Below are 97,948 nucleotides of genomic sequence, written 5' to 3' on the forward strand. Positions count from 1 at the left end.
GGAGCGCATCCTAATATATTGAGATAAAGATATTTTTCTGTTCCCTAAACGTCCGCATTCATTTAACCGCACGCAGTTAATTACAGACAACGCCGACCTTCCGGGAAAAATATAAGCCCTCACAGGAGTGGGTTTTCGTAGGCATCCAAAGTGCATCCTAATATATTGAGATAAAGATAGTTTTTTGTTCCCTAAACGTCCGCATTCATTTAACCGCACGCAGTTAATTACAGACAAAGCTGACCTTCCGGGAAAACATTCGATCTCACAGGCGTGGGTTTTCAGGAGGCATCCGGAGCGCTGAGGAGAGAGCGGAGGCCAGGGCGGAGCGGCAGGGATGCCGCGAAGAGGACGGCTGCGCCACGGAGGGCGCATCCGGCCGGCCCGTCAGGCCGCAGTGAGTGACGAAGGAACAGCGACGGCTGCCGGACGCCGGGATTGTTAAGGGGCTGGCGTAAGCCCCTTAACACGTCCGCCTGCACGGGCAGGCTGAAACTGCCCAACGCCTGGCGGGCGGAACCTTCTCATAGCCAGAGTAAGCACCCCATTCCCCGACGGGCAGAACCATCTCATAGCCAGAGTGAGCAACCCAACGCCTGGCGGGCGGAACCTTCTCATAGCCAGACCAAACAACCCAACGCCTGGCGGGCGGAACCTTCTCACAGCCAGAGTAAGCAACCCAACGCCTGGCGGGCGGAACCTTCTCACAGCCAGAGTAAGCAACCCAACATCCGGCGGGCGAAACCTTCTCATAGCCAGACCAAACAACCCAACGCCCGACTGGCGGAACCTTCTCATAGCCAGAGTAAGCAACCCATCGCCCGGCGGGCAGCCCCCCATCAAAACCGATGATAACTCCGCTGCGCCGTACTCACCTTATACAAATAATGCCGCGATTCCGCAGACGGATGCTGTTTAGACAGCGTCTGATAAACCTGACTGGGTGACATGCCGTTAATGATAGTAACCGCACGATCCTTATCGCTGGAGAACACACGCAGTACGCTGCCTGCACCGCCGTTATAGGCGGTAATGACGGCATAGCGACGCGAAAGCGGGTCCTGAATGCCTGCCAGATAGCTGCGCTGCAGCAATGACAGGTAAGCCGTACCGGCATCAATGTTGTTCTCGGGGTCCAGCAGGTAGCTGCGGCTTGGTTTGCCCCATTTACCCTTCATGCGGAACACATCTACGCCCGCGGTATGCTGTACCACCTGCATTAAACCCAGTGCGTCAGAATGGCTGACGGCGTAGGGGTTAAAACTGGATTCGGTCTGCATAATCGCGAGGATCAGAGACGCATCAACGCCATATTGCTCAGCAGCCTTACGCACCATCGGCAGATATTTATGCGCACGCTTATCAAGATGGTTAGGCACCATCGGAATGGTAACCGAGTAGATCACATGCAGACCAGAATTGCGACGCTGCAGTTTATTCGCAATCAAATAGTCCGCAAACGCCTGAGCGCGGCCCTGCCAGCGGATGGCCTGCCCGGTGTTATCCAGTACCTGACCATACAGCAGCGGTTCTTTACTGATTTGGATATCGTTGACATCAGAATAAAGATCGACATTGCCCGGGTCCTCGCCGATCAGCAAGGTGGTCACGATCGCCTGACGCAGGCTGGCCGTGGGATCGGTACCGGAAATGGTCTCAATAGTGATATTACCGCTTTCAAAGTTGATATGGCTGCGGGTGTAATAGTTGTCGCTATATTTGACGTAGTCTTTTGGTCCGGCAATCAGAACCTCATTGATACCCCAGATGTTCTCAATGTTATGGGCGAACTGCCCCATCAGGATGTCAAATCCGTTGGTGTCCTTCACCCACTCTTCTGAATAGGTCGGGTTCTTTTTTCCGGAACAGGAAACTAAAAGGGGTGCAATCACCAGCAGGGCTATCAGCTTTTTATTCATCTAAAATACATGCCTGACCTGGAAAACGGCCCCAGTACTGAGGCCAAAAAGGTTATGCTTCGGGTGGCGTATAGCCTTCAATGTGGACGTCTTTGCCTTCAAACAGGAAATTGATCATTTCCTTTTCGAGCACTTTGCGATCTTCGGGGTTCATCATGTTGAGCTTTTTCTCGTTGATCAGCATGGTTTGCTTGGCCATCCATTGCTGCCAGGCTTCTTTCGAGATTTCATTGTAAATGCGTTTTCCCAGATCGCCAGGGTAGAGTTGGAAATCTTGTCCTTCAGCGTCACGTTGTAAAAAAGTACAAAAAATAGTGCGGCTCATTATTCTTCCTCGTTAATCTCACAGCGGCCTAAAGGCAACTGCTGGGGATGGCGCAGTTCGTGCAAAAGACGCTCTACGGGTGCGGCTAATCCCACAGACGGCGGCAGCGTTAAGTTATACCAGAGACCGCCCGCTTCATCCATTAATGCCCCGGCAGAAGGCCATGACAGCCACATTGGGACGATATCCAGATGGAAATGGCTGAAGGTATGACGAAACGCCGTAAGCTGCTGAGGTTTCGCCCGAATGCCTCGTGCCGTCAGCCAGTCGGTCATCGCCTCTTCACTGGTGAACTGCGGGAAGCAGAATAATCCGCCCCAAAGGCCCACCGGCGGACGCTGTTCCAGCCAGACCTTGTCGCCATGTTGCATCATCAAAAACCAGCCGCTGCGCGCCGGCAACGTCTGTTTCGGCTTTTTCCCTGGATAGCTGGCCCAGCTGTTGTTCGCCCGGGCTTCGCATCCGCTGTTAAGCGGACAGATGTCACATTTCGGTCGGGAGCGGGTACACACCATTGCGCCCAGGTCCATCATTGCCTGGTTAAACTGACTGACGCCTTCGGCTGGGGTGACGTCCTCGCTGATTTGCCACAGGCGTTTTTCGACATCTTTTTTACCCGGCCAGCCACCTACCGCGTAACAACGTGCCAAAACCCGTTTAACGTTACCATCCAGAATAGGAAAATGCAGACCCAGCGACAGAGACAAAATAGCGCCAGCGGTAGAACGTCCCACGCCAGGCAAAGCGGCGACGTCATCATAGTTGCGGGGAAACTCGCCGCCATGAACATCCACGACCTGTTTTGCCGCTTTATGCAGGTTGCGCGCCCGGGCGTAGTAACCCAGACCGGTCCAGAGATGCAATACCTCGTCCAGGGGCGCGGCGGCTAAATCGCTGACGGTAGGAAACCGCGCCATAAAGCGTTCAAAGTAGGGAATAACGGTGGTCACCTGGGTTTGCTGTAACATGACTTCAGACAGCCACACCTTATAAGGTGTTTTTTCCAACTGCCACGGCAGGGTTTTACGGCCAAAGCGCTGATACCAGTCCAGCACCTGTTGCGCGAACTGCGGGGCTTGCATCATAAAGGGGATATTTCCGTGATTACGCGACATTCGGGCAGGAATTCCAGCATAAGCGCACGTGAGAGTAAACCGGAAGATTGAAAAGGCCTGTTTCATTCAGGCCCATCGGATGCGTTGCCTTGACCGCCCCTGGGCGAGTCGCCACGGGCGCGCCAGCATCAATCCCAAACGCCAGACAGCAACAGGCCAGATGATATGCACCTGGCCTGCTGTGGCTGTTCGAAACCCGGTATTAAAAGCCCGGCGTGCGGCTTTTACGGTTCAGATCCAGGTATCGCAAGGCTCCTGACCGGAATCGCTTCTGACGCCGGCGGTTTACGATATTTATCCAGGAGATGGATCTGGATTTTCCGCAGCATATCGCCGTTCAGCCTGTAGAAACGGAAATAGAGCAGTAGCGTCAGCATAAAAAATACCGCGGGCAGTGCGATCATAATAAATTGCATACCTACCAGGGTTTCCTGTGACTGTGCGATGTTAGGCATATAGCCAATTATCCCCAGCACCACGGCGATAAAGAAAGCGGCAAAGGCTGAACCGCCTTTCACCACCATGGTCTGCACCGAATAAGCAATGCTCTCGCAGCGCACATGCAGCTTGTATTCACCGTAATCGACGGTATCCGCCACCATGATCACCTGGAGCACCCAGAAAAGGGCAGTACCGGTATTTAACAAGATGCCGGCCACCACAATCAGCGGAGTGGAGTGATAGCCCGCCAGCGCCATGGCAAACAGCACGCCACAGCTCAGTATGGGCAGTGCGGACGCCGCCGCCCACAGAATTCGGCGCGACAGAATATTCACCAGTTTCGGGAACAGGATTAACGTCACCAGGTTCGCCGCACCGGCATAAGAGAGATAGTAGGGGAAAAGAGCGGCATCGCCGATAACGTAGGTGAAATAGTAGATGGCAAAGCCGGTAATGATGTTAGCCGCGACATTGTAAGCCAGCGCCATTCCCAGCAGGCAGGAAAGCTGATCGTTACGATAGATGAGGGCGACAATGGCTTTCAGTCCCAACCGGCTGCCATCCGTGGTTTCATCGTCAGTGGACGAATAGACTTCATGCACGTTTCGCAGCGTCACCAACATTGATGCGATAAAAAAGGCAATTAACACCAGGGTAAACATCTGGAAGCCTAATCCGCGATTGTCACCGCCAACATAGCTGACAAAGGGCAGGGCAATGCCTGCGGTGACGAAGGAGGCAAGGCTGGCGAAAAAGCGCGGCCAGGGCACCAGCTCTTCACGTTCGCGCTTGTCCAGAGTGATAGTGGGCACCAGCGACCAGAACGGGATATCCATAATGGTGTAGGTCATGCCCCATAAGATGTAAGTGACGCAGACGAACACCAACTGGGCCGTGCCCTCAAATAAGTGGGCGCTAAACAACAGGAACAGCACCAGCGAGTTCGCCAGCGTGCCCACAAAAATCCAGGGTTTGAATTTCCCCCAGCGTGATCGCGTGGCATTAACGATCCAGCCCATGATCGGATCGTTAATGGCATCCCAGATCCGTGCCACTAAAAACAGCGTACCGACGACACCAACCGATAAACCCACTACGTCGGTGTAGTAATACATCAAATACATATAAACAATGCCAATAGCGAAATCTTTCCCAAACGCGCCGAATCCGTAGCTGAGTTTTGTCGTTATTGAAATGCTCATCGGGTACCGGGACGCTGTTGCCAGCGCCCGCCTTCTGTTATGGAATACAGCAGCAGCCGGACTGCATGTCCGGAGACAAAGACGTTACGCGTGAAGCCAGGTGGGCAACCAGTCTCCGTGTTCGGCGATCAGCTCATCCACCAGCGCATAAATCTCCTCAATGCCCAGCACCGCTGCCGTGTGGGGGTCCAGCATGGCAGCGTGGTAAACCCGGTCACGGTTTTCCGTCAGGATGGCTTCGGTCAGCAGCGTTTGCACATTGATATTGGTTTGCATCATGGCCGCCAGATGTGACGGCAGCGTGCCGACTTTGGTGGGCTGAATCCCGTTGGCGTCTACCAGGCAGGCGACTTCCACACAGCATCCCTGTGGCAGATTGTCGATTAACGCATCATTGCGCACATTGCCGTAAATCACGGCCGGTTCGCCTGTCCATATCGCATTCATAATAGCGCTGGCATACTCGCGCGATGGCTTACTTTCAATGCGTTCAGCGCGCTTGTAATGCTCAAGTTCGCTACGCCAGTTATCCAGTTGCTCTACGCAGCGTTTAGGATATTCGTCCAGCGGGATCTGGTAGTGCTCAATCAGATCGTCTCGTCCCGGCTTGATAAACCAGGGCGTGTATTCCGCGAAGTGTTCTGAAGATTCGGTGACGAAATAGCCCAGTTTTTTGAACATTTCATAGCGAACCAGGTTCGGGCAGCGTGGATTGCCGTGAATATTGGGTTTCGGTGCCTGCCCGGCGTCAAAGGCGGCCAGCAGTTCCGGATACAGATTGACGTAGGTACCCTCTGCGGTTTTCCGCTCCAGCTCCAGATAAAACGCCATATGGTTGATACCGGCAGAGCGGTAGCGTAAATCGGCAGGGTTGAGGTTGAGATCGTTCGCCAGCTCTTCAGCGGTTCCCTGAACGGAATGGCACAGGCCAACCTGTTTGATATGCGGATAACGTGCGTACATCGCCCAGGTGTTCATCGCCATGGGGTTGACGTAATTAAGCATGGTGGCATTGGGGCACACCGCCGTCATATCTTCACAAATCTGCCACAGGTGCGGGATGGTGCGCAGCGCGCGCATGATGCCGCCGGGGCCAAGCGTATCGGCGATGGTCTGCTCAAGGCCATAGCGCTTACATACCGCAAAGTCTGTGACGGTACAGGGTTCATAGCCGCCAATCTGGAACGCCACCACCACAAAATCGGCATCGACTAATGCCGTTTTCTGATCACTGTGGCAGGTAATATGGCCTGCCGCGCCAGCCGAACTCATCAGCTTGCTGACCACGGTGTAGGACTCGTCAAGCCGGGTTGCATCAATATCCATCAACGCGATATGGGCTGACTTCAGCGCATCGCGGTGGAAGACATCGCCAAGGATGTTTTTGACGAAAATAGTGGAACCCGCGCCAATAAACGTAATTTTGGGTGCAGACATCAGGATGCTCCATTGCAAGGTTGGATAACGTCATAGTGTCACGCCGTAACTAACGAAACTTCCTTCTAATCAGGGGAGCATTCCCAAAAACTCAGATCTGCCCGCCGCCAGCATCGGATCTGAGTTTTTGGGATAAATTTACCTGGAAAGAAGAGTATCTGGCCTGAAAAGCAGAGAATTATTAACGCGAACCGCCCATTTTTGGCCTCTGCTACTGGCCTGAGCCCTTCAGATATGGCAGGGTTCTGATAATTCAGGAGAGGGAATGATGATGATGCAGCCTGGCGTACCGCTTCCACCCGACCCGCATATGTGTAGCAGCGATGAAAAGCAGACCCGCAGTCCGCTGTCGCTCTATTCTGAATATCAGCGCATGGATATCGAACTGCGTCCGCCGCTGGCCATGACCACCAGCCACTGGCACGGTCAGGTGGAGGTGAATGTCCCGTTTGACGGTGACGTGGAGTACCTGATCAATAATGAAGTCGTCCAGATTAAACAGGGTTACATCACGCTGTTTTGGGCCTGTACGCCGCATCAGCTTACGCGTCCCGGCAACTGCCAGAACATGGCTATCCTTAACCTGCCGATGCATCTGTTTTTGTCCTGGCCGCTCGACAGAGAGTTAATCAATCATGTTACTCATGGCATGGTGATTAAGTCTGTGGCAAAGCAGCAGCTCAGTGTGTTTGAAGTGCAGCGCTGGCAGCAGGAACTCAACAGCCCCGACGAACAGATCCGCCAGCTTGCCGTCGATGAAATTGGCCTGATGCTTAAACGCTTTAGTTTGTCGGGATGGCAGCCGGTAGGGGTGAACAAAACCTCTCGCACGCATAAAAACAGTGTGTCGCGTCATGCCCAGTTTTATGTCAGTCAGATGCTGGAATTTATTGCGGATAACTACGATCAGGCCTTGACCATCAATGACGTAGCCGAACACGTTAAGCTCAATGCCAATTATGCGATGGGCATTTTTCAGCGCGTTATGCAGCTCACGTTAAAACAGTACATTACCGCCATGCGCATCAACCATGTCAGAGCGTTATTGAGCGACACCGATATCACCGTGCTTGATGTGGCGTTGACGGCCGGATTCCGATCCAGCAGCCGCTTCTACAGTACATTTGCTAAATATGTCGGCATGTCTCCACAGCAGTATCGTAAGCTGAGTCAGCAGCGGCGGCAGACGATGGCTTTATAAGCTGTTTTTCGCGTGATGCGTCGAGATCCTGACAGGTGATCTCAACAAGGAAATTTCTGCGGTTTACTCTACACTCAGGCAGGAAATCGCGCTTCAGGGCACCCAGGAATAAAGCAGAACGTGGCAAAGGCTTGCTTCTGCTTTTGAACTTTGCATAATGCCCGTTTCCCAGAACAGGCAAACCAGCAGGCTTCTACATGATTAATGATGTCATCACCCCGGAATATGATGAAAATGGACGCCCGTTGCGTCGGATTCGTAGTTTTGTGCGCCGTCAGGGCCGCTTAACCAAAGGCCAGCAGCTGGCGCTGGATAATTACTGGCCGGAGATGGGTGTTGAATATCAGCCTGATCCCATTGATTTGCCTGTGCTGTTTAGTCGTGATGCGCCGGTGACCCTGGAAATTGGCTTTGGTATGGGCGCCTCGCTGGTGACCATGGCGCAAAATACGCCACATCAAAACTTCCTGGGGATTGAAGTGCACGCGCCGGGCGTGGGGGCCTGTCTGGCTTCTGCAAAAGAAGCGGAGGTCAGCAATCTGCGGGTTATGTGTCATGATGCTGTTGAAGTGCTGGAAAAAATGATTCCTGATAACTCACTGCGCATGGTTCAGCTTTTCTTCCCGGACCCGTGGCATAAAGCCCGTCACAATAAACGCCGCATTGTGCAGGTGCCCTTTGCCGAACTGGTGATGCGTAAACTTAAGCTGGGTGGCGTGTTCCATATGGCGACCGACTGGGAAGCCTATGCAGAACATATGCTTGAGGTCATGAGCAGCATTGCAGGTTATCAAAACCTGTCTGAAGACAGCACGTATGTGCCGCGTCCGGAAACGCGTCCACTGACAAAATTTGAGCAGCGCGGGCAGCGTTTAGGCCATGGCGTATGGGATTTAATGTTTGAGAGGGTGAAATAATGGCCACACAACGCAGCCGCCGTTTACGTAAAAAATTACATATTGATGAATTTCAGGAACTGGGCTTTTCTGTGGCCTGGCGTTTTCCTGAGGGCACCGCTGAAAGTGACATCGACGAAACCCTGAATCAGTTCATCAATGAAGCGATCGCGCCTAATGGTCTGGCTTTCGATGGTAGCGGTTATCTGGCATGGGAAGGGCTGATTTGCCTGGAGCAAACCGGTAAATGCACCGATGAACATCGTGAGCTGGTACGCAAGTGGCTGGACGACCGCAAGCTGCAGGATGTGAAAGTGACCGAACTCTTTGACGTCTGGTGGGACTAAGTTACCAGCAGTGTCGCTTTCACACCCACACAGGGAGATTGTATGATTCGTAACGCGCTGGTCGCCGGTCTTTTACTGGCAGCAACGCAGGCCCAGGCCGCCTGGGAGTGCAGTGTCAAACCACAGGATGATGTTGTTATTACGCCACAAAACGTGCAGGTGGTGGGTGAAAACGGCAACATGCAGATCTCGACGCTGGGCGATGTGCAGTTCAACGGTCAGAAAATGACGATGAATGCGGCTAACCGTCAGAAGGCGATTGATTATCAAAATGCCTTACGTCGCGATCTTCCCTGGATCGATAACGGTGCCACATCCCGTCTGGAGAAAGGGCGTGCTGCGCTGGATAACATCATCACCCAGCAAGTCGGGGAATCCAGCCGGTTACATGAGCGGCTGGCAACGCTGAATACCCAGTTAAAAACCCAGATGAACCGCATTATTGAGCATCGCAGTGATGGTTTAACCTTCCATCATCAGGCGATCGATCAGGTTCGTGCCGATGGTCAGCAACTGGTTAATCAGGCGATGGGCGGTATTCTGCAGGACAGCATCAATGAGATGGGTAGCAAAGCCATGTCCAACGGTGGCGGCAGCGGTTTGCAGGGGTTGATGGGGAATCTTGGCGGCCTGCAAAACGCCATTCAGAGCGAGTGGAATAATCAGGAAGCCGACTTCCAGCAGTTTGGGAAAGCGGTCTGTAACCGGGTTATTGCTCTGGAGAAAGACCGGAAAACACTGGTCAGTTCGCTGAAGTAATGCTTCACAGAGGGCCTGCTCCGGCGGGTCGTCTGCCCTTCACCGTGCGGTTCATTGAGCCAGTGGTCGCCCGTCCTCAGGGCCTGTGCGCCCGGGCGATGAAGACGTCCGTGTTCAGGCGTCATCAAAGTTGCGCCCTTCCTGAATCTGTTGCAAAACAAAAGGGGCTGAATTCATCAGCCCCTGACAGGATTTAGTCGTTGTTAACCTCTTTAGCGACCGTTTTGTTGCTGGCAACGTAGTTATAAATAACCAGCAGGGCAAAAATTCCCGTGATCACCATGGTGATCGTTCCCTTATCAAGGAACCTGGCCATATTACCCAGCAGTATCCCCGTAACGCCAAAATCGGTGTCCGAGAAGGTGGTGTTGGTCAGGCCGATGGCACCCAGCACAGGTAATAAGGCGACCGGCAGGAAGGTAATCAGAATACCGTGCGCAAAGGCCCCTAACATTGCCCCGCGTTTACCGCCGGTTGCATTACCAAATACGCCTGCCGTTGCGCCGCAGAAAAAGTGCGGTACGACACCTGGCAGGATTAATATCCAGTGCAGCTGTCCAAGAATAAACAGCCCCACCAGTCCGCCGACAAAGCTGGAAATAAAGCCAACCAGAACGGCATTAGGCGCATAAGGGAAAACGATAGGGCAGTCCAGTGCCGGACGCGCGTTGGGCACCAGCTTCTCTGAAAACCCGGTAAATGCCGGTACAATTTCCGCCAGAATTAAACGCACGCCCTGAAGGATAATAAAGACACCCGCAGCGAAGGTAATAGCCTGCACAAACGAGTACACCAGATAGTTTTGTCCGTGGCTGAACTGACTCTCCACATATTCCCTGCCCGCTGAGACGGACAAAATAAAATAGATGATCATCATCGTCAGGGAAATCGAGATGGTGCTGTCACGCAAAAAACTCAGGTTTTTTGGCATGTTCATCTCTTCAGTGGATTTTGAACCTTTGCCCACCAGAGAGCCTATCCAGCCTGACAGGACATAACCCACCGTGCCGGTATGCGCCAGTGCAACCTGATCGTGCCCAATGATTTTACGCATATAGGGCTGAGCCAGTGCCGGGAAAAAAGCCATTAACATTCCCAGCGTCAGCGAGCCGGTATAAATAAGCTGCACGCCTTCAAATCCGGCCACCGACAGGATAATGGCAATCATACAGGCCATATAAAAGGTCACATGACCAGAGAGGTAGATATATTTCAGGCGGGTAAAACGGGCAACGGTGATATTTGCCACCATGCCAAACGCCATGATAAGCGTCGTGGGCGCGCCATACTTCGCCAGGGCGATAGACACCATCGCCTCATTATTTGGAATAATTCCCTGAACGTTAAATGCGTGCTTAAAAATATCCCCCAGCGGCGTTAGTGAACCAACCAACACCGTGGCACCGCCTGCCAGTACTAAAAAACCCAGGATGGTTTTTACCGTGCCTTTTATCACATCCGGCAGCGGTTTGCGTTGCGCGATCAGACCGAACATCGCCACCAGTCCGACCAGAATAGAGGGGACTTTCAGCACGTCGACAACTACCAGTAAAAGGTTTTGTATAAACATAATAACCTCAGCGGTAAGTGTTCTTTTATAAGTGGGTGACAGGATTATTTATTGAAGTACTCGCGAATTTTTTGCTCAACTTCTTTCAGGTCGATAATGTTATTAATGATGATGACTTTTTCCGGCGGCAGGTTAGCGCTGTAGGCGATGTCTTTTGCCATAACAAACACATCCGCCACGTCCGGTGTCACTGAGCCGAGATCGGAATGCTCAACGTCCGCCGTGACATCAATCGCTTTAAGCACTTTTTTGATGTTCATTTCCATCATGAAGCTGCTTCCCAGGCCTGAACCACACACTGCCATAATTTTCATAAAAACCTCTTTGAAGTTGAATAGGTTAATTGGACATGTCGTTTGCTAACAGCACCGCGCACAACGCGTGTTGGCTTTGTGCCTGGTACACGCGTTCCATGATGGCGTCGTCAGTCAAGACTTCAGCCAGCTGCGAGATCATCTCGATGTGGCTGTTGCTGTCAGGGGCGGAGAACATGAAAAGAATGTCGACAGGATCGTTTTCCCCCGCATCAAAGGTGACCGGGTTTGCAAGCTTCACCACGGAGAGCCCCAGCTTCATTGCGCCTTGCTCAGGGCGGGCATGCGGCATGGCAATGCGCGGCGCGATAACGAAGTAGGGGCCGGTTTCCTCTTTAAGGCGGATAATCGTGTCGATGTAATCCTGCGAAATCGCACCTTCTCTGAGCAGGGGATCGCCAGTGATCTGAATCGCGGCTTTCCAGTCGGAAACGCGTTCAAGATAGTGAATTTTGTCAGCATTCAGCCATTGGGTCAGATTCGCCATACGTTATCCTGGATAAAAGGTTATGCAAAAAAGTCAGGATGCAGGCTCGCCGCATTCATCAAGCTGTACAGTCAGCTTTCTTTGTTTCTTCACGCTGTCATCCCTTTTCCGTTTCATCCAGCAAAACGGCTGGCAGCAGGATGAAAAAGAAAATAAATATAAGCCATTATAAATTATGATTTTTATTTTGACTGCACGCATCAGTTTTGAACATTCGCTGTTGCAAAAAACGTTTCGTACGTATAGACATGTTTAACCTGTCTAGTCATCTTGATGATGCACCTCGACCTGTACAGATACAATATGCAAGAATCATTTCTGGCTGGACGAAGAGGATTTGAGTGCAAAATCGTTAGCTGGATCACATCTGGGTCCTTTCTTACTGGCACGTCGTGACGGAAATCAGGCGTAAAGGCGTTGCTGTAGCGCACCGCAGGCACGGGCACACTATTCGGGAACATGCTGATGTTCGATGGCATTACAGAGAAGCAAAAAGAGGTTGTCGACTATATTCTGACGAAGATCATGCAGGATGGCCTTCTGCCGGGCGATAAGCTGGACACGGAAATTGCCATTGCCAAGAACATTGGCATTACCCGGGCGACGGTGCGGGAAGCTACCCGAATCCTTATTGAGCAGCAGCGCATTTATCGGGTAAAAGGTTCGGGCCTGTTCGTCGGCTCAATCGGCAAGAGTAATCATTCTGGCCGGTTTCATGCGCTTTCGCCGTTTGATTATCAGGCGCACAAAAAAGGACACAAAGCGGTCAGGAAGGTGCTCACTGCCAGCATTATCAAAGTGCCCGGGCCCGATATGGCGCAGGCTTTACGCATCAAGAACAGCGACCAGATATACAAAATCGTTCGTCTGATGTGCTTTGATGACATCCCTGTCGCACTGGAATATATCCATCTGCCCGTCAGCCTGTTTAACAGCATGGAGTTTGGGCGACTGGAAATCTCAAAATATTCGTACATTGAACAGATCACCGGCAAGAAAATTCAGCGTCGTGATCAGCAACTGAATGCCATCAACGTTACCGACGGTGAGCAGCTCAGGCTGCTGAATTTTAATGCGAATGATGCGGCGCTGGAGATCAACGAAACCGTCTATCTGGATGATGGCATGCCCTGTGAGGTTAACATCGCCATTATTAACACGAGGCTGTTACAGCTAAGGCAGAATACCGAGCGCGGTTGAACGGCGGTGCAAACGGCCCGGTTACGCTCACCTGTGGCGTCAGGCTTCCGGGCCGGGAAGGCGCTACGCTTCCGCTAAAAACAGCTCCAGCAACGTGTTCAGGAACAGTTTGCCCTTCTCTGTAATCTGCCAATATTCCGGCGTTTCGGTGATGTAGCCTGCGGCAAGCGCCTGGTCGATCTGCGGGCGAACCCACGTTTCATCCAGCCCGGTATAGCGGCTAAAGTCAGCACGCGGCGCGGGCTCCAGCAAACGAAAACGGTTCATAAAGAACTCAAACGGCTTATCACTGTCCACAACGTCGTACTGCTTGTCGAGATAGTTTCCCTTCATAAAGCCACGCGGATGACGCACTTTTATCGTGCGGACAATGCGGCCATCGGGCTGGGTCAGTTTGCCGTGCGCACCACAGCCAATGCCGAGATAGTCACCAAACCGCCAGTAGTTCAGGTTATGTTCACAGCGGTAGCCCGGCCTGGCATAGGCCGAGGTTTCGTATTGCTGATAACCGGCGGCGGTCAGCAACTGATGACCCTGCTCGAAAATATCCCACAGGGCGTCATCATCCGGCAGTGTGGGCGGGCGAGAGGCAAATAAGGTATTCGGCTCAATGGTCAACTGATACCAGGAAAGATGCGGTGGATTGAGCGCAATCGCCTGGCGTAAATCGTCCAGCGCCTCCGTCAGTGACTGATCGGGAAGGCCATGCATCAGGTCAAGGTTGAAGCTGCGTAAGCCTAACCCCTGAGCCAGTTCGGCGGCGCGTTTCGCTTCGTCTGGCCCGTGGATACGGCCCAGTCGTTCCAGCTTCTGCGGACTGAAGCTCTGTACGCCAATGGAGATGCGGTTAATGCCGGCGCGTTGATAAGCGCTGAAGCGGTCAGCTTCTACCGTGCCCGGGTTCGCTTCCATCGTGACTTCCGCATCTGCCGTCAGCGTCAGGCGCTCGCGCACACCATCCATCAACATCTGCATGGCGCTGCTGCTTAACAGGCTTGGCGTTCCGCCGCCGATAAACACCGTGCGAACCTCGCGACCCTGAATCAGCGGCAGATCGTTTTCAAGATCGCGCAGCAGGTGCTGCACATATTCAACGTGCGGCACCTCATCCTTTAAGGCGTGAGAATTAAAATCACAGTAGGGGCATTTCTGTACACACCAGGGAATGTGGATGTACAAACTCAGAGGCGGTAAATCAGGCATTACGCATCGCTTCCAGTAACAGCGTCAATGCTTTACCACGATGAGAGACTTTTCCTTTCTCTGCTTTAGTCAGTTCGGCGGCGGTTTTACCCAATGCCGGAACATAGAACACGGGATCGTAACCAAACCCACCGTTACCGGCTGCCGTCCGGGTAATTTCCCCGTCCCAGCTACCGTGGAACACCAGCGGCGTGGGATCAGAAGCATGACGTAAATAGACCAGCACGCAGTGGAACTGTGCCTGACGTTGCCCGTCGGGCGTGTTTTCCAGCGCCTGAAGCAGTTTTTCCAGGTTCTGCTGGTCGCTGGCCTCTTCACCGGCATAGCGGGCAGAATAAATCCCGGGTGCGCCACCCAGCGCATTTACGGCCAGCCCGGAGTCGTCTGCAAGAGCAGGAAGCCCGGTAAGCTGCGCGGCATGACGCGCTTTCAGGATGGCGTTTTCGATAAAGGTCAGGCCGGTTTCCTCGGCGGATTCCACGCCGAGTTCGGTTTGCGCCACGATATCCAGACCAAAGGCGGCGAGCAGATCCGCCAGTTCACGTACTTTGCCGGGATTACCGGTGGCAAGAACAACTTTTTGCATAACAGTTCCAGTTTGATTCATTTACAGCAAATACCAGAGACCCGGGAACAGATCCATGCCAAGGAAATTCAGGGCATACAGCACCAGAATCACAATCATGGCTGAGAAGTCGATGCCGCCCATGGCAGGGAGAATGCGGCGAATCGGCGCCATTAATGGCTCGGTCAGTTGGATCAGCACGAAGTCCATCGCACCGCGGCCCTGGCTGATCCAGCTCATCAGGGAGCGAATGATAATCACCCAGAACACCAAATAGCCGGCAGATTTCAGCAACGACAGCAGCCCAACCAGCAAATTGGTGGGATCGACAGAGAACACGCCGACCTGGATGAGCAGCAGAAGCGGGTATTTAAGCGTTGTCAGTACAAAGGCTAACAACAGAGATGCCGTATCGATCGGACCCAGTGCAGGCAGGATACGACGTAAGGGTTTCACAATCGGCTGAGTAATCTTCACCACAAACTGGGCAAGCGGATTATAAAAATCACAACGTGACCACTGCATCCAGATGCGCAGCAGCAGCACCATGACGTAGAGATCGATTATCGTTTTTACTAAAAACGTCATTGTTAACATGAAGTTCCTCAATTATTGTTGTGAAGGTTGTGTGTAATCACGCGCGCCAAATATAGCGGTGCCAATGCGCACCAGAGTACTGCCAGCGGCGATGGCCGCCTCCATGTCATCGCTCATCCCCAGTGAAAGGGTGTCAACATTACTATATTGCTGTTTTAGCTGGTGAAATGCATCAGCCATTTGCTGGCATACCGCCAGCTGTCGCTGATAATCCTGTTCGGGTGCCGGAATCGCCATCAGCCCGCGCAACCGCAAACGCGGCATGGCGGTAATCTCCTGAGCCAGTTCGGCAACCGCATCCAGCATGATGCCAGATTTACTGTTTTCGTCACTGATATTTACCTGAATTAAGACATTGAGCGGCGGCAGATGTTCAGGCCGCTGATCGTTGAGCCGCTGGGCGATCTTCTGGCGATCGACGGTGTGGCACCAGGCAAAATGTTCGGCTACCAGTCGGCTTTTATTGGACTGCAGGGGACCAATGAAATGCCATATCAATCCAGGATGTGAGGCCAGGGACTGAATTTTTTCAACCCCTTCCTGAACGTAATTCTCACCAAAATCAATCTGACCCGCCGCTGCGGCTTCTTCGACCGCGCTCGCAGGCTTCGTTTTGCTTACTGCAAGTAACGTAATTTCTTCTGGTGCCCGGCCGCAACGGGTTGCAGCAGCAGCGATTCGCTGACGGACTTGCTGTAGGTTGTGCTGGATTGAAGTCATAGTCTGGAGATCAAAATGGATTTGGATGAAATAGTGGCGCTTAGTGTAAAGCATAACGCCGCCGATCTGCACCTTTGTAACGGACATTTGCCGTACTGGCGCCGTCAGGGCAGGCTTGAAACGCTTCCCGACCAGCCTGTCCTGTCTGCTGACTGGATGGCGCGGTTTACCTCGGCATGGCTGGACACTGAACAGCAGGCGCAGCTGAAGCAAGAAGGGCAGCTGGATTTTGCGTTAACCCTGGTGAGTGGACAACGCCTCCGCGCCAATCTGTTTAGGCAGCGTAACGGGCTGTCACTGGCGTTGCGTATTATTGCCAGCCACTGTCCCACGCTGGCAGCGTTGCGCCTGCCGGAGGTGGTGCCGACCTTACTGGATAAACAGGACGGGCTGATTTTGATTACCGGCGCAACCGGCAGTGGTAAATCGACCACGCTGGCGGCTATGGTCGATGCCATCAACCGGCTGCAGGCGCGGCATATTCTGACGCTGGAAGATCCGATTGAGTTTATTCATCACAGCCAGCAATCCCTGATTCAACAGCGCGAAGTCGGGTTGCATTGCCGGTCGTTTAGTCTGGGCCTGAAAGCGGCTTTACGGGAAGATCCTGACGTGATTATGCTGGGTGAACTACGCGACAGTGACACCATTCGTCAGGCACTGACCGCCGCAGAAACCGGACATCTGGTGCTGGCAACCTTGCATACGCGCGGCGCGGTTCAGGCGGTGGACAGGCTGGTGGATGTGTTTCCTGCAGATGAAAAAAATCTGATACGCACGCAACTGGCGGGCAGCCTGAAAGCGGTTATTGCGCAGCAGCTGGTTTCTGCCATCGATGAGAAAAGAGTCGGGCTGTTTGAGGTGCTGATTACGACCAGTGCGGTCATCAACCTGATTCGGGAAGGCAAAATGCACCAGATTCCTGCCATTTTGCAAACCGGCGCGCAGGCCGGAATGCAAACGTTTGAGCAGAGCCGTCTGGCCCGTCAGGCCGAAGGCGTTATTGCTTAATGGGTTTCAAACCAGTCCTGCAGGATAATTGCCGCTGACTGTGAATCCACTGATCCTTTGTTCAGCGCACGATAACCGCCCCGTTCAAACAGATCGGCTCGCGCTTCGACGGTGCTGAGGCGCTCATCCTGCAGCTCCACGCGAATGCCGAAACGACCATGCAGGCGGTTAGCAAACTTGCGCGCGCGCGCGGTCAAAGGCTGTTCAGTGCCGTCCATATTTAACGGTAATCCCACCACCACAAAATCAGGCTGCCACTCTTTGAGCAGTTTTTCGATTTGCAGCCAGTCAGGCGTGCCATCCTGCGCCTTGAGCGCACTCAACGGGCGGGCATTGCCCGTCAGCTGTTGTCCCACCGCGACGCCGATACTTTTGGTGCCGAAGTCAAAACCTAACAACGTTTGTGTATTCATCAGGCGTGACCTGCATCGCTGGCCATATTGTGAATATCAACGCCAATGCTGCGTGCGGCTTCACGCCAGCGCTCAGAGATCGGCGTCTGAAACAGGATGTTGCTGTTAGCCGGTGTGGTCAGCCAGGCGTTTTCCATCAGCTCGTTTTCAAGCTGGTCTTTTTCCCAGGCACAATAACCCAGCGCGACCAGCACATGATCGGGCTGTGAGGCCGTGCCAATCGCTTCCAGAACGTCGCGTGAGGTGGTAATCACGGTGTTGTCTGAGACGCGAATGCTGGAGGTAAAGGTTCGCTGTGCCGAATGCAGAATAAAGCCGCGATCTTCTGCCAGCGGACCACCGCTGAACACCGGTTTATCAAGATTGATTGCCGGGTCGCGGTTTTCTTCGGCGATCTTGAGCTTTTTCAGAATGCCGTCAACCGTCAGGTTTTCCATCGGCTTATTGATAATCAGCCCCATTGCCCCTTCTTCGTTATGCTCGCAAATGTAGACCACAGAACGTTTGAAAAAGGGATCTTGCAACGATGGCATGGCAATTAAAAAGTGATGCTGTAAATTCATTCTCACATGCTTTACCAAAGATAACCGGTGCGCGACATCTGCACCGGTGTTGGGTTGATCACGGAGCATGGCCCCAGCGTTATGCTCAGCCCAGGCGCTTCTCGATGGCGTCCATCAGCATACCGGTGATGGAGACAGGGAACGCGGCCTCGATTTCACGAATGCATGTCGGGCTGGTCACGTTAACTTCAGTCAGTCTATCACCAATAATGTCGAGCCCGACAAAAATCAGGCCTTTGGCCTTCAGGGCAGGGCCGACACGGCGGGCAATTTCCCAGTCGCTTTCGCTCAGCGGGCGAGCTTCGCCGCGTCCGCCAGCCGCCAGGTTACCGCGGGTTTCTCCCCCCTGCGGAATACGCGCCAGGCAATAGGGAACCGGTTCGCCATCGACCACCAGAACGCGCTTATCACCGTCTTTGATCGCCGGCAGGTAATTTTGCGCCATGCAGTAACGGCTTTCATGTTCAGTCAGGGTTTCTGCGATAACACCGAAATTCGGGTCGTCCTGCTTCACGCGGAAAATGGACGCGCCGCCCATGCCGTCCAGCGGCTTCATAATGACATCGCCATGCTCCTGCCAGAACGCCCGCAGCTGTTGCTTAGAACGGGTGACCAGCGTATCTGGCGTGAATTCTGCGAACCAGGCGGTATACAGTTTTTCGTTACAGTCGCGCAGGCTTTGCGGCTTGTTGACGATTAGCGTGCCCTGTTCTTCTGCGCGCTCCAGGATATAGGTGCAGTAGATAAATTCGGTGTCGAATGGCGGATCTTTTCGCATCAACACGACGTTCAGGTCAGCCAGTTTAATCACCTGCTCGCTGCCAAACTGATACCAGCTTTCGGCATTCTGTTCCACGCTGAGCAGGCGAGTGCGGGCAAAAGCCACTCCACCGCGCAGGGAGAGATCGTTCATCTCCATGTAGTGAATTTCGTAACCACGGCGCTGTGCTTCCAGCAGCATTGCAAAGCTGGAGTCTTTCTTAATGTTGATGGATGAGATCGGGTCCATCACGATGCCAAGCTTGATCATTATTATCTCCTGAAGGAGGCGGGGATTACCGTCTCGTTCCGTTCGGGCGAAAAGGGGCTGAACAGTCAGGACGCGGTTTGTGCTGAGCGCGACCCGATGAAGCTAAAAGTATCGCTTAACCCAGGTCACCAAACCTCACCTGAAGTGCCGTGATGGCGGTCAGTGCCGTGGTTTCGGTGCGTAAAACCCGTGGGCCAAGCAGAATATCGGTAAAACCATGCTGCGCCGTCATGGCAATTTCATCCGTTGACAGCCCACCTTCCGGACCAATCAACAGGCGGATACGTTCGACCGGCTGGGGCAACGTATTGATGCTGTGGCTGGCGCGCGGATGCAGATTTAGTTTTAACCCACTTTCTGCTTCACTGCACCAGGCTTCCAGCGTCATGGCCGGGCGGATTTCAGGTATCCGGTTACGACCACACTGTTCGCAGGCGGCAATGGCAATTTTTTGCCACTGCTGAATTTTTTTTGCCAGACGTTCGGCATCCAGTTTGACACCACAGCGTTCAGAAAACAGCGGTGTAATAACATTTACACCCAGTTCGATCGATTTCTGAATAGTAAATTCCATTTTTTCGCCGCGAGACATCACCTGACCGAGATGCAGATAAAGCGGTGATTCGCGATCGTCTTCCTGGCTTGCCGTGATGGATACTTTTACACGTTTTTTATCAACATGCGTGATTTCTGCTGCGAAAGTCAGATTACTGCCATCAAACAGTTCTACATGCTGCCCACTGGTCATACGGAGCACGCGGCCAACATGGTTGGCGGCGTCGTCGTCCAGCGTAATTTCACTGCCAACGTGAACAGGCTGTGCGTGATAAATGCGAGGTATGCGCATAAGGTCCCTGAGAGCTAAACGCCGCGGGATTAACGCGGCGGGGCGGTGAAACCGTTAGTTTAGGGCAGGGATTTTAACGCTTGCAAGCCTCGAGCACATAAGGATTATGATTCCCCTGTACGCGCGCGATGCGCTGGTCGCGCTCACATTCCCATTTGCTCACCGGATAGAGCTTGTCCCAGGCCGTGAATAACTGGGTTTGTTGACGCGACAGGCGCAGATGATACTGGTCACGCATGTAGAAGTAAGTGCGGGCGATTGCGCCGCGAGCCCGCTCTGGCGGCTGCGCCTGCTTGTTTTTAAAATCAATTTGCATGGTGCACTGACCGTACTGCTTTTCAGTGCCGTTCCACTGGCTGTAAGCGTAGTTACCGCGGTCACCATTCACCTCACCGATGGCCGGCTGCAGATTGTGCAGGTCGGTTTCGATACGGCGGTAGTCGGCATCTTTACTGCAATTTTTGCGGCCGCCATTCTGCCAGCACTGACGTTGATGACCGAACTCCCAGGCAGGCATCACATGTTCCCACTCAATACGCGCGGCGCGGTTGGCATTTTTGCGCGGCTGATAACCACAACTGTTCAGGTCAGGCTCGCCCTTTTTGCCGTGCCAGCTAATCTTACAGCCACAATAAAAGCTGCCTGGCGCATCCTGGTTAATCTCTGCGGCGAAGGCTTTGGCCTGCTGAAAATTATTTTGATGATAGTTATCGAGGTTAAGGGCCTGGCTGTTAAAAGATGCCAGTAACAGCGCCGTGGTTATGATTAATTTGCGAGACATATTCCAGTTTTACCCCTGATCCTTAAAAGGGCGGCAGGGTACCAGAATGCAGGCGCAGGCGGAATGAGAATCCGTTCAGGAGAGGGGAGAGACGTCGGCTTTCAACAGGCTACCGCAGTGCACGCAGCGGTACTCGCTTTCGCCACGGAGCACGCGGTTATGGCGACGCACGGTAAGCTGGTGCTGTTGACACTGGCAGCGATAAGCAAAAGTGCGGCTGCGCACCGACTCGACTTCGAACTGATGAGTGCGCCGTGCCGGCACGCCCAGAACGCTCTCCATCATCCATTTCCACTCTTTGCCATGGGGCGCGACGCGGCCAAAGGTTTTCCACACCAGCAAATGGGCCAGCTCATGGGGAACAACTTCTTCAATAAAGGCCTGCTGATTTTCCATCAGCAGGACGGGATTGAGGCGAATTTCCCATTTTTCCAGCCAGGCCGTGCCAGCGGCGGTGCCACGCTGCTGATAAACCAGCGTTGGCTCAGGATAATGGCGTTCAAGCTTTTCATTGGCCCGCTCAAGCGCGCTACGCAGGGCGCGCATAACGGCTTGTTGCAGGGCAATGGGAAGGCGGGCTGTTTTCATGGCGCTCAGCATAAGCGGCGCAGGCGAGGAACTCAACAGCAATACACCGCCTGCAAAAAAGGTATGCTGGCCGACCGGCACCACCCGCTTTTTAATGAAACTGCTTAACCGTCTGCGCCAGTTGCCGGGCCTGGTCCTCAAGAGAACTCGACGCAGCTGACATCTGCTGAACCAGCGCGGCATTCTGCTGCGTGGTCCCATCCATTTCGTTGACGGCGATGGTCACTTGCGCAATGCCGCGAGCCTGCTCATCGGAGGCGGCAACGATTTCACCGATGATATGCTGCACGGATGAAACGGCAGTCGTCATCTCATGCATGGTTTTGCCCGCATCGTTGACCAGTACGACACCATTTTCGACCCGCACGGCGGACGCTTCAATCAGGGCGGAGATATCTTTCACGGCGCGAATCTGCGCCATACTGGCGGCAGTCTGTTCCGGGGCCGCGGGCATCTTTGAAAGAAAAATGAAGCAGCGACGGTGACTACGGGCGAATAGCCATGGCTGGACAATAATAAGGCGGGGGATTTTTCGAGAGAGAACGCCGGTAAAACGCCAGCAAAAAAGCCAGTCAGTTTTCACTGACTGGCTGTGGGATACACATGAAAAGCGGAGGCTTACTGACCGATGTCGCGCAGCTTTTTACCTGCCATCAGGTTACGTTCAATGTGCTCCAGCGAAACGTTTTTGGTTTCGGGAATTAACATAACCGTCAGTACGATGAAGAAGACGTTCAGCAGACCGTAAACCCAGAAGGTCGGTGCATTGCCCAGCGTATTCAGCATGGTCAGGAAGGTTGCGCCGACAATCATGTTGGCGATCCAGTTGGTGGTCGTTGACACGGTGATACCGAAATCGCGTCCTTTCAGCGGCTGAATTTCAGAACACAGAACCCAGATCAACGGACCGGCTGACATGGCAAAGCCCACGATAAACATCAGCAGCATGCCAATCGCGAAGTACTGCGCGCCTGACGAATGAATGCCCATATGCAGCATGGTGCCAAGAACGCCCATACCGGCCGCCATGACCAGGAAGCCCAGAATCAGGGTAGGCTTACGGCCCCAGCGATCCACCAGACCGATAGCAATAAAGGTTGCCAGTACGTTAACCAGGCCGACAATCACCGTTCCCCACATCTGTTGGGTGGTATTTGAGAAACCTGCAATCTCAAAAATTTTCGGTGCGTAATACATGATGACGTTCATGCCGGTAAACTGTTGCATAACCTGCAGTAGAATGCCCAGGTACACCGCACGACGGAAGTGGCTGCTACTGGTAAATAATCCCCAGCCTGACTGTTTGATCTTCAGGCTTTCACGGATCTCATCCAGCTCGCGCTTTGCCTGCTCACTGGTATCACGCAGGCGATCCAGTACGCGTTGCGCATCGCGGAAGTTGCCTTTCGCCGCCAGCCAGCGTGGGCTGTTAGGCAGGAAGAACACGCCAACCAGCAGCAGCAGGGCAGGAATAGTGATAACGCCCAGCATCCAGCGCCAGTTACCTGTAAAGCTGAACGCCGTATCGGAAAGATAAGCACCCAGAATACCGATGGTGATCATCAACTGGTACAGGGAGATCATGCTGCCGCGGATTTTTTCAGGGGCAATCTCTGAAAGATAAAGCGGCGCGGTGTAAGAGGCGATACCTACCGCCAGACCCAACAGCACACGTGCGCTGATCAGCATTTCAGGGTTCGGTGCCATGGCTGACCAGAGTGAGCCAATAACAAACAGAATCGCACCGGCCATCAGGCTTTTCTTACGGCCCAGACGGGATGACATCCAGCCGCTGCCGATGGCACCGATCGCTGCACCAAACATCATGGAGCTGACAATCCACTCCTGTTGATGGGCAGTGACGTTAAAGTCCTTCGCGATAAAGGGCAGAGCACCGGCAATAACGCCGATATCCAACCCAAACAGCAGGCCTGCGAGGGCTGCCAGAAAGCAGACAAATAAGGTCATTGCCTTATTTGAGGTTCTGCTTTTATGTGAATTGCCAGGCATGGTTGCCTCCAAAATTATCCATCATTGTTGTTATCGATGTTAAAAAACCTTAACTGAGCAAAAAGTGAGCCCGATCACATTGATGTAATCGCTTACACTTGCTGAAACCCTGAAATCCAGCATTTACAACCCAGAAAGGTCAAGTAACCAGTGAGGTATAGCACCCTCGAAGTTTCTGACAATGTCCTGTTTAACGCCTATCAGATGACGCTGAAAATAACGCATTTTCAGAAGAATAACTACGGCGATAAATTCCTAAATAGCCGATATATAAAGCGTTTCAAATTGTAAGCGTTAACACATCAGCAGCGTACAAGCCGAAAGAAAGTGTAGTTGAGTTAAAAAAATGTGCAGAAGGAAAAAACGCCATGAAAAGGAAGCAGGACAGGCAAAAAAAAGCCCCGCCAGATGGCGGGGCTTTTCAGTGATGCGTCAGCCTTACAGGCCCGCAGCCTCACGCAGCTGGGCAGCTTTGTCGGTTTTTTCCCAAGGGAAATGCTCGCGACCGAAGTGACCGTAGGCAGCGGTTTCTTTATAGATAGGATGCAGCAGGTCCAGCATCTGAATCAGGCCGTAAGGGCGCAGGTCAAAGAACTCGCGCACCAGCAAGGTCAGCTGTTCAGTAGACACTTTTTCTGTGCCAAAGGTCTCGACCATGATAGAGGTCGGCTCAGCGACGCCAATCGCATAGGAAACCTGAATCTCACAACGATCGGCCAGGCCCGCGGCCACGATGTTTTTGGCAACATAGCGGGCGGCATAGGCGGCTGAACGGTCAACTTTAGACGGATCTTTACCAGAGAATGCGCCGCCACCGTGACGGGCCATCCCGCCGTAAGTATCGACAATGATTTTACGACCGGTCAGGCCGCAGTCACCCATCGGGCCACCGATAACAAAGCGGCCAGTCGGATTGATGTGATATTTAGTGGATGCATTCAGCCACTCGGCAGGCAGGACAGGCTTGATGATTTCTTCCATCACCGCTTCCTGCAACGCTGTCTGTGAGATGTCTTCGCTGTGCTGGGTTGACAGCACGACGGCATCAATCCCAACAATTTTACCGTCGTCGTACTGGAAGGTCACCTGGCTTTTAGCATCCGGGCGCAGCCATGACAGCGTGCCGTTCTTACGCACTTCAGCCTGGCGCTGAACCAGACGGTGCGCATAGGTCACCGGTGCGGGCATCAGAACATCAGTTTCGTTTGTGGCATAGCCAAACATCAGGCCCTGGTCACCCGCGCCTTGCTCCAGCGGATCGCTACGGTCAACGCCCTGGTTGATATCCTGAGACTGTTTGCCAATTGCGCTTAACACTGCGCAAGAGTTGGCATCAAAGCCCATATCGGAATGAACATAGCCGATTTCACGAACGGTATTACGGGTGATTTCTTCGATATCGACCCAGGCACTGGTGGTGATTTCGCCGCCAACCAGCACCATACCGGTTTTCACGTAAGTTTCGCAGGCCACACGCGCTTTCGGATCCTGTTCCAGGATGGCATCAAGCACGGCATCAGAAATCTGGTCGGCGATTTTATCAGGATGTCCTTCGGATACGGACTCGGATGTAAAAAGATGTTTAGCCATTATGTTCTTTACCTTACCAATGGTTTGAATTCGACTGCATAGCGCAAGTGAGTATTAGCTGACTTAACGCCCCTTAAGGCAAAGCCGTGAGCAGTCAGGTAGTGTCAGCACGCAGGCCAACACCGCCTGGATATTAACCTGTTTAGATGGAAAACCATCTGGACGTCTATTTTAGGTTACGGGGTGAGCGAATTACCAGCCCTTTTTGAGGTTACGCTGTTAACTTTATGCTGCGCAGTGGATAATTCTGTTTATGGCGGAGGCATTAAGCAAATAATCTCTTTGCATTTTTTGTGCGCAAAATGTATAAAACGCCGCTGCGTTCTCAGCAGAAAAAAAAGGATGACGTGCTAGCGCGTCGCGCCTGTCAGACAACTGTCTGGCTTTCACCCTGATGCTTTTCCACATGTCTTTGACCTGTGCGGAGGTGATACGAGTTATGAGCCTTATGTTCCCACTCACGGGTTCTTCGCGTGCTGGCGTTGCGCCGGCGTTATCCTGTTTCCCACCTTTATTTCTCTTCTGCCGACATTTTATTGGTTTCGGTAATTATCCCGACACAAGCGCTGGCTAACCTCTGACGCGATAGCGGTTTATATCGCCCAGGCTGCGAGCGTCGTCAATTATTCGCGACCCTTTTGCACCTGACATGGCTGAGTGTTTTACACTTAGGTATTCAACGATGCATCGTGCGGGTTCGCGACGCAGACAGAGCATGACGTAATATGTGGCAACGAATTTTCAGACTTCCGACCTTTGAGTCGGTTTACATTATTATCTTTCAACGGAAAATTGAGGTTCGCGATGTCTGACGGCATGAAGAATATCAAGGGTTCGTCAGCTGGCGAACAAGGTGCACTCCGCTCAATGCAGGAGGTGGCGATGAACGATCAAGACGCCAGCCTGATGCTGCGAACGTATAACATTGCCTGGTGGGGCAACAACTACTATGACGTCAATGAACTGGGTCATATTAGCGTCTGCCCGGACCCGGATCGCCCGGATGTGCGCGTCGATCTGGCTAAGCTGGTCAAGGAGCGAGAGGCACAAGGCCAACGCCTGCCCGCACTGTTCTGTTTCCCCCAGATTCTTCAACACCGCCTGCGCTCCATTAACGGGGCGTTTAAACGTGCGCGTGAGTCTTACGGCTATACCGGTGATTACTTCCTGGTTTATCCCATCAAAGTTAACCAGCACAAGCGCGTGATTGAATCTTTGATTAACTCCGGCGAACCGCTGGGCCTGGAAGCCGGTTCAAAAGCCGAACTGATGGCGGTGCTGGCCCATGCCGGGCAGACCCGTTCAGTGATTGTGTGTAATGGTTACAAAGATCGTGAATATATTCGTCTGGCGTTGATTGGCGAGAAGATTGGTCACAAGGTTTATCTGGTACTTGAGAAGATGACCGAAGTGCGCATGGTGCTGGAAGAAGCGGAACGCCTGAACGTGGTGCCACGTCTGGGTATTCGCGCCCGTCTTGCTTCACAAGGCTCCGGTAAATGGCAGTCGAGCGGTGGTGAGAAATCCAAATTTGGTCTGTCTGCCACCCAGGTCCTTAAGCTGGTCGACATCATGCGTGAAGCCGGTCGGATGGACAGCCTGCAGCTTCTGCATTTCCATTTGGGATCGCAGATGTCTAACATCCGCGATATCGCCACCGGCGTACGTGAGTCAGCACGCTTTTATGTTGAGCTGGCGAAACTGGGCGTCAACATTAAGTGCTTTGACGTCGGCGGTGGTCTGGGCGTTGACTATGAAGGTACCCGTTCGCAGTCCGACTGTTCGGTTAACTATGGGCTGAATGAATATGCCAACAATGTGATCTGGGGAATTGGCGCGGCCTGTGACGAGCATGGTCTTGAGCACCCAACGGTTATCACCGAATCCGGTCGTGCAGTCACGGCGCACCACACGGTGCTGGTGTCTAACATCATCGGCGTTGAGCGTAACGAATTCAGTAAGCCAGAAGCGCCAGATATTGAAGACGCGCCTCGTCCTATCCTGAGCATGTGGGAAACCTGGCAGGAGATGCACGAGCCGAACACCCGCCGCTCCCTGCGTGAATGGCTTCATGACAGCCAGATGGACCTGTTTGATATCCATACGGGTTACTCATCGGGCACTTACAGCCTGAAGCAACGCGCGTGGGCAGAGCAACTCTATCTGAGCATCTGTCACTATATTCAGCAGCATCTTGATCCCAGCAACCGTGCACACCGTCCTATTATCGACGAGCTGCAGGAACGTATGGCGGACAAGATCTACGTTAACTTCTCGCTGTTCCAGTCAATGCCGGATGCGTGGGGCATTGATCAACTGTTCCCTGTGCTTCCGCTGGAAGGCTTGAATAAAAAGCCGGAACGTCGCGCCGTGTTGCTGGATATCACCTGTGACTCAGACGGCACCATCGATCACTATGTGGATGGTGATGGGATTGCGACAACCATGCCGATGCCGGAGTACGACGTGGACAATCCACCGATGCTCGGCTTCTTTATGGTGGGCGCTTATCAGGAAATCCTGGGCAATATGCACAACCTGTTTGGTGACACCGAAGCGGTTGACGTGTTCGCGTTCCAGAATGGGGAAGTGGAAGTCCAGCTGTCGGATGAAGGCGATACCGTAGCCGATATGCTGCAGTATGTTCAGCTTGATCCAAACGAACTGATGACGCTGTTCCGTAAGCAAATTCAGACCTCCGAACTGGATGACGAACTGCGCGAGCAGTTCCTGCAAGAGTTTGAAAGTGGTCTGTATGGTTACACCTATTTAGAAGACGAATAAAGCCCCGCGAAGCGCTTGCAGCTCGCCGGGACATTGTTGATAATCGGCAGCAACTCATCCCTTCCTCGTCGGGCCTAACGACGCGGGAGGGATTTTTTTTATCTCAACCTTCATGGTGCGCGGGCCAGACCCGACTCAAGCACAGACAGAGGACGACTTATGTACAATACCCTTGGCAATCAGTACGACAATTCACTGGTTTCTAATGCCTTTGGTTTTATGCGTTTCCCGGTAAATTTCCAGCCTTACGACAGCGATGCAGAGTGGGTGATCACCGGCGTGCCCTTTGATGCGGCCACCTCGGGCCGTCCGGGCAGCCGTCTTGGCCCAGGCGCTATCCGTCAGATCTCGACCAATCTCGCCTGGGAAGGTTGCCGCTGGCCGTGGGAGTTTGACCTGCGTCAGCGTCTGAACGTGGTGGACTGTGGCGATCTGGTTTATGCCTTTGGCGATTCACAGGATCTGTCTGACAAGCTGCAGGCCCATGCAGAGAAACTGCTGGCCAACGGCAAACGTATGATGACCTTCGGTGGCGATCACTACGTCACGCTGCCTCTGCTGCGCGCGCACGCGAAGCACTTCGGTAAAATGGCGTTGGTGCACTTTGACGCGCATACCGATACCTACTCTAATGGCCCAACGTTTGACCATGGCACCATGTTCTTTACCGCACCGAAGGAAGGGCTGATCGATCCTCAGCACTCGGTGCAGATTGGTATTCGCACCGAGTTCGACAAGAGCCTGGGCTTCAACGTGCTGGATGCCGCTCAGGTCAACGACCGTAGCGTGGACGATATTCTGGCTGAAATTAAACGCACCGTTGGCGATCTGCCGGTCTATCTGACATTTGATATCGACTGTCTGGACCCTGCACATGCACCGGGCACCGGTACGCCGGTCATTGGCGGTTTGACCACTGATAAAGCGACCAAGCTGATTCGGGGTTTACAGGGCATGAATATCGTGGGGATGGATCTGGTGGAAGTTGCACCGGGTTACGATCACGCCGATCTGACGGCTCTTGCCGCGGCCACCCTGGCGCTGGACATGTTGCACGTCCAGGCTGCCAACAAGGGCTGAGGTGACAGGGGGATAACCTCAGAGTTATCCCTCTGATAACGCGTTATTTAGCGTCTGCGGCAATGCGATCGCGAATGTGCTGAGCACGAGCTTCCGAGTCAGGATGCGAGTCAAACATAGAGCTTTGACGGCCCTTCTCCAGTTTTGCCAGTTTTTCAAAGCTGGTTGCCAGCCCAACGGGATCAATACCGCGCTTCTTCAACAGGCTGTAGGAGTAGTCATCGGCCTGTGTTTCCTGTGTCTGCGAGAACTGCGCATTCACCAGTTTTTCGCCCAAATCACCCAACTGTGACTGTGACAGCGAACCAATGATCCCGCCAGCCGAGGCTGCCGCAGTACGTGCTGCCGTCGTGGTGAAGGCGACCTGCATCGCTTTGCGCGTATGGCCCAGCGCAACGTGGCCCATTTCGTGTCCCAGCACCGCCTCGACCTCATTGTCGGTCATCATATCCATTAAACCGCTGTAGACGCGGATGCAGCCGTTGGCCATGGCCCATGCGTTAACATCTTTGGTCTGATAAACCTTGTAGTTCGCCGGGATGCCATTGATGTTGTCACCCAGCGCCGCAGCGATTTTGTTCAGACGTTGCTGGTATTCGCTGTCAGCCGGTGCCACCTGGTTTTCTTTGTCCATCTGGGCGCAGGATTGATCGCTGAGCTGCTTAACCTGAGCATCGCTCAGGGTGTAAGCCTGGAAAGCCTGTGCGCCCGACTGCAGCAGACCATCACTGTTTACGCCTTCACAACCACTTAGCAATGCAACCAGGCCCAGAGCCAGTGCCGTTTTTTGAATTTTCATTCTGTCGTCCCATAAGTAACAAGATAAAAAACAATCACCTGAATCTGTGCCAGGTGGTTGAACCAACAGGTTATAGTTCGCGATAAGCCATTTTGCTAGCAGACATTACTGGAAAAGCCAGACGAAGCGGGAACATTTAGCGTTTTACCACATTACTTTTGCCCCGTTTTTCATGTACATTGTGGTGAAACTTTCCCCCGTGCTTTGCCCGATAGCTGATTAATTACAACAGGTTAAGGCGCAAATCATTAATCCGAACTGGAGTAGAAGATGCCCTCTCGTAAAGATCTTGCCAACGCCATTCGCGCGTTAAGTATGGATGCAGTGCAAAAAGCTAAATCGGGACACCCGGGTGCCCCGATGGGCATGGCGGATATCGCCGAAGTATTGTGGCGCGGCTATCTCAATCATAACCCAACCAACCCACACTGGGCCGATCGTGACCGTTTTGTGCTGTCTAACGGCCACGGCTCCATGCTGATTTACAGCCTGCTGCACCTGACCGGCTACGATTTACCGATCAGTGAGCTGGAAAACTTCCGTCAACTGCACTCTAAAACGCCGGGTCACCCTGAGTACGGCTATACCGTCGGCGTGGAAACCACCACCGGTCCGCTGGGGCAGGGCATTGCCAACGCGGTGGGTTTTGCCATTGCTGAACGCACGCTGGCAGCGCAGTTCAACCGTCCGGGCCATGACATCGTAGACCATAATACCTGGGTCTTTATGGGTGACGGCTGCATGATGGAAGGCATTTCACACGAGGTTTGCTCGCTGGCGGGTACGCTGAAGCTGGGCAAGCTGGTGGCATTCTATGATGACAATGGCATTTCAATTGATGGTCACGTTGACGGCTGGTTTACCGATGACACCGCTAAGCGCTTTGAAGCGTACGGCTGGCACGTGGTACGCGGCGTAGATGGTCACAACGCCGATGCTATCGCCAAAGCGATTGAAGAAGCGAAAGCCGTTAGCGACAAGCCTTCACTGCTGATGTGCAAAACCGTTATTGGTTTTGGTTCACCGAATAAAGCCGGTACCCATGACTCACACGGCGCGCCACTGGGCGATGACGAAATTGCACTGACCCGTAAGCAGTTAGGCTGGGAATATCCTCCTTTCGTGATTCCTTCAGATATTTATGCTGAATGGGATGCTAAAGAAGCGGGCCAGGCCAAAGAAGCGGCGTGGAATACCAAATTTGCAGCCTATGCTAAGGCTTTCCCTGAGCTGGCCGCTGAGTTTACCCGCCGCATGAGCAATGACCTGCCAGCTAACTGGCAGCAGGAATCACAGAAGTTTGTCGAGCAGTTACAGGCGAATCCGGCGAAAATTGCCAGCCGTAAAGCGTCACAAAATGCTATCGAAGCCTTTGGTAAAATCCTGCCAGAATATCTGGGCGGTTCTGCTGACCTGGCACCAAGTAACCTCACCATCTGGTCAGGTTCTAAGCCAATCAATGAAGACGCAGCCGGTAACTATATCCATTATGGCGTGCGTGAGTTTGGTATGACCGCCATTGCTAACGGTCTGGCGCTGCACGGTGGCTTCCTGCCTTACACCGCAACCTTCCTGATGTTTGTTGAGTATGCGCGTAACGCCGCCCGTATGGCTGCCCTGATGAAAATTCGTCAGATCATGGTTTATACCCACGACTCCATTGGTCTGGGCGAAGATGGCCCGACTCACCAGCCGGTAGAGCAGATGGCAAGCCTGCGCACCACGCCAAACATGAGCCTGTGGCGTCCGTGTGACCAGGTTGAATCGGCGGTTGCGTGGAAATATGCCATCGAGCGTAAAGACGGCCCAAGCGCACTGATCTTCTCTCGCCAGAATCTGGCACAACAGGATCGTACCGCGGAGCAGCTGGCAAACGTCGCGCGTGGCGGTTACGTGCTGAAAGACAGCGCAGGCACGCCAGAGCTGATCCTGATTGCCACCGGTTCCGAAGTTGAACTGGCTGTAGCCGCGTATCAGAAGCTGACCGATGAAGGCCGTAAGGTACGTGTGGTCTCCATGCCCTCTACCGATGCCTTCGACAAGCAGTCGGCTGAATATCGTGAATCGGTCCTGCCAAAAGCCGTTGCCGCACGCGTTGCGATTGAAGCCGGTATTGCAGATTACTGGTTTAAATATACCGGTCTGAACGGCGCAATCATCGGCATGACTACCTTTGGTGAGTCAGCGCCAGCTGAGAAGCTGTTTGAAGTCTTTGGCTTCACAGTAGATAACGTGGTAGCGAAAGCCAAAGCGTTGCTGGCATAGTAAAGAGAGGCAGGCGAGTGAATGCGCGCCTGCCTTCTGATTAAAGGGGGCGGAATCCGTCCCCTTATTAACCAAATTATTCCTCCAGTAATAGCGATTTTTTGCCCGTTTTTGTGACGTAGATCCAAAAATAAGCAGCGCCCTTGATCGCAATCATTCCCGTTATTCCTTCCTTCCATTATCCTTGCTGAACCGTTTCAGTTTGGGCCGCTTTGCTCTGTCCCGGGCTAAGAATCTCCTGTACAAAATGCAGCGAAACGCTCAGGCTATCAGCACCTTTTTTTCAGTCTGGTTTGGCAGGAGAAAGATGACCATTCGGGTAGCGATAAACGGCTTTGGTCGCATTGGACGCAACGTGTTGCGTGCACTGTATGAAACGGGGCGCCGCGCTGAAATTACGGTGGTGGCGGTTAACGAACTGGCTGAAGCCGCAGGCATGGCGCACCTGCTGAAGTACGACACCAGCCATGGACGTTTTGCACTGGATGTCCGTCAGGAGCGTGACCAGCTGTGGGTCGGGGACGATATTATTCGCATTCTGCACCAGGCCGGACTGGATGAGCTGCCCTGGCGCGAGCTTAACGTTGACGTGGTGCTGGACTGTACCGGCGTTTATGGTTCCCGCGACGATGGTGAAGCCCATTTGCGTGCGGGGGCGAAAAAAGTCCTGTTTTCCCATCCGGGTGGTAACGATCTTGATGCAACCGTGGTGTACGGCGTCAACGAGCAGGAGCTGAAACAAACGGACTGTATTGTCTCTAATGCATCCTGTACCACCAACTGCATCATTCCGGTGATTAAGCTGCTGGATGACGCCTTTGGTATCGAGTCGGGCACAGTAACGACCATCCATTCGGCGATGCACGATCAGCAGGTGATTGACGCTTATCACAGCGATCTGCGCCGTACGCGTGCGGCCAGTCAGTCTATCATCCCGGTCGATACCCGATTGGCGGCGGGCATTACGCGTATTTTTCCGAAATTTAACGATCGCTTCGAAGCCATTGCGGTTCGCGTGCCGACGATCAACGTGACAGCCATTGATCTCAGCGTTTCTGTACGCCAGCCCGTACGGGCCTGCGAGGTTAACGCCTTGTTGCAAAGCGCGGCAGAAGGGGCATTTCGTGGTATAGTTGACTATACGGAATTGCCGTTAGTCTCAGTAGATTTCAACCATGATCCGCACAGTGCCATTGTGGACGGTACACAAACGCGGGTCAGCGGTCAGCATCTGATCAAAACCCTGGTCTGGTGTGACAACGAATGGGGCTTTGCTAACCGAATGCTCGACACAACGTTAGCGATGGCCGCAAGCGGTTTCAGGTAAGACGCGGTTTGCGTCTGGCAAAACTTATGAGAATCAACGAGAGGGTTCACCATGTCCGTAATTAAGATGACCGATCTGGATCTTGCTGGCAAACGCGTATTAATTCGCGCCGATCTCAACGTACCAGTGAAAGAAGGGAAAGTGACGTCGGATGCACGTATTCGTGCTTCACTGCCAACTATCGAAGCGGCGTTGAAACAGGGCGCCAAAGTGATGGTTACCTCTCACCTGGGTCGCCCGACCGAAGGTGAATACAACGAAGAATTCTCACTGCTGCCAGTAGTGAACTACCTGAAAGAAAAACTGAACGGTACTCAGGTTACCCTGGCGAAAGACTACCTTGACGGTGTCGACATCGGCGCAGGTGAACTGGTGGTACTGGAAAACGTGCGCTTTAACAAAGGCGAAAAGAAAGACGACGAAGCGCTGTCTAAGAAATATGCTGCGCTGTGCGACGTCTTTGTGATGGATGCGTTTGGTACCGCGCACCGCGCCCAGGCATCGACGCACGGCGTCGGTAAATTTGCGCCTGTCGCCTGTGCAGGTCCACTGCTGTCTGCAGAACTGGAAGCGCTGGGTAAAGTGATGAAAAGCCCTGAGCGTCCGCTGGTGGCCGTGGTGGGTGGTTCTAAAGTATCGACCAAATTCGATGTGCTGCAGTCGCTGGTGAAGATTGCTGATACCGTGATTGTCGGCGGTGGCATTGCGAATACCTTTGTCGCGATCGACAACAACGTGGGCAAATCGCTGTACGAGCCAGACTTCGTTGAAGCGGCAAAAGGCCTGCGCGATCAATATGGTATTCCTGTTCCAACCGACTCCCGTGTTGGCACGGAATTCTCTGAAACTGCCCCAGCAACCGTGAAAAAGGTTTCAGAAGTCGCAGATAACGAAGAGATTATGGACTTCGGCGATGAGACAGCCCAGGCCATGGCGGACATTCTGAAGAATGCTAAAACCATCCTGTGGAATGGCCCGGTTGGCGTGTTTGAGTTCCCGAACTTCCGTAAAGGCACTGAAATCGTCGCTAACGCCATTGCGGACAGTGAAGCCTTCTCTGTCGCGGGCGGCGGTGACACGCTGGCTGCCATCGATCTGTTTGGGATCGAAGACAAAATCTCCTATATCTCTACCGGCGGCGGTGCCTTCCTTGAGTTCGTTGAAGGCAAAAAACTGCCTGCCGTAGCCATGCTGGAAGAGCGTGCGAAGCAGTAATCCTTTGGGGGCGATGCCCTGCGGCATCGCCTGAAAACTCGCCCAAAACAGGGCGTTTAAATCGCTGTCCCCGTATTGGGGATAACCGGTCACGAAACAGGACACAATCATGTCTAAAATTTTTGATTTCGTAAAACCCGGCGTTGTCACTGGTGATGACGTTCAGAAGATCTTCAAAGTAGCGAAAGAGAACAAATTCGCTCTGCCAGCGGTCAACTGCGTCGGCACCGACTCAATTAACGCTGTACTGGAAGCTGCCGCGAAAGTAAAAGCGCCGGTTATCGTACAGTTCTCCAACGGTGGTGCTGCATTCATCGCCGGTAAAGGTTTTAAAACAGACAAGCCACAGGGCGCAGCGATTTTCGGTGCTATCTCTGGCGCACATCACGTGCATCTGATGGCTGAACAGTACGGCGTGCCGGTTATCCTGCATACCGACCACTGCGCCAAGAAACTGCTGCCGTGGATCGACGGCCTGCTGGACGCGGGCGAAGAGCACTTCAAGAAAACCGGTAAGCCACTGTTCTCTTCTCACATGATCGACCTGTCTGAAGAGTCACTGGAAGAAAACATCGAAATCAGCAGCAAATACCTGGCGCGCATGGAGAAAATCGACATGACCCTGGAAATCGAACTGGGCTGCACTGGTGGTGAAGAAGATGGCGTAGATAACAGCCATATGGACGCTTCTGCACTTTACACCCAGCCAGAAGACGTAAACTACGCGTACGAAAAACTGAATGCGATCAGCCCGCGTTTCACCATTGCGGCATCCTTCGGTAACGTGCACGGCGTTTACAAGCCAGGCAACGTAAAACTGACCCCAACGATTCTGCGTGATTCACAGAAATATGTTTGTGAAAAACACGGTCTGCCGCACAACGCGCTGGACTTTGTATTCCACGGTGGTTCAGGTTCATCTGCTGCAGAAATCGAAGAGTCTATCAGCTACGGCGTGATCAAGATGAATATCGATACCGATACCCAATGGGCAACCTGGGACGGCATCCTGCAGTACTACAAAAAGAACGAAGGCTATCTGCAGGCGCAACTGGGTAACCCAGAAGGCGCAGACAAGCCAAACAAGAAATACTACGATCCACGTGTATGGCTGCGCTCTGCTCAGGCATCCATGGTGGTGCGTCTGGAGCAGGCGTTCAAAGAACTTAACGCCGTTGACGTTCTGTAAGCATCACAACGCACTCGTCTGAGTTCGCGAGAACGCCGGATGAATGACGCAGTCCCGATCGTCCGATCGGGACTTTTTTTTATCCTTTCCGCTTACCCCCGGTTTCATTTCTTCTTACAGGGCGACACTTTCTGACCGGCTGTCACAACCTCATCGCACCGTCCCCGGTATGCTTTGTCTCTGAGTTAACCGATGAGGGCGATTTTATGGCAGTCAAACGCATCGTCGCGAATATTCAGGGCAAAAATACGGAAGAAGCCAAACGCTTTTATGGTGACATTCTCGACCTGAAGCTGGCCATGGATCACGGATGGATTGTGACCTGGGCTGCGGAGAATGCTATGGCGCCCCAGCTCAGCATTGCGCTGGAAGGCGGTGCAGGCACGCCTGTGCCGGACTTGTCCATTGAGGTCGATAATCTTGATGAGGTGTACCGACGCGTTGTCGCCGCGAGGCTAACGGTGGAATATGGGCTTACGGAAGAAGCGTGGGGCGTCCGTCGTTTTTATGTCCGCGATCCTTTCGGCAGGCTCATTAATATCCTGAGCCATGTGCAGTGAGCAAAACCGTGGCTTCTGGGGCACTGATGAGTAATTGTGCAAAGCCGTCTTAATATGTCACTCATTTTGGCGCCTGGCTAAATAATTGATTACCCTTAACCCTTGGGTGTCGGATTACATCTGGCAGTTTTTGTTTTTCCCCCGTAGGGGGAACCATCAACAGGGCTTACAAATGGAAGACTTGAATGTTGTTAATGGCATCAACAGTGCCGGTGGCTGGCTGGTACATAACCAGGCACTGATTCTGAGCTATGCCGTCAATATCGTGGCGGCGATTGCCATTATCATTGTCGGCATGATCATTGCCAGAGTGATTTCAAACACGGTTAATCGGCTGCTGCGCGCGCGCCATATTGATGCCACCGTCGCCGATTTCCTTTCCGCTCTGGTACGCTATGGCGTTATCGCCTTTACGGTTATTGCTGCGCTGGGTCGTGTGGGCGTGCAAACGGCCTCGGTCATCGCGGTGCTGGGTGCCGCTGGTCTGGCAGTCGGTTTGGCCTTGCAAGGTTCGCTCTCCAATTTAGCGGCTGGCGTGCTGCTCGTCACCTTCCGTCCTTTCCGTACCGGCGAGTTCGTCGATCTGGGCGGCGTAATGGGGACCGTACTCAATGTACAAATCTTCTCTACCACCCTGAAATCCGCCGATGGCAAAATTGTGGTGGTGCCGAACGGTAAAATCATCAGCGGCAATATCGTTAACTTTTCGCGTGAGCCTGTGCGTCGTAATGAATTTATCGTCGGAGTGGCTTATGAAGCCGATGTGGATGAGGTGATTGCTCTGTTGCGTGATGTCGTTGAAGCCGATCAGCGGGTATTAAAAGATCGTGGCATCCAGATTGGCCTGAACGAATTAGGCGCATCTTCGCTTAACTTTGTTGTTCGTTGCTGGAGTAATAGCGGCGATCTGCAGGACGTCTACTGGGATTTGCTGAAGAACTTCAAGCGTGCGCTGGACAGCAAAGGCATCGGCATTCCTTATCCACAAATGGATGTACATCTGCATCAGGTTAAACAGCCAGACAGCGACGTGACCGCGACCCAGTAAGTCGTGCGATGGGCGGCCCGTGCCGCCCATTAATTTCGTTAATGGCAGATTAAATTTTTCAATTTCCGCTAATCCAAACCGCTCTCTATAATCCCTGCATCTCACCGATGTAAGGAATAACATCCTGTGTTAACCATTTATTTTCAAGGGCTTGCTCTTGGGGCTGCGCTCATCCTGCCGTTAGGCCCACAAAATGCCTTTGTGCTGAACCAGGGCGTAAAGCGTCAGTATCATCTCATGACGGCGGCGCTCTGTGCGCTAAGTGATATCGCCTTAATCTGTGCGGGCATTTTTGGTGGCAGCGCGCTACTGAATCAGTCGCCACTGCTCCTGATGATGATTACCTGTGCAGGCGTTGCTTTCCTGCTGTGGTACGGCTGGGGAGCCTTGCGTACGGCGTTTAGCCGCAATATTGAACTGGCATCAGGGATGCACGCAACGCAAAGCAGAGGGCGAATTATTGCGACGATGCTGGCGGTGACCTGGCTGAATCCACATGTTTATCTTGATACCTTTGTGGTGCTGGGCAGCCTTGGTGGTCAGTTGCCAGGAACGACGGCGCGACAGTGGTTTGCACTGGGCACCATCAGCGCCTCGGTAATCTGGTTTTTTGGTCTGGCGCTGCTGGCTGCGTGGCTCGCGCCTTTACTGCAAACGGCGCGTGCTCAGCGCATCATTAACCTGCTGGTTGGGGCGGTAATGTGGTTTATTGCGTTTCAGCTTGCCCGACAGGTCATCACTGGGTTTTGAGCAAAAGGTAAACGAAAACCGGTTATTAAGGTCAATCTGCCGAACTTTTGCCATAATCTCCACTCCAACCAAGGCGTAATATGATGCGCTTGTGGGCTTCATATACTGGAAGCCATCGAACTGACCTTTTCAAGGAGGACTTTCATGAAACTGAAAGCATTGGCGCTTGCCGCGATGATGAGCGCAGGGGCATTGCCTTTGAGCGTACAGGCTGACGAACTGCCGAACGGACCCCATGTTGTTACGTCAGGTAAGGCAACCGTAGATGCCCGCCCGGATATCGCGACGCTGTCAATTGTGGTGAATGTCTCATCGAAAGATGCCGCTGAAGCAAAAAAGCAGGTCGATAGTCGCGTAGCGCAATATTTTGATTTCCTGCAAAAAAACGGTATTGAGAAAAAAGACATTGAAGCGGCGAACCTGACGACGCAGCCAGAGTATGACTACACCAAAGACGGTAAATCGCAGCTTAAAGGCTATCGTGCGGTGCGTCAGGTGCAGGTCACCGTTCGTCAGCTGGACAAGCTGAACGATCTCCTTGATGGTGCGCTGAAGTCCGGTCTGAACGAAGTGCGCGGTGTTGAACTGGGCGTCGCCAATCCAGAGAGCTACAAGCAGCAGGCACGTAAAGCCGCGATTAAGAATGCGACCCAACAGGCCGCTGAACTGGCTGAAGGCTTTAATGCCAAACTGGGCCCGATCTACAGCATTCGTTATCAGGTGGCAAACTATCAGCCAATGCCCATGAACCGCATGTTTAAAGCCTCGGCTGCGGCAGATACGTCTGCGCAGGAAACCTACGATCAGCAAAGCATCAACTTTGATGACCAGGTGGATGTGGTGTTTGAGATGAAACCGAATACCGCACAGTAACCCGTTATTGGTGTTGTGGTTAAGCTATCAGGGGCAATGTTTGCCAGGCGGTCCTCGCGCCGCTGATGCGGTTCCTTCACATCGCTCATCAACCTGACGGACCGGCACAGACGGCACAACGCTGTGCCGGCTGCGCCTTTTACCAGCGTCCTGGCGGGTAAATCCTGGTGGATTCCCTCTGCTCAGCGCTGCGTATTGCCTTCTGAAAAATGCCCTGACGGCCATTAACGCCGTGCCGCTTTCACAACTACATCTTCTCACCGCAACGCCCAACTTTTGCGGCGGCAAAGATTAGACGTTTGGCACACAACCTTCAGCCAGCTCGTTTTTCCTGGCCTTTAGCGCTTTTATGATCTGTCGACCGCCCGCTATTCCGCCGTATCCTGACGTAGCACCCGATGGCCATGGGCAATCAGCGCATCCGTTACCCGACGCATCAGCCGGCTTTCTGGCGCAAAACGGTGCCAGTACAGCATCCGACGTTGATACAGCCCCGGCGTGAGATCGATGAGCTCGCCACTTGCCAGTTCGCGTTCAATCTGCAGGTGAGGGATCATACAGCAGGTTGATCCCTGCCGCGCCATCTGCACAAACGCTTCGGATGAGTTGACGATATGGCAGGGAACGCTGCCCGGTGATAAATCAAAGTTCTGCTGCAAGAAGGCCTGATGCATATCATCCAGATGATCAAAGGCCACCGCTGGCGCTTTAAGCAGGGCGGAACGCGTTACGCCGTTGGGGAAAAAGCGATCTGCGAAATCCTTTGAGGCCACAAACAAATAATCCAGGGCACCCAGTTGATCCACCAGACAGCTTGGCAGCGGCTGGGGCTGGATACTCACTGCGCCAACCACTTCGCCTCGTCTCAGGCGTTCCTGAGTGCGGGTTTCATCCTCAACCTGAAGGTTCAGACGCACCGGCGAATCGGCCAGTACGTCTTTTAATGCGGGCAACAGCCAGGTTGCCAGGCTGTCGGCGTTCACCGCCAGCGACAGCAGCAGCGGCGTTGTCCCGCTGATTTCATCGCCCAGCCACTCTTCCTCCAGCAACTCAACCTGGTGCAGCAGCGCAAGCAGTTTTTGACCTTGCTCGGTAGGGCGAGGCGGCACGGTGCGAACTAACAGCGGCTGACCAAACAGGTTTTCCAGCTGTTTAATGCGCTGCGATACGGCAGATTGCGTAATGCACAGCTTTTGCGCGGCACGTTCGAAGCCGCGTTCACGTATCACTGCGTCCAGCGCCTGAAGCGTTCTGTAGTCAGGGCGTTTCATTATTTTTCTCTCTCCTTCAGGATGGACGTCACTATGCCACAAAAGTGCCAACGGCAATGTCGGGGAAATTTTTGTGGGCTGGCTTCCAAAGCATTAAATCCGCCCAATGCATCCGAGCATTTTCAGCAAGCCTTGCTTTATACTACGCGCAATTCCTTATCGCACAGGTTCTAAACATATCATGACCCAGGATGAACTGAAAAAAGCTGTTGGTTGGGCTGCACTTGATTATGTCCAGCCCGGGACAATCGTCGGTGTTGGAACAGGTTCTACTGCCGCCCACTTTATTGATGCGCTCGCAAGCATTAAACATCAGATTGACGGTGCCGTTTCCAGTTCCGAAGCCTCAACGCAAAAGCTGAAAAGCCTGGGCATTCAGGTGTTTGATTTGAACGAAATCGATGACCTGGCCATTTATGTCGATGGTGCCGATGAAATTAACCCACAAATGCAGATGATTAAAGGCGGTGGCGCTGCGCTGACGCGTGAGAAAATCGTCGCTGCAGTGGCCAAAAAGTTTATCTGCATCGCCGATGCATCCAAAGAAGTGGATGTGCTTGGACGCTTTCCGCTACCGGTTGAAGTCATCCCGATGGCGCGCAGTTATGTTGCGCGTGAACTGGTGAAGTTGGGGGGCTTACCTGAATATCGTCAGAATGTAGTGACCGACAACGGCAATATCATTCTTGATGTGCACAATCTGCGTATTCTCAATCCCATTGAGCTGGAAAAAACCATCAACGCCTTGCCCGGTGTGGTCACCGTTGGGCTGTTTGCGGCGCGCGGCGCAGACGTTGCACTGATTGGTGGGCCGGACGGCGTCAAAACTCTCAAAAAATAATGCGCCTGGCGCTGAACGGCGCCCGCTTTTTTTTGATTTAAAAAACTTTTCTTACCAGGTCAAAATTTGGTGACTTATGTCACATAACCGTCATCGGCAGCGGGTTCGTTCTTTCCGATGCGGCCAACCCATGATTTTGTCTGGCAAAGTGCGCCCTCTGAGCCCGGCCATGCTGACGGGCAGGCAATCGTTTGTATTGCCGCAGGCGATTTTTTTGATATTTTGACAGACGGCTGGCGGCGTTCAGTCCTCGTTGAATTCTGAATAGGGTTGGGAAATGGCAAAGGTATCACTGGAAAAAGACAAAATTAAGTTCCTGCTGGTGGAAGGTGTCCATCAGAGTGCGCTGGAAAACCTCCGTGCTGCAGGTTACACCAATATTGAATTCCACAAAGGCGCACTGGATGCCGAGGCGTTGAAAGCGTCCGCTCGCGATGCGCATTTTATCGGTATCCGTTCCCGTTCCCAACTGACCGAAGAGATTTTTGCCGCTGCAGAAAAACTGGTGGCTGTGGGCTGTTTCTGCATCGGAACGAACCAGGTTGATTTAAATGCGGCCGCTAAGCGCGGTATCCCGGTGTTTAATGCGCCTTTCTCCAATACGCGCTCTGTTGCCGAACTGGTTATTGGCGAAATGCTGCTGATGCTGCGTGGTGTACCGGAAGCGAATGCGAAGGCGCACCGCGGCGTCTGGAATAAAATTGCCAAGGGCTCATTTGAAGCGCGCGGTAAAAAGCTCGGCATCATTGGCTATGGTCATATCGGTATGCAACTGGGCGTGCTGGCTGAGAGCCTGGGCATGCACGTTTATTTCTACGATATTGAAAACAAACTGCCGCTCGGCAACGCTTCACAGGTTCGTAGCCTGACGCAACTGCTGAACATGAGCGATGTCGTCAGCCTGCATGTACCTGAAACCGCCTCCACGCAAAATATGATCTCTGCCAATGAACTGGCGCAGATGAAACCCGGCGCGTTGCTGATAAACGCCTCACGCGGCACCGTAGTGGATATTCCGGCGTTGTGTGACGCGCTGGCAAGTAAGCAGGTTGGCGGAGCCGCTATTGACGTATTCCCGGTCGAGCCTGCGACCAACAGCGATCCGTTCATTTCACCGCTGAGCGAATTCGACAACGTTATCCTGACGCCGCATATCGGTGGATCTACCGAAGAAGCGCAGGAAAATATTGGTATTGAAGTCGCAGGTAAGCTGGCTAAATACTCGGATAACGGTTCAACGCTGTCCGCCGTTAACTTCCCTGAAGTCTCATTGCCGATGCACGGCGTGAGCGCCAGTCGTCTGCTGCATATACATGAGAACCGCCCAGGCGTCCTCACCGCGATCAACCAGATCTTTGCTGAGCAGGGCATCAATATTGCCGCTCAGTACCTGCAAACCTCGCCGATGATGGGTTATGTGGTGATTGACGTTGACGCCGAGCATGAACTGGCTGAGAAAGCCCTGCAGCTTATGAAGGCTATTCCGGGTACTATCCGCGCCCGTCTGCTGTACTAATCCATCGCTGTCATAAACCCAGGCGCACGAGTGTGCCTGGGTTTATTCATCCCATAGCCAGAGTTTAGACGGCGTCAGTACGGCGGGCAGGGGGATATCCCAGGCCGCTGCAGGTAGCACATCAACCAACTGACAATCGTGGGCAACCCCAATCGGTAGGAATCCGTGTTGTTTCCAGTTCGGTAAAGTGCGGTCGTAGAAACCGCCGCCCATGCCTAAACGCTGCCCGGTGCGGTCAAATGCCACCAGCGGCACCATCATCACGTCCAGTTTATCAAGTGTAACCAGATGGCGGATATCGAGCGGAGGTTCGGGAATGCGCAGCTTATTTTGGATTAACTGTGTTTCCGGCGTATAGCGAAGAAAAAGCAAATGACCGGCAGCAAAGGGATGCAGAACCGGCAGATAAACCCGTTTTTTTTGCTGCCACAGCTTTGCGATAAGTGGTCGCGTATTGATTTCGCCATCGACAGACAAAAACAGCGCTATGTTGCTGGCGTCGGCAATCGGCGCAACGTTAATCGCGTGTTCCGCAAGCTGATCGGCTGCAGCGTGTTGCTGTTCGGGGCTGAGTGCGCGACGTAAATGACGAACATGCTGACGGATGTCCTGTCGCGGTAGCAAAGAGGGTTCTGACATGGTTTCCCCCAGACAAGGTCGCTTGAGCGACGCATTATATCATGCCTGGTGGGAGATAAAGCAGTACTACCAGAAAGGAGATCTCCGAGATGCCGCCGTAGGCTGTAACCCTTGAACCCTTGGTTCAAGGTGAACATGCCGTCGCAACCATCAGGCTTCTCGGACGGACCGAGCATGCTCACAGGTTGCGGAGCGTCACATTCTGTTGGTATGAAATATCGGCTCAGGGGACTGGCCCACTTGCAAACATCTCAGAGAAAATTTACTTCACCGTCAGTGTAGCACAGCGACCATGAAGTGTTATTCGAACTTCGCATCCTCGCGATCGGTTATGCGACCTTGCTCAACTAATGCCTGTTCAATTGTCTGCTGTAGCATACGGATTCGTTGTTCCATATTAGCAGCATAGTCACGCGTCTTGCCTTTCTCTTGTGCCAGTTCATGGCAAATGTTTAACGCGGCAATGAACACCAGTTGCTCTGTATTTGTGACTCTAGTGCGAACTTTTAAATCTTGCAACCGTTGATTGAGATCTTCTGCTGCCGCGTTCAGCGCATCTTGCTGTTCAGGCGGACAATTTACTCTCAAAGAACGACCAAAAATTTGTAAATCTACCGGTTGTGCAGACATGCCACCTTCCTGACTGATTACCTGGCTCGCCATTCCCCTTAGCCTTCAATGGCCTGGGAGGCGGGCAACTATATAGACCTGAGAAATAAGATACAACCCCTTTTCTGGAAACCTTGAGGCAGCTAGTGGTAGCATACCACGAACTCTTACAGCCAACGACGATGAAAAATGATGTCTTCACAGAACGCAACCCCCGATTACAACGCGCTGGCGGCGGCGCTCTCACACCACGGCGTCGGTATGACGCCCGCGGAAATGCACGGATTGCTTAGCGGCATCCTGTGTGGCGGTAATCAGGATAACAGCTGGAAAACGCTGGTCCATGATCTCGCGAATGAAGGCATGGCTTTTTCGCAAACGCTGTCTCAGCCACTGCAGTCTCTGCATGCCAGCATTGCTACTGCGCTTGAGGACGATGGCTTTCTTTTTCAACTGATGCTGCCTGGCGATGATGACATCACGGTGTTTGACCGTGCTGATGCTCTGGCGGGCTGGGTGAATCATTTTTTACTTGGCCTGGGCGTAACCCAGCCTAAACTGGATAAGGTCACCGGCGAAACGGGTGAGGCCATCGACGATCTGCGCACGATTGCTCAGCTTGGCTATGACGAAGACGAAGATCAGGAAGAACTCGAGCAGTCGCTGGAAGAGGTGATCGAGTATGTTCGCGTTGCTGCGCTACTCTGTCACGATACCTTCACGCGCCCGCAACCGACCGCACCAGAAGTACAAAAGCCAACGCTACACTAAGCCAGATATCTGAGTTCAACAGGGAGTGCAGACATGATTTCACTGGAAAATTTCCAGCAGCGCCGTCAGGCGCTGTTAGCGAAAATGGTTCCGGGCAGCGCAGCGTTAATCTTTGCCGCGCCTGAAGTAACACGCAGTAACGACAGTGAATATCCGTTCCGTCAGAACAGTGACTTCTGGTATTTCACCGGCTTCAATGAGCCGCAGGCGTTACTGGTGCTGATCAAAAGTGATGAGAACCACAATCACAGCGTGCTGTTTAATCGTGTGCGCGACCTGACTGCAGAAATCTGGTTTGGCCGCCGTCTGGGACAGGACGCGGCGCCCGCTAAACTGGGCGTGGATCGTGCCCTGCCATGGAACGATATCGGTGAACAACTTCACCTGCTGCTGAACGGTCTGGATGAGGTGTATCACGCGCAGGGCCAGTATGCTGAGGCTGACAAGTTGGTGTTTAGTGCGCTGGATAAACTGCGTCAGGGCTTTCGCCAGAATCTGAGTGCACCGGCTAGCCTGACTGACTGGCGTCCCTGGGTGCATGAGATGCGCCTGTTTAAAAGCCCTGAAGAAATTGCGCTGTTGCGTCGCGCAGGCGAGATCAGTGCGCTGGCACATACTCGCGCCATGCAAGCCTGTCGTCCAGGTCTGTTTGAATATCACCTTGAAGGCGAAATTCATCACGAATTTAACCGTCATGGTGCGCGCTTCCCGTCTTACAACACTATCGTAGGCTCCGGTGAAAACGGCTGTATTCTGCACTACACCGAAAATGAGTGTGAGATGCAGGATGGCGACCTGGTGCTCATTGATGCGGGATGCGAATTACAGGGTTATGCGGGCGACATTACCCGGACTTTTCCGGTTAATGGCAAGTTCAGCCCGCCGCAGCGGGCTATCTACAATATCGTACTCAAATCCTTAGAAACGGCACTCGCCCGATTCCGTCCCGGTGTCAGCATCCGCGAGGTCAATGATGACGTCGTGCGCATTATGGTCACTGGACTGGTTGAGCTGGGCGTAATGCAGGGCGAGGTGGATGCACTTATCGCCGAAGACGCGCATCGCAAATTCTTTATGCACGGCCTGGGCCATTGGTTAGGTCTGGATGTCCACGATGTGGGGCACTACGGCACGCCAAGCCGCGATCGTATCCTGGAACCGGGCATGGTTATCACGGTTGAGCCGGGGCTGTATATCGCGCCAGATGCGGATGTGCCTGTGGAATACCGCGGTATCGGCATCCGCATTGAGGATGACATCGTGATTACTGAAAACGGTAACGAGAATCTTACCGACAGCGTGGTGAAAGATCCCGATGCCATTGAGGCACTGATGGCGGCGGCACGCGCGGTATGACCATTCTTATCGCCGGTGGTGGAATGACCGGCGCCACGCTGGCGCTGGCGATTTCACACCTGACACAGGGCGCACTGCCCGTGACGCTGATTGAAAGCAGCGAACCTGCCAGCCGCACGCATCCGGGCTATGACGGGCGTGCGATTGCGCTGTCTGCGGGCACCTGCCAGCAACTTGCTGATATCAATCTCTGGCAGCGTATTTCACCCTGTGCCACTCCCATCACCACTATCCATGTTTCCGATCGCGGTCATGCCGGTTTTGTATCCCTGGCCGCCCGCGATTATGCGATTCCCGCGTTGGGGCACGTGGTTGAGTTATTCGACGTAGGACAGCAGCTGTTTACGCAGCTTAAGCAGGCACCTGGCGTCACACTGCGTTGTCCGTCACGCGTGACTCAGGTAGCCCGCACCCAGGAACGCGTGCAGGTTACGCTTGATAATGGTGAGCAGTTGGAAGGCGAGGTACTGGTGGCCGCTGATGGCACCCGTTCTGCCGTTGCTGCCGCCTGCGGCATTCAGTGGCAGACAGAGGCCTATCAGCAGTTGGCGCTTATCGCCAACGTCACCAGTGAGCGTCCTCATCAGGGCCGGGCATTTGAACGCTTTACCGAGTTTGGCCCCCTGGCGCTGCTGCCAATGTCAAACAACCGTCTGTCGCTGGTGTGGTGCCATCCGCTGGAGCAGCGCCCGCAGGTAGAAAGCTGGAACGACGAGGTCTTCCTCAGCCAGCTTCAGCGCGCCTTTGGCTGGCGGCTGGGCAAATTCACCCATACCGGCAAGCGTGATGTTTATCCGTTGGCGTTACAGCAGGCCAATCCTGCGGTTTCCCATCGTGTAGTCACCGTCGGAAACGCTGCGCAGACGCTGCATCCGATAGCCGGTCAGGGATTTAACCTGGGTCTGCGGGATGTGATGTCACTGGCTGAAACCCTGGCCAATGCACATCGGCAGCAGCAAGATCCCGGTAGCTACGGGGTTTTGCAGCACTACCAGCAACGTCGCCAACAGGACCGGGCCATTACCGTGGGCATCACTGACGGGCTGGTACGTCTGTTTGCTAATCGTCATGCGCCGCTGGTCGTCGGGCGCAACCTGGGCTTGCTGGCAATGGATCATCTGCCGTGGCTGAGAAATCTTCTGGCTGAGCGTACGCTCGGCTGGGTTAAGCGTTAACTGAGAGGCACTGATGCAAACTTACGATGTGGTGATCGCTGGCGGCGGAATGGTAGGGCTGGCAGTGGCCTGCGGTCTGCAAGGGAGCGGATTACGCATTGCCGTGCTGGAACAGTCGGCCGAGCCGCAATTTGATGCAGGCGCATCTCCCTCTGTGCGCGTATCCGCGATTAATGCGGCCAGTGAACGTCTTTTGCAAAAGCTGGATGTCTGGTCAACTATTTTGTCCCTTCGCGCCAGTCCTTATCAGGCGATGGAAGTCTGGGAGCGTGACAGCTTTGGCGCGATCGCATTTGATGGTGAGCAGCAGGGGCTGGCGCATCTTGGGCACATCATCGAAAATCCCGTGATCCACACCGCCCTGTGGCAGCGCGCCAGCAACTGCAGTGATGTCACGTTACTGGCTGCTTCACAGCTACAGCAAGTGGCATTTGGCGATAATGAAGCTTTTATTACGCTGCAAGATGGCAGCATGATGAGCGCGCGGCTGATGGTTGCGGCGGACGGAGCCAACTCCTGGTTGCGTAACAAAGCCGACATTCCCCTGACCTTCTGGGATTACGACCACCATGCGCTGGTGGCGAATATTCGTACAGCCTTGCCCCATGGCGGCGTGGCTCGTCAGGTTTTTCACGGCGATGGCATTCTGGCGTTCCTGCCCATGCAGGATCCGCATCTTTGCTCAATCGTCTGGTCGCTTTCACCTCAGGAAGCCAGCCGCCTGGAAGCCATGCCAGAGTCGCTGTTCAATCAACAGTTGTCCGTCGCGTTTGATATGCGGCTGGGGCTGTGCGAGCTGGAAGGGGAACGCAAGTGTTTCCCGCTGACGGCACGTTATGCACGTAACTTTGCCGCTCACCGACTGGCGCTGGTGGGCGATGCGGCGCATACCATTCATCCGCTGGCAGGGCAGGGCGTCAATCTGGGATTCATGGATGCCGCAGAGCTGATCGGCGAAATTCGTCGCCTGCATCAGCAGGGCAAAGATATTGGAGAGCACCTTTATCTGCGCCGCTATGAGCGCAGTCGTAAGCACAGTGCAGCAATGATGCTGGCCGGGATGCAGGGCTTCCGTGAATTGTTTGCAGGCAACAATCCTGCCAGGAAGCTGTTTCGCGATTTGGGCCTGAAATTAGCCGATAATCTGCCGGGCGTGAAGCCGATAATGCTCCGCCAGGCAATGGGCCTGAATGATATGCCAGAGTGGCTTCGCTAAAGCCATCCTGAAGCAAAAAGCCAGCATTCGTGCTGGCTTTTTTTATCGCCTTAATCCGCTGCACCATAAAAATGCAGTGCTGCACCCTGATTGCGCCTCATTTGATTTATTCTAATTTTGCCTGATGTTTCGCATTACTTTTTTTTATCCCTGAGCCTTTTCGTCCCGCTATTTTTTTAACATCCTGCCAGGCTTCGCGCATAAAATTGCTGCGTATAAATCACCATGGCGTATTTATTGCGTGGCTAATCACAAAATTACAGTTTTTTGTCCTGTTTGCCTTTCTCCCTGGTTAGGCTGTGCAACGTCTTTCGACCTCGCTTTGCTTATGGTTAATCGTCAGGTTCGGTGGTAACGTCAAGGCAAAGAGAACGTTTGCGTCGGCAACATGGCGGCGTAGTTTCAAACTCACTCGTTTCTGCACAGGATGGTTATGACTCAGCACACACCGTTGTTTGAACAGCACCAGGCAAATGGCGCGCGGATGGTGGATTTCCACGGCTGGATGATGCCGTTGCACTATGGCTCGCAAATGGATGAGCATCATGCTGTACGCAGCGATGCCGGCATGTTCGATGTGTCGCATATGACGATTGTTGATGTGAAAGGTGAGCGCACGCGCGAGTTTCTGCGCTACCTGCTGGCAAACGATGTCGCCAAACTGACCCAGCCGGGCAAAGCGCTCTACACCGGCATGCTGAATGCCTCCGGTGGCGTGATTGACGATTTGATTGTTTATTTTATGGACGAGACGTTTTTCCGTCTGGTGGTCAATTCCGCGACGCGTGAAAAAGATCTGGCCTGGATCAGTGAGCATGCCCAGGGTTACGGCGTCGCGTTAACAGAGCGTGACGATCTGGCGCTTATCGCTGTACAAGGCCCGCAGGCCCAGCAAAAAGCGCAAACGTTATTCAGCGATGCGCAGCGCCAGGCGGTGCAGGGCATGAAACCCTTCTTTGGTGTACAAGCCGGAGAGCTGTTTATCGCCACCACCGGCTATACGGGCGAAGCGGGCTATGAAATTGCGCTCCCTGCCGCCGAAGCCGTCGCGTTCTGGCAGCGCTTGCTGAGCGCAGGCGTCAAACCTGCGGGACTGGGCGCACGTGATACTTTGCGTCTGGAAGCGGGCATGAATCTCTACGGTCAGGAAATGGACGAGAGCGTATCACCGCTGGCGGCCAATATGGGCTGGACGCTTAGCTGGGAGCCAACTGACCGCAACTTTATTGGACGTGAAGCGCTGGAAAGCCAGCGAGCAAAGGGCACTGAAAAACTGGTTGGGCTGATTCTGACGGAAAAAGGCGTACTGCGTAACGGCTTGCCCGTACGTTTTACCGATCAACAGGGTCAGATGCAGCAGGGTGTGATCACCAGCGGTTCTTTCTCCCCTACGTTGGGTTATAGCATTGCCCTGGCCCGCGTGCCGGCAGGTATCGGTGAGAACGCGATTGTTGAGATCCGTAACCGTGAAATGCCTGTAAAAGTCACTAAACCGATTTTCGTTCGCGCCGGAAAACCGGTTGCGCAGTAACATATAATTACAGGAGAAATGGCGATGAGCAATGTGCCAGCAGAGTTGAAATACCGCGACAGTCACGAATGGCTGCGCAAAAATGCGGACGGTACCTATACCGTTGGTATCACCGAACATGCGCAGGAGTTACTGGGCGATATGGTGTTTGTTGACCTGCCTGAGGTCGGTGCCACCTTCTCTGCCGGAGAAGAGTGCGCCGTCGCCGAATCGGTCAAAGCCGCTTCAGATATTTATGCGCCCGTCAGCGGTGAAATTGTGGCAGTGAACGACTCCCTGAACGATTCCCCTGAACAGGTGAACAGCGAGCCTTATGACGGTGGCTGGTTATTCCAGATCAAAGCCAGCGATGAGTCCGAAATTGACTCGCTGCTGGACGCGGATGCTTATAAAGCCTCCATCGACGAGTAATCGTTGTGCGGCCTCTGAGCGAGGCCGCACATATCTGACTTGCATTCTCTGTTCCCCAGCCCGATTCAGGATTTACAGCTCATGACTCAGACTCTCAGCCAGCTTGAACACAACGGTGCCTTTATCGAGCGCCATATTGGTCCGTCGCCAGAACAACAGGCCGTCATGCTGGAGGCGATCGGTGCCAGCTCTCTGGCGTCGTTGATTGGTTCTATCGTCCCCGCCGACATTCAGTTGCCAGGCCCGCCCGCTGTCGGCGATGCCGCAACTGAACAACAGGCGCTGGCTGAGTTAAAGGCCATTGCCGGACAAAACCTGCTTTATAAATCCTGGATTGGCATGGGATACAGTGCGGTGATCACGCCGCCGGTAATTTTGCGTAACATGCTGGAAAATCCGGGCTGGTATACGGCTTATACGCCTTATCAGCCAGAAGTCTCGCAGGGCCGCCTTGAGGCACTGCTTAACTTTCAGCAGGTCACGATTGATCTGACCGGCATGGACATTGCCTCCGCTTCACTGCTGGACGAAGCCACTGCCGCCGCTGAAGCGATGGCGATGTCAAAACGCATCAGCAAACTGAAAAATGCCAACCGGTTCTTTATCGCTGACGATATTCATCCACAAACGCTGGATGTGGTGCGTACCCGCGCCGAAACCTTTGGCTTTGAACTGATTATCGATAGTCCGGCCAAAGCGCTGGATCACGACAACCTGTTTGGTGTGCTGCTACAGCAGGTCGGCACCACCGGAGAAGTACATGACTTTACCCACCTGATTAGCGAGCTGAAAGCGCGCAAGGTGGTGGTGAGCATGGCATCCGACTTTATGGCGCTGGTGTTGCTTGAGTCGCCGGGCAAACAAGGGGCGGACATTGTATTTGGTTCCGCCCAACGCTTTGGTGTGCCAATGGGCTATGGAGGGCCTCATGCCGCCTTCTTCGCCAGCCGCGACGAGCACAAGCGCTCTATGCCAGGCCGTATTATCGGCGTTTCCCGCGATGCGGCAGGCAATACCGCCCTGCGTATGGCGATGCAAACCCGCGAGCAGCATATCCGTCGTGAAAAAGCCAACTCCAACATCTGTACTTCACAGGTGCTGCTGGCCAATATCGCGGGGCTGTATGCGGTGTTCCACGGGCCGGTTGGACTGAAACGTATTGCGTCGCGTATCCATCGCTTCACCGATATTCTGGCTGCCGGACTCCAGCGTGGCGGGCTGAAACTGCGTCATAGCCACTGGTTTGACACGCTGACGGTAGAGGTTGCAGATAAAGCGGGCGTGCTTAACCGTGCGCTGAGTTTTGGCGTTAACCTGCGCAGCGACATTCATAATGCAGTCGGCATCACACTGGATGAAACCACGCGCCGTGAAGACATCAGCACGCTGTTCGCTATTCTGCTGGGTGATGAACACGGTCAGGATATCGACCAACTCGACAGCCAGGTCGCGGCTGACAGCCAGTCGGTTCCGGCCGGGCAGCAGCGTAAAAGTGAAATTCTCTCTCATCCGGTGTTTAACCGTCATCACAGTGAAACTGAGATGATGCGCTATATGCACAGCCTGGAGAAAAAAGATCTGGCACTGAATCAGGCGATGATTCCGCTGGGTTCCTGCACCATGAAACTCAACGCTGCCGCCGAGATGATCCCCATCACCTGGCCTGAATTTGCCGAACTGCATCCGTTCTGCCCGGCAGAACAGGCGGGGGGTTACTTGCAAATGATAGGGCAGCTTTCACAGTGGCTGGTACAGCTGACCGGTTACGATGCCCTCTGCATGCAGCCTAACTCGGGCGCGCAGGGGGAATATGCCGGACTGTTAGCGATTCGTCGTTACCACGAAAGCCGCGGTGAAGGTGAACGTCATCTTTGCCTGATTCCCAGCTCGGCGCATGGCACCAATCCGGCCTCAGCGCAGATGGCAGGCATGGATGTCGTGGTGGTAGCCTGTGACAAACAGGGCAATATCGACCTTGGCGACCTGCGTGAAAAAGCGGCTCAGGCCGGCGATAAACTGTCATGCATTATGGTGACCTATCCCTCCACCCACGGTGTTTATGAAGAAACCATCCGAGAGGTGTGCCAGATCGTGCATCAGCACGGTGGTCAGGTTTACCTTGATGGTGCCAACATGAATGCACAGGTGGGCATTACCACGCCAGGCTACATCGGCGCAGATGTTTCGCACCTCAACCTGCACAAAACCTTCTGCATACCGCACGGCGGTGGCGGCCCGGGAATGGGACCGATCGGCGTGAAAGCCCACCTGGCCCCGTTTGTTCCGGGACACAGCGTGGTGCAGATTGATGGCATGCTGACGCAGCAGGGCGCCGTCTCCGCTGCGCCATTTGGCAGCGCATCCATTCTGCCTATCAGCTGGATGTATATCCGCATGATGGGGGCAGAAGGACTGAAGCAGGCCAGTTCGGTCGCGATCCTTAACGCTAACTATATTGCCAGCCGCCTGAAATCGGCCTATCCCATTCTTTACGCAGGACGCGATGGTCGTGTGGCGCACGAATGTATTCTCGATATTCGTCCGTTAAAAGAGCAAACCGGTATCAGTGAGCTGGATATCGCTAAACGCCTTATCGACTATGGCTTCCATGCGCCGACCATGTCATTCCCGGTAGCCGGAACGCTCATGGTGGAACCGACAGAATCGGAAGGCAAAATCGAACTGGACCGCTTCATTGATGCCATGCTGGCGATTCGCATGGAAATCAGTCGGGTTGAGCAGGGAGAGTGGTCACTTGAGGATAACCCGCTGGTCAATGCGCCTCATACGCAAACGGAAGTCATCGGAGAATGGTCGCATCCCTACAGCCGTGAGCTGGCCGTGTTCCCGGCAGGCGGACACAATAAATACTGGCCGACGGTCAAGCGCCTGGATGATGTCTTTGGCGACCGTAACCTGTTCTGTTCGTGTGTGCCGATGAGCGACTATGCTTAAGTCAGGTTAACGCATTTATTTCTGAGGGCCGATTTTCGGCCCTTTTTTATGGAGACAGCCATGCAACTCGCACTCGTTACCGGCGGCAGTCGCGGCATTGGTCGCGCGACGGCCCTCTTACTGGCGTCCCGAGGCTACCGGGTGGCGGTAAATTTCCGCTCACGCGCCAGTGAGGCCCATCAGGTTGTGGATGAGATAGTGCGTCAGGGCGGTGAGGCTTTTAGCGTTCAGGCCGACATCAGTGATGAAGCGCAGGTGATGTCGCTGTTTCAGCGGCTGGATCAGGAAGATCTGCCGCTCACGCTGCTGGTGAATAACGCCGGCATACTGTTCCAGCAATGTCGCCTTGAGCAACTGGATGCCTCGCGTATTCAGCAGGTTTTTGCCACCAACGTGCTTGGCCCCTTTCTCTGCAGTCGGGAAGCCGTCCGGCGCATGGGAACCCATCATGGCGGGCAGGGCGGTAGCATTGTTAATGTGTCGTCTGCTGCGGCCCGCACGGGGTCGCCAAATGAATATGTCGATTATGCAGCATCGAAAGGCGCGATGGATACGATGACCAAAGGCCTGTCGCTGGAAGTCGCTCAGCAGGGAATCCGTGTCAATGGCGTACGTCCGGGGATGATCTACACCGAGATGCATGCGGACGGGGGCGAGCCGGGCAGAGTCGACCGGCTTGCCAGCGGAATTCCAATGGGGCGCGGCGGTGATGCCGAAGAAATTGCAGAAGCCATCGTCTGGTTAGCCAGCGATGCCGCCTCTTACATTACCGGCAGCATTATTGATGCCGCCGGCGGGCGCTAAAATTATGCCGCAGCAGAGCGCTGCGGCACGGGCTTACAGTTTTTCGCCGTTGCTGGCGATAACCTGTTGATACCAGGCAAAGCTCTTTTTCTTCGCGCGCGAGAAATCGCCGCTGCCATCGTCGTTTTTATTCACATGAATAAAACCGTAACGTTTGTTGTACTGACCGGTGGTGAAAGACACACAGTCGATACAGCCCCACGGCGTGTATCCCATAAGATCCACACCATCATGTGTAACGGCTTTCTTCATCTCTTCAATATGTGCAGCCAGATAATCAATGCGGTAATCATCCTCGATGACGCCCTGTGCGTTCGGTTTATCGATGGCACCAAAGCCATTTTCCACAATAAACAGGGGTTTTTGGTAGCGCTCGTACAACTCGTTAAGCGTATAGCGCAGGCCAACGGGATCAATCTGCCAGCCCCAGTCTGAGGCTTTAACATGCGGGTTTTTAACCGCGCCTTCAAAACCGGTAATGGGGTCATCTACGCCGCTGGCGCTGGTCTGCACGGCAGTACTCATGTAATAGCTGAAACCCACGTAATCCGCGCAGCCATTACGCAGGATTTCAGCATCTTCAGCTTCCATTTCAATGTGATAGCCTTTGCGCGCCCACTCTTTCAGTGCATAAGCCGGATAGTAACCCCGCATTTGCACGTCACTGAATACATAACGTTGATGCATCGCTTCCTGCGCCAGCAGGACGTCATCCGGATGACAGGAGAAGGGGTAAACCGGCACCATGGCGATCATGCAGCCAATCTGAAAGTCCGGGTTGATCTCATGACCCAGCTTCACTACTTTGGCGCTGGCAACAAACTGATGATGCATGACCTGATACATCGCCTGTTCAGGTTTTTCATGTTCAGTGAAAATAACGCCTGAGCAGCAGTAACCAAACAGCGGATATTGCCAGTTACGCTGATTATTAATTTCGTTAAAGGTCATCCAGTATTTTACTTTGTTCTTGTAACGCTTCAGTACGACTTCACTAAAGCGAACAAAGAAATCGACGACTTTACGGTTATGCCAGCCACCGTATTCTTTAACCAGGTGATAGGGCATTTCAAAATGGGAAAGGGTAATAACCGGCTCAATACCGTATTTAAGTAATTCATCAAACAGATCGTCATAGAATTGCAGACCGGCTTCATTGGGTTGCAGTTCATCGCCATTCGGGAAAATACGGGTCCAGGCAATGGAGGTGCGGAAGCATTTAAAACCCATCTCAGCAAACAGCGCAATATCCTGTTTGTAATGAGAGTAAAATTCAACAGCCTGATGATTAGGATAGAATTTTCCGGGCTGGACGCCGTCGGTGATGACCCGGTCCACACCATGCGAACCGCCGGTCAGCACATCGGCAATACTGATGCCTTTACCGCCCTGATCCCAGCCGCCTTCCACCTGATGTGCCGCGACCGCACCGCCCCACAGAAACGTTCTTGGTAAGCTCATTACGCTCTCTCCCCTGACAATAAAATTGGGCTGAGTGTAGCAAAGCACTTAATAATGTCACGCTATAACACCGTAGCAAAAAAGGGATTTGTTACGGCAAAAAAACGCCTTGTTTTATTTACCCAGTTTTCGACCTAAAGACTCAATAATATACATGACCGGGACCTGAGTCGTAATATCGCTGTGGTCTGCCATTCGTATCACCGGTACATGATAAGACACCGTAAAGTCGCTCATTTTTGCCAGTGAGCAGGTTTCACTATTGGTGATGGCAATGATTTTACACTTATTCAGGCTGAACTGACTGGCGATACGCAGCACTTCTTCCGTTTCACCAGAAACAGAAAGGATAATAGCCAGGGCGTTTTCATATAAGCTCGGACTCACCGGATAATAGGGGTCGTCAATGGCATGGCTGAACTTACCGACGTTCGAGAAAAAGCGCGCCCCATATTTTCCCAGGCTTCCCGATGTTCCCACGCCAATAAAAAACACCCGCTCAGCCAGATTGATCATCTCTGCCGCCTGACGCATGACCTGCTCAAACTCATCGTTGTTGATGCTTTTAAAGAAACTCAGCATATCCGCGACGCCCGAGACCGGCAGCACAGGGGCCGTTTGCTCCTGCGCCAGACGCAGCCGGATACGAAATTCTGACCAGCCTTCACACTGCATTTTGCGACAAAAACGCAATACGGTGGTGGTCGACACCGCTGCCTGTTCGGCCAGATCGCGGATGGTCATGTAACTGACACTGTCGCGATGTTTGATGATGTACTGATAAACCTGCATTTCAAGATCGTTCAGGGTGGCAAGATCGTGATGCGAGAACATGGAAAAACTCATCAGGCAATTGACTAGCCAGCATTTTACCAGAAATCGCGCAGGGGTTGACCGCAATAATTATTTTAAGCTTACACTTGTACACTGAAACTTTTTCTGGGTACTCTGTTGCACGATAAAGCTGCAGTTGTTATCACTTTTCAGGCAGGAATGTTATGACTCACAAAAGTTTACCGACGCAGGGTTATCCACTGGCAGAGGAAATTGCCAACAGTATCAGTCACGGGCTCGGTTGCCTGTTTGGGATTGTAGGATCAGTGCTGTTGCTTGATAAGGCAATGGCGATGAACGCTGGAATAACCACTATCGTCAGTTCCAGCCTGTACGGCGGCAGCATGATTCTGTTGTTTCTGGCCTCAACGCTTTACCATGCTGTCAGCCATCCGCGTGCTAAGCGCGTGCTGAAAAAAGTTGACCACTGCGCTATCTACTTGTTGATTGCAGGCACTTATACGCCGTTCCTGATGGTAGGGTTACAGTCGCCTCTGGCCTATGGATTAATGGCGGTCATCTGGGGCCTGGCGCTGTTGGGCATTCTTTTTAAGCTGACTATCGCCGATCGCTTTAAGGTGCTGTCCCTGGTTACTTATCTTTGCATGGGATGGCTTTCGCTGATTGTGGTTTATCAGTTGGCGATGAAACTGTCGGCTGGCGGGATCTGGCTGCTGGCGTTGGGCGGCATCATCTATTCCCTGGGCGTGATTTTTTACGTCGCGCGTCGGGTGCCCTTTAATCATGCTATCTGGCACGGTTTTGTTTTAGGCGGCTGTATTTGCCATTTCTGCGCCATCTACTTCTACGTTATGTAAAGAAAAAAGGGCGGGACAAAATCCCGCCCCTGAACTCAGCCTTCTTCCAGCGAGTAAGGCAAGGGCTGAATCTGCAGCTTACCGCCTTCATCGCCTTCAACACGTAGTACGCTGTCCGGCTCCAGATCGTTGTTCATCACGACCTGCACCCAGGTTACGCCATCGTCCAGCTGGACCGCCGCAAGAACGGTGCCCGTGCGACGCCAGCGCTCGCCCATCTGCAGCTCAAGCGAGTCGTTAGCGGTGGGCAGGTGACTGGCCTGGCCTGACAGCCAGTAGAGCGCACGTTTATTCGCGCCGCGATACTTGGCCCTTGCCACCATTTCCTGGCCGGTGTAACAGCCTTTTTTAAAGCTAATTGCGTCCAGTGCCTGCATGTTTGCAGCCTGGGGAATAAACTGCGCGCTGGTAGCCGCGTCGATAATCGGAATACCGGCTTCGATATCTAACGCCAGCCACTGTGTGCTGTCATTGAACTGCGCATCCTCTGCCAGCCTCTGTTTCAGCGCTTCTGCCTGTGAAAGCGACGTGACCAGCAGAAAACGTTCTGCGGGATGTTCAAACCACAACAGCGTTGTATCCCCCTGCTGTACTACGGGAGTTGAGTGGTCGGGCAGCGTGTCAAAGACATTCGCCAGCGCGGCACGCGCCTGGAAACCGGCGACGCCCAGCAAAACGACATCGTCATCCGCCGCCAGAGTGACTTTAGAAAAAACGGCATATTTTTTCAGCTCAGGCAACTGCGTGTCTCGCAGCTCGCGACGCACCAAATAGGCATAGCCCTCACCACGATGAAACAGACGCAGGTTGCTCCACATCTTGCCCTTAGCATCACAGTGGGCGGCAGGCAGATGGTGAGCCGCATCCAGCGCTGCCACATCCAGAGTCAACTGGCCCTGCAAATAAGGTGTGCTGTCGGGGCCGACGACGGAAACCAGTGCCCAGGCATCCAGAGAGATTAACGTTAACGGCAGGCGTGACGAGGCTGCGGGCTGACGTGGGGGAAGCGTAAATGTTGGCATCGATAAATCCTGAGTATGAAGGTTCATCCGGAACAATGTCTTCAATGTTAAAAGAGCACACTGGCAATGCAACCTGTTTACTGAAAAGGGCGCACAAAACGCGTACTGAGGCGTTAAAAAAACCTGACTCTGCGGCGCGTTGCACAGGGTTGCGTTGTGAGCCTGCAGTCAGCATTAATCCAGGGTACACTAGCGGCCACGATGTGAAATGTGGAAACTGTTGCATGGATATTGATGATAAATCACGAATTCACTGGGCCTGCCGTCGTGGCATGCTGGAGCTGGATATCGCTATTATGCCGTTCTTTAAGTACGAATATGACACGCTCAACGACACGGATAAGCAAGTGTTTATCGCCCTGCTGAAAAGTGACGATCCCGATCTTTTCAACTGGTTGATGAACCATGGCGAACCGGGCGATCCCGAACTGAATCGTATGGTTAAACTTATCCAGCAGCGCAATCGTGAACGCGGACCGGTGGCGATGTAACCTTCATCCCTCTTGGCACGCACGCACGGCCTTAACCCTGACGCTGTTAATGACTATAGCAGGCGTCGGGATAATGGAGCTGCCTGCGGCAGAGTGGATGATTAAGCCTGTCCTGGTCGCCGTAGTGCTGTGGGAAGGGTGGCGACAGGATCGCCGTTTGCGCCAACGGCACGGCTGGTTACAGCGCGACAGCAATCGCGACTGGGGCTGGCAAGGTGACAGCTGGCAAACGCAGCAGCCGTTGTACTGGTTACCCGGCGCGGTATTACTGGTGCTGCGCAACGGCAACGGCAAGACTTTACGGCTCTGGCTGATGCAGGACAACATGCAGCCAGAGGAATGGCGCGCGTTACGGGCTCGCTGTTTCAGTGACACCTGACGCGCTGAACAAGGCTTCCAGAGCCATGTTTTCAGAACACGCTTCCCACAACACTTTTTGCAGAACAACGTTTCCTGAATAAGGTTTCCAGAATAACGCGCCCAGGACAGGGCTTTCAGAACGCGGCTTTAAAGCACGGTTTTCAAAACATGTTTTTCAAAACATGGCCTTCAAAACAATGATTTCTGGATAACCCTGTCTGAAGAAGGTGAATTAACAGCGGCTTCTTAGCCCCCGTTTCTGAACGGCGGTTTTTTAACACCGCTTTCTGGACAAGGGCTGCAGAACAGAGGTTACAGCCGGTCGGCAGTCTCGGTCAGAATCTGTTCGCACCACTGTTCGACGCGCTCATCCGTCGCTTCAAACTGATTAACATCGTCCAGCGCCAGCCCGACAAACTGTTTGCCATCAGCGCTCAGCGGTTTGGGGCTGGTGAATTCATAGCCGTCCAGTGGCCAGTAGCCGACAAACTGCACGCCCATTGGCTGTAGCAGCTCATGCAGCATGCCCAAAGCATCCAAAAACCACTCGCCATAGCCAATCTGGTCGCCCATGCCGTACAGTGCCACTATCTTGTTATGCAGATTGAGAGTGGGTAACTGAGGCCAGATTGCCTCCCAGTCCTCCTGTAACTCACCAAAATCCCAGGTAGGAATGCCCAAAATCAACAGATCATACTCTTCCATCAGACGCGGATCGTCATCTTTCACGTTGTGCAACGTCACTAACTCGTCACCAATAAAATCCCGAATTTTCTCCGCTACGATTTCGGTGTAACAGGTACTGGAACCGTAAAAAAGACCTATTTTCATGCAGATAGTGCTCTGTTAATCCTGACTTTGGCGTAATTGTATCAGAAGCAGGGTTGAATCAGGCATAATGAGCACGATTTCATACTGAACGGTGGGGAAAACGTGCAAGATAGTGAACTGACAGAACAGTTTCTTGATGCGCTGTGGATTGAGCGCAATCTGGCGCAAAATACCCTGTCTTCCTATCGACAGGATCTGCAAACCCTCACTGGCTGGCTGGTGCATAACGGTTTGACGCTCACGACACTGAGTGCGCCCGATCTGCAACAGTTTCTCGCGGAGCGGCTTGAGGGCGGCTATAAAGCCTCCAGCTCTGCACGCCTGCTCAGCGCCATGCGCCGCCTGTTTCAGTACCTCTACCGCGAAAAGATTCGATCTGACGATCCCAGCGCGATGCTGGCAGCCCCCAAATTGCCCCAGCGGTTGCCAAAAGATCTGAGCGAGGCGCAGGTAGATCGCCTGCTGCAGGCGCCGGATGTCAATGTGCCGCTTGAACTGCGCGATAAAGCCATGCTGGAATTGTTATACGCCACCGGCTTGCGTGTCTCAGAACTGGTGGGACTGACCCTGAATGACGTCAGCCTGCGTCAGGGCGTGGTGCGGGTGATCGGTAAAGGCAATAAAGAGCGCCTGGTGCCATTAGGTGAAGAGGCGGTTTACTGGCTGGAATATTATATGGAGCACGGGCGGCCATGGCTGCTCAATGGGCAGACGCTGGACGTGTTCTTTCCCAGTAACCGCGCCCAGCAGATGACGCGACAAACCTTCTGGCATCGTATCAAGCATTACGCCACGCTGGCGGGCATCGACAGCGAAAAGCTTTCACCGCACGTGCTGCGCCATGCTTTCGCCACGCATTTGCTGAACCACGGGGCTGACTTACGTGTCGTACAGATGTTACTGGGGCACAGCGACCTCTCAACGACACAGATTTATACTCATGTCGCCACGGAACGTCTGCGACTGTTACATCAACAGCATCATCCGCGCGCATAACCGACGGATAGTAAGGAAAACAATGAACAAACATGTTGCCATGCTGGCGCTTCTGGCCAGCGCCTTTTCCGGATTGACCCACGCTGATGACAGCGCCATTCAGCTTTCCCTGAAAAAACTGGGTTTGCACCAGACTGAGATTCAACCTTCGCCCCTGCCGGGTTTTAAAACCGTGCTCACCGAAAGTGGCGTGCTGTACGTTACCGATGATGGTAAACACATGATCCAGGGCCCGCTTTATGATGTCAGCGGCACTCAGCCGGTCAACGTCACGAATGCGCTGCTGGATAAGAAAGTTGAGGCGCTGGTCCCGGAAATGATCGTGTATAAAGCGCCAAAAGAGCAGCATGTGGTGACGGTGTTTACGGATATCACCTGCGGCTACTGCCACAAACTCCATGAGCAAATGGCGGACTATAACGCGCTGGGAATCACCGTTCGCTATCTGGCTTTCCCCCGTGAAGGCATGAACGGCAAAGTCGCCAGCGCCATGAAGGCCGTCTGGTGCAGCGCCGATCGCAACAAAGCCTTTGATGAGGCGATGAAAGGCGATGTGCCGAAGATGGATGCGCCAGCCTCATGCAATATTGATATCGGCAAGCAGTACCAACTGGGTGTGCTGTTCGGCATTCAGGGTACGCCAGCTATTCTGACCGACAGCGGAATGATGATCCCAGGCTATCAAAGCCCACAGGAACTCAAGCAGGTACTGGATAATCAAAAGCGTGGTGGTTAAGGCGTGGTAAAGCACGAAGTCGAACTACGTCGCCGTGAGGCGGTGGCCAATCAGCTGGCGTTACCGGCTGATTTACCGCCACTCCTGCGTCGGCTTTATCTGCAACGCGGCGTTACCGATGCCGCCGAGCTGGAAAGAGGCGCGAAAAACCTGCTGCCTTTCAGCGCATTAAGCGGCATAGACAAGGCCGTGAGTTTGCTTCATCAGGCTCTGCTGGATGGCCGCTGCATCATGATTGTGGGCGATTTTGATGCCGATGGTGCCACCAGTACCGCGCTGACGGTGCTGGCACTGCGCAGCATGGGATACAGCAACGTGCAGTATCTGGTGCCCAACCGTTTTGAAGATGGCTACGGTCTGAGTCCGGAAGTGGTGGAGCAGGCCAGGGCGCGCGGTGCCGAGATGATATTGACCGTGGATAACGGTATCTCATCCCACGCCGGTGTGCAGGTGGCACATCAGCACGGCATTGCGGTGCTGGTTACCGACCACCACTTGCCGGGCGAAACGCTGCCGGATGCTAATGCCATTGTGAATCCCAACCTGCCGGATTGTGATTTTCCCTCTCGCTCGTTAGCGGGCGTTGGCGTGGCCTTTTATCTGATGATGGCCCTGCGCGCGCATCTGCGAACCCAGGGCTGGTTTGGAGCCACGCGAGCGGAACCTAATCTGGCGGACCTGTTGGATCTGGTGGCGCTGGGCACGGTGGCGGATGTGGTGCCGCTGGATGCGAATAATCGCATCTTAGTGTGGCAGGGCCTGAGCCGCATCCGGGCTGGCAAATGCCGACCGGGAATTAAAGCCCTGCTGGAAATCGCCAACCGCGATGCCCGCCAGTTGGCCGCCAGCGACCTGGGTTTTGCGCTGGGTCCGCGGCTTAATGCTGCCGGACGCCTGGATGATATGTCTGTTGGCGTGGCGCTGTTACTGACCGACGATCTCAGCCAGTCACGCATGTTAGCCAGTGAACTGGATGCGCTTAACCAGATGCGCAAAGAGATAGAACAGGGCATGCAGAGCGAGGCGCTGGCGTTATGCCAAAAGCTGGAGAGCGAGCAAAGCGATCTGCCGCTGGGGCTGGCCTTTTATCACCCCGAATGGCATCAGGGCGTGGTCGGTATTCTGGCTTCCCGCCTGAAAGAGCGCTTCCATCGCCCGGTCATTGCCTTTGCACCTGCCGGTGACGGCATGTTGAAAGGATCGGGACGATCGATTGCGGGTTTGCATCTGCGTGACGCGCTGGAACGTCTTGATACGTTGCATCCCGGCCTGATGCAGAAGTTTGGCGGCCATGCTATGGCAGCCGGACTGTCGCTGGAAGCGACGCGCTACGAGGAATTTCGGCAGCGCTTTGCCGACCTGGTGGGCGAATGGCTGGCCGGAGAAGCGTTACAGGGCGTTATCTGGTCGGATGGCGCGTTACAGCCCGCCGAGTTTTCAATTCAGACGGCGGAAATGCTGCGCGATGCCGGTCCCTGGGGCCAGTCCTTTCCTGAACCGGCTTTCGACGGCAAGTTCAGGCTACTGCAGCAGCGCCTGGTCGGTGAACGTCACCTGAAGCTGATGGTTGAGCCGCTGGAAGGCGGGCCGCTGATTGACGGTATCGCGTTTAACGTGGATACCACGCTGTGGCCTGACAGCAGCGTGCGTCAGGTTGAACTCGCGTACCGGCTTGATATCAATGAGTACCGCGGTAACCGGTCGGTGCAACTGATTGTTGAACACCTCTGGCCGCTCAGCTAGCCGGGCAGGTGGGTTGCGCGGCACTGTTCCCCCTGTCGTCATGATTACCATCGTCACGCCCGTTTCGGCTTAGCCAGTCCATCTGACTGAGCCGAAAGATTAAGACCTGCGCATTTTCTCAACGCTACAAACTGCCGTCGGTTTCGGGTAAACTCGCAGGCTGAATTTCTTATTCCATCGAACGTAAAAAAGACGCTAAACACATGTTTGAAATTAACCCGGTCAAATACCGTATTCAGGACCTCAGCGAGCGCAGCGACGTTCTTCGGGGGTATCTTTGACTACGATGCCAAGAAAGAACGCCTTGAAGAAGTAAACGCAGAACTGGAACAGCCCGACGTCTGGAACGAACCGGAACGTGCTCAGGCGCTGGGTAAAGAGCGCTCCTCGCTGGAAGCCATCGTTAATACGCTCGATCAGATGAACCAGGGGCTGGAAGATGTGCAGGGGCTGCTTGACCTGGCGGTAGAAGCCGACGATGAAGAAACCTTCAACGAAGCCGTGGCTGAACTGGACGTGCTGGAAGGTAAACTCGGTGAACTTGAGTTTCGTCGTATGTTTTCCGGCGAATATGACAGCGCCGACTGCTACATTGATCTGCAGGCCGGTTCCGGTGGAACAGAAGCGCAGGACTGGGCCAGCATGCTGATGCGCATGTATCTGCGTTGGGCAGAGGCGAGAGGGTTCAAGACTGAAATTATTGAAGAGTCAGAAGGTGAAGTGGCAGGTATCAAGTCCGTCACTATTCGCGTCTCTGGCGATTATGCATTTGGCTGGCTGCGCACCGAAACCGGCGTACATCGCCTGGTACGTAAGAGTCCCTTTGACTCCGGTGGTCGCCGCCATACCTCCTTTAGCTCAGCGTTTATCTATCCGGAAGTGGATGACGATATTGATATCGACATCAATCCGGCCGACCTGCGTATTGACGTTTACCGCGCCTCCGGTGCCGGTGGTCAGCACGTAAACCGTACGGAATCGGCGGTGCGTATTACCCACGTTCCAACCGGTACGGTAACCCAGTGTCAAAACGATCGCTCTCAGCACAAAAACAAAGATCAGGCGATGAAGCAGATGAAGGCGAAGCTGTACGAGCTTGAGATGCAGAAAAAAAATGCCGAGAAGCAGATGCTGGAAGACAATAAGTCTGACATCGGTTGGGGCAGCCAGATCCGTTCTTACGTTTTGGATGACTCACGTATTAAAGATCTGCGTACCGGCGTGGAAACGCGTAACACGCAGGCGGTGCTGGATGGCGATCTGGACCGATTCATTGAAGCAAGTTTAAAAGCAGGGCTATAAGGAACCGACATGTCTGAACAACAACCGCAGAGCGCTGACGTTGCACTTGAGTTAAATAACGAACTGAAAACGCGTCGCGAGAAACTGAGCGTGCTGCGTGAAAACGGCGTGGCGTTTCCTAACGATTTCCGTCGTGATACCACCTCCGATCGGCTGCATGCCAGCTATGACGAGAAGAGTAACGAAGAACTGGAAGACTTAGGCATTGAGGTCAGCGTGGCTGGCCGCATGATGACGCGCCGTATTATGGGCAAGGCTTCCTTCATTACTCTGCAGGACGTGGGGGGCCGCATTCAGCTGTATGTGGCGCGTGACGATCTGGCCGAAGGCATCTACAACGAGCAGTTCAAAAAGTGGGACCTGGGCGATATCCTCGGCGCACGCGGCAAACTGTTCAAAACCAAAACCGGCGAGCTGTCGATCCACTGCTCAGAGCTGCGCTTGTTAACCAAAGCCTTGCGCCCGCTGCCCGACAAATTCCACGGGCTGGCCGATCAGGAAACGCGCTATCGTCAGCGTTATCTTGATCTGATTGCCAACGATGACTCACGTAACACCTTCAAAATCCGTTCACAGATCATGGCCGGCATTCGCCAGTTCATGGTTGGACGCGACTTTATGGAAGTGGAAACGCCGATGATGCAGGTGATCCCGGGCGGCGCATCGGCGCGTCCGTTTATCACGCATCATAATGCGCTGGATATTGATATGTATCTGCGTATTGCGCCAGAGCTGTACCTGAAACGTCTGGTCGTGGGCGGTTTTGATCGCGTATTCGAGATCAACCGTAACTTCCGCAACGAGGGCATTTCGCCACGTCATAACCCAGAGTTCACCATGATGGAACTCTATATGGCTTATGCGGATTACAAAGACCTGATTGAACTGACCGAAAGCCTGTTCCGTACCCTGGCGCAGGACGTGTTAGGCAGCACCGTTGTGCCTTACGGTGAACAGGAATTCGACTTCGGTAAGCCGTTTGAAAAACTCACCATGCGTGAGGCGATCAAGAAATACCGTCCGGAAACTGATTTGGCCGATCTGGAGGATTTCGACAAAGCGGTAGCCATTGCCCAGTCCTTGCATATTAAGGTTGAGAAAAGCTGGGGCTTAGGCCGCGTAGTGACGGAAATCTTTGAAGAAACCGCTGAAGCGCACCTGATTCAGCCAACCTTTATCACTGAATATCCGGCTGAAGTCTCTCCGCTGGCTCGTCGTAACGACGAGAATCCTGAAATCACTGACCGCTTCGAGTTCTTTATCGGCGGACGTGAAATCGGTAACGGCTTTTCTGAGCTTAACGATGCGCAGGATCAGGCAGAGCGTTTCCTGCAGCAGGTTAATGCGAAAGATGCGGGCGATGATGAAGCGATGTTTTATGACGAAGATTACGTTACCGCGCTGGAACATGGCTTACCGCCAACGGCTGGGTTAGGCATTGGTATTGACCGCATGGTCATGCTGTTTACCAACAGCCATACCATCCGTGACGTTATCCTGTTCCCGGCGTTGCGCCCTGGCTCAAAGTAATTATCAGATGCTGGTTAAAGGCCGGGTGATTCCGGCCTTTTTCATTTCTGCTGCCCGCCATGCCTCACAATGTGCATCGACTTGAGTAATCCTCCCTCGTCTGCCAGGCTGACAATCTCAACCTGGAGCGATCATCATGAAGCAACGTCCTGACTGCATTCTTCACTGGCAAGCGCTGGAAGGCGAAGACAACGAACATTATTCCGATAGCGATGAGCTGATGTCCATTGGTACACCTCTGGCAAAACTGTCGGGCTTAACCCGTCTCGGCATCCATCATGAAAGGCTACGACCCGGACGACGCATGTCTTATCCTCATGCAGAGAGTGCAGAAGAAGAGTTTATCTACGTGCTGGAAGGCAATCCCCACGCCTGGATCAATGGCGAACTCTACCCATTGTCACCGGGCGATGCAGTGGCTTTTCCGGCCGCCACCGGTATTTGCCACACCTTTATTAATAACAGTGACGCCGACGCGCGCTTTCTGGTGGTCGGCGAGGTCAGCAAGCCGGAGAATCGCATTACTTATCCGCTCAATCGCGACTACGAAGCAACGCGCAAAGACAGATGGCTTAACCCACCGCAGCAGCAGATGGGCACGCATCCCGGACTGCCGGATGAAAAATCCTAAGATTTCACAGCATCATCCAGCCACGTCTGAAAACGGGCGTAGGGCACATACAGCGCCACATCTTTATACAAGGTTTTACCACTATGGTTATCGTTGATGCGCTGACTGTAGCCGATAATTACGCCAGCCAGGGTGTCATCAGAGGCGTTATAAACTGCGCCGCCTGACATGCCCTTAACCACGCCTGCATTGGCAGCCACGACCACGCAGTTTGCTTTATTCCAGTCATTGGCTAACGTCGTGTTCACCAGGTTTTTGCCTGTTGAGCTCACGGGCATGGCGGAGATGAAGCTGTAACCATAAAGATTCACCTGGTCGCCGATATGGCTGTTACGGAATGATGGGGGCAGGTTGGCTTCGCTGTTTTTGTGGTACACGACCGCAAGATCGCATTCCGGATGCCAGGCTTTCACACGGTAAAGCGAATATTTCGCCACGTGGGCCGCCGTAAGGCTGTAGTTCGGGGTTAACGGAATGGTGGTACCCAGTGTGCCCACACCCAGCACGGTTGGAATGCCGGTCACGGTCATATCAACGCGTTTCTCAGCTTCTCTGCTGTATTCATAATGACCGACTGAGCAGCCCGTAAGACTGATTACCATTAAAACGATAAGCCGTTGCATTTTCTCTCTCCGCGTCAGTAGGACTGCATTTCATCTGGCGATTCATAAGAGCTATATCGGCAACGCTAATACTTTATTGATAACTAAAATCGGTATTAGCAAAAAAACGGCTACTTCGCTGGCAACCTTTCTCAACGTCTGGTGCGTAAAGCAGAATTTCTTTCTCTAACAGTATGTTTAATAAGCGTAGTTGGAGTGCGTGTCAATTATTGCCATTTACGCAATAGATTGTTGTTGTTATGTGAGTATCAGATGACAGGCAGCTATGCTGTAATACACAGTGTGATGTAGATCATAAATTATAGCTCGTTCATAACATTGCGTGAGTCAACTGTCACGCAGCAATTATCATTTTTGGGAGAGTGTTATGCCTGTTGCATTGCTGGCATTGGCGCTGAGTGCGTTCGCCATCGGAACCACTGAGTTTGTGATCATGGGCCTGCTGCCGGAAGTCGCAAACGATTTGCGGGTGACCATTCCGTCAGCTGGCTGGTTAATTAGCGGTTATGCATTAGGCGTGGCAATCGGTGCGCCCGTCATGGCGCTGTTAACGGCGAAATTGCCGCGTAAGAAAACGCTGATCCTGTTGATGGTGATTTTTATCATCGGCAATCTGCTGTGTGCGCTGGCTTACAGTTATAACTTACTGATGCTGGCACGTGTGGTGACTGCGCTCTGTCACGGTGCCTTCTTTGGGATAGGGTCGGTGGTTGCGGCCAGTCTGGTTTCCGCCGATCGTCAGGCTTCTGCCGTCGCGTTGATGTTCACCGGTCTCACATTGGCAAACGTCTTAGGCGTGCCGCTGGGAACCTGGTTTGGTCAGCTGTTTGGCTGGCGCGCCACGTTCTGGGGCGTTTCGGCTATCGGCGTGCTGGCATTTATCGCGTTGATCACCAGTCTGCCGGGGAATAAAAATGAGAAGCCGGTCAATCTGGCAAGCGAAATCAGCGCGCTGGCAAATGGCAAACTGTGGCTGTCATTGCTGATGACGGTATGTTTCGCCGCCGCCATGTTTGCACTGTTCAGCTACATTGCACCGTTGCTGTTGCAGGTTACCGGCATTGGCGATCGTGGCGTGAGCTGGACGTTGTTCCTGATTGGCGCGGGCCTGACCGTGGGCAATATTCTGGGGGGCAAAATGGCCGACCGTAAAGTCTCCCTGAGCCTGATCGGCAGTTTTTCGCTGATTACGTTGTTCTCACTGCTGTTTAGCTGGACCAGCCATGCGCTGTGGCTGGCGGAAATCACGTTGTTCCTGTGGGCGATGGCAACCTTTGCAACGGTTCCCGGCCTGCAGATCAATGTTGTGCGCCACGGTAAAGAAGCCCCCAATCTGGTTTCAACCCTGAATATTTCCGCTTTTAACGTGGGCAATGCGCTGGGCGCGTGGGTCGGTGGTGCAGTGATCGCGCGCGGCTATGGACTGACGGCGGTGCCGGTTGCCGCTGCTGGCCTGGCGGCGATTGGGCTGATCGTTTGCCTGATCACCTTCCGCAAGTCAGGCGGTACGGCGGCCCGGGTGCATGCTTAAGCGAGTTTTTTCGCAATCTGATCTGGAAAACGGGCCACCTGTTGCTGCAGATGGCTCACAAACGCCTCGACCAGGGCCGATGCTGGCCGATGTTGCGGCCTGACCAGGCTGATAGTAAAAGGCACGGCGACGCTAAAAGGGCGCATGACCACACCGCTGTCGGCATAATCTAATGCCGTCAGCGGATTCACCACCGAAATCCCTACACCGGCCTGCACCATGGCGCAGACGGACGCTGCACTGTGGGTTTCCATCACCATCCTGCGCGTCACGCCCTGTTCATGAAACAGCGCGTCGAGCAACTGACGATAGCTGTCCGTGCGTGACAGACTGACATAGTTCTCACCGGCAAAATCCTGCGGCGTCAGCACGCTGTGCTGTGCCAGTCGATGCTGCTGCGGCAACACGCACACTTCATCGCAGGTCAGTAGCGCCTGTCGAACGGTGCCGGCGGGGGCATGCTGCGTTTCCGTAAGCCCCAGATCATAACGCTGTGCCGACAGCCACTCTTCCAGTAGCGGCGATTCCTGCGGAATGATATTCAGACTGACATCGGGATAACGCTGCAAAAAAGTCTGACAGACAGGCGGCAGCAGTGACTGGGAAAAGACCGGCAGGCAGGCGATGGACAGTTCGCCCTGGCGAAACTGGCGCAATCCCTCTGCCGCATCGATGATGCGATCCAGCCCATACCACGAGCGCTGTACCTCTTCGAACAGACGTAATCCCTGTACCGTGGGTTGTAAGCGGCCGCGCACGCGTTCAAACAACTTTAGACTCAGCTGCCGTTCAAGGCGCGCCAGTTCACGGCTGACGGTGGGCTGCGAGGTTTGCAGCAGCGTTGCAGCCTGAGTGAGGTTCCCACTGGTCATAACGGCATGAAAAATCTCGATATGCCGCCAGTTGATGTTTGCCATGGGCTATTCCATATCATTTTTGCATAGATGCTATTAAAACAGATATTTTTCGGCATGGCACGATTCTGGCTTAATGGCTTTATTGCCACAGGAGAAAATTTCATGCCTCGTCCACTCAATACGACTGAATCCGCCCTCAACGTTGACCATTTATTGCCGCTAGCGCGCCAGTATAACGGTCCATTCTGGGCTTATGATGCGCAGATTATTCAACAGCGCATTGCCCAACTGCACGCCTTCGACGTGGTGCGTTTTGCGCAAAAAGCCTGTTCTAACACGCACATTCTGCGCCTGATGCATTCTGCGGGAGTAAAAGTCGATTCAGTTTCCCTGGGCGAGATTGAGCGTGCGCTGGTGGCAGGCTTTAAGCCCAACAGCGATGAAATCGTCTTTACCGCCGATGTTCTGGATAACGCCACGTTGGCCAGGATAGCTGAACTCAAGGTGCCGGTGAATGCCGGCTCCGTCGACATGCTGCATCAACTGGGTGCCGTGTCTCCTGGACACGCGGTCTGGCTGCGTATCAATCCGGGTTTTGGTCACGGCCACAGCCAAAAAACCAATACTGGCGGCGAAAACAGTAAACACGGTATCTGGCCCAGCGATCTGCCTGCTGCACAGGCCGCCATTGAACAATATGGACTGCGCCTCATCGGTATTCATATGCATATCGGTTCAGGCGTGGACTATGCGCACCTGCAGCAGGTCTGCGATGCGATGGTCGATCTGGTGGTGCAATTTGGTCAGGATATTGAGGCTATCTCTGCCGGCGGCGGTCTGTCTGTTCCCTATCACTATGGGGAAGACGCGATCGATACCGATCACTATTTTGGCCTGTGGGATGCCGCACGTCAGCGCGTAGCTGAACATCTGGGCCATGCCGTGAAGCTGGAAATCGAACCCGGCCGTTTCCTGGTCGCAGAGTCAGGTGTGCTGGTTTCGCAGGTTCGGGCGGTAAAAGAGATGGGTAGCCGTCACTTTGTGCTGGTGGATGCAGGCTTCAGTGATTTGATGCGCCCATCCATGTACGGCAGCTACCACCATATCTCTCTGATGGCAGGTGATAACCGGACTATCAACGAGCAAACGACGATCGATAGCGTGGTCGCGGGGCCTCTGTGCGAGTCAGGCGATGTCTTTACCCAGCTTGAAGGTGGCAAGGTGGAAACCCGGGCGATTCCAGCCGCTAAAGTTGGTGATTACCTGGTGTTTCATGATACCGGCGCTTACGGCGCGTCGATGTCTTCCAACTACAACAGCCGTCCGCTGATTCCTGAGATCCTGTTCGAAAGCGGCGAGCCGCGGGAAATTCGTCGCGCGCAACGCATTGAGGAACTGCTGGCGCTGGAATAAGCCTAATGCGCGCAGTCAGGCTGTCGGGAAAGGGAAAGGCGATGGCCGATATACGCCAGCCGCGCAACAGCGGCTGGCAGTACATATCAAGGTGCAGGATAGGTATAACGGCGATGGATCGCTTCAAGCGCTTCCAGAACCTCATTGCTGAGGGTCAGGTTGGCGCTGTCAATATTGATCTGTAACTGGTCCAGCGTGGTCGCGCCCAGCAGGGTGCTGGAAACAAAGGGTTGCTGACGGACAAAAGCCAGTGCCATTTGTGAAGGATCAAGCTGATGCTGTTGAGCCAGCGCCACATATTCCGCCACCGCCAGTTGCGACTGCTCACCGCTGTAGCGCGTAAAACGGCTAAACAGGGTATTACGCGCGCCAGCAGGTTGCGCACCGTTAAGGTATTTTCCGCTCAGCGTACCAAAGGCCAGGCATGAATAGGCCAGCAGTTCCACGCCTTCATGTTGACTGATTTCCGCCAGGCCCACTTCAAAGCTGCGATTCAGCAGGCTGTAGGGATTTTGAATAGAGACGATACGCGGTAGCTCGTGCTTTTCTGCCAGTTGCAGGTAACGCATTACGCCCCACGGCGTTTCATTCGATACGCCGATATAACGAATTTTGCCTGCCCGCACCTGCTCGGCCAGCGCTTCCAGCGTTTCTAACAAGGTGACAGGCACGCTGTTCTCACTGTATTGATAGCCGAGCTTGCCAAAGAAGTTGGTTTGGCGCTGCGGCCAGTGCAGCTGATACAGGTCAATGTAGTCGGTATTGAGGCGTTTCAGGCTGGCGTCCAGCGCTTCGCGAATATTTTTGCGATCCAGCGCCATGTTAGGGCGAATCGATGCATCGTTGCCGCGCGTCGGCCCGGCGACTTTACTGGCGAGAATAATTTTATCCCGGCTGCCGGTCTTTTTTAACCAGCTACCAATATACTTTTCGGTCAACCCCTGGGTTTCAGGACGCGGCGGTACCGGATACATCTCGGCGGTATCAATCAGGTTAATGCCCGAACTGACAGCTAAATCCAGTTGAGCGTGGGCGTCGGCTTCGCTGTTTTGCTCACCAAACGTCATAGTGCCCAATCCAAGCTGGCTGACTTCCAGCGTGCTATGGGGGATACGGTGATAATGCATTGCCGGCTTCCTTTTCTGTAGGGATAAGTATTCTGTCTTCAGGGACTATAGCGCGAGGCGTAGCGGGTAACAAAGGGGAACAACAAAGAGAAGTAGCCTGCCGACGAGGGGAGTGGCGACAGGCTGATACGTTTTGCATCTAGCGTTCAATAATGGTCGAGACTTCATCACTGTTAATCTGCACGGTATGACCCGACTGATCGGTGTACTGCACCAGCCCCGTTTCTTTATCAATACTCGGTTTGCCTTCGGTCATAATCATACGGCCATCTTTTGTTGCCATGACATAATTGGAACTACATCCCGCTAATGTCACCGCAGCAACGGCCAGTAATACAATTTTAATCAGCCCTTTCATTATGCTTATCCTCACGAATCGTCCATAGCAAAAAGTGTAGTAATAAATCCTTTTACCGATTGGGTTAATCGTATCAATCTGAAAATAACGGGGCGGCGCGGGGCCGCCCTTGACAACGCTAGCTCACTTTTTTCTTACTGCGCATAAGGTTAAGGCACTCAACGGCCATTGAGAAGAACATGGCAAAATAAATGTAACCTTTTGGTACATGCACGGCGAAACTTTCCAGAATCAGGGTGAAACCCACCAAAATCAGGAAAGAAAGTGCCAGCATTTTTACCGACGGATGGCGATCAACGAACTCGCCAATAGTGCGGGCAGCAAACATCATCATGAGCACGGCAATGACGACCGCCGCCATCATAATAAACAGATGATCAGAGAGGCCCACGGCCGTAATCACCGAGTCGAGACTAAAAATGATGTCGAGCAACATGATTTGGACAATCGCCCCAAAGAACGAGTTAACGTTGCTCTTGTGCTCGGTTTCCTCGCCTTCAATGGTTTCATGAATCTCCATGCTGGATTTCCACAGCAAAAATAATCCCCCAAACAGGAGGATCAGATCGCGTGCTGAAAAAGCATGATCCATCAACGTGAAAAGCGGGTTGGTGAGTTTAGCGACCCAGGCAATGGAGGCCAGTAAACCCAGACGCATGAGCATCGCACCCATCAAACCGATACGACGTGCGCGGGCTTGCTGGTGTTTGGGAAGTTTCGCCACCACTAGCGACAGAAAGATAATGTTATCAATGCCCAGCACCACTTCCAGAATGGTCAGGGTACCCAGCGCCAGCCAGGCGTTGGGATCGTAAATCCAATCGAACATACCTGCACTCATATCCTAAACGAAAATTAAACAAAGATTATACGCACCAAATTTGTCTAACTCACCTTTAAATACAGTATCGGACATGAGAACGCCGTCGTCAGACCAGGAAATGGCGTGCCAGTAAGGGGCCGGTAAAGCTTTTCTTGAGATAAAAACCACGTGGCAGCGTCATGATCGGCTGTCCGCGATCGCCAATCCCTTCGGTTAACGCTTTGCTGTTGGCCGCTTTCGGGCGAATTTGCAGCCAGGCACCATGACGGGCGGTAATACGTTCCACCTTGCCCAGTACGATCATATCCATTAATTCTTCCCAGTCCTGACGCAGCATCTCATCTTCCTGCGCGTCAGGGCTCCACAGCAGTGGCGCGCCAACCCGACGTTCGGCTAAGGGGATTTCACGCTCGCCCTCTACCGGGACCCACAGGACGCGCGCCAGCTTATGGCGAACATGGCTGTTTTGCCACGTCACACCGCTGTTACCGGTGAGTGGCGCGACGCACACAAACGTGGTTTCCAGCGGCTTGCCATAGCGATCGACAGGGATCGTTTTTAGTTCTATCCCCAGATGGGCAAAATCCTGTTCTGCTTTACTGCCCGCGCTGGCACCTAAGTGTAATTCCAGCAGCATACCTACCCAGCCTTTGTCCCGTTTAAGGTTGGCAGGCATTGGAATGCCCGCCTGTTCAGCCAGGGTTTGCAGCGTTAAACCCGCCAGCGTCTGCGCGCGTGACAGCAACGTTGCCTCATCTTCAGGTGGCCCGGGAAGGAATGTCATGTGAATAACTCATAATGATTAATAATTAAGCAGCCTGCAGCAACCTAAGGTTTTCCACAGGAAAGAACGCGGTATAACTCACATAATAACATGAAACATAGTACTTTTTTTTGAAGTGAAATTTGCCTGCTCTCACTAATGTAGCAGGTTATCCCAACTTGCTATCAACAATGAACAGGATCTCAGGCCCAGTTATCCACAGAAAAATGGGATAACCCTTGCTGGAACGGCCTACTGGTTCCATTTACAGCCTTGACTTTGCCAGTTTTTGACAAGAATTGGCCGTTTTGATGCAAGCTTAAGCCGATTGCTGTGGATAAAAAGCGTTGTGGTGGATCTTTAGCCAATTGTCAGCGTGAAGGATTTGTCCGGTGGATTTTCAGTGGGTAAAAAGCGGGTTCTGCAAAAAAATTATCTTACATTTCAATTGAAAAAGACAATCTGGTTTTGAGCCTCCTCCGAAGTATCCCGAGATGTTATTCAGTTAACTCCCGCGTTCTGCACAAAGCTATCCACAGAAAACGTGAATAAGATCGCTCTTTTTAGTGTCCTTTGTTTATAACTTCGCATTAGTCTGTGAGTTATCCCAGTATTACGCCTGTAACCGCCCGCAAATCCAGTGGTTTACCGCCTGTAAGGAGTGTGAAACAATCAGACCATTCAATTTTAGCTTTTGAGGTAGTCCGGTGATCGATGATGATGGCTACCGCCCGAATGTTGGTATCGTAATTTGTAACAGGCAGGGGCAAGTGTTATGGGCCAGGCGCTTTGGACAGCACTCCTGGCAATTTCCTCAGGGAGGCATCAATCCCGGTGAAACCGCAGAACAGGCAATGTATCGCGAACTGTTCGAAGAAGTCGGGTTACACCGCAAAGATGTTCGAATACTTGCTTCTACCCGTAACTGGCTACGCTACAAGTTGCCAAAACGTTTGGTGCGTTGGGACACAAAACCGGTTTGTATTGGTCAGAAACAAAAGTGGTTTCTTCTGCAGTTGATGTGTAATGACGCAGATATTAATGTGCAACACAGCAGCACGCCGGAATTCGACGGCTGGCGGTGGGTAAGTTTTTGGTATCCGGTACGTCAGGTTGTTTCTTTTAAGCGCGATGTTTATCGTCGGGTTATGAAAGAATTTGCTGGCGTTGTCATGTCCATGCAGGAGAGTGCGGTGCAGCGAAATCATCCTGCCCATCGACGTAAAAGAGGATAGGCCACGCCCTTTATGCTCACTCAGTTGCGAGAAATTGTTGAAAAGGTGGCGAGTGCGCCACGTCTGAATGAAGCACTCGACATTCTGGTTAATGAGATCTGCCTGGCGATGGAAACGGAAGTTTGTTCCGTCTACCTCGCCGATCACGAACGTCGCTGTTATTACCTGATGGCCACACGCGGCCTGAAAAAACCGCGTGGCTTAACGGTCAAGCTGGCGTTTGATGAAGGTATTGTGGGCCTGGTGGGGCGACTTGCCGAGCCAATTAACCTTGCCGATGCGCAGAGCCATCCCAGCTATAAGTACATCCCTTCTGTAAAGGAAGAGCGCTATCGCTCTTTCCTTGGCGTGCCTATTATCAGCCGCCGTCAGCTCATGGGCGTGTTGGTTGTTCAGCAGCGTGAACATCGACAGTTTGATGAAAGCGAGGAGTCGTTTCTCGTTACCTTAGCCACGCAGCTGGCAGCGCTACTGTCTCAATCGCAGTTGAGTCAGTTGTTCGGTCAGTATCGTCTGGCGCGCATTCGGGCCATTGCTGCCGCGCCAGGTGTCGCTGTCGCTCCGGGATGGGTGGATGAAACCCAGCCGCTGCTTGATCAGGTTTCTGCCGCCTCGACGCTGGATCAGCAACGTGAACGCGAACGTTTATCGCTGGCGATGAGTGAAGCCGCCAATGAATTTCGTCGCTTCAGCAAACGCTTTACCGCCAGCGCGCAGAAAGAGAGCGCGGCGATCTTCGACCTCTACTCACACCTGTTAACTGACGCACGGTTGAAAAAAGATCTCTTTGCAGAGATCGAACGCGGATCGGTCGCCGAGTGGGCGGTCAAAACCGTGATTGAAAAATTTGCCGCCCAGTTTGCCAGCCTGACGGACAGCTACCTGAAAGAGCGCGCAGGCGATCTGCGGGTGCTGGGGCAGCGCTTGCTGTTTCACCTCGATGATTCTCTGGTGGGCGTCAATGCCTGGCCTGAGCGTTTCGTCCTGGTGGCGGATGAACTGACGGCGACAACGCTGGCGGAAATTCCCCACGAGCGGCTGGCGGGGATTGTGGTCCGCGACGGCGCGGCAAACTCCCACGCGGCCATTTTAACCCGCGCGATGGGGATTCCGACCGTCATGGGCGCGGACATTCAGCCTAGTCAGTTAAACAAACGTCTGCTGATTGTCGATGGCTATCGCGGTGAACTGCTGATCGATCCTGAACCGGTGCTGGTGCAGGAGTACCAACGGTTAATCAGTGAAGAAAATGCCCTCAGTAAAATGGCTGAAGGCGGCGTGGACAGGCCTGGCGAACTGAGAAGCGGTCAGCGCGTGCAGGTCATGCTTAATGCGGGGTTAAGCCCGGAGCATGAGCAGACGCTGGGCAGTTGGGTTGACGGTATTGGCCTTTATCGCACTGAAATTCCCTTTATGCTGCAGAGCGGCTTCCCGTCCGAAGAAGAGCAGGTTGCTCAGTATCAGGGCATGTTACAACTGTTCCATGAAAAACCGGTTACGCTGCGCACGCTGGATATCGGGGCAGACAAACAGTTGCCGTACATGCCGATTAGTGAAGAGAACCCTTGCCTGGGCTGGCGGGGCATTCGTCTCACGCTCGACCAACCCGAGATTTTTATGGTGCAGGTGCGCGCTATGCTGCGTGCTAACGCCGCGTCAGGCAATCTGAGCATTTTACTGCCGATGATTAGCCATATCGATGAGATCGACGAGGCCAAACGCCTTATTCAACGCGCCGGAACGGAAGTGGAAGAGATGCTCGGCTATACGATTCCGAAGCCGCGCATCGGGATTATGATTGAAGTGCCTTCCATGGTGTTTATGATCCCGCATCTGGCCTCACGCGTCGATTTTGTGTCTGTCGGGACCAATGACCTGACCCAGTATTTACTGGCGGTGGATCGCAACAATACGCGCGTGGCGAATCTGTATGATTCACTGCATCCGGCGATGCTGCGCGCGCTGCAGGCCATTTCCATTGAAGCCCATTTGGCGAATCTGGAATTATGCTTGTGTGGTGAAATGGCGGGCGATCCGATGTGTGTGGCGCTCTTGATAGGGATGGGATATCACCATCTCAGCATGAACGGCAAGAATGTCTCGCGCGTAAAATATCTGCTGCGCCATCTGGATTATGAAGAAGTGCAGAAACTCAGTACCCAGGCGCTCAAAGCTTACTCGGCGTCAGATGTGCGTCAGCTGGTGTCGACGTTTATGGAAGAGCGCGGTCTGGGCGGCCTGATTCGGGGTGGGCGTTAACCCAGGTTACATTTCTGCGGCTACTCAGAAAACTGGCTGTGCTATTATGCCCAGCCCTAATTTATGTGCATCACGTCCCCTTTTCAGGGCTGAAAATATACGGTGAATGATGAATAACGGCTATATCGCATTTCCGCAGTTCGATCCGGTAATCTTCTCGATCGGACCGCTTTCGCTTCACTGGTACGGATTGATGTATCTGGTGGGTTTTGTTTTCGCCATGTGGCTGGCGGTGCGTCGGGCGAATAAGCCGGGCAGCGGCTGGAAAAAAGAGGAAGTAGAAAACCTGCTTTACGCCGGTTTTCTGGGCGTTTTCCTGGGTGGACGTATTGGTTACGTGCTGTTTTATAACCTGCCCCTGTTTCTCGATAACCCACTGTACCTGTTCAAAGTCTGGGATGGCGGTATGTCATTCCACGGTGGACTGATTGGCGTGATTCTGGTGATGCTGATCTTCGCTCGCCGTACCAAACGACATTTCTTCCAGGTTTCAGACTTTATTGCGCCTCTGATTCCGTTTGGCCTGGGTGCCGGTCGCCTTGGTAATTTCATCAATGGTGAGTTGTGGGGCCGTGTCGATCCCAACTTCCGTTTTGCCATGCTGTTCCCGGGTTCGCGCAGCGAAGATATCGCGCTGGCAGCCAACAACCCACAATATCAGGCATTACTGAACACTTATGGCGTACTGCCACGTCATCCTTCACAGCTCTATGAGCTGTTTCTTGAAGGCATCGTGCTGTTCATTATCCTGAACCTGTTTATTCGTAAACCCCGCCCGATGGGCAGCGTTTCTGGCCTGTTCCTGATCGGCTACGGCTGCTTCCGCTTTATTGTCGAATTCTTCCGTCAGCCCGACGCACAGCTTGGTTTGCTCACCGGTGGACTCAGCATGGGACAACTGCTGTCTCTGCCCATGATCATTGCCGGTGTGATTATGATGATTTGGGCGTACCGTCGTCGCCCGCAGCAACAACTTCACGAGGAAAAATGAAACAGTATCTGGACTTAATGCGCTACGTGTTGAACGAAGGCACACCAAAATCTGACCGTACCGGTACAGGCACGCTTTCAATTTTTGGTCACCAGATGCGTTTTAATCTGCAGGATGGTTTTCCGCTGGTCACCACCAAGAAGTGCCATCTGCGCTCCATCATTCATGAACTGCTCTGGTTTCTGCAAGGCGATACCAACATTGGTTACCTCAAAGAAAACAAGGTCTCAATTTGGGATGAGTGGGCGGATGAACAGGGTAATCTGGGGCCGGTTTACGGCAAGCAGTGGCGCAGCTGGGGCACGGCAAGCGGCCAGGAGATTGATCAAATCACCAAGGTGATTGAACAACTGAAACGCGATCCGGATTCCCGCCGCATTATTGTGTCCGCCTGGAACGTCGGTGAGCTGGACGAGATGGCGCTGGCACCTTGTCATGCATTTTTCCAGTTCTATGTTGCCGACGGCAAACTGTCCTGCCAGCTTTACCAGCGCTCTTGCGACATCTTCCTCGGCCTGCCGTTTAATATCGCGAGTTATGCGCTGCTGGTGCATATGGTGGCGCAGCAGTGCGATCTGGAAGTGGGCGATTTCGTCTGGACCGGGGGCGATACGCACCTGTACAGCAATCACCTTGAGCAGGCTCGCCTGCAGCTAACGCGTGAGCCACGGCCCCTGCCTAAGCTTATTATCAAGCGCAAGCCAGCGTCGCTGTTCGATTATCACTTCGACGATTTCGAGATTGAAGGCTACGATCCGCATCCAGCGATTAAAGCGCCGGTTGCCGTTTAAATCTCACCCCATAAAAAACCCCGGTATGGCGCTGTATACCGGGGTTTTTTATTGTTTGTCTGGCGTAATATTGCGGCGTTGATCGCAAACTTTTGTTTAAACACAACAACCAGATAAACGCCTCTGCAGCGCCGCTTCCCGTTCCTGGTTTTTCACTTTGCCAGACCGCCCGCCACACCGCACTCTACTGCCATGAAAAAACAAACGTCAAAAGGTTTCACGCTGGCAGAGCTGCTGTTCGTCATGGTGATTGTCGGTATTCTCAGTGCATTTGCCACTCAGGGCTGGCAACGCTGGCAGCAGCGTCAACAGCTACGGGACAGCGCCCGGCAGCTGCAGAACTTTCTGCTCAGCGTGCGGGCGCAGGCCAACTGGCAAAACCGCGACTTTATTCTGTGGGCGCGCACGACCCAGCCCTGGTGCGTTGGTGTAGCCGAACCACCGGTCAACGGCTGTGAGGCCGCCAGGCGTCTGCATTTTATTGCGCCGCACGCGGATGTCGCCTTGCAGCCGTTGCGCGGTGAACCCGGTTTTTACGGACGCCGCAACGTTGCCAAAGCCGGTAGCATTGAGCTGGTGAATGCGGCAGGACGAATGCGGCTGATTATCTCTTCACGGGCACGGATTCGCCTGTGTCTGGCAGATGAAGTGGGATGTGAATGAAAATGGCCGGATTTAGCCTGCTGGAAATGCTGATTGCGATGTCCATCAGTGCGGTACTGATGGTCGGGGCGGGGCGCTTTATGCCGCTGCTGCTGGGTGAAAATCTCAGGCTGCAACAGCGGGTGCAGTTGCGCCTGGAGCTGCAGCAAATACTGTCTACCCTGGAAAAAGCCGTGCGCAGGGCGGGATATTGCCAGGGCGAATGTGGCAGCGGGGGAGTGACGGTAGCGGAGAGCTGTCTGCTTATCCGCGTTGATGAAAACAGCAACGGTCACTGGGAAGGGAGCAGCCACAGCGAAAGCGACTATTACGGCTATCGTCTGCGGCAAAAACAGCTGGAGATGCAGCGCGGTGTGGATAACTGTAACGGCGGTGGATGGGAGCGCTTGTCCGATCCCGCTTTTCTCTCCGTGGAAGCCTTTGATGTGCAGCGGGAAGGCCGCCTGATCAACATTTTGCTGCAGGGCCGGTCCGGTCAACAGGACGAAACGGTAGCGCGCTGGGTCGAGGGCATGAATTTGTGAAGGCGCAGGGCAACAGTGCGCTGGGCATGGTGTTGATCATCATGCTGACAGGGAGCCTGACGCTGCATGCCAGCCGTGAGATGCTGGCGCAGGGGATGAGCGGAGTGGCCGATGAACAGCGTTTCATTCAGGGATTCTGGCAGGCGCAGTCGGCGCTGCAGTGGGGGCTGACATTACAGTGGCCGGAACAACAGACGTTGACCTGCCAGCAGGAGAAACAGTATGGCTGGCAGAGCTGCCTGCAGAGAACCGCAGATGATAAGGGATTGCTTAAAGGTGAAGACCGCACCAGTGAGATGGCCTCATGGCACTGGGTCAGGGTGCAGGGCAGCCGTCTTCATCCCTTGCCGCAAGGCTGGATTGACTACTGCCCGCTGGCCGCAGCGGAAGACTGCTTCTGATGCGGGAGGGTTCAGCCTGCCGGAAGCCCTGTTTGCTCTGCTCCTGATGGCCGTCAGCACCAGCGCTCTGCTGCAGTATCACCGGGTGCTGACGCTGGGATTCAGTCAGCAGTGGCAACAACGCGAAGCCTGGCGCGTGGCAGAGCAACGGCTGCTCGGCCGCGAGGTGCCGGGCTGGCAATCCCGGTCAGAGAAAACCCAGGGGCCGGCGGGCTGTGTGCTGGAAAAAGCCGAGGTAAGCGGGCCGCATCAACGTCACGCCAGCCTGATGCGTGTAACCTGTTAACCGCCAGGGGGCGCTATCGCCCACCGCCTTTTGTTAGGCTTCAAATGCGATACGCGGTAGAGTGAATACCCTCTGACGTCGCTATGCCGTTTTGATTTTCCACAGGAGTTTTCATGTTTCACGTTTATCACTCTAATCAGCTTGATCTGCTCAAAAGCCTGGCAGCCAGAGTGATTAAACTGGACCCACTTGACGATCCCTTCGCCTCAGAAATGGTTCTGGTGCAGAGTCCGGGCATGGCGCAATGGTTACAGATGGAACTGGCACAAACCTTTGGTATTGCGGCGAATATCGAATTCCCGCTACCGGCCAGCTTTATCTGGGAAATGTTTGTTCGCGTCCTGCCGGACATTCCGGTCGAAAGCGCCTTCAGTAAAGCCAGCATGAGCTGGAAGCTGATGCACCGTTTACCCTCACTGCTGCGCCAGGATGAGTTTGCCTCGCTGCGTCATTACCTGAGCGACGATGGCGACAAGCGCAAGCTGTTTCAGCTCAGCGCCCGTATCGCTGATCTGTTTGACCAGTATCTGGTTTATCGCGCCGACTGGCTGAACAGCTGGGAACGTGGCCAAAACATTGACGGCCTGGGCGATGCCCAGATCTGGCAGGCGGCGCTGTGGCGTGACTTAGTGAATTACACCGAGGAACTGGGCCAGCCTAAATGGCACCGTGCCAACCTCTATGCGCGCTTTATTCATACGCTGGAGCAGGCGCAGACCACCCCGGCTAACCTGCCCGAGCGGGTTTTTATTTGTGGTATTTCAGCGCTTCCGCCGGTCTATCTGCAGGCGTTGCAGGCGCTGGGCCGCCACATTGATATTTATCTGCTGTTCACGAATCCCTGCCGCGATTACTGGGGTGACATTCAGGATTATGCCTTTCTGGCGAAGTTACAAAGTCGCCAGCGTCGCCGCCACGATCGGGACGAATACCGTGGATTGTTTAGTGACGCGGCGCGCGCGCCTGCGCTGTTCAGTGAGCAGGGCGAGCAGCAGCTGACAAACCCGCTCCTGGCCTCCTGGGGCAAGCTGGGGCGCGATAATCTTTATCTGCTCAGCCAGATGGATCTCAACAGCGAAATTGACGCCTTTGTCGATGTTGAAGAAGACAACCTGCTACACAGCATGCAGCACGATCTTCTCAACCTGCAGGACAACGCGGTGATTGGCCTGACGGCGGATGAACTGGCCTACAGCGGACAAAAGCGTCAACTGGACCCCGAGGATCGCTCGATCGCCATACAGGTCTGCCACAGCGCGCAACGCGAAGTGGAAGTGCTGCAGGATCATTTACTGGCGCTGATGGAGGCCAGTCCAGGGTTAAAAGCGCGCGATATTATCGTCATGGTGGCAGACATTGACGCTTATGCGCCCTTTATTCAGGCCGTGTTTGCCAATGCGCCGACCGAACGCTATCTCCCCTTTGCCATCTCTGACCGTCGGGCCAGCCAGGCGCATCCGGCGATTGTCGCTTTTTTGCAGTTACTGGCGCTGCCCGACAGCCGTTTTGTCTCAGAGGATGTGCTGGCGCTGCTGGACGTACCCGCCTTAGCGAATCACTTCTCTATTGATGAGAGCGGACTGCGTTTACTGCGGCGCTGGGTAAGTGAGTCCGGCGTGCGCTGGGGGCTGGATGATGCCAGCGTTGAGGCACTGTCCTTGCCAGTTACCGGTCAGCACACCTGGCGCTTTGGCCTGCAACGCATGCTGCTTGGCTATGCGATGGAAAGTCAGCATGGCGACTGGCAGGGCATTTTACCTTACGATGAGTCGAGCGGGCTGGTGGCCGAACTGGCGGGCCATCTGGCCGAACTGTTGTCACGGCTTAATCACTGGCGTCAGGTCTTGTCCGAACCGCGCCCGCTGGAAGCCTGGCTGCCTTTATGCCGCGAGCTGCTCAATGCGTTCTTTACGGCCGATACGGAAACTGAAGCCGCATTACTGCTGGTGGAAGAGCAGTGGAAGGCGCTGATTGAATATGGCATGGACGCACGTTTCGATGAGCCGATCCCGGTGGTATTGCTGCGTGACGATCTGCGCGGTCGGCTGGACCAGCAGCGCATCAGCCAACGCTTTCTTGCCGGGCAAATCAACTTTTGTACCCTGATGCCGATGCGCTCCATTCCTTTCCGTGTCGTATGCTTACTGGGCATGAATGACGGCGTTTATCCGCGCACCTTAGCGCCGCTGGGATTTGACCTGATGCAGCAGCAGTCGCGCAAAGGCGACCGCAGCCGACGTGATGATGACCGCTACCTGTTTCTGGAGGCCCTGATTTCGGCACAGCAACAGCTCTATATCAGCTATATCGGACGCGCAATCCAGGACAACACCGAACGCTATCCCTCAGTACTGGTCACTGAATTACTGGAGTATATCGGGCAAAGTTTTTACCTGCCCGGTGATGAGGATCTGGATCTGGACGAGAGCGCACTGCGGGTCAGGGCGCATCTGGAACATTTACACAGCCGCATGCCGTTTGCGCCGGAAAACTTCCAGCCCGCGTCGACGGCACGCAGCTTTGCCCGCGAGTGGCTCCCGGCTGCGCAAGGCACAGGCCAGCCGCAACCTGATTTTGTCCAGCCCCTGCTCACTCCGCCCGTAGAAACACTCGCCCTGGAGCAGTTCCTGCGATTCTGGCGTCATCCGGTTCGGGCCTGGTTTCAGCAACGTCTGGGCGTCAGTTTCTGGCTTGAGGAAAATGAACTGCCCGATAGCGAGCCTTTTGCCCTGGACAGCCTGGAGCGTTACCAGATTAATGCCCAGTTACTGAATGCATTGGTGACGGGCGATGACACCGATCGTCTTTATGCACATCATCGCGCCGCAGGAAACTTACCTTACGGTGCCTTTGGCGAGCTGTTCTGGCAGGCTCAGCGCGAAGAGATGCAGGAGGTGGCGGCGGAAGTGAGCAGTCAACGCAGCGAAGGTGAAAGCTGGGAGATCAATCTGGATCTGGACGGCGTCAGGTTATCCGGTTGGCTGACCCAGGTGCAGAGCGATGGTCTGTTGCGCTGGCGTCCGGGCGTGCTGAATATCAATGATGGTTTATTACTGTGGCTCGAGCATTTAGTTTATTGTGCACTGGGCGGTAACGGCAGAAGCCGGATGTTTGGCCGACAGCACAGTTACTGGTGCTTCCACGCCGTTACGCCGGATGACGCCATCGCCACGTTAGCGCGCTACATGCAAGGTTATCTGCAGGGAATGCGGGAACCCTTAATGCTGCTGACCAAAAGCGGCGGTGCCTGGCTCAACGCCTGTTTCGATAAAAAAAGCCAACAGTTCCTGACGGATGAGGCGACTCAGCTCAAAGCCCGTAATAGTCTGCTGGCGGCCTGGGTGGGCGGTTATCAGCAGGAGGGCGAGGGGAGCGATCCCTATTTGCAGCGGTTGTGCAGGGCACTGGACGCGTCTCATGTACAGCGCATAACCGAGGCCGCGGAGCACTGGTACTTGCCGGTACTGCAGGCCCATCAGGACGATCGGTAAGTCACACCTTTACAGGTGATGAAAGCACCAAAAACGTTTGTTGTATTTTCAGCCGTCGATGCGCTGGCAAGGCGGCTTTTGGGTAACGTAAGAGGTTTACATGCGCACACATGCACGCTTGATCCTGGCCATCCTGTTCAGCCTGGTGGCGTTTACGGTTCAGGCCGAGACCGGCCCCGGCTGGCAGCCCGTTAACAGTACCATTGGTAAAAGCCAACAGGATTCGCGCCAGTATCAGGCGATCACGCTGAATAATGGCATGACCGTGCTGCTGGTATCAGACAAGGATGCACCTAAGTCGCTGGCGGCCTTAACGCTGCCGATTGGTTCACTGGACGATCCTGCACAACAGCCTGGCCTGGCGCACTACCTTGAACACATGGTGCTGATGGGCTCAACGCGTTATCCGCAGCCTGACAGCCTGGCTGACTTCCTCAAGAAGCACGGGGGCAGTCACAACGCCAGCACGGCATCCTATCGCACGGCTTATTACCTTGAAGTGGAAAATGATGCGCTGGAGCCTGCCGTCGATCGCCTTGCGGACGCGATTGCTGAGCCGTTGCTGGACCCGGTCAATGCTGACCGGGAACGCCACGCGGTCAATGCCGAGCTGACCATGGCGCGCGCGCGGGACGGTTTGCGCATGGGGCAGGTCAGTGCCGAGACGATCAATCCGGCCCATCCGGCAGCACATTTTTACGGGGGCAATCTGGAAACGCTACGGGATAAGCCGGGTAGTAACCTGCATCAGGCGCTGCTGGACTTTTACCATGGTCACTATTCAGCCAATCTGATGAAGGCGGTTATCTACAGTAATCAATCCCTGGCGCAGATGGCCGCCATTGCGGCCAACACCTTTGGTCGGGTGGCGAACCACAATGCCAGCGTCCCCGCGATTAGCGAGCCGGTCGTCACGGAAGCACAGCAGGGCATTATTATTCATTACGTGCCTGCACAACCCCGTAAGCAGTTGAAAATCGAGTTCCGTATCCCGAATAACAGCGACCGCTTCCGCAGTAAAACGGACACGCTCATCGGCTATTTAATGGGCAACCGTAGTCCAAACACGCTGGCAGACTGGCTGCAAAAACAGGGGCTGGCCGATGGCGTCAGCGCAGGGGCCGACCCTGTCACCGAACGCAACAGCGGCGTTTTTACGGTCAACGTGTCGCTAACCGATAAAGGCCTTGCCCAGCGCGATGATGTGGTTGCGGCCGTCTTTAGCTACATTTCTATGCTGCGAGAAAAAGGCATCGATCGCCGCTATTTCGACGAAGTTTCCCGTGTTCTGGCGCTGGATTTCCGTTATCCCTCCATCACGCGCAATATGGATTATATCGAATGGCTGGCCGATACAATGCTGCGTGTGCCGGTGGAGCACACGCTGGATGCGCCTTACCTTGCCGACCAGTATGATGCTGAGGCGATTCAGGGCCGTCTTAACAGCATGACGCCGCAGAATGCACGCATCTGGTACATCAGCCCACAGGAACCGCACAACAAGCTGGCCTATTTTGTCAACGCGCCTTATCAGGTTGATAAGATCACCGCTCAGACGTTTACCCAGTGGCAGCAGCGCGGGCGTGACATGCAATTCGCGATGCCCGTACTGAATCCCTACATTCCTGATGATTTCTCGCTGGTTGCTACCGGGGACAAGGTCTACCGCCATCCGGTGAAGCTGGATAACGATTACGGTATGCGCATTTACTGGATGCCAAGCCAGTTCTATAGCAGTGAACCCAAAGCCAGCATTACCGTCGCGCTGCGAAATCAGCAGGCCATCAGCGATGCGCGCCAACAGGTGCTGTTTGGTCTGAACGACTATCTGGCCAGCCTCGCGCTGGATGAGCTGAGTTCGCAGGCGTCGATTGGCGGGATCAGTTTCTCGACCAGTGAAAACGATGGCCTGGTCTTTAACGCCAGTGGCTTTACGCAACGCCTGCCCGCGTTACTCAAACAGTTAGTTGATCGTTACAGCACCTTCCGGCCCAGTGAATCTCAGCTTGAGCAGGCCAAATCCTGGTACCTGGAACGGCTGGATGCGGCCGAAAAAGGCAAAGCCTTTGAGCAGGCGATTCAGCCTATGCAGCTGTTATCGCAACTGCCTTACACTCAGCGCGAGACAAGGCGCAAACTGGTGAGCGGCATTACGCTGGATGAGGTGGTGGCCTACCGTGATGCGTTAATTAAAAATGCCACGCCGGAAATGATGGCGGTGGGCAATCTCAGCGCCGACAGCGTGACCCAACTGGGGCGCGATCTGAAACAACAGATGCAGTGTGGAGGTATTCACTACTGGCACAGCAACTACCTCAGCGTTGAAAAGCCGCTGAAGGCGAATCTGGAACAGCACGGCAGCAGCACAGACTCTGCGCTGGCGGCACTCTATATTCCCCTGGGCTATGACGAGTACCAAAGCATGGCGAACAGCGCGATGCTCAGCCAGATCGTGCAGCCCTGGTTTTACAACCAGCTGCGTACAGAAGAGCAACTGGGCTATGCCGTGTTTGCCTTCCGGATGCCAGTAGGACGTCAGTGGGGAATCGGTTTTCTGTTGCAAAGTAACAGCAAGCAGCCTGCTTATCTGATGCAGCGCTATCAGGCATTCTATCCACAGGCAGAGCAGCGGCTTCGCACGATGAGCCAGGCCGACTTTACCCAGTACCAGCAGGCGATGCTCAACGATCTTAAACAGCGTCCGCAAACGCTAAATGAAGAAGCCGATCGTTTTAGCCGTGATTTTGATCGCCAGAACTACGATTTTGATACCCGGCAAAAGCTGATGGAGCAGGTCCAGCTGCTTACGCCAGCCGGTCTGGCCGATTTCTTTCATCAGGCCGTGATGCAGAAAAAAGGGATGGCAATGACGTCGCAGATTGCCGGTAGCGGCGAGCGCAAAATTGAATTTGCTCCACTACCTGGCTGGAGAACCTGGCAGGAAATCGCCAAACTGCAGCAGTCGCTGCCGGTAAAGAGTGAAATCCAATGATGCAGTCAAGACCCGAGTCACTTGACCCGTTAACGCTGCCGCTGAACGGCGAGCGGTTAATTGAGGCGTCAGCGGGGACCGGCAAAACATTCACTATCGGCCTGCTTTATTTACGCCTGCTGTTAGGGTTGGGCGGTGAGCATGCCTGGCGCAGGCCACTGTCCGTCGAAGAAATTCTGGTGGTGACCTTTACCGAAGCCGCCACGGCGGAGCTTCGGGGCCGTATTCGTGACAATATCCATCAGCTACGGCTGGCCTGCGTGCGCGGTAAAAGTCAAAACCCGATGCATCAACAGCTGATTGCACAAATCCCTGACCTGCCACAGGCGGCGTCACAGCTGCTGGCGGCCGAGCGGCAAATGGACGAAGCGGCTATTTTCACCATCCACGGCTTCTGTCAGCGCATGCTTAACCTGAACGCGTTTGAATCGGGGATGTTGTTCGAGCAGGAGCTGATTGAAAACGAACAAACCCTGCTCCGGCAGGCGACGGCCGATTTCTGGCGTCGTCAGTGTTACCCGCTGTCGCTGGATGTGGCCAGAGTGATTGCGGCGGAGTGGAGCGGGCCAGACAGTTTGCTGACCACGCTACGACCCTGGCTACAGGGAGAATCGCCGACGCTCAGGCGTCCCCCTCGTGCAGATGAAACCCTGGCCTCACGTCATGCGGCCAATCTTCAGCGTATCAACGCCCTTAAGCAGCAGTGGCAGGCCGCCAGCGACGATGTGGAAGGCATTATTACCGCATCTGGCGTTGATAAACGCAGTTATAGCAGTAAGCACTTACCTAACTGGGTTACCAAAGTGACACAGTGGGCACAGAGTGAGACGCTTGATTATCAGTATCCCAAAGAGCTGGAGCGCTTTGGACAGCAGGTGCTGCATGAGAAAACGAAAAAGGGCGAGGCGCCACAGCATTCCCTGTTTGACGCGGTGGATCGGTTCCTGGCAGAACCGCTAACGTTACGCGATGTCATTATCTGGCAGGCCCTGACGGAGGTCCGCGAAGCAGTCCAGCGTGAGAAGCGTCAGCGTGCATTACTGGGCTTTGATGACCTGTTAAGTCGTCTGGATGAGGCACTTCAGCAGCCGGGCGGGGCGCTTCTGGCTGAAACCATTCGTAGCCGTTTTCCGGTGGCGTTGATCGATGAATTTCAGGATACCGACCCGCAGCAGTATCGCATCTTCCGCACGCTGTATATTCATCAGCCAGACTTAGCGCTGCTGCTTATCGGCGATCCCAAGCAGGCTATCTATGCTTTCCGTGGCGCGGATATTTTTACCTATCTGCGCGCCCGGAGTGAAGTTAGTGCTCACTACACATTAGATACCAACTGGCGTTCGTCCCCAGAAATGGTGGACAGCGTTAACCGGTTGTTTTCGCAGGTCGATGCGCCGTTTCTGTTCTCTTCGATCCCTTTTCTCCCGGTCAGTCCGGCTGCGCCCAACCAGGACTTGAAACTGATTTACCAGCAACAGCCGCAGCCCGCCTTACGCTTCTGGCTTCAGCCGGGGGAAGGCGTTGGAGTAAGTGATTACCAACAATTTATGGCACAGCAGTGTGCTGCAGACATCAGCCGCTGGCTGGTGGCGGGACAGCAGGGACAGGCGCAGATTGGCAAAGGTGATGCCCTACAGCCGGTTAAAGCATCGGACATTACCGTGCTGGTACGCAGCCGGACCGAGGCCAGCCTGATCCGCGATGCGCTGAACAGCCTGGCGATTCCCTCGGTTTATCTGTCCAGTCGCGACAGCGTTTACACTACGCCCGAAGCGCGTGAGCTGTTGTGGCTTTTACAGGCGGTTCAGTCGCCTGAGCAGGAGCGATTACTCCGCAGCGCGCTGGCGACATCCATCTTTGCGATTGATGCCGCAGAACTGGACGCTCTGACGCAGAACGAACGCGAGTGGGATGCGTTGGTAGAGCAGTTTGTCAGCTGGCAGCAAATCTGGCATCAGCGTGGTGTTTTACCCATGCTGCGTGACGTGATGATCAAGCGGCAGCTGGCCGAAAATATGCTGGCGTCAGACAACGGTGAACGGCGCTTAACCGATCTGATGCACCTGGGTGAATTACTGCAGGAAGCCGCGGTTCAACTCGACAGCACGCATGCGCTGGTGCGTTTTCTGGCGCAGCAAATTGCCCGTCCCGACAACCAGGCCTCCAGCCAGCAACTGCGGCTGGAAAGCGATCGCCACCTGGTGCAAATCGTCACCATTCATAAATCGAAAGGGCTGCAGTATCCTCTGGTCTGGCTGCCCTTTGCCGCCGGCTTCCGCGAGGCCGCCAGCGCCCTGTATCACGATCGCGAAAGCTTTGCCGCGATGCTGGACGTGCAGGGCGATGAGCAAAGCCTGACGCTGGCAGAAGAGGAGCGGCTGGCAGAAGACTTGCGTCTGCTTTACGTGGCGCTTACCCGCTCGGTGTACCACTGCAGCGTGGGCATTGCGCCGCTGATCAAAGGGGCACGTAAAAAAGAAGGTGAGAGCGATCTGCACAAAAGCGCGCTCGGTTATCTGGTCCAGCGCGGTGAAACTGCCGATGCCGCACAACTCAGCCAGCATCTGCAGGCGCTTGAGGGGGCGGGCATTGAGGTCATAAGCAGCGAACTCCAGCCCGGCGCGATCTGGCATGAAGGCGAAGGTCGTGACGATGCGCTGAGTAGTCGGGAAATGACGCGTGCACTGGCGGACAGCTGGCGCGTCACCAGTTATTCGGGATTACAGCAGCACGGTAGCTCACCGCTGCTGGATGCGTTACCTAAATTTGATATTGATGCCGCGGGTGAAGCGGCAGACGATGAAGACGCTCTGTTAACGCCGCACCATTTTCCTCGCGGCGCCGCACCTGGTACTTTTCTGCACGGGCTGTTTGAATCAATTGATTTTACCGAACTGCCAGACGCGATCTGGCTGGAAGATCAACTACAGCAAAATGGCTATCCGCTGAGCTGGCTTCCGGTCATTCAGCGGTGGATTGCGCGCGTGCTGACGACGCCGCTTAACAAGGAAGGCCTGACGCTGGCCAGTATCAACAGCAGTGACCGACTTATCGAAATGGAATTCTATCTGCCGATCAATAATTTGCTGACCGCAGCCAATCTGGATGCGCTGGTGCGCCGCTACGATCCCCTGTCGCAGCGCGGTGCTACGCTGGATTTCCGGCAGGTCAAAGGCATGCTGAAAGGCTTTATCGACCTGGTGTTCCGCTGGCAGGGGAAATACTATCTGCTGGATTACAAATCCAACTGGCTGGGTGAAAGCCATGCCGCTTACACGCCCGAAGCGATGGAACAGGCCATGATCGATCACCGGTACGATCTGCAATATCAGCTGTATACCCTGGCGTTGCACCGTTATCTGCAGCATCGGCTGGCAGGCTACGACTACCAACAGCATTTCGGCGGGGTATTTTACCTGTTTCTGCGCGGCATGGACGGCAGCTCTGCCGATAACGGCATTTTCGCGACCCGACCCAACCCGGCGTTTATTGATGAGATGGATAGGTTGTTTGGCAACACAGAGGAAATGTTATGAATGATATAAACGCCTTGCTGCTCCAGGCAGTCGAAAAGCGTTTACTGCGTCCTCTGGATATTCAGTTTGCCCGTTTAATCGCGGATGAAACCCGGCCTTTTCTGCTGTTGGCGGCGGCCTGCGTGAGTGCGGATGCCGGAGAAGGCCATGTCTGTCTGCCGCTGGCTAATCTGAGCGAGGCAGGGTTGTTTGCAGGTCGTCAGCCTGCGCTGGCCCAGTCTCTGTGGCAGGCTGCAGGCGCACCGGACGATCTGCATGCGCAGCTGGCGGGCTGGTCGGCAGTCAGCGACGGCAGTGCCGTTACCCCGCTGGTGCTGAGCAATCAGCGTTTGTATCTGCATCGTCTGTGGCAGAGCGAAGGGCAGGTTGCGCGCTTTTTCTCATTGCAGCCCGACGAAGGGCGCTTCGATTCGCACCGCGCCAGTGAGGTGTTAAACGACCTCTTTGGCAGCCTTCCTGATGACTGGCAAAAGATTGCCGCTGCTGTGGCACTGACGCGCAAAACCGCCGTGATTTCCGGTGGTCCCGGAACCGGTAAAACCACGACGGTAGCAAAACTGCTGGCTGCGCTGATTCGACTGAATACGCTGCCATTGCGCATACAGCTGGCAGCACCCACCGGAAAAGCGGCGGCCCGTTTAACGGAGTCGCTGGGCAAAGCCCTGCAGGGGCTGGCGGTGAACGAGGAAGAGCGCGCCCGTTTCCCTGCGGAAGCGACGACGCTGCATCGCCTGCTCGGCGCGCAACCCGACACGCAGCGCCTGCGTTATCACGCGGGAAATCCTCTGCATCTGGATGTGCTGGTGGTGGATGAAGCCTCAATGGTCGATCTGACCATGATGGCAAAACTGATTTCCGCCCTGCCTCATCACGCCAGAGTGGTGTTTCTGGGTGATCGCGATCAACTGGCCTCGGTTGAGGCGGGCGCAGTGCTGGGGGACATTTGCCGCTGTAGCGAAACAGGGTTTAGCGCTTCCCGGGCCTTGCAACTGACAACCCTTACCGGTTGTACGCTTGTGGGCAACGACGCCGGGGCTGCACCCGCGGTACGCGACAGCATTTGCCTGCTGCGGCAGAGTTATCGTTTCGATGAGAAGTCCGGAATCGGCCAACTGGCCCGGGCGGTGAATCAGGGCGATGCGCGCCAGATGAAGACTATTTTCGCCGCAGGGCACCACGACGTTTCTTTTCAGCCGCTCAATGACGGCGACGCTTATCAGGCGATGCTGGACGAGGTGGCGCGGGGCTATGAGGCATATCTGCACGCTGTGCAGCAGCAGGCCGCGCCGGAACAGGCCATCGCGGCATTTAGCCGCTACCAGTTGTTATGTGCCCTGCGTGAAGGGCCGTTTGGCGTACACGGACTGAATCAGCGCATAGAGCAACGTCTGATGCAGCTGCAGCGCCTTCGCCGTCCTGCGCTGGGTAGCCGCTGGTATGCAGGCCGTCCGGTCATGATCACCCGCAATGACAGCGCGCTTGGGCTGTTTAACGGCGATATTGGTATTACTTTACGTGACGAAGAAGGCCAGCTCAGGGTGTTTTTTCCGTTGCCGGATGGCAGCGTCAAAGCGATTCAGCCCAGCCGTTTACCGTCCCATGAAACCGCATGGGTGATGACGGTACATAAGTCGCAGGGATCAGAGTTTGACCATACCGCGTTGGTCATGCCGACGCAGTTTCTGCCGGTGCTGACTCGCGAGCTGGTTTATACCGCCATTACGCGCGCGCGCAGTCAGCTGACCATTTACAGCGATCGCTCAATATTTGAACGTGCCGTACAGCTGCAAACTCAGCGACGCAGTGGACTGGTGGAAAGGTTAGAGGCTGCCGGGCAGGCATAATAAGCAGGGCGGCAGGATGGCCGCCCGGTTGACGGTCAGGTTAAATCGGCCATCAGCACCTTTGAACGGCGCTGATAGTTGTACATCTCTTTCTTACTTTCTGGCAGCGACTCAATATCCACCGGCGTAAAGCCGCGCTCCTGGAACCAGTGAATACTGCGCGTGGTTAGCACGAACAGTTTCTCCAGCCCCATTTGCTTCGCCTGAAGCGCGACGCGCTGCAGCAGCAGCTCACCGCGTGACGAGCTGCGATAATCCGGATGCACTGCGACGCAGGCCATTTCACCAATCTTTTCATCCATAAACGGATAAAGCGCGGCACAGGCTATGGTCAGGTTGTCGCGCTGGATAATGGTAAATTTATCGATCTCCATTTCCAACTGTTCGCGTGAACGGCGAACCAGAATGCCTTGCTGCTCCAGTGGGCGAATCAGTTCCAGAATACCGCCGATGTCGTTGATGGTTGCCCGACGGATCTGCTCGGCCGATTCCATTACGATCTGTGTCCCGATGCCGTCGCGCGAGAATAACTCCTGCAGCAGCGCCCCGTCTTCCTGGTAGCTGATTAAATGGCTGCGGCGCACGCCACTGCGACAGGCTTTTACCGCGCCCCGTAAAAAGCGCACGGTGCCCGACAGAAAATCGCCATCGCTTTCCATTTCATCAATACGCGCCTGAGCATCGTTGGGAAAGAGTTCGGAGACAATGTTGCCTTCACGATCGATCACGCCTTGTTCTGAACAGAAGCCAATCATTTTTTCGGCTTTGAGCTTAATCGCTAACTGCGTGGCAACCTCTTCGGACGTCAGGTTAAAACTTTCACCGGTCACCGACACCGCGACCGGGCCAAGCAGCACAATGGCATCGTTATCCAACTGGCGATGAATGGCCTCTTCATCAATACGGCGGATGCGTCCACTGTGGCAGTAGTCTACCCCGTCATCCACGCCGAGCGGCTGGGCGATAATAAAGTTACCGCTCACCACGTTAATATGTGCGCCCTGCAGCGGCGTGTTATTGAGGCTCATTGAGAGCCGGGCAGTGATGTCCAGCTGTAACCGACCTGCCGCCTGTTTGACCAGTTCCAGCGATGGTGCATCGGTGACACGGGTATATTTGTGGTAAGCCGGTTCCAGCTGATGTGCCGCCAGGCTGGCATCAATCTGTGGACGTGCGCCATAGACCACGACCAAACGGATGCCAAGGCTGTGTAGCAAGCCGATATCGTTGACGATGCTGGAGAAATTCTCATGCTCAATGGCCTCACCGCCAAGCATGATGACGAATGTCTTATCCCGATGCGCATTGATATAGGGAACGGTATGGCGAAAACCCTGAACCAGTTCAGTACTACGTTCCTTCACGGCTAACCCTCAGTGAATGTTTATTCGTATTTTGTGTATTTTTATGCTTTTGACTGCCATTTTGCAAGCGTTAATCCTGACGATAATTTACGTTTTTCTTGATGCTAATGCCGCTAACAGCCTGCATTATTTGGGGTTTCCGGGTGACATTACCTGGAGGATTGGATAAAGTTTTCGCCGCCATTTTATTTGGTTGCCGTTTTTTTAAACACTATATAACAGCTGGAGTGGCATGTCGGAAGGTAATCCCCTGGTTTCACGTAGACGATTATTAAAAGGTACAGGGGCGCTGTTACTGCTCAGCGTCAGTGGCGTGAGTATGGCAGCCACCCGTCATATTCTGGCGGTGCGCATCTGGCCCTCTTCAACCTACTCGCGTATGACGCTGGAATCTAACGTCGCACTTAAATACAAGCAGTTTGCCCTGACGAATCCTGACCGACTGGTGCTTGATATTGATGGCTTGCATCTCAACGCGGTGCTAAAGGGCGTGAATAAGCACGTGCGCGTTGACGATCCTTTTATTAAAAGCGCCAGAGTGGGGCAGTTTGATGCCAACACCGTGCGCGTCGTACTGGAACTAAAGCGCAACGTTTCCCCTAAAATCTTCAGCCTTGCCCCGGTTTCCACCATCAAGCACCGACTGGTGGTCGATCTTTATCCCAGCCAGGATACGGTTGAAGATGATCCTTTACTGGCATTACTTAAAGATTACAACCAGGGCGATCTGGAAAAAAATGAGACGGTGCAGAAGCCTTTACCCGGTAAAGCCGGACGCGATCGACCCATTATCATCATGATCGATCCTGGACATGGCGGCGAAGATCCCGGCGCGCATGGTAAATACAAAACTCGCGAAAAAGATATCGTGCTGAAGATTGGTCGTCGGCTGAAAACCTTGATCGAAAAAGAGCGCAACATGAAGGCTTACATGACCCGCAACGAAGATGTGTTTATTCCGCTTCGGGTGCGTGTCGCCAAAGCGCGCAAGCAACGTGCTGACCTGTTTGTCTCTATCCATGCGGATGCATTCACCAGCCGGGCCGCGCGCGGTTCTTCAGTATTTGCCCTTTCTACACGCGGCGCGACCTCTGCTGCGGCGCGTTTCCTGGCGCACAGCCAGAACGAAGCCGATCAGATTGGCGGTGTCAGCATGAGTGGCGACCGCTATCTGGATCACACCATGTTTGATATGGTGCAGCGCCAGACCATCCATGACAGCCTGAAGTTTGGCAAAGAAGTGCTACACCGTCTGGGGCGCATCAATCATCTGCACAAACGTACCGTGGATCAGGCCGGCTTTGCCGTGCTTAAGGCACCCGATATTCCCTCTATCCTGGTGGAAACGGCGTTCATCAGTAATGTGGAAGAGGAACGTAAGTTGCGTACCACGCGCTATCAGCATCAGGTGGCAGAGGCGATACTGGAAGGGATTAAAGCCTATTTCAAAAGCGGTGCCGCACTGGCTCACCGCTGAGTCGCAGGCCGGGGGAAACAGGCTGCTACTGCGTTTCCCGCCCTGCCGTCAGGCGGTGAAAGGCGCGTCAGGCGCGGATGCAGCGTGCGTAATCGCGCATCCCGATGTCCGTTTCGGGGCGCAGCAGGGCTGCCCGGGTGCTCAGCGGCCCTTCGCCAGGTAGCGTGCCATTTCGTCTTCCGGCACCATCCCGCCGCCCGTGGCCCAGACCAGATGTGTCGCCTGGTCCAGCTGCGTCGCGGTAAAACCGTGCAGTTGCAGGTAAGCCGCGGCACCGCAGACGCGCTGGGGGCCAGCCATACCGGCAAGTGCCGAAGGCTCCAGCCGCAGGTCTTCCTCCTGCGCCAGCCAGCTCAGCATGTCATACATACTTTGATCGTCAAGCGTATAAAGCCCGTCCAGCAGGCGCTGCATGGCCCGGCCAACAAAGCCGGAAGCCCGACCCACCGCCAGTCCATCTGCCGCCGTGATATTGTCGATGCCGATGTCCTGCACTGAAATACCCTCATGCAAACCGGTAATGATGCCCAGCAGCATGCAGGGAGAGTGGGTTGGTTCGGCAAACAGGCAGTGAACGTGTTCACCAAAAGCCAGCTTCAGACCAAAGGCGACGCCGCCGGGGCCGCCGCCCACGCCGCAGGGCAAATACACAAACAGGGGATGGTTGCTGTCAACCACGCGTCCCTGTTGTTCAAACTGTGCCTTCAGGCGCTGTCCGGCAACCGCATAACCCAAAAACAGCGTGCGGGAGTTCTCATCGTCAATAAAGAAACAGTCCGGGTCAGATTCTGCTGCTTTACGTCCTTGCTCGACTGCCACGCCATAGTCCTGTTGATATTCCACCACTCTGACGCCGTGACTGCGCAGTTTGGCTTTCTTCCATTCCCGGGCGTCCGCCGACATATGCACAGTCACTTTAAAGCCGAGGCGGGCGCTCATGATGCCAATCGACAGCCCGAGATTGCCGGTTGACCCCACGGCTATGCTGTACTGGCTAAAAAACTGCCTGAAGGCAGGGGAAAGTAGCTTGCTGTAGCTATCTTCCCTGGTCAGCAAACCTGCGCCCAGCGCCAGCTTCTCGGCATGAGTCAGCACTTCATAAATCCCACCACGGGCTTTAATCGAGCCAGAAATCGGCAGGTGGCTGTCTTTCTTTAATAGCAGCTTACCCGCAATTTTTTGTCCGTATGCCTGTTCCAGCCGCCTCTGCATCGCCGGGATGGCGACGATTTCCGACTCAATAATGCCGCCCGTGACGGCGGTTTCCGGAAAGGCCTGCACTATAAAAGGCGCGAACCGGTTCAGACGATCGTGCGCCTCTTTCACATCCTGTGCCGTCAGGCCAACATGAGGAAGGGCTTCCGCGACGCTGGTCGTAGCGGGATTAAACCAGGTGGTTTCGTTGAGCGCGATTAACTCCGCGACCTGCGGGTACTGAGCTGTCAGAGCAGCAATGTTGAGATTATTCATACCAGACCTTTTGGTGTCCGAATGAATCATGAAAGCAGAAATGTATCGGCCAGAGCAATACCTGCGGCACGAATAACCTTTGGTCTGATGGGGCGTTTTTATAAGAGATAAAAGGGGAAAAGCGGTGGGCTTGTGTCGTTCAGCGGATTTCAGATACAAAAAAACACCCTTTCAGGTGTTTAAAGTGGTTGCGGGGGCCGGATTTGAACCGACGACCTTCGGGTTATGAGCCCGACGAGCTACCAGGCTGCTCCACCC

At 54.1% G+C, this 97,948-nt stretch carries 86 protein-coding genes, 1 other RNA gene and 1 pseudogene; 50 read left to right on the forward strand and 38 right to left on the reverse strand.

Going from position 1 to position 97,948, the window contains the following annotated elements; genetic code table 11:
* Positions 1-839: 839 nt before the first annotated feature.
* The 5 genes from mltC to NR177_RS14190 form a co-directional block, all read right to left on the reverse strand.
* Complete coding sequence (gene mltC, locus NR177_RS14170) at positions 840-1,919, reverse strand: membrane-bound lytic murein transglycosylase MltC (RefSeq protein WP_063880850.1); 1,080 nt, start codon at positions 1,917-1,919, stop codon at positions 840-842.
* Between the two features lie 52 nt (positions 1,920-1,971).
* Positions 1,972-2,244 carry an oxidative damage protection protein gene (locus tag NR177_RS14175; protein WP_013027107.1) on the reverse strand — a complete coding sequence of 91 codons (273 nt, stop codon included), beginning with the start codon at positions 2,242-2,244 and terminating at the stop codon, positions 1,972-1,974.
* Positions 2,244-3,329 (reverse strand): A/G-specific adenine glycosylase, encoded by a 1,086-nt coding sequence (gene mutY, locus NR177_RS14180; protein WP_063881251.1) that lies wholly within the window; start codon positions 3,327-3,329, stop codon positions 2,244-2,246. The genes NR177_RS14175 and mutY overlap by 1 nt, the downstream gene beginning before the upstream one ends.
* Before the next feature lie 254 nt (positions 3,330-3,583).
* Positions 3,584-5,002: a melibiose:sodium transporter MelB gene (gene melB / locus NR177_RS14185; RefSeq protein WP_145394474.1), complete on the reverse strand. Its 1,419-nt coding sequence runs from the start codon at positions 5,000-5,002 to the stop codon at positions 3,584-3,586.
* A gap of 84 nt (positions 5,003-5,086) precedes the next feature.
* Positions 5,087-6,442 (reverse strand): alpha-glucosidase/alpha-galactosidase, encoded by a 1,356-nt coding sequence (locus NR177_RS14190; protein WP_256853138.1) that lies wholly within the window; start codon positions 6,440-6,442, stop codon positions 5,087-5,089.
* Between the two features lie 265 nt (positions 6,443-6,707).
* On the opposite strand from NR177_RS14190, the gene melR reads away from it, so the two are divergent.
* The 4 genes from melR (at position 6,708) to NR177_RS14210 (ending at position 9,642) form a co-directional block, all read left to right on the forward strand.
* Entirely contained in the window at positions 6,708-7,640 is a 933-nt protein-coding gene (gene melR, locus NR177_RS14195) for a transcriptional regulator MelR (protein WP_063881250.1), read from the forward strand.
* A 197-nt stretch (positions 7,641-7,837) separates the two neighbouring features.
* The gene (gene trmB / locus NR177_RS14200) at positions 7,838-8,557 is read left to right on the forward strand and encodes a tRNA (guanosine(46)-N7)-methyltransferase TrmB (protein ID WP_256853116.1); all 720 of its coding nucleotides are present in this window, start codon (positions 7,838-7,840) and stop codon (positions 8,555-8,557) included.
* Positions 8,557-8,883 carry a YggL family protein gene (locus NR177_RS14205; protein WP_063880846.1) on the forward strand — a complete coding sequence of 109 codons (327 nt, stop codon included), beginning with the start codon at positions 8,557-8,559 and terminating at the stop codon, positions 8,881-8,883. Before trmB ends, NR177_RS14205 begins: the two co-directional genes overlap by 1 nt.
* Positions 8,884-8,925: 42 nt before the next feature.
* Positions 8,926-9,642 carry a DUF2884 domain-containing protein gene (locus NR177_RS14210; protein ID WP_063880845.1) on the forward strand — a complete coding sequence of 239 codons (717 nt, stop codon included), beginning with the start codon at positions 8,926-8,928 and terminating at the stop codon, positions 9,640-9,642.
* A 193-nt stretch (positions 9,643-9,835) separates the two neighbouring features.
* Here NR177_RS14210 and NR177_RS14215 read toward each other — a convergent pair whose 3' ends face one another.
* From NR177_RS14215 to NR177_RS14225, 3 genes are read right to left on the reverse strand one after another with little or no spacing between them, the layout of a single operon-like run.
* Complete coding sequence (locus NR177_RS14215; RefSeq protein ID WP_096011795.1) at positions 9,836-11,212, reverse strand: PTS ascorbate transporter subunit IIC; 1,377 nt, start codon at positions 11,210-11,212, stop codon at positions 9,836-9,838.
* 44 nt (positions 11,213-11,256) lie between these two features.
* On the reverse strand, positions 11,257-11,526 hold the full coding sequence (locus NR177_RS14220) for a PTS sugar transporter subunit IIB (protein ID WP_096011794.1): 270 nt from the start codon (positions 11,524-11,526) through the stop codon (positions 11,257-11,259).
* Positions 11,527-11,551: 25 nt separating this feature from the next.
* Entirely contained in the window at positions 11,552-12,013 is a 462-nt protein-coding gene (locus NR177_RS14225) for a PTS sugar transporter subunit IIA (RefSeq protein ID WP_256853117.1), read from the reverse strand.
* A 465-nt stretch (positions 12,014-12,478) separates the two neighbouring features.
* Here NR177_RS14225 and NR177_RS14230 point away from each other — a divergent pair, with 465 nt between their 5' ends.
* Positions 12,479-13,213, forward strand: coding sequence for a GntR family transcriptional regulator (locus tag NR177_RS14230; protein ID WP_063881249.1), 735 nt, complete (start codon positions 12,479-12,481; stop codon positions 13,211-13,213).
* A gap of 63 nt (positions 13,214-13,276) precedes the next feature.
* On the opposite strand, the gene hemW is transcribed toward NR177_RS14230, so the two are convergent.
* The 4 genes from hemW to NR177_RS14250 are packed head-to-tail and all read right to left on the reverse strand — an operon-like array spanning position 13,277 to position 16,298.
* Complete coding sequence (gene hemW / locus NR177_RS14235; RefSeq protein ID WP_063880841.1) at positions 13,277-14,416, reverse strand: radical SAM family heme chaperone HemW; 1,140 nt, start codon at positions 14,414-14,416, stop codon at positions 13,277-13,279.
* Positions 14,409-15,002, reverse strand: coding sequence for an XTP/dITP diphosphatase (locus tag NR177_RS14240; protein ID WP_063880840.1), 594 nt, complete (start codon positions 15,000-15,002; stop codon positions 14,409-14,411). Before NR177_RS14240 ends, hemW begins: the two co-directional genes overlap by 8 nt.
* Before the next feature lie 21 nt (positions 15,003-15,023).
* The gene (locus tag NR177_RS14245; RefSeq protein WP_063880839.1) at positions 15,024-15,578 is read right to left on the reverse strand and encodes a YggT family protein; all 555 of its coding nucleotides are present in this window, start codon (positions 15,576-15,578) and stop codon (positions 15,024-15,026) included.
* Between the two features lie 12 nt (positions 15,579-15,590).
* The gene (locus NR177_RS14250) at positions 15,591-16,298 is read right to left on the reverse strand and encodes a YggS family pyridoxal phosphate-dependent enzyme (protein ID WP_256853118.1); all 708 of its coding nucleotides are present in this window, start codon (positions 16,296-16,298) and stop codon (positions 15,591-15,593) included.
* Positions 16,299-16,313: 15 nt separating this feature from the next.
* Between NR177_RS14250 and NR177_RS14255 the strand changes: the two genes are divergently transcribed.
* On the forward strand, positions 16,314-17,309 hold the full coding sequence (locus NR177_RS14255) for a type IV pilus twitching motility protein PilT (protein WP_241568282.1): 996 nt from the start codon (positions 16,314-16,316) through the stop codon (positions 17,307-17,309).
* On the opposite strand, the gene ruvX is transcribed toward NR177_RS14255, so the two are convergent.
* The 9 genes and pseudogenes from ruvX to metK all read right to left on the reverse strand — a co-directional run bounded on the left by ruvX (position 17,306) and on the right by metK (position 25,131).
* Positions 17,306-17,722, reverse strand: coding sequence for a Holliday junction resolvase RuvX (gene ruvX / locus NR177_RS14260; protein ID WP_063880836.1), 417 nt, complete (start codon positions 17,720-17,722; stop codon positions 17,306-17,308). The two genes, NR177_RS14255 and ruvX, sit on opposite strands and share 4 nt — an antisense overlap.
* On the reverse strand, positions 17,722-18,285 hold the full coding sequence (locus NR177_RS14265; protein ID WP_063880835.1) for a YqgE/AlgH family protein: 564 nt from the start codon (positions 18,283-18,285) through the stop codon (positions 17,722-17,724). Before NR177_RS14265 ends, ruvX begins: the two co-directional genes overlap by 1 nt.
* Before the next feature lie 85 nt (positions 18,286-18,370).
* The gene (gshB, locus tag NR177_RS14270) at positions 18,371-19,315 is read right to left on the reverse strand and encodes a glutathione synthase (RefSeq protein ID WP_063880834.1); all 945 of its coding nucleotides are present in this window, start codon (positions 19,313-19,315) and stop codon (positions 18,371-18,373) included.
* A gap of 115 nt (positions 19,316-19,430) precedes the next feature.
* On the reverse strand, positions 19,431-20,162 hold the full coding sequence (rsmE, locus tag NR177_RS14275; RefSeq protein WP_096011789.1) for a 16S rRNA (uracil(1498)-N(3))-methyltransferase: 732 nt from the start codon (positions 20,160-20,162) through the stop codon (positions 19,431-19,433).
* Between the two features lie 73 nt (positions 20,163-20,235).
* The gene (gene endA / locus NR177_RS14280) at positions 20,236-20,943 is read right to left on the reverse strand and encodes a deoxyribonuclease I (protein WP_145394478.1); all 708 of its coding nucleotides are present in this window, start codon (positions 20,941-20,943) and stop codon (positions 20,236-20,238) included.
* Between the two features lie 75 nt (positions 20,944-21,018).
* Positions 21,019-21,531, reverse strand: a complete 513-nt coding sequence (locus tag NR177_RS14285; protein ID WP_074181059.1) for a SprT family zinc-dependent metalloprotease — start codon at positions 21,529-21,531, stop codon at positions 21,019-21,021.
* A 91-nt stretch (positions 21,532-21,622) separates the two neighbouring features.
* Positions 21,623-21,937: pseudogene (locus NR177_RS14290) on the reverse strand (methyl-accepting chemotaxis protein); the annotation flags it as partial.
* Between the two features lie 212 nt (positions 21,938-22,149).
* On the reverse strand, positions 22,150-23,541 hold the full coding sequence (locus tag NR177_RS14295) for a sugar porter family MFS transporter (protein WP_063880830.1): 1,392 nt from the start codon (positions 23,539-23,541) through the stop codon (positions 22,150-22,152).
* Positions 23,542-23,979: 438 nt separating this feature from the next.
* On the reverse strand, positions 23,980-25,131 hold the full coding sequence (gene metK, locus NR177_RS14300) for a methionine adenosyltransferase (RefSeq protein ID WP_063880829.1): 1,152 nt from the start codon (positions 25,129-25,131) through the stop codon (positions 23,980-23,982).
* An 804-nt stretch (positions 25,132-25,935) separates the two neighbouring features.
* On the opposite strand from metK, the gene speA reads away from it, so the two are divergent.
* Positions 25,936-27,915 (forward strand): biosynthetic arginine decarboxylase, encoded by a 1,980-nt coding sequence (speA, locus tag NR177_RS14305; RefSeq protein ID WP_074181035.1) that lies wholly within the window; start codon positions 25,936-25,938, stop codon positions 27,913-27,915.
* Positions 27,916-28,074: 159 nt separating this feature from the next.
* A complete protein-coding gene (gene speB / locus NR177_RS14310) occupies positions 28,075-28,995 on the forward strand; it encodes an agmatinase (protein ID WP_063880828.1) in 921 nt (306 codons plus the stop codon).
* A 43-nt stretch (positions 28,996-29,038) separates the two neighbouring features.
* On the opposite strand, the gene NR177_RS14315 is transcribed toward speB, so the two are convergent.
* A complete protein-coding gene (locus NR177_RS14315; protein WP_063880827.1) occupies positions 29,039-29,794 on the reverse strand; it encodes a M48 family metallopeptidase in 756 nt (251 codons plus the stop codon).
* Positions 29,795-30,064: 270 nt separating this feature from the next.
* Here NR177_RS14315 and tkt point away from each other — a divergent pair, with 270 nt between their 5' ends.
* From tkt to NR177_RS14355, 8 genes are all read left to right on the forward strand, one after another.
* Positions 30,065-32,059 (forward strand): transketolase, encoded by a 1,995-nt coding sequence (gene tkt, locus NR177_RS14320; RefSeq protein WP_063880826.1) that lies wholly within the window; start codon positions 30,065-30,067, stop codon positions 32,057-32,059.
* Positions 32,060-32,366: 307 nt separating this feature from the next.
* Entirely contained in the window at positions 32,367-33,386 is a 1,020-nt protein-coding gene (epd, locus tag NR177_RS14325) for an erythrose-4-phosphate dehydrogenase (protein ID WP_241568284.1), read from the forward strand.
* 51 nt (positions 33,387-33,437) lie between these two features.
* Complete coding sequence (gene pgk, locus NR177_RS14330; RefSeq protein WP_145394481.1) at positions 33,438-34,601, forward strand: phosphoglycerate kinase; 1,164 nt, start codon at positions 33,438-33,440, stop codon at positions 34,599-34,601.
* A 109-nt stretch (positions 34,602-34,710) separates the two neighbouring features.
* Positions 34,711-35,790 (forward strand): class II fructose-bisphosphate aldolase, encoded by a 1,080-nt coding sequence (gene fbaA / locus NR177_RS14335; RefSeq protein ID WP_256853119.1) that lies wholly within the window; start codon positions 34,711-34,713, stop codon positions 35,788-35,790.
* A 206-nt stretch (positions 35,791-35,996) separates the two neighbouring features.
* Positions 35,997-36,350 carry a VOC family protein gene (locus tag NR177_RS14340; protein ID WP_256853120.1) on the forward strand — a complete coding sequence of 118 codons (354 nt, stop codon included), beginning with the start codon at positions 35,997-35,999 and terminating at the stop codon, positions 36,348-36,350.
* A 172-nt stretch (positions 36,351-36,522) separates the two neighbouring features.
* A complete protein-coding gene (mscS, locus tag NR177_RS14345; protein ID WP_063880822.1) occupies positions 36,523-37,398 on the forward strand; it encodes a small-conductance mechanosensitive channel MscS in 876 nt (291 codons plus the stop codon).
* A gap of 126 nt (positions 37,399-37,524) precedes the next feature.
* Entirely contained in the window at positions 37,525-38,148 is a 624-nt protein-coding gene (argO, locus tag NR177_RS14350) for an arginine exporter ArgO (RefSeq protein ID WP_145394483.1), read from the forward strand.
* Between the two features lie 144 nt (positions 38,149-38,292).
* A complete protein-coding gene (locus NR177_RS14355) occupies positions 38,293-39,021 on the forward strand; it encodes an oxidative stress defense protein (protein WP_063880820.1) in 729 nt (242 codons plus the stop codon).
* 368 nt (positions 39,022-39,389) lie between these two features.
* Here NR177_RS14355 and NR177_RS14360 read toward each other — a convergent pair whose 3' ends face one another.
* Positions 39,390-40,292, reverse strand: coding sequence for a LysR family transcriptional regulator ArgP (locus NR177_RS14360; protein ID WP_063880819.1), 903 nt, complete (start codon positions 40,290-40,292; stop codon positions 39,390-39,392).
* A gap of 181 nt (positions 40,293-40,473) precedes the next feature.
* On the opposite strand from NR177_RS14360, the gene rpiA reads away from it, so the two are divergent.
* Together rpiA and serA are read left to right on the forward strand one after the other, a co-directional pair.
* Complete coding sequence (gene rpiA / locus NR177_RS14365) at positions 40,474-41,133, forward strand: ribose-5-phosphate isomerase RpiA (protein ID WP_256853121.1); 660 nt, start codon at positions 40,474-40,476, stop codon at positions 41,131-41,133.
* Between the two features lie 277 nt (positions 41,134-41,410).
* Positions 41,411-42,649 carry a phosphoglycerate dehydrogenase gene (serA, locus tag NR177_RS14370; RefSeq protein ID WP_063880817.1) on the forward strand — a complete coding sequence of 413 codons (1,239 nt, stop codon included), beginning with the start codon at positions 41,411-41,413 and terminating at the stop codon, positions 42,647-42,649.
* A gap of 42 nt (positions 42,650-42,691) precedes the next feature.
* Here the strand turns inward: serA and NR177_RS14375 are convergent, their stop codons facing one another.
* From NR177_RS14375 to zapA, 3 genes are all read right to left on the reverse strand, one after another.
* Positions 42,692-43,288 carry a 5-formyltetrahydrofolate cyclo-ligase gene (locus NR177_RS14375; RefSeq protein WP_256853122.1) on the reverse strand — a complete coding sequence of 199 codons (597 nt, stop codon included), beginning with the start codon at positions 43,286-43,288 and terminating at the stop codon, positions 42,692-42,694.
* A gap of 77 nt (positions 43,289-43,365) precedes the next feature.
* A non-coding RNA gene (gene ssrS, locus NR177_RS14380) (6S RNA) lies at positions 43,366-43,549 on the reverse strand.
* A gap of 39 nt (positions 43,550-43,588) precedes the next feature.
* On the reverse strand, positions 43,589-43,918 hold the full coding sequence (gene zapA / locus NR177_RS14385) for a cell division protein ZapA (protein ID WP_063881246.1): 330 nt from the start codon (positions 43,916-43,918) through the stop codon (positions 43,589-43,591).
* A 171-nt stretch (positions 43,919-44,089) separates the two neighbouring features.
* Here zapA and NR177_RS14390 point away from each other — a divergent pair, with 171 nt between their 5' ends.
* The 8 genes from NR177_RS14390 to NR177_RS14425 all read left to right on the forward strand — a co-directional run bounded on the left by NR177_RS14390 (position 44,090) and on the right by NR177_RS14425 (position 54,116).
* The gene (locus NR177_RS14390) at positions 44,090-44,668 is read left to right on the forward strand and encodes a YecA family protein (protein ID WP_063880815.1); all 579 of its coding nucleotides are present in this window, start codon (positions 44,090-44,092) and stop codon (positions 44,666-44,668) included.
* A gap of 33 nt (positions 44,669-44,701) precedes the next feature.
* Positions 44,702-46,024, forward strand: coding sequence for a Xaa-Pro aminopeptidase (pepP, locus tag NR177_RS14395; protein ID WP_109716998.1), 1,323 nt, complete (start codon positions 44,702-44,704; stop codon positions 46,022-46,024).
* Positions 46,021-47,199 carry a 2-octaprenyl-6-methoxyphenyl hydroxylase gene (ubiH, locus tag NR177_RS14400; RefSeq protein ID WP_145394487.1) on the forward strand — a complete coding sequence of 393 codons (1,179 nt, stop codon included), beginning with the start codon at positions 46,021-46,023 and terminating at the stop codon, positions 47,197-47,199. Before pepP ends, ubiH begins: the two co-directional genes overlap by 4 nt.
* Positions 47,200-47,212: 13 nt before the next feature.
* Entirely contained in the window at positions 47,213-48,415 is a 1,203-nt protein-coding gene (gene ubiI / locus NR177_RS14405) for an FAD-dependent 2-octaprenylphenol hydroxylase (protein ID WP_096011781.1), read from the forward strand.
* A 433-nt stretch (positions 48,416-48,848) separates the two neighbouring features.
* Positions 48,849-49,946: a glycine cleavage system aminomethyltransferase GcvT gene (gcvT, locus tag NR177_RS14410; RefSeq protein WP_109717001.1), complete on the forward strand. Its 1,098-nt coding sequence runs from the start codon at positions 48,849-48,851 to the stop codon at positions 49,944-49,946.
* Between the two features lie 24 nt (positions 49,947-49,970).
* The gene (gene gcvH / locus NR177_RS14415; RefSeq protein ID WP_063880811.1) at positions 49,971-50,357 is read left to right on the forward strand and encodes a glycine cleavage system protein GcvH; all 387 of its coding nucleotides are present in this window, start codon (positions 49,971-49,973) and stop codon (positions 50,355-50,357) included.
* Positions 50,358-50,438: 81 nt separating this feature from the next.
* Positions 50,439-53,312, forward strand: coding sequence for an aminomethyl-transferring glycine dehydrogenase (gene gcvP, locus NR177_RS14420; RefSeq protein ID WP_096011779.1), 2,874 nt, complete (start codon positions 50,439-50,441; stop codon positions 53,310-53,312).
* 60 nt (positions 53,313-53,372) lie between these two features.
* Positions 53,373-54,116, forward strand: a complete 744-nt coding sequence (locus NR177_RS14425; protein ID WP_256853123.1) for an SDR family oxidoreductase — start codon at positions 53,373-53,375, stop codon at positions 54,114-54,116.
* Positions 54,117-54,149: 33 nt separating this feature from the next.
* Here NR177_RS14425 and NR177_RS14430 read toward each other — a convergent pair whose 3' ends face one another.
* Positions 54,150-55,577 carry a 6-phospho-beta-glucosidase gene (locus tag NR177_RS14430; RefSeq protein ID WP_256853124.1) on the reverse strand — a complete coding sequence of 476 codons (1,428 nt, stop codon included), beginning with the start codon at positions 55,575-55,577 and terminating at the stop codon, positions 54,150-54,152.
* Between the two features lie 114 nt (positions 55,578-55,691).
* Positions 55,692-56,411: a MurR/RpiR family transcriptional regulator gene (locus tag NR177_RS14435; RefSeq protein ID WP_063881244.1), complete on the reverse strand. Its 720-nt coding sequence runs from the start codon at positions 56,409-56,411 to the stop codon at positions 55,692-55,694.
* Between the two features lie 164 nt (positions 56,412-56,575).
* Between NR177_RS14435 and NR177_RS14440 the strand changes: the two genes are divergently transcribed.
* Entirely contained in the window at positions 56,576-57,229 is a 654-nt protein-coding gene (locus NR177_RS14440; RefSeq protein WP_256853125.1) for a hemolysin III family protein, read from the forward strand.
* A gap of 35 nt (positions 57,230-57,264) precedes the next feature.
* On the opposite strand, the gene ygfZ is transcribed toward NR177_RS14440, so the two are convergent.
* Positions 57,265-58,251, reverse strand: coding sequence for a tRNA-modifying protein YgfZ (gene ygfZ / locus NR177_RS14445; RefSeq protein WP_218996041.1), 987 nt, complete (start codon positions 58,249-58,251; stop codon positions 57,265-57,267).
* A 224-nt stretch (positions 58,252-58,475) separates the two neighbouring features.
* On the opposite strand from ygfZ, the gene sdhE reads away from it, so the two are divergent.
* On the forward strand, positions 58,476-58,742 hold the full coding sequence (sdhE, locus tag NR177_RS14450) for an FAD assembly factor SdhE (protein WP_063880805.1): 267 nt from the start codon (positions 58,476-58,478) through the stop codon (positions 58,740-58,742).
* Positions 58,717-59,121, forward strand: coding sequence for a protein YgfX (locus tag NR177_RS14455; protein ID WP_256853126.1), 405 nt, complete (start codon positions 58,717-58,719; stop codon positions 59,119-59,121). Before sdhE ends, NR177_RS14455 begins: the two co-directional genes overlap by 26 nt.
* A 293-nt stretch (positions 59,122-59,414) precedes the next feature.
* Here NR177_RS14455 and fldB read toward each other — a convergent pair whose 3' ends face one another.
* A complete protein-coding gene (gene fldB, locus NR177_RS14460; protein ID WP_063880803.1) occupies positions 59,415-59,933 on the reverse strand; it encodes a flavodoxin FldB in 519 nt (172 codons plus the stop codon).
* 102 nt (positions 59,934-60,035) lie between these two features.
* Here fldB and xerD point away from each other — a divergent pair, with 102 nt between their 5' ends.
* The 6 genes from xerD (at position 60,036) to NR177_RS14490 (ending at position 66,871) form a co-directional block, all read left to right on the forward strand.
* Positions 60,036-60,929, forward strand: a complete 894-nt coding sequence (gene xerD / locus NR177_RS14465; RefSeq protein ID WP_096011773.1) for a site-specific tyrosine recombinase XerD — start codon at positions 60,036-60,038, stop codon at positions 60,927-60,929.
* Positions 60,930-60,951: 22 nt separating this feature from the next.
* Entirely contained in the window at positions 60,952-61,665 is a 714-nt protein-coding gene (gene dsbC, locus NR177_RS14470) for a bifunctional protein-disulfide isomerase/oxidoreductase DsbC (RefSeq protein ID WP_063880801.1), read from the forward strand.
* A gap of 3 nt (positions 61,666-61,668) precedes the next feature.
* On the forward strand, positions 61,669-63,408 hold the full coding sequence (gene recJ / locus NR177_RS14475; protein WP_256853127.1) for a single-stranded-DNA-specific exonuclease RecJ: 1,740 nt from the start codon (positions 61,669-61,671) through the stop codon (positions 63,406-63,408).
* Positions 63,409-63,611: 203 nt separating this feature from the next.
* A protein-coding gene (gene prfB, locus NR177_RS14480; RefSeq protein WP_096011771.1) for a peptide chain release factor 2 occupies positions 63,612-64,710 on the forward strand; the annotation gives its coding sequence in 2 pieces (ribosomal slippage) (positions 63,612-63,686 and positions 63,688-64,710; 1,098 coding nt in all).
* A 9-nt stretch (positions 64,711-64,719) separates the two neighbouring features.
* Positions 64,720-66,240 (forward strand): lysine--tRNA ligase, encoded by a 1,521-nt coding sequence (lysS, locus tag NR177_RS14485; protein WP_063880799.1) that lies wholly within the window; start codon positions 64,720-64,722, stop codon positions 66,238-66,240.
* A gap of 136 nt (positions 66,241-66,376) precedes the next feature.
* The gene (locus NR177_RS14490; protein WP_256853128.1) at positions 66,377-66,871 is read left to right on the forward strand and encodes a cupin domain-containing protein; all 495 of its coding nucleotides are present in this window, start codon (positions 66,377-66,379) and stop codon (positions 66,869-66,871) included.
* Here NR177_RS14490 and NR177_RS14495 read toward each other — a convergent pair.
* The gene (locus NR177_RS14495) at positions 66,868-67,494 is read right to left on the reverse strand and encodes a hypothetical protein (protein WP_063880797.1); all 627 of its coding nucleotides are present in this window, start codon (positions 67,492-67,494) and stop codon (positions 66,868-66,870) included. The genes NR177_RS14490 and NR177_RS14495 overlap by 4 nt on opposite strands.
* Before the next feature lie 367 nt (positions 67,495-67,861).
* On the opposite strand from NR177_RS14495, the gene NR177_RS14500 reads away from it, so the two are divergent.
* Positions 67,862-69,025, forward strand: a complete 1,164-nt coding sequence (locus NR177_RS14500; RefSeq protein ID WP_063880796.1) for an MFS transporter — start codon at positions 67,862-67,864, stop codon at positions 69,023-69,025.
* Here NR177_RS14500 and NR177_RS14505 read toward each other — a convergent pair.
* A complete protein-coding gene (locus NR177_RS14505; RefSeq protein ID WP_256853129.1) occupies positions 69,022-69,942 on the reverse strand; it encodes a LysR family transcriptional regulator in 921 nt (306 codons plus the stop codon). The two genes, NR177_RS14500 and NR177_RS14505, sit on opposite strands and share 4 nt — an antisense overlap.
* A gap of 102 nt (positions 69,943-70,044) precedes the next feature.
* Between NR177_RS14505 and lysA the strand changes: the two genes are divergently transcribed.
* On the forward strand, positions 70,045-71,295 hold the full coding sequence (gene lysA / locus NR177_RS14510; RefSeq protein ID WP_256853130.1) for a diaminopimelate decarboxylase: 1,251 nt from the start codon (positions 70,045-70,047) through the stop codon (positions 71,293-71,295).
* Positions 71,296-71,381: 86 nt separating this feature from the next.
* On the opposite strand, the gene NR177_RS14515 is transcribed toward lysA, so the two are convergent.
* The 4 genes from NR177_RS14515 to mutH form a co-directional block, all read right to left on the reverse strand.
* The gene (locus tag NR177_RS14515) at positions 71,382-72,422 is read right to left on the reverse strand and encodes an NADP(H)-dependent aldo-keto reductase (RefSeq protein WP_063880793.1); all 1,041 of its coding nucleotides are present in this window, start codon (positions 72,420-72,422) and stop codon (positions 71,382-71,384) included.
* A 139-nt stretch (positions 72,423-72,561) separates the two neighbouring features.
* Positions 72,562-72,780 (reverse strand): YgdI/YgdR family lipoprotein, encoded by a 219-nt coding sequence (locus tag NR177_RS14520; RefSeq protein WP_063880792.1) that lies wholly within the window; start codon positions 72,778-72,780, stop codon positions 72,562-72,564.
* 118 nt (positions 72,781-72,898) lie between these two features.
* Complete coding sequence (locus NR177_RS14525; protein ID WP_063880791.1) at positions 72,899-73,609, reverse strand: TerC family protein; 711 nt, start codon at positions 73,607-73,609, stop codon at positions 72,899-72,901.
* A 100-nt stretch (positions 73,610-73,709) separates the two neighbouring features.
* Positions 73,710-74,387, reverse strand: coding sequence for a DNA mismatch repair endonuclease MutH (gene mutH, locus NR177_RS14530; protein ID WP_096011765.1), 678 nt, complete (start codon positions 74,385-74,387; stop codon positions 73,710-73,712).
* A gap of 686 nt (positions 74,388-75,073) precedes the next feature.
* Here mutH and rppH point away from each other — a divergent pair.
* From rppH to recD, 12 genes are all read left to right on the forward strand, one after another.
* Positions 75,074-75,601 carry an RNA pyrophosphohydrolase gene (rppH, locus tag NR177_RS14535; protein ID WP_013026988.1) on the forward strand — a complete coding sequence of 176 codons (528 nt, stop codon included), beginning with the start codon at positions 75,074-75,076 and terminating at the stop codon, positions 75,599-75,601.
* Positions 75,602-75,613: 12 nt separating this feature from the next.
* A complete protein-coding gene (gene ptsP / locus NR177_RS14540; protein WP_109717008.1) occupies positions 75,614-77,860 on the forward strand; it encodes a phosphoenolpyruvate--protein phosphotransferase in 2,247 nt (748 codons plus the stop codon).
* A 109-nt stretch (positions 77,861-77,969) separates the two neighbouring features.
* Positions 77,970-78,851, forward strand: a complete 882-nt coding sequence (lgt, locus tag NR177_RS14545) for a prolipoprotein diacylglyceryl transferase (RefSeq protein ID WP_063881243.1) — start codon at positions 77,970-77,972, stop codon at positions 78,849-78,851.
* On the forward strand, positions 78,848-79,642 hold the full coding sequence (gene thyA, locus NR177_RS14550; protein ID WP_063880788.1) for a thymidylate synthase: 795 nt from the start codon (positions 78,848-78,850) through the stop codon (positions 79,640-79,642). Before lgt ends, thyA begins: the two co-directional genes overlap by 4 nt.
* Positions 79,643-79,834: 192 nt before the next feature.
* Positions 79,835-80,305: a prepilin peptidase-dependent protein gene (locus NR177_RS14555; protein WP_096011763.1), complete on the forward strand. Its 471-nt coding sequence runs from the start codon at positions 79,835-79,837 to the stop codon at positions 80,303-80,305.
* Entirely contained in the window at positions 80,302-80,829 is a 528-nt protein-coding gene (locus NR177_RS14560) for a prepilin peptidase-dependent protein (protein ID WP_256853131.1), read from the forward strand. Before NR177_RS14555 ends, NR177_RS14560 begins: the two co-directional genes overlap by 4 nt.
* A complete protein-coding gene (locus tag NR177_RS14565) occupies positions 80,826-81,230 on the forward strand; it encodes a DUF2509 family protein (protein WP_063880785.1) in 405 nt (134 codons plus the stop codon). Before NR177_RS14560 ends, NR177_RS14565 begins: the two co-directional genes overlap by 4 nt.
* Positions 81,190-81,516 carry a prepilin-type N-terminal cleavage/methylation domain-containing protein gene (locus NR177_RS14570; RefSeq protein WP_256853132.1) on the forward strand — a complete coding sequence of 109 codons (327 nt, stop codon included), beginning with the start codon at positions 81,190-81,192 and terminating at the stop codon, positions 81,514-81,516. Before NR177_RS14565 ends, NR177_RS14570 begins: the two co-directional genes overlap by 41 nt.
* 113 nt (positions 81,517-81,629) lie before the next feature.
* Positions 81,630-85,007 carry an exodeoxyribonuclease V subunit gamma gene (gene recC / locus NR177_RS14575; protein WP_256853133.1) on the forward strand — a complete coding sequence of 1,126 codons (3,378 nt, stop codon included), beginning with the start codon at positions 81,630-81,632 and terminating at the stop codon, positions 85,005-85,007.
* 100 nt (positions 85,008-85,107) lie between these two features.
* Positions 85,108-87,999 (forward strand): pitrilysin, encoded by a 2,892-nt coding sequence (gene ptrA, locus NR177_RS14580; RefSeq protein WP_256853134.1) that lies wholly within the window; start codon positions 85,108-85,110, stop codon positions 87,997-87,999.
* Positions 87,996-91,535 carry an exodeoxyribonuclease V subunit beta gene (recB, locus tag NR177_RS14585; RefSeq protein WP_256853135.1) on the forward strand — a complete coding sequence of 1,180 codons (3,540 nt, stop codon included), beginning with the start codon at positions 87,996-87,998 and terminating at the stop codon, positions 91,533-91,535. Before ptrA ends, recB begins: the two co-directional genes overlap by 4 nt.
* Positions 91,532-93,379 (forward strand): exodeoxyribonuclease V subunit alpha, encoded by a 1,848-nt coding sequence (gene recD / locus NR177_RS14590; protein WP_256853136.1) that lies wholly within the window; start codon positions 91,532-91,534, stop codon positions 93,377-93,379. Before recB ends, recD begins: the two co-directional genes overlap by 4 nt.
* A 35-nt stretch (positions 93,380-93,414) precedes the next feature.
* On the opposite strand, the gene argA is transcribed toward recD, so the two are convergent.
* Positions 93,415-94,743, reverse strand: a complete 1,329-nt coding sequence (gene argA / locus NR177_RS14595; protein WP_096011755.1) for an amino-acid N-acetyltransferase — start codon at positions 94,741-94,743, stop codon at positions 93,415-93,417.
* A 232-nt stretch (positions 94,744-94,975) separates the two neighbouring features.
* On the opposite strand from argA, the gene amiC reads away from it, so the two are divergent.
* On the forward strand, positions 94,976-96,220 hold the full coding sequence (gene amiC / locus NR177_RS14600; protein WP_096011754.1) for an N-acetylmuramoyl-L-alanine amidase AmiC: 1,245 nt from the start codon (positions 94,976-94,978) through the stop codon (positions 96,218-96,220).
* Between the two features lie 141 nt (positions 96,221-96,361).
* Here amiC and dsdA read toward each other — a convergent pair whose 3' ends face one another.
* Positions 96,362-97,690 (reverse strand): D-serine ammonia-lyase, encoded by a 1,329-nt coding sequence (dsdA, locus tag NR177_RS14605; protein ID WP_256853137.1) that lies wholly within the window; start codon positions 97,688-97,690, stop codon positions 96,362-96,364.
* Between the last annotated feature and the right edge of the window lie 258 nt (positions 97,691-97,948).

The sequence above is a fragment of the Pantoea sp. Fr+CA_20 genome (assembly GCF_024520835.1).
Taxonomy (GTDB): Bacteria; Pseudomonadota; Gammaproteobacteria; order Enterobacterales; family Enterobacteriaceae; genus Pantoea; species Pantoea allii.

Excerpts from the sequence above, each read along its gene's own strand:
- mltC (WP_063880850.1), bottom strand. The coding sequence starts at position 1,919 with ATGAATAAAAAGCTGATAGCCCTGCTGGTGATTGCACCCCTTTTAGTT.
- NR177_RS14175 (WP_013027107.1), bottom strand. The coding sequence starts at position 2,244 with ATGAGCCGCACTATTTTTTGTACTTTTTTACAACGTGACGCTGAAGGA.
- mutY (WP_063881251.1), bottom strand. The coding sequence starts at position 3,329 with ATGATGCAAGCCCCGCAGTTCGCGCAACAGGTGCTGGACTGGTATCAG.
- melB (WP_145394474.1), bottom strand. The coding sequence starts at position 5,002 with ATGAGCATTTCAATAACGACAAAACTCAGCTACGGATTCGGCGCGTTT.
- melR (WP_063881250.1), top strand. The coding sequence starts at position 6,708 with ATGATGATGCAGCCTGGCGTACCGCTTCCACCCGACCCGCATATGTGT.
- trmB (WP_256853116.1), top strand. The coding sequence starts at position 7,838 with ATGATTAATGATGTCATCACCCCGGAATATGATGAAAATGGACGCCCG.
- NR177_RS14205 (WP_063880846.1), top strand. The coding sequence starts at position 8,557 with ATGGCCACACAACGCAGCCGCCGTTTACGTAAAAAATTACATATTGAT.
- NR177_RS14210 (WP_063880845.1), top strand. The coding sequence starts at position 8,926 with ATGATTCGTAACGCGCTGGTCGCCGGTCTTTTACTGGCAGCAACGCAG.
- NR177_RS14215 (WP_096011795.1), bottom strand. The coding sequence starts at position 11,212 with ATGTTTATACAAAACCTTTTACTGGTAGTTGTCGACGTGCTGAAAGTC.
- NR177_RS14220 (WP_096011794.1), bottom strand. The coding sequence starts at position 11,526 with ATGAAAATTATGGCAGTGTGTGGTTCAGGCCTGGGAAGCAGCTTCATG.
- NR177_RS14225 (WP_256853117.1), bottom strand. The coding sequence starts at position 12,013 with ATGGCGAATCTGACCCAATGGCTGAATGCTGACAAAATTCACTATCTT.
- NR177_RS14230 (WP_063881249.1), top strand. The coding sequence starts at position 12,479 with ATGTTCGATGGCATTACAGAGAAGCAAAAAGAGGTTGTCGACTATATT.
- hemW (WP_063880841.1), bottom strand. The coding sequence starts at position 14,416 with ATGCCTGATTTACCGCCTCTGAGTTTGTACATCCACATTCCCTGGTGT.
- NR177_RS14240 (WP_063880840.1), bottom strand. The coding sequence starts at position 15,002 with ATGCAAAAAGTTGTTCTTGCCACCGGTAATCCCGGCAAAGTACGTGAA.
- NR177_RS14245 (WP_063880839.1), bottom strand. The coding sequence starts at position 15,578 with ATGTTAACAATGACGTTTTTAGTAAAAACGATAATCGATCTCTACGTC.
- NR177_RS14250 (WP_256853118.1), bottom strand. The coding sequence starts at position 16,298 with ATGACTTCAATCCAGCACAACCTACAGCAAGTCCGTCAGCGAATCGCT.
- NR177_RS14255 (WP_241568282.1), top strand. The coding sequence starts at position 16,314 with ATGGATTTGGATGAAATAGTGGCGCTTAGTGTAAAGCATAACGCCGCC.
- ruvX (WP_063880836.1), bottom strand. The coding sequence starts at position 17,722 with ATGAATACACAAACGTTGTTAGGTTTTGACTTCGGCACCAAAAGTATC.
- NR177_RS14265 (WP_063880835.1), bottom strand. The coding sequence starts at position 18,285 with ATGAATTTACAGCATCACTTTTTAATTGCCATGCCATCGTTGCAAGAT.
- gshB (WP_063880834.1), bottom strand. The coding sequence starts at position 19,315 with ATGATCAAGCTTGGCATCGTGATGGACCCGATCTCATCCATCAACATT.
- rsmE (WP_096011789.1), bottom strand. The coding sequence starts at position 20,162 with ATGCGCATACCTCGCATTTATCACGCACAGCCTGTTCACGTTGGCAGT.
- endA (WP_145394478.1), bottom strand. The coding sequence starts at position 20,943 with ATGTCTCGCAAATTAATCATAACCACGGCGCTGTTACTGGCATCTTTT.
- NR177_RS14285 (WP_074181059.1), bottom strand. The coding sequence starts at position 21,531 with ATGAAAACAGCCCGCCTTCCCATTGCCCTGCAACAAGCCGTTATGCGC.
- NR177_RS14295 (WP_063880830.1), bottom strand. The coding sequence starts at position 23,541 with ATGCCTGGCAATTCACATAAAAGCAGAACCTCAAATAAGGCAATGACC.
- metK (WP_063880829.1), bottom strand. The coding sequence starts at position 25,131 with ATGGCTAAACATCTTTTTACATCCGAGTCCGTATCCGAAGGACATCCT.
- speA (WP_074181035.1), top strand. The coding sequence starts at position 25,936 with ATGTCTGACGGCATGAAGAATATCAAGGGTTCGTCAGCTGGCGAACAA.
- speB (WP_063880828.1), top strand. The coding sequence starts at position 28,075 with ATGTACAATACCCTTGGCAATCAGTACGACAATTCACTGGTTTCTAAT.
- NR177_RS14315 (WP_063880827.1), bottom strand. The coding sequence starts at position 29,794 with ATGAAAATTCAAAAAACGGCACTGGCTCTGGGCCTGGTTGCATTGCTA.
- tkt (WP_063880826.1), top strand. The coding sequence starts at position 30,065 with ATGCCCTCTCGTAAAGATCTTGCCAACGCCATTCGCGCGTTAAGTATG.
- epd (WP_241568284.1), top strand. The coding sequence starts at position 32,367 with ATGACCATTCGGGTAGCGATAAACGGCTTTGGTCGCATTGGACGCAAC.
- pgk (WP_145394481.1), top strand. The coding sequence starts at position 33,438 with ATGTCCGTAATTAAGATGACCGATCTGGATCTTGCTGGCAAACGCGTA.
- fbaA (WP_256853119.1), top strand. The coding sequence starts at position 34,711 with ATGTCTAAAATTTTTGATTTCGTAAAACCCGGCGTTGTCACTGGTGAT.
- NR177_RS14340 (WP_256853120.1), top strand. The coding sequence starts at position 35,997 with ATGGCAGTCAAACGCATCGTCGCGAATATTCAGGGCAAAAATACGGAA.
- mscS (WP_063880822.1), top strand. The coding sequence starts at position 36,523 with ATGGAAGACTTGAATGTTGTTAATGGCATCAACAGTGCCGGTGGCTGG.
- NR177_RS14355 (WP_063880820.1), top strand. The coding sequence starts at position 38,293 with ATGAAACTGAAAGCATTGGCGCTTGCCGCGATGATGAGCGCAGGGGCA.
- NR177_RS14360 (WP_063880819.1), bottom strand. The coding sequence starts at position 40,292 with ATGAAACGCCCTGACTACAGAACGCTTCAGGCGCTGGACGCAGTGATA.
- rpiA (WP_256853121.1), top strand. The coding sequence starts at position 40,474 with ATGACCCAGGATGAACTGAAAAAAGCTGTTGGTTGGGCTGCACTTGAT.
- serA (WP_063880817.1), top strand. The coding sequence starts at position 41,411 with ATGGCAAAGGTATCACTGGAAAAAGACAAAATTAAGTTCCTGCTGGTG.
- NR177_RS14375 (WP_256853122.1), bottom strand. The coding sequence starts at position 43,288 with ATGTCAGAACCCTCTTTGCTACCGCGACAGGACATCCGTCAGCATGTT.
- zapA (WP_063881246.1), bottom strand. The coding sequence starts at position 43,918 with ATGTCTGCACAACCGGTAGATTTACAAATTTTTGGTCGTTCTTTGAGA.
- NR177_RS14390 (WP_063880815.1), top strand. The coding sequence starts at position 44,090 with ATGTCTTCACAGAACGCAACCCCCGATTACAACGCGCTGGCGGCGGCG.
- pepP (WP_109716998.1), top strand. The coding sequence starts at position 44,702 with ATGATTTCACTGGAAAATTTCCAGCAGCGCCGTCAGGCGCTGTTAGCG.
- ubiH (WP_145394487.1), top strand. The coding sequence starts at position 46,021 with ATGACCATTCTTATCGCCGGTGGTGGAATGACCGGCGCCACGCTGGCG.
- ubiI (WP_096011781.1), top strand. The coding sequence starts at position 47,213 with ATGCAAACTTACGATGTGGTGATCGCTGGCGGCGGAATGGTAGGGCTG.
- gcvT (WP_109717001.1), top strand. The coding sequence starts at position 48,849 with ATGACTCAGCACACACCGTTGTTTGAACAGCACCAGGCAAATGGCGCG.
- gcvH (WP_063880811.1), top strand. The coding sequence starts at position 49,971 with ATGAGCAATGTGCCAGCAGAGTTGAAATACCGCGACAGTCACGAATGG.
- gcvP (WP_096011779.1), top strand. The coding sequence starts at position 50,439 with ATGACTCAGACTCTCAGCCAGCTTGAACACAACGGTGCCTTTATCGAG.
- NR177_RS14425 (WP_256853123.1), top strand. The coding sequence starts at position 53,373 with ATGCAACTCGCACTCGTTACCGGCGGCAGTCGCGGCATTGGTCGCGCG.
- NR177_RS14430 (WP_256853124.1), bottom strand. The coding sequence starts at position 55,577 with ATGAGCTTACCAAGAACGTTTCTGTGGGGCGGTGCGGTCGCGGCACAT.
- NR177_RS14435 (WP_063881244.1), bottom strand. The coding sequence starts at position 56,411 with ATGTTCTCGCATCACGATCTTGCCACCCTGAACGATCTTGAAATGCAG.
- NR177_RS14440 (WP_256853125.1), top strand. The coding sequence starts at position 56,576 with ATGACTCACAAAAGTTTACCGACGCAGGGTTATCCACTGGCAGAGGAA.
- ygfZ (WP_218996041.1), bottom strand. The coding sequence starts at position 58,251 with ATGCCAACATTTACGCTTCCCCCACGTCAGCCCGCAGCCTCGTCACGC.
- sdhE (WP_063880805.1), top strand. The coding sequence starts at position 58,476 with ATGGATATTGATGATAAATCACGAATTCACTGGGCCTGCCGTCGTGGC.
- fldB (WP_063880803.1), bottom strand. The coding sequence starts at position 59,933 with ATGAAAATAGGTCTTTTTTACGGTTCCAGTACCTGTTACACCGAAATC.
- dsbC (WP_063880801.1), top strand. The coding sequence starts at position 60,952 with ATGAACAAACATGTTGCCATGCTGGCGCTTCTGGCCAGCGCCTTTTCC.
- lysS (WP_063880799.1), top strand. The coding sequence starts at position 64,720 with ATGTCTGAACAACAACCGCAGAGCGCTGACGTTGCACTTGAGTTAAAT.
- NR177_RS14490 (WP_256853128.1), top strand. The coding sequence starts at position 66,377 with ATGAAGCAACGTCCTGACTGCATTCTTCACTGGCAAGCGCTGGAAGGC.
- NR177_RS14495 (WP_063880797.1), bottom strand. The coding sequence starts at position 67,494 with ATGCAACGGCTTATCGTTTTAATGGTAATCAGTCTTACGGGCTGCTCA.
- NR177_RS14500 (WP_063880796.1), top strand. The coding sequence starts at position 67,862 with ATGCCTGTTGCATTGCTGGCATTGGCGCTGAGTGCGTTCGCCATCGGA.
- NR177_RS14505 (WP_256853129.1), bottom strand. The coding sequence starts at position 69,942 with ATGGCAAACATCAACTGGCGGCATATCGAGATTTTTCATGCCGTTATG.
- lysA (WP_256853130.1), top strand. The coding sequence starts at position 70,045 with ATGCCTCGTCCACTCAATACGACTGAATCCGCCCTCAACGTTGACCAT.
- NR177_RS14515 (WP_063880793.1), bottom strand. The coding sequence starts at position 72,422 with ATGCATTATCACCGTATCCCCCATAGCACGCTGGAAGTCAGCCAGCTT.
- NR177_RS14520 (WP_063880792.1), bottom strand. The coding sequence starts at position 72,780 with ATGAAAGGGCTGATTAAAATTGTATTACTGGCCGTTGCTGCGGTGACA.
- NR177_RS14525 (WP_063880791.1), bottom strand. The coding sequence starts at position 73,609 with ATGTTCGATTGGATTTACGATCCCAACGCCTGGCTGGCGCTGGGTACC.
- mutH (WP_096011765.1), bottom strand. The coding sequence starts at position 74,387 with ATGACATTCCTTCCCGGGCCACCTGAAGATGAGGCAACGTTGCTGTCA.
- ptsP (WP_109717008.1), top strand. The coding sequence starts at position 75,614 with ATGCTCACTCAGTTGCGAGAAATTGTTGAAAAGGTGGCGAGTGCGCCA.
- lgt (WP_063881243.1), top strand. The coding sequence starts at position 77,970 with ATGAATAACGGCTATATCGCATTTCCGCAGTTCGATCCGGTAATCTTC.
- thyA (WP_063880788.1), top strand. The coding sequence starts at position 78,848 with ATGAAACAGTATCTGGACTTAATGCGCTACGTGTTGAACGAAGGCACA.
- NR177_RS14555 (WP_096011763.1), top strand. The coding sequence starts at position 79,835 with ATGAAAAAACAAACGTCAAAAGGTTTCACGCTGGCAGAGCTGCTGTTC.
- NR177_RS14560 (WP_256853131.1), top strand. The coding sequence starts at position 80,302 with ATGAAAATGGCCGGATTTAGCCTGCTGGAAATGCTGATTGCGATGTCC.
- recC (WP_256853133.1), top strand. The coding sequence starts at position 81,630 with ATGTTTCACGTTTATCACTCTAATCAGCTTGATCTGCTCAAAAGCCTG.
- ptrA (WP_256853134.1), top strand. The coding sequence starts at position 85,108 with ATGCGCACACATGCACGCTTGATCCTGGCCATCCTGTTCAGCCTGGTG.
- recB (WP_256853135.1), top strand. The coding sequence starts at position 87,996 with ATGATGCAGTCAAGACCCGAGTCACTTGACCCGTTAACGCTGCCGCTG.
- recD (WP_256853136.1), top strand. The coding sequence starts at position 91,532 with ATGAATGATATAAACGCCTTGCTGCTCCAGGCAGTCGAAAAGCGTTTA.
- amiC (WP_096011754.1), top strand. The coding sequence starts at position 94,976 with ATGTCGGAAGGTAATCCCCTGGTTTCACGTAGACGATTATTAAAAGGT.
- dsdA (WP_256853137.1), bottom strand. The coding sequence starts at position 97,690 with ATGAATAATCTCAACATTGCTGCTCTGACAGCTCAGTACCCGCAGGTC.